At 65.0% G+C, this 109,026-nt stretch carries 132 protein-coding genes, 1 tRNA gene and 1 pseudogene (2 of these 134 only partly in view); 64 read left to right on the top strand and 70 right to left on the bottom strand.

The features are described 5' to 3' along the window. The 4 genes from NO878_RS05645 to NO878_RS05630 form a co-directional block, all read right to left on the bottom strand. Positions 1–1,073, bottom strand: partial view of a cbb3-type cytochrome c oxidase subunit I gene (locus tag NO878_RS05645; protein ID WP_256405465.1) — the 5' portion only. 643 nt of this gene lie to the left of the window's left edge; the window shows 1,073 of its 1,716 coding nt (coding positions 1–1,073); the start codon lies at positions 1,071–1,073; its stop codon lies off the left edge, out of view. Positions 1,074–1,209: 136 nt separating this feature from the next. Further along, positions 1,210–1,506, bottom strand: a complete 297-nt coding sequence (locus NO878_RS05640) for a DUF6684 family protein (protein WP_256404987.1) — start codon at positions 1,504–1,506, stop codon at positions 1,210–1,212. A gap of 77 nt (positions 1,507–1,583) precedes the next feature. Further along, entirely contained in the window at positions 1,584–1,946 is a 363-nt protein-coding gene (locus NO878_RS05635; protein WP_256404986.1) for a DUF7541 family protein, read from the bottom strand. A 71-nt stretch (positions 1,947–2,017) separates the two neighbouring features. Continuing rightward, on the bottom strand, positions 2,018–2,221 hold the full coding sequence (locus tag NO878_RS05630) for a VNG_1110C family protein (RefSeq protein ID WP_256404984.1): 204 nt from the start codon (positions 2,219–2,221) through the stop codon (positions 2,018–2,020). 115 nt (positions 2,222–2,336) lie between these two features. Between NO878_RS05630 and NO878_RS05625 the strand changes: the two genes are divergently transcribed. From NO878_RS05625 to pdhA, 11 genes are all read left to right on the top strand, one after another. Further along, positions 2,337–3,449 (top strand): OBG GTPase family GTP-binding protein, encoded by a 1,113-nt coding sequence (locus tag NO878_RS05625; protein WP_256404983.1) that lies wholly within the window; start codon positions 2,337–2,339, stop codon positions 3,447–3,449. Next, positions 3,449–3,898 (top strand): TIGR04206 family protein, encoded by a 450-nt coding sequence (locus NO878_RS05620; protein ID WP_256404982.1) that lies wholly within the window; start codon positions 3,449–3,451, stop codon positions 3,896–3,898. Before NO878_RS05625 ends, NO878_RS05620 begins: the two co-directional genes overlap by 1 nt. 66 nt (positions 3,899–3,964) lie before the next feature. After that, positions 3,965–4,750: a VOC family protein gene (locus NO878_RS05615; protein WP_256404981.1), complete on the top strand. Its 786-nt coding sequence runs from the start codon at positions 3,965–3,967 to the stop codon at positions 4,748–4,750. A gap of 74 nt (positions 4,751–4,824) precedes the next feature. Beyond that, positions 4,825–5,106 (top strand): 50S ribosomal protein L44e, encoded by a 282-nt coding sequence (locus NO878_RS05610; protein WP_092631957.1) that lies wholly within the window; start codon positions 4,825–4,827, stop codon positions 5,104–5,106. Then, positions 5,103–5,276, top strand: a complete 174-nt coding sequence (locus NO878_RS05605) for a 30S ribosomal protein S27e (protein WP_157688946.1) — start codon at positions 5,103–5,105, stop codon at positions 5,274–5,276. The genes NO878_RS05610 and NO878_RS05605 overlap by 4 nt, the downstream gene beginning before the upstream one ends. Before the next feature lie 4 nt (positions 5,277–5,280). Next, the gene (locus NO878_RS05600; RefSeq protein WP_256404979.1) at positions 5,281–6,081 is read left to right on the top strand and encodes a translation initiation factor IF-2 subunit alpha; all 801 of its coding nucleotides are present in this window, start codon (positions 5,281–5,283) and stop codon (positions 6,079–6,081) included. Between the two features lie 70 nt (positions 6,082–6,151). Continuing rightward, positions 6,152–6,334: an RNA-protein complex protein Nop10 gene (locus tag NO878_RS05595; protein ID WP_256404978.1), complete on the top strand. Its 183-nt coding sequence runs from the start codon at positions 6,152–6,154 to the stop codon at positions 6,332–6,334. 5 nt (positions 6,335–6,339) lie between these two features. Then, the gene (locus NO878_RS05590) at positions 6,340–7,098 is read left to right on the top strand and encodes a proteasome assembly chaperone family protein (RefSeq protein WP_256404977.1); all 759 of its coding nucleotides are present in this window, start codon (positions 6,340–6,342) and stop codon (positions 7,096–7,098) included. Between the two features lie 105 nt (positions 7,099–7,203). After that, positions 7,204–7,749, top strand: a complete 546-nt coding sequence (locus NO878_RS05585; RefSeq protein WP_305882637.1) for a J domain-containing protein — start codon at positions 7,204–7,206, stop codon at positions 7,747–7,749. Between the two features lie 43 nt (positions 7,750–7,792). After that, positions 7,793–8,479 carry a metallophosphoesterase gene (locus NO878_RS05580; RefSeq protein ID WP_256404975.1) on the top strand — a complete coding sequence of 229 codons (687 nt, stop codon included), beginning with the start codon at positions 7,793–7,795 and terminating at the stop codon, positions 8,477–8,479. Positions 8,480–8,602: 123 nt separating this feature from the next. Next, positions 8,603–9,703: a pyruvate dehydrogenase (acetyl-transferring) E1 component subunit alpha gene (gene pdhA / locus NO878_RS05575; RefSeq protein WP_379824196.1), complete on the top strand. Its 1,101-nt coding sequence runs from the start codon at positions 8,603–8,605 to the stop codon at positions 9,701–9,703. On the opposite strand, the gene NO878_RS05570 is transcribed toward pdhA, so the two are convergent. Further along, positions 9,673–10,317, bottom strand: coding sequence for a PH domain-containing protein (locus tag NO878_RS05570; RefSeq protein ID WP_256404973.1), 645 nt, complete (start codon positions 10,315–10,317; stop codon positions 9,673–9,675). The two genes, pdhA and NO878_RS05570, sit on opposite strands and share 31 nt — an antisense overlap. Continuing rightward, positions 10,314–10,946, bottom strand: a complete 633-nt coding sequence (locus NO878_RS05565; RefSeq protein WP_256404972.1) for a PH domain-containing protein — start codon at positions 10,944–10,946, stop codon at positions 10,314–10,316. The genes NO878_RS05570 and NO878_RS05565 overlap by 4 nt, the downstream gene beginning before the upstream one ends. 199 nt (positions 10,947–11,145) lie before the next feature. Here NO878_RS05565 and thsB point away from each other — a divergent pair, with 199 nt between their 5' ends. The 3 genes from thsB to fmdA all read left to right on the top strand — a co-directional run bounded on the left by thsB (position 11,146) and on the right by fmdA (position 14,929). After that, complete coding sequence (thsB, locus tag NO878_RS05560) at positions 11,146–12,810, top strand: thermosome subunit beta (RefSeq protein WP_256404971.1); 1,665 nt, start codon at positions 11,146–11,148, stop codon at positions 12,808–12,810. A 218-nt stretch (positions 12,811–13,028) separates the two neighbouring features. Next, entirely contained in the window at positions 13,029–13,553 is a 525-nt protein-coding gene (locus NO878_RS05555) for an AmiS/UreI family transporter (protein WP_256404969.1), read from the top strand. Positions 13,554–13,657: 104 nt separating this feature from the next. After that, positions 13,658–14,929, top strand: coding sequence for a formamidase (gene fmdA / locus NO878_RS05550; protein WP_256404968.1), 1,272 nt, complete (start codon positions 13,658–13,660; stop codon positions 14,927–14,929). Between the two features lie 30 nt (positions 14,930–14,959). On the opposite strand, the gene NO878_RS05545 is transcribed toward fmdA, so the two are convergent. Next, on the bottom strand, positions 14,960–16,240 hold the full coding sequence (locus tag NO878_RS05545) for an NAD(P)/FAD-dependent oxidoreductase (RefSeq protein ID WP_256404967.1): 1,281 nt from the start codon (positions 16,238–16,240) through the stop codon (positions 14,960–14,962). A 77-nt stretch (positions 16,241–16,317) separates the two neighbouring features. Here NO878_RS05545 and NO878_RS05540 point away from each other — a divergent pair, with 77 nt between their 5' ends. The 4 genes from NO878_RS05540 to NO878_RS05525 all read left to right on the top strand — a co-directional run bounded on the left by NO878_RS05540 (position 16,318) and on the right by NO878_RS05525 (position 19,712). After that, positions 16,318–17,487 (top strand): pyridoxal-phosphate dependent enzyme, encoded by a 1,170-nt coding sequence (locus NO878_RS05540; protein WP_256404966.1) that lies wholly within the window; start codon positions 16,318–16,320, stop codon positions 17,485–17,487. Between the two features lie 75 nt (positions 17,488–17,562). Continuing rightward, positions 17,563–18,270 (top strand): metal-dependent transcriptional regulator, encoded by a 708-nt coding sequence (locus NO878_RS05535; RefSeq protein ID WP_256404965.1) that lies wholly within the window; start codon positions 17,563–17,565, stop codon positions 18,268–18,270. Next, on the top strand, positions 18,267–18,977 hold the full coding sequence (locus tag NO878_RS05530) for a TMEM165/GDT1 family protein (protein ID WP_256404964.1): 711 nt from the start codon (positions 18,267–18,269) through the stop codon (positions 18,975–18,977). The genes NO878_RS05535 and NO878_RS05530 overlap by 4 nt, the downstream gene beginning before the upstream one ends. 111 nt (positions 18,978–19,088) lie before the next feature. Then, on the top strand, positions 19,089–19,712 hold the full coding sequence (locus tag NO878_RS05525) for a LysE family translocator (protein WP_379824194.1): 624 nt from the start codon (positions 19,089–19,091) through the stop codon (positions 19,710–19,712). 2 nt (positions 19,713–19,714) lie between these two features. Here NO878_RS05525 and NO878_RS05520 read toward each other — a convergent pair whose 3' ends face one another. Further along, a complete protein-coding gene (locus tag NO878_RS05520) occupies positions 19,715–20,140 on the bottom strand; it encodes a VOC family protein (protein WP_256404961.1) in 426 nt (141 codons plus the stop codon). A gap of 86 nt (positions 20,141–20,226) precedes the next feature. On the opposite strand from NO878_RS05520, the gene NO878_RS05515 reads away from it, so the two are divergent. From NO878_RS05515 to NO878_RS05490, 6 genes are all read left to right on the top strand, one after another. After that, entirely contained in the window at positions 20,227–21,393 is a 1,167-nt protein-coding gene (locus tag NO878_RS05515) for a M24 family metallopeptidase (RefSeq protein WP_256404960.1), read from the top strand. Between the two features lie 37 nt (positions 21,394–21,430). After that, the gene (locus NO878_RS05510) at positions 21,431–22,600 is read left to right on the top strand and encodes an MFS transporter (protein ID WP_256404959.1); all 1,170 of its coding nucleotides are present in this window, start codon (positions 21,431–21,433) and stop codon (positions 22,598–22,600) included. A gap of 59 nt (positions 22,601–22,659) precedes the next feature. Continuing rightward, positions 22,660–23,391, top strand: coding sequence for a prephenate dehydrogenase/arogenate dehydrogenase family protein (locus NO878_RS05505; RefSeq protein WP_256404958.1), 732 nt, complete (start codon positions 22,660–22,662; stop codon positions 23,389–23,391). Continuing rightward, positions 23,388–24,782, top strand: a complete 1,395-nt coding sequence (locus tag NO878_RS05500) for a small ribosomal subunit Rsm22 family protein (protein ID WP_256404957.1) — start codon at positions 23,388–23,390, stop codon at positions 24,780–24,782. The genes NO878_RS05505 and NO878_RS05500 overlap by 4 nt, the downstream gene beginning before the upstream one ends. A gap of 80 nt (positions 24,783–24,862) precedes the next feature. Next, positions 24,863–25,648 (top strand): 5'/3'-nucleotidase SurE, encoded by a 786-nt coding sequence (gene surE, locus NO878_RS05495; protein ID WP_256404956.1) that lies wholly within the window; start codon positions 24,863–24,865, stop codon positions 25,646–25,648. 43 nt (positions 25,649–25,691) lie between these two features. Further along, a complete protein-coding gene (locus NO878_RS05490; RefSeq protein WP_256404955.1) occupies positions 25,692–26,372 on the top strand; it encodes a carbonic anhydrase in 681 nt (226 codons plus the stop codon). 286 nt (positions 26,373–26,658) lie between these two features. On the opposite strand, the gene NO878_RS05485 is transcribed toward NO878_RS05490, so the two are convergent. Genes NO878_RS05485 through NO878_RS05470 form a run of 4 tightly spaced genes read right to left on the bottom strand, consistent with a single transcriptional unit; the run spans position 26,659 to position 29,593 of the window. Further along, entirely contained in the window at positions 26,659–26,946 is a 288-nt protein-coding gene (locus tag NO878_RS05485) for a chorismate mutase (RefSeq protein WP_256404954.1), read from the bottom strand. Then, positions 26,943–27,833: a shikimate kinase gene (locus NO878_RS05480; protein WP_256404953.1), complete on the bottom strand. Its 891-nt coding sequence runs from the start codon at positions 27,831–27,833 to the stop codon at positions 26,943–26,945. The genes NO878_RS05485 and NO878_RS05480 overlap by 4 nt, the downstream gene beginning before the upstream one ends. 40 nt (positions 27,834–27,873) lie before the next feature. Next, complete coding sequence (locus NO878_RS05475; RefSeq protein ID WP_256404951.1) at positions 27,874–28,365, bottom strand: hypothetical protein; 492 nt, start codon at positions 28,363–28,365, stop codon at positions 27,874–27,876. Between the two features lies 1 nt (position 28,366). Further along, positions 28,367–29,593, bottom strand: coding sequence for a hypothetical protein (locus NO878_RS05470; protein ID WP_256404950.1), 1,227 nt, complete (start codon positions 29,591–29,593; stop codon positions 28,367–28,369). A 109-nt stretch (positions 29,594–29,702) separates the two neighbouring features. Here NO878_RS05470 and nth point away from each other — a divergent pair, with 109 nt between their 5' ends. Continuing rightward, the gene (gene nth, locus NO878_RS05465; protein ID WP_256404949.1) at positions 29,703–30,389 is read left to right on the top strand and encodes an endonuclease III; all 687 of its coding nucleotides are present in this window, start codon (positions 29,703–29,705) and stop codon (positions 30,387–30,389) included. On the opposite strand, the gene NO878_RS05460 is transcribed toward nth, so the two are convergent. Next, positions 30,386–30,862, bottom strand: coding sequence for a DUF7321 family protein (locus tag NO878_RS05460; protein WP_256404948.1), 477 nt, complete (start codon positions 30,860–30,862; stop codon positions 30,386–30,388). The two genes, nth and NO878_RS05460, sit on opposite strands and share 4 nt — an antisense overlap. A 154-nt stretch (positions 30,863–31,016) precedes the next feature. Here NO878_RS05460 and NO878_RS05455 point away from each other — a divergent pair, with 154 nt between their 5' ends. From NO878_RS05455 to NO878_RS05425, 7 genes are read left to right on the top strand one after another with little or no spacing between them, the layout of a single operon-like run. Continuing rightward, a complete protein-coding gene (locus tag NO878_RS05455) occupies positions 31,017–31,841 on the top strand; it encodes a DUF7319 domain-containing protein (RefSeq protein ID WP_256404947.1) in 825 nt (274 codons plus the stop codon). Between the two features lie 54 nt (positions 31,842–31,895). Beyond that, positions 31,896–32,531, top strand: coding sequence for a halocyanin domain-containing protein (locus NO878_RS05450; protein WP_256404946.1), 636 nt, complete (start codon positions 31,896–31,898; stop codon positions 32,529–32,531). After that, complete coding sequence (locus NO878_RS05445; RefSeq protein ID WP_256404945.1) at positions 32,532–32,918, top strand: DUF7318 family protein; 387 nt, start codon at positions 32,532–32,534, stop codon at positions 32,916–32,918. A gap of 3 nt (positions 32,919–32,921) precedes the next feature. Continuing rightward, a complete protein-coding gene (locus NO878_RS05440; RefSeq protein ID WP_256404944.1) occupies positions 32,922–33,716 on the top strand; it encodes a cytochrome b in 795 nt (264 codons plus the stop codon). Between the two features lie 3 nt (positions 33,717–33,719). Further along, the gene (locus tag NO878_RS05435; protein ID WP_256404943.1) at positions 33,720–34,499 is read left to right on the top strand and encodes a cytochrome b family protein; all 780 of its coding nucleotides are present in this window, start codon (positions 33,720–33,722) and stop codon (positions 34,497–34,499) included. 10 nt (positions 34,500–34,509) lie between these two features. Further along, the gene (locus NO878_RS05430) at positions 34,510–34,899 is read left to right on the top strand and encodes a DUF7315 family membrane protein (RefSeq protein WP_424020083.1); all 390 of its coding nucleotides are present in this window, start codon (positions 34,510–34,512) and stop codon (positions 34,897–34,899) included. Beyond that, entirely contained in the window at positions 34,892–35,173 is a 282-nt protein-coding gene (locus NO878_RS05425) for a DUF7314 family protein (RefSeq protein ID WP_256404942.1), read from the top strand. The genes NO878_RS05430 and NO878_RS05425 overlap by 8 nt, the downstream gene beginning before the upstream one ends. A gap of 122 nt (positions 35,174–35,295) precedes the next feature. Here the strand turns inward: NO878_RS05425 and NO878_RS05420 are convergent, their stop codons facing one another. From NO878_RS05420 to NO878_RS05410, 3 genes are all read right to left on the bottom strand, one after another. Then, the gene (locus tag NO878_RS05420) at positions 35,296–35,736 is read right to left on the bottom strand and encodes a DUF7313 family protein (protein WP_256404941.1); all 441 of its coding nucleotides are present in this window, start codon (positions 35,734–35,736) and stop codon (positions 35,296–35,298) included. Positions 35,737–35,777: 41 nt separating this feature from the next. Further along, on the bottom strand, positions 35,778–36,506 hold the full coding sequence (locus NO878_RS05415) for an NAD(+)/NADH kinase (protein WP_256404940.1): 729 nt from the start codon (positions 36,504–36,506) through the stop codon (positions 35,778–35,780). A 109-nt stretch (positions 36,507–36,615) separates the two neighbouring features. Next, positions 36,616–37,914, bottom strand: a complete 1,299-nt coding sequence (locus tag NO878_RS05410) for a M20/M25/M40 family metallo-hydrolase (RefSeq protein WP_256404939.1) — start codon at positions 37,912–37,914, stop codon at positions 36,616–36,618. A gap of 156 nt (positions 37,915–38,070) precedes the next feature. On the opposite strand from NO878_RS05410, the gene NO878_RS05405 reads away from it, so the two are divergent. Together NO878_RS05405 and NO878_RS05400 are read left to right on the top strand one after the other, a co-directional pair. After that, positions 38,071–39,237 carry a thiolase domain-containing protein gene (locus tag NO878_RS05405; RefSeq protein ID WP_256404938.1) on the top strand — a complete coding sequence of 389 codons (1,167 nt, stop codon included), beginning with the start codon at positions 38,071–38,073 and terminating at the stop codon, positions 39,235–39,237. Further along, on the top strand, positions 39,234–39,614 hold the full coding sequence (locus tag NO878_RS05400) for a Zn-ribbon domain-containing OB-fold protein (protein WP_256404937.1): 381 nt from the start codon (positions 39,234–39,236) through the stop codon (positions 39,612–39,614). The genes NO878_RS05405 and NO878_RS05400 overlap by 4 nt, the downstream gene beginning before the upstream one ends. On the opposite strand, the gene NO878_RS05395 is transcribed toward NO878_RS05400, so the two are convergent. The 4 genes from NO878_RS05395 to NO878_RS05380 are packed head-to-tail and all read right to left on the bottom strand — an operon-like array spanning position 39,615 to position 43,052. Beyond that, the gene (locus NO878_RS05395; protein ID WP_256404936.1) at positions 39,615–40,538 is read right to left on the bottom strand and encodes an alpha/beta fold hydrolase; all 924 of its coding nucleotides are present in this window, start codon (positions 40,536–40,538) and stop codon (positions 39,615–39,617) included. 49 nt (positions 40,539–40,587) lie between these two features. After that, positions 40,588–41,508: a hypothetical protein gene (locus NO878_RS05390; protein WP_256404935.1), complete on the bottom strand. Its 921-nt coding sequence runs from the start codon at positions 41,506–41,508 to the stop codon at positions 40,588–40,590. Between the two features lie 54 nt (positions 41,509–41,562). Beyond that, positions 41,563–42,639: a methylmalonyl Co-A mutase-associated GTPase MeaB gene (gene meaB / locus NO878_RS05385; protein WP_256404934.1), complete on the bottom strand. Its 1,077-nt coding sequence runs from the start codon at positions 42,637–42,639 to the stop codon at positions 41,563–41,565. After that, entirely contained in the window at positions 42,636–43,052 is a 417-nt protein-coding gene (locus tag NO878_RS05380; protein WP_256404933.1) for a cobalamin B12-binding domain-containing protein, read from the bottom strand. The genes meaB and NO878_RS05380 overlap by 4 nt, the downstream gene beginning before the upstream one ends. A gap of 90 nt (positions 43,053–43,142) precedes the next feature. Between NO878_RS05380 and NO878_RS05375 the strand changes: the two genes are divergently transcribed. Both NO878_RS05375 and NO878_RS05370 read left to right on the top strand, forming a co-directional pair. Then, positions 43,143–43,388, top strand: coding sequence for a hypothetical protein (locus NO878_RS05375; RefSeq protein WP_256404932.1), 246 nt, complete (start codon positions 43,143–43,145; stop codon positions 43,386–43,388). Positions 43,389–43,497: 109 nt separating this feature from the next. Beyond that, on the top strand, positions 43,498–44,661 hold the full coding sequence (locus tag NO878_RS05370; RefSeq protein WP_256404931.1) for a pyridoxal-phosphate-dependent aminotransferase family protein: 1,164 nt from the start codon (positions 43,498–43,500) through the stop codon (positions 44,659–44,661). Position 44,662: 1 nt separating this feature from the next. Here the strand turns inward: NO878_RS05370 and NO878_RS05365 are convergent, their stop codons facing one another. After that, positions 44,663–45,433, bottom strand: a complete 771-nt coding sequence (locus NO878_RS05365) for a GTP cyclohydrolase IIa (RefSeq protein ID WP_256404929.1) — start codon at positions 45,431–45,433, stop codon at positions 44,663–44,665. Positions 45,434–45,562: 129 nt separating this feature from the next. Between NO878_RS05365 and NO878_RS05360 the strand changes: the two genes are divergently transcribed. Then, positions 45,563–46,345: an HAD-IIA family hydrolase gene (locus NO878_RS05360; protein WP_256404928.1), complete on the top strand. Its 783-nt coding sequence runs from the start codon at positions 45,563–45,565 to the stop codon at positions 46,343–46,345. On the opposite strand, the gene NO878_RS05355 is transcribed toward NO878_RS05360, so the two are convergent. Together NO878_RS05355 and NO878_RS05350 are read right to left on the bottom strand one after the other, a co-directional pair. After that, entirely contained in the window at positions 46,342–46,995 is a 654-nt protein-coding gene (locus NO878_RS05355) for a potassium channel family protein (protein ID WP_256404927.1), read from the bottom strand. The genes NO878_RS05360 and NO878_RS05355 overlap by 4 nt on opposite strands. A 1-nt stretch (position 46,996) precedes the next feature. Then, positions 46,997–48,439 (bottom strand): APC family permease, encoded by a 1,443-nt coding sequence (locus NO878_RS05350; protein WP_256404926.1) that lies wholly within the window; start codon positions 48,437–48,439, stop codon positions 46,997–46,999. Positions 48,440–48,736: 297 nt separating this feature from the next. Between NO878_RS05350 and NO878_RS05345 the strand changes: the two genes are divergently transcribed. Next, a complete protein-coding gene (locus NO878_RS05345) occupies positions 48,737–48,871 on the top strand; it encodes a hypothetical protein (RefSeq protein WP_256404925.1) in 135 nt (44 codons plus the stop codon). Between the two features lie 45 nt (positions 48,872–48,916). Here the strand turns inward: NO878_RS05345 and NO878_RS05340 are convergent, their stop codons facing one another. Both NO878_RS05340 and NO878_RS05335 read right to left on the bottom strand, forming a co-directional pair. Beyond that, complete coding sequence (locus NO878_RS05340) at positions 48,917–49,315, bottom strand: OsmC family protein (RefSeq protein ID WP_256404924.1); 399 nt, start codon at positions 49,313–49,315, stop codon at positions 48,917–48,919. 59 nt (positions 49,316–49,374) lie between these two features. After that, on the bottom strand, positions 49,375–50,109 hold the full coding sequence (locus tag NO878_RS05335; RefSeq protein WP_256404923.1) for a metal-dependent hydrolase: 735 nt from the start codon (positions 50,107–50,109) through the stop codon (positions 49,375–49,377). An 84-nt stretch (positions 50,110–50,193) separates the two neighbouring features. Between NO878_RS05335 and NO878_RS05330 the strand changes: the two genes are divergently transcribed. From NO878_RS05330 to tpiA, 9 genes are all read left to right on the top strand, one after another. Further along, complete coding sequence (locus tag NO878_RS05330) at positions 50,194–50,925, top strand: fumarylacetoacetate hydrolase family protein (protein ID WP_256404922.1); 732 nt, start codon at positions 50,194–50,196, stop codon at positions 50,923–50,925. 56 nt (positions 50,926–50,981) lie between these two features. Next, entirely contained in the window at positions 50,982–51,542 is a 561-nt protein-coding gene (locus NO878_RS05325) for a gluconate 2-dehydrogenase subunit 3 family protein (RefSeq protein ID WP_256404921.1), read from the top strand. Next, complete coding sequence (locus NO878_RS05320) at positions 51,535–53,130, top strand: GMC family oxidoreductase (protein ID WP_256404920.1); 1,596 nt, start codon at positions 51,535–51,537, stop codon at positions 53,128–53,130. The genes NO878_RS05325 and NO878_RS05320 overlap by 8 nt, the downstream gene beginning before the upstream one ends. Positions 53,131–53,203: 73 nt before the next feature. After that, on the top strand, positions 53,204–54,286 hold the full coding sequence (gene hisC, locus NO878_RS05315) for a histidinol-phosphate transaminase (RefSeq protein ID WP_256404919.1): 1,083 nt from the start codon (positions 53,204–53,206) through the stop codon (positions 54,284–54,286). Continuing rightward, positions 54,283–54,804 carry an adenylate kinase family protein gene (locus tag NO878_RS05310; RefSeq protein ID WP_256404918.1) on the top strand — a complete coding sequence of 174 codons (522 nt, stop codon included), beginning with the start codon at positions 54,283–54,285 and terminating at the stop codon, positions 54,802–54,804. The genes hisC and NO878_RS05310 overlap by 4 nt, the downstream gene beginning before the upstream one ends. Continuing rightward, positions 54,801–55,406, top strand: coding sequence for a CDP-alcohol phosphatidyltransferase family protein (locus NO878_RS05305; protein WP_256404917.1), 606 nt, complete (start codon positions 54,801–54,803; stop codon positions 55,404–55,406). The genes NO878_RS05310 and NO878_RS05305 overlap by 4 nt, the downstream gene beginning before the upstream one ends. Before the next feature lie 56 nt (positions 55,407–55,462). Beyond that, complete coding sequence (locus NO878_RS05300; protein ID WP_256404916.1) at positions 55,463–55,999, top strand: multiprotein bridging factor aMBF1; 537 nt, start codon at positions 55,463–55,465, stop codon at positions 55,997–55,999. 33 nt (positions 56,000–56,032) lie between these two features. Then, positions 56,033–57,133, top strand: coding sequence for a carbon-nitrogen hydrolase family protein (locus tag NO878_RS05295; protein WP_256404915.1), 1,101 nt, complete (start codon positions 56,033–56,035; stop codon positions 57,131–57,133). Positions 57,134–57,169: 36 nt separating this feature from the next. Further along, the gene (gene tpiA / locus NO878_RS05290) at positions 57,170–57,814 is read left to right on the top strand and encodes a triose-phosphate isomerase (RefSeq protein WP_256404914.1); all 645 of its coding nucleotides are present in this window, start codon (positions 57,170–57,172) and stop codon (positions 57,812–57,814) included. Here the strand turns inward: tpiA and NO878_RS05285 are convergent. From NO878_RS05285 to aroA, 10 genes are all read right to left on the bottom strand, one after another. Beyond that, the gene (locus NO878_RS05285) at positions 57,811–59,916 is read right to left on the bottom strand and encodes an ATP-binding protein (protein ID WP_256404913.1); all 2,106 of its coding nucleotides are present in this window, start codon (positions 59,914–59,916) and stop codon (positions 57,811–57,813) included. The two genes, tpiA and NO878_RS05285, sit on opposite strands and share 4 nt — an antisense overlap. A 62-nt stretch (positions 59,917–59,978) precedes the next feature. Beyond that, a complete protein-coding gene (gene dinB, locus NO878_RS05280; protein WP_256404912.1) occupies positions 59,979–61,262 on the bottom strand; it encodes a DNA polymerase IV in 1,284 nt (427 codons plus the stop codon). A 26-nt stretch (positions 61,263–61,288) separates the two neighbouring features. Further along, positions 61,289–61,822, bottom strand: coding sequence for a DUF7332 family protein (locus NO878_RS05275; RefSeq protein WP_256404911.1), 534 nt, complete (start codon positions 61,820–61,822; stop codon positions 61,289–61,291). Positions 61,823–61,898: 76 nt separating this feature from the next. Further along, a complete protein-coding gene (gene lrpA1, locus NO878_RS05270) occupies positions 61,899–62,327 on the bottom strand; it encodes an HTH-type transcriptional regulator LrpA1 (protein ID WP_256404910.1) in 429 nt (142 codons plus the stop codon). Positions 62,328–62,408: 81 nt separating this feature from the next. Beyond that, positions 62,409–63,347, bottom strand: a complete 939-nt coding sequence (locus NO878_RS05265; RefSeq protein ID WP_256404909.1) for a thiamine pyrophosphate-dependent enzyme — start codon at positions 63,345–63,347, stop codon at positions 62,409–62,411. Positions 63,348–63,350: 3 nt separating this feature from the next. Next, positions 63,351–65,237 (bottom strand): 2-oxoacid:acceptor oxidoreductase subunit alpha, encoded by a 1,887-nt coding sequence (locus NO878_RS05260; RefSeq protein WP_256404908.1) that lies wholly within the window; start codon positions 65,235–65,237, stop codon positions 63,351–63,353. Between the two features lie 200 nt (positions 65,238–65,437). Further along, complete coding sequence (locus NO878_RS05255; RefSeq protein ID WP_256404907.1) at positions 65,438–65,632, bottom strand: hypothetical protein; 195 nt, start codon at positions 65,630–65,632, stop codon at positions 65,438–65,440. A gap of 50 nt (positions 65,633–65,682) precedes the next feature. After that, positions 65,683–66,462, bottom strand: coding sequence for a DICT sensory domain-containing protein (locus NO878_RS05250; RefSeq protein ID WP_256404906.1), 780 nt, complete (start codon positions 66,460–66,462; stop codon positions 65,683–65,685). A gap of 136 nt (positions 66,463–66,598) precedes the next feature. Continuing rightward, positions 66,599–67,762, bottom strand: a complete 1,164-nt coding sequence (gene aroC, locus NO878_RS05245) for a chorismate synthase (RefSeq protein ID WP_256404904.1) — start codon at positions 67,760–67,762, stop codon at positions 66,599–66,601. Continuing rightward, positions 67,752–69,050 (bottom strand): 3-phosphoshikimate 1-carboxyvinyltransferase, encoded by a 1,299-nt coding sequence (aroA, locus tag NO878_RS05240; RefSeq protein ID WP_256404903.1) that lies wholly within the window; start codon positions 69,048–69,050, stop codon positions 67,752–67,754. Before aroA ends, aroC begins: the two co-directional genes overlap by 11 nt. 108 nt (positions 69,051–69,158) lie before the next feature. Between aroA and NO878_RS05235 the strand changes: the two genes are divergently transcribed. Continuing rightward, complete coding sequence (locus NO878_RS05235; protein WP_256404902.1) at positions 69,159–70,211, top strand: NAD(P)-dependent glycerol-1-phosphate dehydrogenase; 1,053 nt, start codon at positions 69,159–69,161, stop codon at positions 70,209–70,211. 62 nt (positions 70,212–70,273) lie between these two features. Then, positions 70,274–70,882, top strand: coding sequence for a DUF420 domain-containing protein (locus NO878_RS05230; protein ID WP_256404901.1), 609 nt, complete (start codon positions 70,274–70,276; stop codon positions 70,880–70,882). A 40-nt stretch (positions 70,883–70,922) separates the two neighbouring features. On the opposite strand, the gene NO878_RS05225 is transcribed toward NO878_RS05230, so the two are convergent. Further along, the gene (locus tag NO878_RS05225) at positions 70,923–71,351 is read right to left on the bottom strand and encodes a universal stress protein (protein WP_256404900.1); all 429 of its coding nucleotides are present in this window, start codon (positions 71,349–71,351) and stop codon (positions 70,923–70,925) included. A 127-nt stretch (positions 71,352–71,478) separates the two neighbouring features. Here NO878_RS05225 and NO878_RS05220 point away from each other — a divergent pair, with 127 nt between their 5' ends. From NO878_RS05220 to NO878_RS05210, 3 genes are all read left to right on the top strand, one after another. Next, entirely contained in the window at positions 71,479–72,543 is a 1,065-nt protein-coding gene (locus tag NO878_RS05220; RefSeq protein ID WP_256405463.1) for a glycosyltransferase, read from the top strand. A gap of 53 nt (positions 72,544–72,596) precedes the next feature. Next, positions 72,597–72,860 (top strand): MTH865 family protein, encoded by a 264-nt coding sequence (locus NO878_RS05215; RefSeq protein WP_256404899.1) that lies wholly within the window; start codon positions 72,597–72,599, stop codon positions 72,858–72,860. A gap of 96 nt (positions 72,861–72,956) precedes the next feature. Then, complete coding sequence (locus tag NO878_RS05210) at positions 72,957–74,258, top strand: HEAT repeat domain-containing protein (protein WP_256404898.1); 1,302 nt, start codon at positions 72,957–72,959, stop codon at positions 74,256–74,258. 43 nt (positions 74,259–74,301) lie between these two features. Here NO878_RS05210 and NO878_RS05205 read toward each other — a convergent pair whose 3' ends face one another. Continuing rightward, a complete protein-coding gene (locus NO878_RS05205) occupies positions 74,302–75,126 on the bottom strand; it encodes a DUF7504 family protein (RefSeq protein WP_256404897.1) in 825 nt (274 codons plus the stop codon). A gap of 648 nt (positions 75,127–75,774) precedes the next feature. On the opposite strand from NO878_RS05205, the gene NO878_RS05200 reads away from it, so the two are divergent. Continuing rightward, positions 75,775–76,188 (top strand): universal stress protein, encoded by a 414-nt coding sequence (locus NO878_RS05200; protein ID WP_256404896.1) that lies wholly within the window; start codon positions 75,775–75,777, stop codon positions 76,186–76,188. Between the two features lie 451 nt (positions 76,189–76,639). Here the strand turns inward: NO878_RS05200 and NO878_RS05195 are convergent, their stop codons facing one another. Continuing rightward, on the bottom strand, positions 76,640–76,924 hold the full coding sequence (locus NO878_RS05195) for a hypothetical protein (protein WP_256404895.1): 285 nt from the start codon (positions 76,922–76,924) through the stop codon (positions 76,640–76,642). A gap of 446 nt (positions 76,925–77,370) precedes the next feature. Between NO878_RS05195 and NO878_RS05190 the strand changes: the two genes are divergently transcribed. After that, on the top strand, positions 77,371–78,063 hold the full coding sequence (locus NO878_RS05190; protein ID WP_256404894.1) for a DUF4013 domain-containing protein: 693 nt from the start codon (positions 77,371–77,373) through the stop codon (positions 78,061–78,063). Positions 78,064–78,166: 103 nt separating this feature from the next. Here the strand turns inward: NO878_RS05190 and NO878_RS05185 are convergent, their stop codons facing one another. Further along, positions 78,167–78,352, bottom strand: coding sequence for a hypothetical protein (locus tag NO878_RS05185; RefSeq protein ID WP_256404893.1), 186 nt, complete (start codon positions 78,350–78,352; stop codon positions 78,167–78,169). A 618-nt stretch (positions 78,353–78,970) separates the two neighbouring features. On the opposite strand from NO878_RS05185, the gene NO878_RS05180 reads away from it, so the two are divergent. Then, a complete protein-coding gene (locus NO878_RS05180) occupies positions 78,971–79,237 on the top strand; it encodes a hypothetical protein (RefSeq protein ID WP_256404892.1) in 267 nt (88 codons plus the stop codon). A gap of 179 nt (positions 79,238–79,416) precedes the next feature. On the opposite strand, the gene NO878_RS05175 is transcribed toward NO878_RS05180, so the two are convergent. Genes NO878_RS05175 through NO878_RS05165 form a run of 3 tightly spaced genes read right to left on the bottom strand, consistent with a single transcriptional unit; the run spans position 79,417 to position 81,094 of the window. Next, positions 79,417–80,466 (bottom strand): tyrosine-type recombinase/integrase, encoded by a 1,050-nt coding sequence (locus NO878_RS05175; protein ID WP_256404891.1) that lies wholly within the window; start codon positions 80,464–80,466, stop codon positions 79,417–79,419. Then, on the bottom strand, positions 80,463–80,786 hold the full coding sequence (locus NO878_RS05170) for a hypothetical protein (protein ID WP_256404890.1): 324 nt from the start codon (positions 80,784–80,786) through the stop codon (positions 80,463–80,465). The genes NO878_RS05175 and NO878_RS05170 overlap by 4 nt, the downstream gene beginning before the upstream one ends. Then, entirely contained in the window at positions 80,783–81,094 is a 312-nt protein-coding gene (locus NO878_RS05165) for a helix-turn-helix domain-containing protein (protein WP_256404889.1), read from the bottom strand. The genes NO878_RS05170 and NO878_RS05165 overlap by 4 nt, the downstream gene beginning before the upstream one ends. 352 nt (positions 81,095–81,446) lie before the next feature. Here NO878_RS05165 and NO878_RS05160 point away from each other — a divergent pair, with 352 nt between their 5' ends. Beyond that, positions 81,447–81,689: a helix-turn-helix domain-containing protein gene (locus NO878_RS05160; protein WP_256404888.1), complete on the top strand. Its 243-nt coding sequence runs from the start codon at positions 81,447–81,449 to the stop codon at positions 81,687–81,689. Between the two features lie 609 nt (positions 81,690–82,298). Then, positions 82,299–83,486 (top strand): hypothetical protein, encoded by a 1,188-nt coding sequence (locus tag NO878_RS05155; RefSeq protein WP_256404887.1) that lies wholly within the window; start codon positions 82,299–82,301, stop codon positions 83,484–83,486. On the opposite strand, the gene NO878_RS05150 is transcribed toward NO878_RS05155, so the two are convergent. The 3 genes from NO878_RS05150 to NO878_RS05140 form a co-directional block, all read right to left on the bottom strand. Beyond that, positions 83,483–83,953, bottom strand: coding sequence for a hypothetical protein (locus tag NO878_RS05150; protein ID WP_256404886.1), 471 nt, complete (start codon positions 83,951–83,953; stop codon positions 83,483–83,485). The genes NO878_RS05155 and NO878_RS05150 overlap by 4 nt on opposite strands. 106 nt (positions 83,954–84,059) lie before the next feature. Further along, complete coding sequence (locus tag NO878_RS05145; protein ID WP_256404885.1) at positions 84,060–85,061, bottom strand: Cdc6/Cdc18 family protein; 1,002 nt, start codon at positions 85,059–85,061, stop codon at positions 84,060–84,062. 84 nt (positions 85,062–85,145) lie between these two features. Beyond that, positions 85,146–85,382 (bottom strand): hypothetical protein, encoded by a 237-nt coding sequence (locus NO878_RS05140; protein WP_256404884.1) that lies wholly within the window; start codon positions 85,380–85,382, stop codon positions 85,146–85,148. Positions 85,383–85,467: 85 nt separating this feature from the next. Here NO878_RS05140 and NO878_RS05135 point away from each other — a divergent pair, with 85 nt between their 5' ends. Beyond that, complete coding sequence (locus tag NO878_RS05135) at positions 85,468–86,274, top strand: hypothetical protein (protein WP_256404883.1); 807 nt, start codon at positions 85,468–85,470, stop codon at positions 86,272–86,274. A gap of 121 nt (positions 86,275–86,395) precedes the next feature. On the opposite strand, the gene NO878_RS05130 is transcribed toward NO878_RS05135, so the two are convergent. After that, positions 86,396–86,725, bottom strand: coding sequence for a hypothetical protein (locus NO878_RS05130; RefSeq protein ID WP_256404882.1), 330 nt, complete (start codon positions 86,723–86,725; stop codon positions 86,396–86,398). Positions 86,726–86,731: 6 nt separating this feature from the next. On the opposite strand from NO878_RS05130, the gene NO878_RS05125 reads away from it, so the two are divergent. Next, entirely contained in the window at positions 86,732–87,346 is a 615-nt protein-coding gene (locus NO878_RS05125; protein ID WP_256404881.1) for a hypothetical protein, read from the top strand. 68 nt (positions 87,347–87,414) lie between these two features. Here the strand turns inward: NO878_RS05125 and NO878_RS05120 are convergent, their stop codons facing one another. From NO878_RS05120 to NO878_RS05110, 3 genes are all read right to left on the bottom strand, one after another. Then, positions 87,415–88,407 (bottom strand): DNA-methyltransferase, encoded by a 993-nt coding sequence (locus NO878_RS05120; RefSeq protein WP_256404880.1) that lies wholly within the window; start codon positions 88,405–88,407, stop codon positions 87,415–87,417. A gap of 78 nt (positions 88,408–88,485) precedes the next feature. Further along, a complete protein-coding gene (locus tag NO878_RS05115) occupies positions 88,486–89,436 on the bottom strand; it encodes a hypothetical protein (protein WP_256404879.1) in 951 nt (316 codons plus the stop codon). Between the two features lie 117 nt (positions 89,437–89,553). Further along, positions 89,554–89,754, bottom strand: coding sequence for a ribbon-helix-helix domain-containing protein (locus NO878_RS05110; RefSeq protein WP_256404083.1), 201 nt, complete (start codon positions 89,752–89,754; stop codon positions 89,554–89,556). A gap of 424 nt (positions 89,755–90,178) precedes the next feature. On the opposite strand from NO878_RS05110, the gene NO878_RS05105 reads away from it, so the two are divergent. Next, positions 90,179–90,394 (top strand): hypothetical protein, encoded by a 216-nt coding sequence (locus NO878_RS05105; protein WP_256404878.1) that lies wholly within the window; start codon positions 90,179–90,181, stop codon positions 90,392–90,394. On the opposite strand, the gene NO878_RS05100 is transcribed toward NO878_RS05105, so the two are convergent. From NO878_RS05100 to NO878_RS05090, 3 genes are all read right to left on the bottom strand, one after another. Further along, a complete protein-coding gene (locus NO878_RS05100; protein WP_256404877.1) occupies positions 90,391–90,666 on the bottom strand; it encodes a hypothetical protein in 276 nt (91 codons plus the stop codon). The genes NO878_RS05105 and NO878_RS05100 overlap by 4 nt on opposite strands. A 188-nt stretch (positions 90,667–90,854) precedes the next feature. After that, positions 90,855–91,265 carry a hypothetical protein gene (locus tag NO878_RS05095; protein ID WP_256404876.1) on the bottom strand — a complete coding sequence of 137 codons (411 nt, stop codon included), beginning with the start codon at positions 91,263–91,265 and terminating at the stop codon, positions 90,855–90,857. Continuing rightward, entirely contained in the window at positions 91,196–93,667 is a 2,472-nt protein-coding gene (locus tag NO878_RS05090; RefSeq protein WP_256404875.1) for a hypothetical protein, read from the bottom strand. The genes NO878_RS05095 and NO878_RS05090 overlap by 70 nt, the downstream gene beginning before the upstream one ends. Positions 93,668–93,751: 84 nt before the next feature. Here NO878_RS05090 and NO878_RS05085 point away from each other — a divergent pair, with 84 nt between their 5' ends. Next, positions 93,752–93,961 (top strand): hypothetical protein, encoded by a 210-nt coding sequence (locus NO878_RS05085; protein WP_256404874.1) that lies wholly within the window; start codon positions 93,752–93,754, stop codon positions 93,959–93,961. A gap of 214 nt (positions 93,962–94,175) precedes the next feature. Here the strand turns inward: NO878_RS05085 and NO878_RS05080 are convergent, their stop codons facing one another. The 11 genes from NO878_RS05080 to NO878_RS05030 all read right to left on the bottom strand — a co-directional run bounded on the left by NO878_RS05080 (position 94,176) and on the right by NO878_RS05030 (position 101,985). Further along, positions 94,176–95,414 carry a hypothetical protein gene (locus NO878_RS05080; RefSeq protein ID WP_256404873.1) on the bottom strand — a complete coding sequence of 413 codons (1,239 nt, stop codon included), beginning with the start codon at positions 95,412–95,414 and terminating at the stop codon, positions 94,176–94,178. 3 nt (positions 95,415–95,417) lie between these two features. Then, positions 95,418–96,194 carry a hypothetical protein gene (locus tag NO878_RS05075; RefSeq protein ID WP_256404872.1) on the bottom strand — a complete coding sequence of 259 codons (777 nt, stop codon included), beginning with the start codon at positions 96,192–96,194 and terminating at the stop codon, positions 95,418–95,420. Further along, complete coding sequence (locus tag NO878_RS05070) at positions 96,181–97,872, bottom strand: hypothetical protein (protein ID WP_256404871.1); 1,692 nt, start codon at positions 97,870–97,872, stop codon at positions 96,181–96,183. The genes NO878_RS05075 and NO878_RS05070 overlap by 14 nt, the downstream gene beginning before the upstream one ends. Before the next feature lie 2 nt (positions 97,873–97,874). Next, positions 97,875–98,021, bottom strand: a complete 147-nt coding sequence (locus NO878_RS05065) for a hypothetical protein (RefSeq protein ID WP_256404870.1) — start codon at positions 98,019–98,021, stop codon at positions 97,875–97,877. A gap of 32 nt (positions 98,022–98,053) precedes the next feature. Next, positions 98,054–98,380, bottom strand: coding sequence for a hypothetical protein (locus NO878_RS05060; RefSeq protein ID WP_256404869.1), 327 nt, complete (start codon positions 98,378–98,380; stop codon positions 98,054–98,056). 1 nt (position 98,381) lies between these two features. Then, a complete protein-coding gene (locus NO878_RS05055; protein ID WP_256404868.1) occupies positions 98,382–98,777 on the bottom strand; it encodes a hypothetical protein in 396 nt (131 codons plus the stop codon). A 64-nt stretch (positions 98,778–98,841) separates the two neighbouring features. Further along, the gene (locus NO878_RS05050) at positions 98,842–99,132 is read right to left on the bottom strand and encodes a hypothetical protein (RefSeq protein ID WP_256404867.1); all 291 of its coding nucleotides are present in this window, start codon (positions 99,130–99,132) and stop codon (positions 98,842–98,844) included. A gap of 7 nt (positions 99,133–99,139) precedes the next feature. Then, a complete protein-coding gene (locus tag NO878_RS05045) occupies positions 99,140–99,616 on the bottom strand; it encodes a hypothetical protein (protein ID WP_256404866.1) in 477 nt (158 codons plus the stop codon). Continuing rightward, a complete protein-coding gene (locus NO878_RS05040) occupies positions 99,616–100,023 on the bottom strand; it encodes a hypothetical protein (protein WP_256404865.1) in 408 nt (135 codons plus the stop codon). The genes NO878_RS05045 and NO878_RS05040 overlap by 1 nt, the downstream gene beginning before the upstream one ends. 41 nt (positions 100,024–100,064) lie before the next feature. After that, the gene (locus tag NO878_RS05035; RefSeq protein ID WP_256404864.1) at positions 100,065–100,478 is read right to left on the bottom strand and encodes a hypothetical protein; all 414 of its coding nucleotides are present in this window, start codon (positions 100,476–100,478) and stop codon (positions 100,065–100,067) included. Between the two features lies 1 nt (position 100,479). Continuing rightward, positions 100,480–101,985 carry a hypothetical protein gene (locus NO878_RS05030; RefSeq protein WP_256404863.1) on the bottom strand — a complete coding sequence of 502 codons (1,506 nt, stop codon included), beginning with the start codon at positions 101,983–101,985 and terminating at the stop codon, positions 100,480–100,482. A 542-nt stretch (positions 101,986–102,527) separates the two neighbouring features. On the opposite strand from NO878_RS05030, the gene NO878_RS05025 reads away from it, so the two are divergent. From NO878_RS05025 to NO878_RS05015, 3 genes and pseudogenes are all read left to right on the top strand, one after another. Beyond that, on the top strand, positions 102,528–102,725 hold the full coding sequence (locus tag NO878_RS05025) for an AbrB/MazE/SpoVT family DNA-binding domain-containing protein (protein ID WP_256404862.1): 198 nt from the start codon (positions 102,528–102,530) through the stop codon (positions 102,723–102,725). 390 nt (positions 102,726–103,115) lie between these two features. Next, positions 103,116–103,327 (top strand): annotated as a pseudogene (locus NO878_RS05020) (IS6 family transposase); the annotation flags it as partial. 74 nt (positions 103,328–103,401) lie between these two features. After that, positions 103,402–105,468 carry a S8 family serine peptidase gene (locus NO878_RS05015; RefSeq protein ID WP_256404861.1) on the top strand — a complete coding sequence of 689 codons (2,067 nt, stop codon included), beginning with the start codon at positions 103,402–103,404 and terminating at the stop codon, positions 105,466–105,468. Between the two features lie 276 nt (positions 105,469–105,744). On the opposite strand, the gene NO878_RS05010 is transcribed toward NO878_RS05015, so the two are convergent. The 7 genes from NO878_RS05010 to NO878_RS04980 form a co-directional block, all read right to left on the bottom strand. Beyond that, positions 105,745–107,355, bottom strand: coding sequence for a DUF7845 domain-containing protein (locus NO878_RS05010; protein WP_256404860.1), 1,611 nt, complete (start codon positions 107,353–107,355; stop codon positions 105,745–105,747). Continuing rightward, positions 107,352–107,549 carry a hypothetical protein gene (locus NO878_RS05005; protein ID WP_256404859.1) on the bottom strand — a complete coding sequence of 66 codons (198 nt, stop codon included), beginning with the start codon at positions 107,547–107,549 and terminating at the stop codon, positions 107,352–107,354. Before NO878_RS05005 ends, NO878_RS05010 begins: the two co-directional genes overlap by 4 nt. Then, positions 107,546–107,737 (bottom strand): hypothetical protein, encoded by a 192-nt coding sequence (locus NO878_RS05000; protein ID WP_256404858.1) that lies wholly within the window; start codon positions 107,735–107,737, stop codon positions 107,546–107,548. The genes NO878_RS05005 and NO878_RS05000 overlap by 4 nt, the downstream gene beginning before the upstream one ends. Next, entirely contained in the window at positions 107,734–108,420 is a 687-nt protein-coding gene (locus NO878_RS04995) for a hypothetical protein (RefSeq protein WP_256404857.1), read from the bottom strand. The genes NO878_RS05000 and NO878_RS04995 overlap by 4 nt, the downstream gene beginning before the upstream one ends. Then, entirely contained in the window at positions 108,417–108,695 is a 279-nt protein-coding gene (locus tag NO878_RS04990; protein ID WP_256404856.1) for a DUF7123 family protein, read from the bottom strand. Before NO878_RS04990 ends, NO878_RS04995 begins: the two co-directional genes overlap by 4 nt. A gap of 101 nt (positions 108,696–108,796) precedes the next feature. After that, positions 108,797–108,973: transfer RNA gene (locus NO878_RS04985), tRNA-Trp, on the bottom strand. Between the two features lie 40 nt (positions 108,974–109,013). Continuing rightward, positions 109,014–109,026 carry the 3' portion of a DUF5795 family protein gene (locus tag NO878_RS04980; protein WP_256404855.1) on the bottom strand. The gene runs 209 nt beyond the window's last position, so 13 of the gene's 222 nt are visible here — the last part of the coding sequence; its start codon lies off the right edge, out of view; it ends in the stop codon at positions 109,014–109,016.

Raw genomic sequence — 109,026 nt, 5'->3', positions numbered from 1 at the left:
ATGGCAATCGCCATCGACACCGCCATGAACGACGCGCGCAGGCGCGGGTCCATGCCCGTAGCGAACATGTGGTGGGCCCAGACGCCGAACGAGAGCACCCCGATGGCGAGGGTGGAGTAGACGACGAACTTGAATCCAAACAGCCGACGCCCGGCGAACCGCGGGAGGACGTAGCTGACGATACCCATCGGCGGCAACACGAGAATGTACACTTCGGGGTGGCCGAAGAACCAGAACAGGTGTTGCCAGAGCATCGTCCCGCCGGCTTCGATAGCGAAGAAGCTCGTTCCGAGGTTCCGATCCAGCAGGAGCATCAACAGCGCACTGCCCAGCAGCGGGAAGGCAAAGAGGATCAGCCCCGACTGGGTGAGGATGGTCCACGAGAAGATATCGAGGTTGGCCCACGTCACTTCCTCGGCGCGCTCGGTGATGATGGTCGCGATGAAGTTGATCGACCCCATCGTCGCCGAGACACCGGTGAGGTGGAGGCCGAGGATCATCAGGTCGACCCCGGCGTTGGCCTGGTTTCCGCCGCCGGCACCCGTCGAGAGCGGCGTGTAGAGCGTCCAGGCGGTTTGTGCGGGAATGATGTCACCGAGCGGGAAAAAGCCCGCCCAGATGAGCAGGGCCCCCGGCGGGAGCAACCAGAACGCGATGGCGTTGATTCGGGGGAACGCCATGTCGTCTGCGCCGATCAGGAGCGGGACGAGGTAGTTCGCGAACGCCGCGATGATCGGCGTCCCGAACAGGAACAGCATGGTGATCCCGTGACTCGTCAGGAGGGAGTTGTAAAACGAGTTCGAGATGAGTGTCATCCCGGGGTCGAGCAACTCCACTCGCATGACCATGATCATCAGGCCGCCGACGACGAAGGCGAGGACGCCGTAGGCGCCGTAGAGCATGCCGATATCCTTGTGATCGACGGTCGTCAGCCAGCGACTGATTCCCGTCGGCTTCTCCTGTGAGACGTATCCCGACTCGCCGGCCGCCCCGCCGCTCCCAAGCGGCGTGTACGACCGCCAGTCTTCGATCCGCGCGAGCCACGCGGCGATGATCACGAGGAAGAGCCCCATGAGCACCGTCAACGTTAACTGTCCGGTGATCTGCATAGACGTTGCTCAGGAACGCAGGGTTAAGAAATATTCGGGTGCGGTCCCCGAAGCTCCGCCGGTACGTGTGGTTCTCACAGGGGTCGCGGACCCCCGTCACTCACTCCTCGTGTTCGTCCTCGATTGGCTCCGCGCCGTCGACCGTCGCCGCACCGGGCATGTACACCGGACTGGACTTCTCGGTCGACGCGATGGCCTTCCCGGAGAGATACGTCAGAATCGCGAGCAGGACGAAGGGCGTGGCCAGTAGCATATACTGGAGGATACGTTCGGTCGATCCGAGCTTGAAGGGGTTGTACACGAAGTAGCCGACGAGAAAGAACAGGAGGATGAACAGTGGGATGAAATTCACCGTCAGATCGAGGAGCGTGTCCCGATCAAACACTTTCGTCGCCATGATTCACCCAAAACACAGGTCGAACAAATAGGTTTCCATCCTCGAGAGATAGCGCCCGCCTGGCGGCCGGCAGTTGCTCAGACCGGGTCTCGCTTCGGGACGAACAGTTCCCCGCCGATGCCCGCGGCGGCGAGGATTCCACCCGCAGTGAGGATGGCGTAGCCGCGGGTCACCAGCGACACGTCGGTGAAGGCGAGGACTCCGCCCACCGCGAATAGGAGGACGGCGAAGACCGCAAGCGGCCGCCACGCCGTCTCGGCGTAGCCCGCTTCACGGATCATTCCGGTGAGACTCCCGCAGAACAGCAGTAGCCCCGCCACCGCGACGACGAATACGTCGAACAGGATGCCGAGTTCCGCGATGGGGATGCCGAGGGCAACGAAAAGCGGCCACGGGCTCGCCATCCGATACTGGTCGCTCAGCCCCGGTTGCTCGTCCATGTGCGCCCGTTAGCGGTCGAGCGTAGAAAACGCTTCGACCCACCGCCGTCTCCGGACGCCAGCGGCCCCGGTCAGGCGAGGTTGATCCCGTGTCGAGCGAGGAATCGTCCGACCTCCTTGATCTCGACCGGACTGCCGACGATCCGGCAGACCGCGTCGTCCGTCACGAAGACGGTAACCGCAAACTCGGCCTCTAGCGTCTCCCTGAGGCCAGTGAGATCCTCGCAGGGGAGGACGATCTGTGTGCTGTCTCGCAACCGCTCCGGATCCGGCATCGGTGACTACCTGACACGTCTCCGTACCCCAGTATAACCGTGTCGAAGTTCTATCACTTGGCGCGGGAACGCCGAAGGAACAGGTTTTTCGACGCCGCCGGCGGAGTGGCGGGTAATGGGCCTGGAGGAAGAGATCGATGACCTCCGCGAGGAGATCTCCGAGACGCCGTACAACAAGTCCACCGAACAGCACATCGGTCGGCTGAAGGCGAAACTAGCGGAGAAAAAGGAGAAACTCGAACGGCAGGCCTCCTCGGGTGGCGGTGGCGGTTACGCGGTCGAGAAGACCGGTGACGCCACCGTCGGTCTCGTCGGCTTTCCCAGCGTCGGCAAGTCGACGCTGCTCAACGCCCTCACCAACGCCGAAAGCGAGGTCGGCGAGTACGAGTTCACCACACTCGACGTGAACCCGGGAATGCTCAAACACAACGGCGCCAACATCCAGATCCTCGACGTGCCAGGGCTGATCGAGGGCGCCGCCGGCGGCCGTGGCGGCGGACAGGAGGTGCTGTCGGTCGTCCGCACGACCGACCTCGTGGTGTTTGTTCTCTCGGTGTTCGAGATCCAGCAGTACGACCGTCTCGCCGAGGAACTCTACGCCAACAAGGTCCGTCTGGACACCTCGCCGCCGAACCTCTCGATCAACAAGACCGGCAAGGGTGGTCTCCGGGTCACCACGACCGATGACGTCGCACTCGACGAGGGGACGATCAAGAGCGTGTTGCGGGAACACGGCTACGTCAACGCCGACGTGACGATTCGCGGGGACTGCACCATCGACGAACTCATCGACGGCATTCAGGACAACCGCGTCTACCTTCCCTCCATCGTCGCCGTCAACAAGGCCGACCTGATCGACACGGACTACCTCCCGACGGTCGAGGACGAACTCCGCGACCACGGCCTCGACCCCGACGATGTCGTGTTCATCAGCGCCGCGGACGAACGCGGCCTCGACGCGCTCAAGGAGGAGGTCTGGGACGCCCTCGGCCTGATTCGTGTCTACATGGACAAACCGGGTCGCGGCGTCGACTACGAGGAACCACTCGTCTTGCGCCGAGGGGAACACGCCGTCGACGATGCGCTCTCGAAACTCGGCGGCACCCTCGACGAACGCTTCCGCTTCGCTCGGGTCACCGGTCCCAGCGCGAAACACGACGAACAACAGGTCGGCCGTGACCACGAACTTCAGGACGAAGACGTGATGCGCGTCGTGGCCCGCCGATAGTGACTCTCGCGTCCCCCCGCCGTCGGTTCGGCGCGGTGCTCGCGCTCCTTGCGGTGCCGTGGTCGGTCCAGACCTTCGCGGGCGGGCGCCCACCCTCGTTTGTCTTTGCGTGGGGGCTGGCGAACGTCGATCCGGTCGGGATCACCTTCCTCTGGGACTTTCTCTTTCGCTACACCCGTGGGCTTCCGGCGTACATCACCGCCTGGCCGCTCTCGGTCGCGTGTTATCTTCTCGCGCTCGCGAGCGCGGCGGCCGGGACAGTCGGCCGCGAGGACCGGCGAGTGACCGCCGGTCTCCTCGCTGCCGCCGGGGTGGCGGCGTTGACCCTCTCCCGTGGCTTTTCATTCCAGCCCGGGCGGGTCGGCTGGCCGCTCGGCACCGTCGCCTGCTGGGCGGTCGCTTGGTGGTACTACGCGCGGCCGTTTCTCGCCGATTCCGGGGCGGACTGAGCGCTCTTCCCACCACCGACCGCCGGTTGCGGTACGCTTTTCGGCCCGCCGCTCCACCCGTCGGATATGGACGGAACGCTCGACCACGTCATGATGCGGGTCGCGGATCTGGAGGACTCGCTCGACTGGTACCAGTCCCACCTCGACTACGAAGAGAAAGACCGCTGGGAGGCGGACACGTTCACCATCGTCTACCTTGGTCCCGAGGAGATGCACGAGGAGGGGGCGATGCTGGAGCTCACGCACAACCACGACGGCGGCCCGACCGAGATGGGCGACGCCTGGGGGCACATCGCAGTCCGCGTCGAGGACGTCTACGACGCCTACGCGGAACTCACCGACGCCGGCGTCGAAGACTACCGCGACCCCGACTCCTGTGGCGGTCAGTACGCGTTCGTGAAAGACCCCGACGGCCACGAGGTGGAACTGGTCGAGCGCGAACAGGGCGCCCGCTGGAGTCTGGACCACACTATGATCCGCGTCGAGGACGCCGACGCGGCGCTTGGCTTCTGGACTCGGAAGTTCGAACACGTCCCCACGGGGCGGTGGGAGGCCGGCAGCTTCGCCAACTACTTCACCAAGCCCGCGGGCGCGGCCCCGGAGGCGATGGCGGTCGAACTCACCTACAACTACGACGGCCGGAGCTACGACATGGGCGACGCGTGGGGGCACTTCTGTGTCCGCGTCGATGACCTGCACGAGGACTGGGAGCAGTTAATGGAACGCGAGGCGGCGGACTACCGCGATCCGTCGTCCTGTGACGACATGTACGCGTTCACGACGGATCAAGACGGCCACGAGATCGAACTCATCGAGCGCGAAAGCCTGTCGCCGCCGCTGTTCCCCGAGTGAGCGGGCCACGCATCGACCGGACACCGAACGGGTTTTAACGCCCGACGTGAAATCCCCGGTAAGGTAGATTATCTATGCAGATGCCACGCCGATTCAACACGTACTGCCCGCACTGCAACGGGCACTTCGAGCACGAGGTCGAGAAAGTGCGTCGCGGTCGCGAGACGGGGATGAAGTGGATCGACCGCCAGCGCGAGCGGAACACGTCCACCATCGGCAACGCCGGGAAGTTCTCGAAGGTGCCCGGTGGCGACAAACCCACGAAAAAGACCAACCTGAAGTACCGCTGCTCGGAGTGCGGCAAGGCCCACATGCGCGAGGGATGGCGCGCGGGACGACTGGAGTTCCAGGAATGACGGGGAACTTCGTCACCGTCGAGTGTGCCGACTGTGGCAACGAACAGACCGTCTTCGACAAGGTGTCGACGACGGTGAACTGCGCGGTCTGCGGGAGCACGCTCGCCCGCCCGACGGGCGGTCACGCCGCCTTCGAAGGCGAGGTCACCGGCACCGTCGAGGCACGCTGACACCATGAAATACAGTGGCTGGCCCGAACCGGGTGAACTCGTCGTCGGCAAGGTCGACGAGATAACCGACTTTGGCGTGTTCGTCGACCTCGAGGAGTACGAGGACAAACGCGGCCTCGCCCACATCAGCGAAGTCGCCAGCGGCTGGATCAAGAACGTCCGCGACCACGTCCGCGAGGGACAGACGGTCGTCGCGAAGGTGCTCGACGTCGACGAGGGGTCCCAGCAGATCGATCTCTCGATCAAGGACGTCAACGAGCACCAACATAAAGAGAAGATTCAGGAGTGGAAAAACGAGCAGAAAGCCGACAAGTGGATGGGTCTCGCGTTCGGCGAGGACGTCGCCGACGAGGAGTACCGTCGGATCGCCGACGCCCTCCTCGCGGAGTTCGAGAGCCTCTACGACGCCTTCGAGTCGGCGGCGATCCACGGTATCGAGGCCCTCGACGACGTGGACCTCGACGACGGCGACATTGAGACAATCGTCTCGACCGCCCGCGAGAACGTCTCGGTCCCGTACGTCAACGTCACCGGCTACGTCGACCTCGAGTGTCCGAACGGCGACGGCGTCGACCACATCAAGGAGGCGCTCCAAGCCGCCGAGGGCAACGGCGACGTGGGCGACGAGGTGCAGCTGTCGGTCTCTTACGTCGGGTCGCCGGAGTACCGCATCCAGGTGCAGGCCCCTGACTACAAGCGCGCGGAGTCGGAACTCGAAGCCAGCGCCGAGCGCGCCAGTGAGGCTATCGCGACGGCCGGCGGCACGGCGCGGTACCACCGCGAGCGCGAGACCGACGACGAATGACTCTCTTCGGGTCCCCCGGACGGCTGACGCCCCCGGTTCGGCGTGTCAGCCTTCGGACGCGACCGGGGCGATGAAAGCGGACATCCGCGTGTGTGGTGCGTGGCGGGACAGCCACGACCGCCCGGTGTACACGCTCGACGACACCTGCCCGGAGTGTGGCGCCGCGGCGGTCAACAGCGCACCCGCGCCCTTCGATCCTGCGGACCCGTACGGGGAGTACCGACGCGCTCTTAAGCGCCGCGAACGCGAATAGGCGGTATGGACGCCATCGAGATCGAGACGGTCGCGGAGTCGACGGTGTCGGAGCCGGTGTTGATCGAGGGGCTTCCCGGCGTCGGTCACGTGGGGAAACTCGCCGCGGAGTACCTGCTCGAAGAGTACGAGAGCGAACTCGTCCGCCGCGTGTACGCCGACGAGTTCCCCCCGCAGGTGAGCATCGACGACGAGGGTGTTGCGGAACTGGTCTGTGCCGAGTTCCACGCCGTCAAGACCGACGGCCGCGACCTGCTCGTCCTCAGCGGCGACCACCAGGCGGGGAGCAACGCCGGGCACTACCACCTCACCGAGGCGTTCCTCGACGTTGCCACCGGGCTGGGCGCCGAGCGCCTGTTCGCCCTCGGTGGCGTCCCCACGGGCGAACTCATCGAGGAGTACCACGTCCTCGGTGCGGTGACCGACGCCGACCTGAAGACGGACTTATTGGACGCGGGCGTCGAGTTCCGTGAGGACGAACCCGCCGGCGGCATCGTCGGTGTCAGCGGCCTGTTGCTGGGGATGGGCCGCCGTCGCGGCCTCGACGCCGCCTGTCTGATGGGCGAAACCAGCGGCTATCTGGTCGACCCCAAGAGCGCCCGTGCCGTCCTCGAAGTGCTTGAGGCGGTCCTCGGGTTCGACCTCGACTACGACTCCTTGGAGGACCGCGCCGAGGAGATGGAGGAAGTCGTCGGCAAGATCCAGGAGATGCAAAACCAGAGCGCGCAGGTCCCGACGGACGACGACCTCCGGTATATCGGCTGAGCGACTCGCCGCCGTCGAGAAATTCTTTACTGCGCACTCCAAACGAGGGGCGTGTTCGTGGAGTGGTTGTCCCTGTTGCCGGCGTGGTTGCTCGTCGGGGTCGCCATGGGTCTCGCCGTCGTCCTCCTAGTCGCGGGAATCTTCGTCGCGGGAGACCGGCTCTTTCCTACCCCACCGACGGACCGGCGACAGCGGATCGACGGCACCGACCGCCGTCGGGCAGAGATTCGGACCTACCTCGGTACCATCGGCGAGCGGTACGCCGAGGACGCGTCGGTCCACGGGGAGACGGTCGCGTTTTACCTGCCCGAGCGAGCGGTCGCCATCACCTTCGACCCACAGGCGTACTTCACCATCGAGGGGACGGACACACACGCCGTCCTCTGTGAACACGAGATGCCCGGATCGGCGCTCGGCCGGCGACTCCCCTTCGACGTCCCGGAGACCGGACGCCAACGGTCGACGACAGAGGGTGAGTCGGTCGGCGCGGCGTTTTCGCAACTCGGCCTCCAGCCGACGGCCGACGCCGAGGAGGTACGAGCGGCGTACCGCCGGCGCGTGAAGGACGTCCACCCCGACCAGGGCGGGGACAGCGAATCCTTCCGCCGGCTCCGCGAGGCCTACGCGACGGCGAAAGAGCACGCCGACTAGCCCTGGCGTCACCGCTTTGCCCGTCCGGGCCAACCGGACGACTGTGCCCCCGCAAACGCACGGCCGAACGGCCTACCTCCCCGCGGCCGCGACGCTCGTCGTTGCCGACCTCCACGTCGGGTGGGCCGCGGCGTCGAACGCCGGCCCCCTACTTGACGAGCGTGCGGACCTCCGAGAGCGCCTCGCAGCGGCCGTTGCGGCGACCGCGCCGGAGACCGTCGTCCTCGCGGGTGACCTGCTCCACCGGTTCGGGACGCCACGGCCGCGGGCGGGCGGGACGCTTCGGACGCTCGCGGGGCTGATCCGCGCGGCCGGTGCGCGCCCGGTGGCCGTCGCCGGCAACCACGACGGTGGCCTCACAGACGCGTGGCCGGGACCGGTCCACGACGCCTACCGACTCTCCGACGGGACCGTCGTCTGTCACGGCCACGAGGCACCCGCAACGGACGCCGAACGGTACGTCTGCGGACACGTCCACCCGGCACTGACCGTGGAGGGAGACAAACGCGACTGCTTCCTGTGGGTGGAATCGGGCTACGCCGACCGGCCGACGCTCGTGCTTCCGGCGTTCTCGACGGGTGCTGCGGGCGTCCGGGTCGAACAACGCGACGGCGTCGACTCGCCGCTGGTGCCGTCTCTCGATACGGTCCGGCCTGGCGTGGTCGTCGAAGGTGAGACGCTGTGGTTTCCGCGCCTCGCCGACCTGCGACCCCACCTCCGTCGGCGATAGCATTTACTCGGCGGAGGTTCTCGGGCGAGGTATGCAGGGACGGCCACGGCCACGGCGGGAGTCCGACACGCGGGTCGCCCGACGGCGGCCAGGAAACCGGCAGCACGAACGGAACCGGGGTGACTGACCGTGGACTACGAGGACGGCGAGTTCGTCCGGGTGCTCGACGAAGACGGCGTCCCCGTCGACGAGGATGCGGTCCCGGACCTCTCCGACGAGACGCTTCTGGATATGTACCGCGATATGCGCCTCACCCGGCATTTCGACGAGCGGGCGATCAACATCCAGCGGCAGGGGCGACTGGGCACCTTCGCCTCCTGTGCGGGGCAGGAGGGCGCACAGGTAGGGTCGACCTACGCACTCGCCGACGACGACTGGATCCTCTATCAGTATCGCGAACACGGCGCAGTCGTCGTCCGCGACTTGGACGCCGGCTACCTCTCGTACTGGATGGGCCACGAGTCGGGCAACGCGACGCTTGCGGACAAACACGTCTTCCCGCTGAACATCACCATCGCGGACCACCTACCCCACGCGGTCGGGCTGTCGTGGGCGTCGAAACTGAAGGGTGACGACCGCGCCGCAGTCGTCCACTTTGGCGACGGCGCCACGAGCGAGGGGGACTTCCACGAGGCGATGAACTTCGCCGGCGTGTTCGACACCCCGACGGTCTTTTTCTGTAACAACAACGGCTGGGCCATCTCGGTGCCCGTGGAGCGACAGACCGCGAGCGACACCATCGCACAGAAAGCCGCGGCGTACGGCATGGAGGGTGTCCGCGTCGACGGCATGGACCCACTCGCGTGCTACAAGGTGACGAAAGAGGCCGTCGACCGGGCCCACGACCCCGCCGCGGGCGAGACACGGCCGACGCTGATCGAGGCCATCACCTACCGCTACGGCGCCCACACGACCGCCGACGATCCGACCGTCTACCGCGACGAGGAGGAGGTCGAACGCTGGAAGGACCGCGACCCGCTAGACCGATTCGAGGCCTTCCTCCGGCGGACCGACCGCCTCGACGACGAACGCGACGCCGAGATCCGGGACGGTATCGCGGACCACGTCGCCGCGGTCATCGAGGCGGCCGCCGAGGTAGAGGCCGATCCGGCGTCCATGTTCGAGCACGCCTACGACGACCTGCCGCCGGAACTCCGACAGCAACGCGCCGGCTTCCTCGACATTCTCGACCGCTACGGCGACGAGGCGTTCGTCCGGGACTGATCGTCCGGGTCGTCGTCCGTGCCGTCCGCGAGTCGACGCTCGATCCGCTCGAACGCCTCTCGGGTGGCCCGGACTTCCTCGATCAACTCGGTCAACTGGGCTGCGCTGGCGGGCGCGTCGCCGCCTTCGCCCTCCGTTCCCTCTCGCTCCGTCCGCTGGCGTTTCAACTCGGTGATCCGGTCGCGGACGGCGGGGGCGTCCGGAATGCCGTCGAAGGAGATTTCGGCGCCGCTACTTCCGGCCGTGCTGATCGAGATGGAGCCGTAATCGAACTGTTTGCCCCAGAAGCTCCGGTTGAACTCCGTGTTCTGGATGCGGTCGAGGTCGACCGTCTCGATGTTGGTCGAGAAGATGCCCGTCTTGACGTACAGCGACTGGGTGGTGACGACGTACTCGGTGTTCTGGATTCGGACGTAGGCAAAGGGCACTCCGAGGAGGATCAGCACGCCGATCACCACGACGGTCAGCACGAGACCGGTCGCGATGGTGCCATAGAGCGTCTCGAAGGCCGGCCGTCCGGTCCAGACGACCTCCTCACCGGGGTCGAGCGAGACCCACTCCGGTTGGGTCGTGGTCTCGGTTCCGATATCGGCGTCGGGCGTGGCCTCGCTCATCCGTCGCTCACCTCCCGGTCGAGGCGGTCGGCCGCCGCGTGCAACGCGGTGAACTCGGTCAGGAGCGTCTCGGCCGTCGCGGCGTCCAGTCCGGCGGAATCGGGGATCGACCCTCCGGTCGACCCGTCCCCGGTCTCGTGACCTGCCCGCTGTTGGAGTTCGTCGCGGAAGGCCTCGGGACCGTCGAGGTCGGTAAGCCGGAGGTCGACGCCGTCGGTGCCCGCGGTGCTGATCGAGACAGTGCCGTAGTCGAAGATCGACCCCCAGACGTTCTTATGGAGGGCGGTACGCTCGACGTCCCCGAGACCGACGCGGGTGACGCTGGTCGAGAGGACTCCTCGTTTTCGGTAGCAGTTTCGGTCGGTGAGGACGTACTCGACGTTGACCGTCCGCAGGTAGCGCCACGCGGTCCCGGCGACCGCCGGAAGCGCGAGGAGGACGGCAGCGCCGACGGCAACCGGGGTCGATACCACGAGCGTCCGGACAGCAACGACTGCGCCGACCGCGAGGAGGCCGAGCCAGAGCGTCGCCGCGACGACCGCCGGCAGGACCCGACGCACCCGCGGCGCGCCCTGCCGAACCATCGTCTCGCCAGTGTCGAGCGAGAACCAGTCGGGATGAGAGACCATACGCGGCCTTCTCTGGCGGGGATTGTAAACGTTGGTCGCGGGTGTCTGGCCGAGATACACCCGCCGGCGACGGTGAAGGGGCCGACCGATGGCGGGACTCTGGAATATCCTTCGAATAGGTTCGCGTATGCCCCACAATATCGCATATATCCGTGCGTTTATGGTTCGATAGGTTGTCCGGACGTACGATCAGCATACCATGGCCGGACTAGAGACGATAGCGAACGTCGTAGATCGGGTCGACGGCGAGGATGCCGTCGACCGAAATCTTTCCGCCGGCGTCGCCCTCGGCGAGATGTTGCGGACGACGCTCGGCCCCATGGGGTCGGACAAGATGTTGGTCGGCGGTGGAGAGGTCCTCCTGACCAACAAAGGGAGCAGCATCGTCGAGCGGATGGAGATCGAATCGCCGGCGGCGACGCTGGTCGCCGATATCGCCCGCGCACAGAGCGGCGAACTGGGCGATGGATCGACCGCGGCCGTCATCCTCGCGGGGGCGCTGCTCGACGAGGCCACCTCGCTTCTCGACGACGGCTTCCATCCGAGGACGGTGATCGAGGGCTACACGCGAGCGGCCGCCCGTGCGCGCTCACAACTCGACGCACACACCGCCGCCGTGTCGATGGACACAGCGACGCGGCGGGCGGTGGTCGAGACGACCGTCACCGGCCGCTGGGACGACGAGCGAACGGCGTTTCTCGCGGACCTCGTGGTCCAGAGTCACGAGGCGATCCGGGACGGCGACCGGCCACGCGAGGACCGCCTGACGCTGCACGCTGTCCCCGGTGCCGACACGGAGGCCTCCGAACTCCTCGATGGCCTCGTCATCGACACGGATCGGTCCTCGACAGCGCTCTCGGACGTTCCGAGCCCAGTCCCGTCCCGTGTCGACGGCGCCGTCGTCGCGGTAGTCGACGACGAACTCACCATCCCGACCCCCGAGTCGGCGCCGCGGTACGCCGTCGACGACGTCGATGACCTCGAACGTGCCCAGGCGTTCGAGTCCGAGACCTACGAGCGATACGTCGACACCCTCGATGCCCACGGCGTCGACGTGCTCTTCTGCCAGAAGGCTGTCGACGACCGGCTACGGACGCTTCTCGCCCGTCAGGGCGTCCTCGTCTTCGAGCGGACCCGCCAGGACGAAGTCCACAAACTCGAACGCACGACCGGCGCACGACCGGTACTAGATCTGGACGACCTCGACCGGACTGCGGTCGGGCGTGCGGACGCCGTCGAACGCCGACAGGTCGGGGACACGCCCTTCGTCCTCGTGTGTGACGCGTCGGCGACCCACCGGTCGTTGCTCCTCCGAGGGGGAACCGCCCACGTCGCCACGGAGACCGAACGCATCGTCGCCGACGGCCTCACGGTCCTCGAAACGGCGGCGGAACACCCCGGCTTGGTTCCCGGCGGCGGCGCGGTCGAGGTCGGTCTCGCACGCGACCTTCGCTCTCACGCGCGTACCGTCCCCGACCGCGAGGCCTTCGCCGTGAGCGCCTTCGCGGACGCCATCGAGACGATTCCGGCTGCGCTCGCCCGCAACGCCGGTATGCGCCCGGTCGACGCACTGCTCGAACTCCGCCGCCGGCACGACGCCGGCGAGACGACCGCGGGCGTCGACGCCACGGCCGGCGACGTTTGTGACGCCGTCGCGGTCGGACTCCTCGAACCCGCACGGGTGAAAGAGCGGATGATCGCCAACGCGGCGCAGGCCGCCACCTTCCTCCTGCGGGTCGACGACGTGATCGAGACGGACGAACCTCTCCACGACGAGGGAGAGGGACACGACCACGACCACGGGACCGGCGGTGGCGGCGTCCAGCGCTCGACCGGCGGCTATCCGTGGGCTATCGGTCACTGACGGGGGGACGACGATGCCGACGGATCCTCTCGGTCTGTGACCCGGAGGGGGAGGCAATCGCACGCGCCCCGCGACTGTTCGGTTTGGAGATAAATTTTAAATAATACCTGTTGTATGTAGGCATGTAATGCACAAACTGGGTGTCATTATACACGATTGTTTAGATAGCAGGGTCATACTGACCACGGAAGAACAGTTCTCGGTGTCGGAGGGTGTCGATGCCGCTGTATGAGATTCTGGGGATGGGACTCCTGTTCGTTGGGGGGGTCCTCTTCGTCAACGGGATGTGGCTCCTCGGCTACGGCGACGACAGCGACGTCGCGATATTCAACTTCCTGACGGGGGCGATCACGTTTTTGATCGTTCTCTGGTGGGCGTTCGGGGGTGACGCCTCGGACGGAACGCCGTTCAACGCTGCGGGGACACTCCTGTTTTCGATGACGTACCTCTGGATCGGATCGAACGCGATCCGAGGGGTCGAGGATCAACGCTCGTTCGGATGGTACTGCTTTTTCGTCGCACTCACCGCCGCACCCACAGGCTATCTCGTCTTGCTTGGCGGCGACGTCGGACTGACTGCGCTCTGGTGGATTTGGGCGGTACTCTGGGCCGCCTTCTTCGTGTTGCTCGGCCTCCAGCGTGACGAACTGACTGTTCCGGTCGGTTGGTTCACCGCCGCGACGGGCGTCGCCACCGCCGTCGGCGGGTATCTGATGGCCGCCGGCTTCTGGCCGTGGGCATAATTCGAACACTCGTTCACATATGAACTAATATACCAAATATAACCAAATAACTAAGTGAAGATGGTTGAAATTACTTCTTGGGTACCACACGACCCACGATACCAATGCCCGAAGTGAAATTCGAAGTCGACGTTGACAGTCCCCCCGACGAACAGCCCGGTGCGAACCCGTTCAACCGCTGGCATCCGGACATCCCTGCGGTCGTCGAGGTCGACGACGGCGACACCGCTCGCCTCGAAGCCCTCGACTGGACCGGCGGTCAGATCACCGATAACGACGACCCCGACGAGGTACGCGACGTCGACCTCACACAGGTCCACTATCTCGCCGGCCCCGTCCACGTCAACGGTGCCGAACCCGGTGACCTCCTGAAAGTCGAGTTCCTCGATATGGGGCCGCTCAACGGCCGCTCGGAGTTCGGGTTCACCGGCACCTTCTCACAGCAAAACGGCGGGGGATTCCTCACCGATCACTTCTCGGATGCCGCCAAGTCGGTCTGGGATCTGGACGGCTACACCGTCTCCTCTCGGCACGTGCCCGACGTCCGCTACGAGGGGAAGATCCACCCCGGCCTCGCCGGGTGTGCCCCCAGCCAGGAACTCCTCGACGAGTGGAACGAGCGCGAGCAGGCACTCATCGACAAGTTCGAGGAGGACCCCGACTCGATTCCGAACCACCCGACAAACGAGGCCGAACCCGGTGTGGCCAATCCGCCGACCCCCGAGGGCGCGCTGATGGGCGAGATGGATCCCGAGGAGGCCGAGGAGGCAGCCAAGGAGGGTGCCCGGACGGTTCCGCCACGCGAACACGGCGGCAACCACGACATCAAGGACCTCTCGATTGGATCGACCGTCTACTTCCCCGTCTACGTCGACGGAGCCAAGTTCGGCGTCGGCGACTTCCACGCCTCGCAGGGTGACGGTGAGATCACCTTCTGTGGCGCAATCGAGATGGCCGCGTACATCGACTGCAAGTTCGAGGTGGTGAAAAACGGGATGGAGGACCACGGCGTCACCCACCCCATCTTCGAACCGGGACATCGCGGCCCCAACTTCGAGGATTACGTCACCTTCTGTGGCTACTCCGTCACCGAGGACGGCGAACAGAAGTACATCGACTCGCATACGGCCTACCGCCGGGCGTGTCTGCAGGCCATCGACTACCTGAAGCAGTTCGGGTACACGGGCCAGCAGGCCCTGCACATCCTCGGCACGGTGCCCGTCGAGGGCCGACAGAGCGGCGTCGTCGACGTGCCCAACGCGTGTTCGACGCTCGCGCTGCCGACCGGCGCCTTCGACTTCGACCTCTCGCCGGGGAGCCTCGGCAACGCCGAGGACCGCGGCGACCTCGTCGTCACCGACGAACCGCTCGGCTGACGCCGCCGGGTTCGATCTTTTATTTCGCGCTTACAGCTCCGACAGCGCCGCTGCCGCGGCCTCTCGCCCACTCCGCATCGCCCCCTGGATCGACGACCACGCCGTGTGGTCACCAGCGAGGTAGACGGGACCGTCGGGGTCGTCGACGCCCGGCAGGTCGTCGTGGACGCCCGGCGGCTGGGCGAACTGGGCGAACTCGATCCGGTCGGTGTGGACGCCCGACAGTCCGCCGAATCGGCGTTCGGGATACCACGCCGCGAGCGCCTCGCGGGTCGCCTCGACGAGTACGTCGTCGGGCGTATCGAGGACGTCGTCGCCGAGGAAGGTCGCACAGAGCAGTCGGCGGTCGTCGGGGGCGTAGCTCGGTGCCACCGCCGAGAGCGGGACGACGGCGTTCGGCTTGTCGTCGGCCGCGTTCAGGTGGATCTTCCGAGCGTCGTTGAGGGAAGGGCCGTCGGGCAGGGCGCAGTACAGGGTGACAGAGGAGCGGGCGGCGGTGGGAACCGACGCCACGCCGGTCAGGCGTTTCGCCGTTCGCGGGTCGGTGGCGACGACGGCGGCGTCGGCGTCGACGGTGCGACGCTCGGCCTCGACGGTCACCCTCCCGTTTCGGTCGTTCGTGACCGCGGCGACGGGGTCGTCGAGACGGATCGTCGCCCCGGCCTCACGGGCCCGGGCCGCCAACTGCTTGGGGACGGCAGCCATCCCCTCCGCGGGGAGGGCGATCAGTCCCTCGCTCATCGCCTTGAACGTGTACTCGAAGACGCGCTTGGACGTCGACAGCGAGCGGTCGAGCGTGATGCCGCCGTAGAAGGGCGCAACGAAGTTGTCGAGATACTTCTCGGAGAAGCCCCAATCGCGGAGATAGTCGTCGATCCGGTCGTCGGGGCTCTCGAAGATGGCCGTCTCGTCGCGTTCGCCCACGTGCTGTCGGAGGGCGAGCGTCCGGAGTTTGTCGGTCGTCGTCACCTCGCGGTTGAACAGGCTATCGGTGAGCGAGAGCGGGTCGCGTAGCGGGTCCGAGAGGACCGACCGCTCGCCGGGGCGAGCGATGACGGCGCCCGGCGAGAACGACTGCAGGTCGAGCGCGCTGAGATCGAGTTCCCGGCGCACGGCCGGATAGGCGGTAAAGAGGACCTGAAAGCCTCGGTCGAGGGTGAATCCGTCTCGGCGGCGGGTCCGGACCCGGCCGCCCACCTCCTCGCGGCGTTCGAACACGGTGACGTCGGCGCCGGCGTCGGCGAGGTGTCGCGCGGCGACGAGCCCCGCCAGTCCGGCGCCGGCGACGGCGACCGACGGTGTGTCGTCCATATCGGACGGTCGGCCGGCGATGGTAAAGAAGCCATGCTCATGGACAGGGATTTGCCCCTCCGGTCGCAACCGCCGGCATGGACACCGCCGAACGGCTCCTCGGTCTCGACTGTACGGCAACCGGCGAGCGGTACGACCTCGATCACGTCGGCCGGAGCGACGCGGGCGCACCGCTCGACCCGGTCTACGACCTCGACGCCGTCGACCCCGCGGCCCTGCCGGCCGCGCCGCGGTCGATGTGGGACTACGACGCGCTCTTGCCGGTCGACGCCGCGGACGCCGTCTCGGCTGCCGAGGGGGCAACGCCGCTGCTCGACGCCACCGACCTCGCCGCCGACCTCGGCGTCGGCGCGGTCCTCCTCAAAGACGAGGGGCGAAACCCTACAGGAACGATCCTCGACCGCGGACTCTCGGTTGCGGTGACGATGGCCGACCGGCAGGGTGCCGACCTGTTGGGACTCGCGGCCGCCGGCAACGCCGGCCAGTCCGCTGCGGCCTACGCCGGCCGGGCCGACATCGACTGCTATGCCTTCCTCCCCTCCCGGGCACCCTTCCCCAACAAGGCGATGGTGAACGTCCACGGCACGGACATGCGCGTGAGCGGCGGACGGTATCCCGACGCGCTCGCCGCGCTCCACGACGACCTGGCCCGCGAGTGGTACTCGCTGCAGGAGTTCACGACGCCGTACCGCCACGACGGCTACCGGACGCTGGCCTACGAGGTGGCCGGCGCACGCGACTGGACGGCGCCGGACGCCGTCGTCGTCGCCGTCGGCACCGGCGAGACGCTGGTGGGGATCGAACGCGGATTCCGTGACCTCGTCACTCTGGGCCTGACCGACCGAATGCCTCGGGTCCACGCCGTCCAGGCCGAGGGCTGTGCGCCCATCGTCGACGCCCACGACGGCGACGGCGAGGTCCACCCGGTCGAGTATCCCGACACCATCTGTGGTGAACTCGAGATTCCCGACCCCGCGGGTGGTGCGCTCGCGCTTGACGCCATCGCGGCAAGCGAGGGCGAGGCCGTCGCCGTCGACGACGACGATATGCTGGAGAGCGCGGTGGCGCTGACACAGCGACTGGGTACCGAGGTGGGCGCGACGGGCGGTGCCGCCGCCGCCGGCGCGTGGGCGCTCGCGGAGCGGGGCGCCCTCGGCGACGACGAGACGGTCGTACTGATCAACGCCGATGCCGGCGTGAAGACGGCGGACCTGCTCCGGAGCCACCTGATGAGCCAGGGCGTCTGAGGGTTTACCCCGGACCACTCTAGTATTTGGCGCGACAGGTTTATAGATTAGACGTGTCTAAAACCGGGCACGCAGATGTTGAGTGACGCGATGGAAGATTATCTCAAGGCGATCTATCGGCTCCAATCGGAGGAGGGTGCGCCGGTCGCGACCTCCGCCATTGCCGACGAGGTCGGCAAGACGGCGCCGACGGTGACCAGCATGGTCGAGAAGCTCACGGAGCGAAACCTGCTGGAACGCGAGAAGTACAAGGGCGTCGAACTGACGACCGAGGGCGAGACGGTCGCCTTGGAGGTGATCCGGCACCACCGGCTGCTCGAAGCGTACCTCGCCGAGCATCTCGACTACTCGTGGACGGACGTCCACGCCGAGGCGGACGCGCTCGAACACCACATCTCCGAGGAGTTCGAGCGCCGGGTCGCCGAGGCGCTCGGCGACCCCGAGGTCGATCCGCACGGCGATCCCATCCCCTGCGCGGAACTCCGCCCGCTCGACGGCGACGAGACCACGCCCCTGACGGACCACGAACCGGGCGCGTGCGTAGTCGTCGAACGAGTTCGTGACCGCGACGAGGCGGAACTCGCGTACCTCGACGACGTGGGCGTCCGCCCGGGGTCGGAACTCGACGTCGTCGACGTCGCCCCCTTCGGGATGGTTACGGTCCGGATCGGCGACGACGAGCAGAGCCTCCCTGAAGGCGTCGCGCGGACGATTCGGGTCCGTCCGGTCGACACGGACCGGGTGAACGACCGGGACGAACTCGAAGGGGTGAGCGGCGCGTGACGGGCTGGCTGGAGATTCTCACCGTCGCCTTCGTCGCCCAGCTCGTGGTCCTGCCCGGCGAGAAGGTGCAGTTCATCATCGCGGGACTCTCGACCCGGTACAACCCGATGGTGGTCGTGAGCGCGGCGGGGGCGGCCTTCGCCGGCTGGACCACCCTCGAAATCCTCTTTGGCGAGGCACTCCAGCGCGCCCTGCCGCCGGTCGTCCTCGACGCCTTCACCGCTGGTCTGTTTCTCGTCTTTGCGATCCTGCTCTATCGGTCTGCGCCGTCCAACGGCGATCCCGAGGCGGTCGACGCCGCGACCACCGACGGCGGGATGACGTCGCTGTCGACGGACTTCGAGCCGCGAGTGTTCGGCCGGGAACTGCCGGACGCACTCGGTGGCTTCGTGCCCATCTTCGCGATGATGGCGGTCGGCGAATTCGGCGACAAGACCCAACTCGTCACCATCGGCCTCGCCGCTCAGTACGGTGCCAGCCCGGCCATCTGGGCCGGCGAGATGCTCGCCATCATCCCCGTGAGCCTGGCCAACGCCTTCTTTTTCCACAGATTCTCCCACCGGCTGGATCTCCGGAAGGCGCACCTCTTCTCGGCCGGCCTCTTTGCCTTCTTCGCGGCCGACACCGTCCTGAGCATCGCCACCGGCTTCTCCGTCTGGGAGACGGCCGTCGACGCCGCCTCGACGGCCGTCCTGGCGCTGGTGTAAAGCGCCAGCGTTTTTCTCGATGCCGGCCAGAGTCGACCCGTGCCGAATCCCCTCCCGTCGCTCTTGGCCGGTGTCGTCTTCGGCCTCGCGCTCGCGGCCCCACCAGGACCGATGAACGCCGTCATCGCCGAGGAGTCGGTCAACAACGGCTGGTTCGCGGGCGCCCGGACCGGCTTGGGCGCGATGACCGCCGACGCCGTTTTCCTCGTCTGTTCGCTGCTCGGCGTCGTCACCTTCGTTGAGCGGTTCCCCACCGTCCGCGCCGTCATGGTCGGTGTCGGGGGCGTCCTCATGCTTTATTTCGCCTACGGGGCCGCCCTGGACGCCGCCGGCGACACGGAGACGGTGCCGACCGGCGGGTCGACCCTGCCAACCCGAGCGACCACCGGCTTCCGGAAGGCGTTCATCCTCGCGCTCACCAACCCCTACCAGATCCTCTTCTGGCTGACTATCGGCGTCGGCCTACTGGAACCCGGTCGGCTGGACGTTCTCGCGTACACGCCCTACGTCGGCGCCGACCTGGCCGGACTGCTGGTGGTGCAAACCGGCAGCCCGGCGCTCATCGTCGGGTTCTTCCTCGGAATCGTCGTCTGGATCACCGGCTTTCCCGCCGCGCTCCGGGCGGCCCAGCGCCGTGTCGCCAAGTTCGCCCCGCTCGTCGCCGGCGCGAGCGCCCTCGTGCTCGCCGGGTTCGGCGTGGTCTTTCTCGTCGACGCCGTCCGGACGCTCGTGTAATCTCACCCCTCGGCGGGCGCGTCGTCGTCGCCGTACCTGGCGAACTCCACTAGGTTGTCGTCCGGGTCCCGTACGTACACCGACGTGAGCGTCCCGACCGCACCGGTCCGCTCGACCGGCCCGGCAACGATGTCGATTCCCCGGTCGCGCAGGCGCTCGATCACCGTCGGCACCGGCGTCTCCGTCAGAAGACAGAAGTCGCCGGCGCCGGGCGTCGGTGACGCGGCGACGTGGTCGACGTCGTTGTCGACGGGGTGGAGGTTGATTTTCTGTGCGCCGAAGTGCACCGCCTTCCGGCCGTCGCCAAAGGTTTTGACCTCGGCGCCGAGGGCGGCGTAGAACTCGCAGGTCGCCTCGACGTCCTCGACGGTGAGGACGAAGTGGTCGATGCCGGTCAGCGTCGGCTGGTCGTCGGACTGTGGTGCCATGCCATCTGTCCCGACGCCAGGGGCATAACTGTCGGCCGTGGTGCCCACACCAAGCGTATTTGTCGCCTGCTCCCCGACTGGAGGGCATGGATCCGGACCTCTCTGCGCTCGACGCCACCCTCGGCGACTGTGACGGCTACCTCGTCGACGCCGACGGCGCCGACTCGACCCAGCGGTATCTCTCCGGCTTCGACGCGCCCGACCCCTTCCTCACCTGCTACACCCCCGCGGGCGTCCACCTCCTCGTCTCGGGGCTGGAGTACGGCCGCGCGCGAACCGACGCTCGGGCCGACACCGTCTCGCGGCTCTCCACGTACGACTACCGCGAGCGGGTGAGCGAGGCCGGTCCCGTCGCCGGGCGGGCCGCCGTCGTCGCCGACTTTCTCGCCGACCGTGGGGTCGACTCGGTGCTCGTCCCCGCGCGCTTCCCGCTCGGCACCGCCGACGGCCTGCGCGAGGCCGGCGTGACCGTCCGCGTCGACGGCGACGACGCGGTGACGCGCATCCGCGCGGTCAAGACGGACGCCGAAATCGAGCACGTTCGCCGGGCCCAACGGGCGAACGAGCGGGCGATGGCGACCGCCGAGTCGCTGATCGAGTCGACGACAGTCGTTTCGGGCGTCCTCCACCACGACGGCGAGCCGTTGACGAGCGAGGCCGTCCGGCGGGCCATCGAACGGACGCTCCTCGACGAGGGGTGTGCGCTCGACGAGACCATCGTCGCCTGCGGGGCCGACGCGGCCGACCCTCACGACCGGGGGTCCGGCCCGCTCCGTGCCGACGAGCCAATCGTCGTCGACATCTTTCCCCGAGACAAGGAGACGCGCTACCACGCGGACATGACACGGACGTTCCTGCGCGGGGAGCCCGATCCCACCCTTCGAGAGTGGTTCGAGGTGACCGACGAGGCTCGGCGGGCGGCGCTTGACGCCGTCGAACCCGGAGTCACGGGCGAGGCGGTCCACGCGGCCGCCTGCGACGTCTACGAGGCCGCCGGCCTCCCGACGCTCCGGACCGACCCCACGACCGAGACGGGCTTCATCCACAGCACTGGCCACGGCGTCGGCCTCGACGTCCACGAACTGCCACGGGTCGCCCCCGACGGCGACGCACTCGAACCCGGGAACGTGATCACCATCGAGCCGGGGCTGTACGACCCCGAGGTTGGCGGCGTCCGCATCGAGGACCTCGTCGTCGTCACCGCAGAGGGCGCGGAGAACCTGACGGAGTACCCGGTCGAACTGGTCGTCTGATCGCAAAGCACTTGCTTGCGGTGAGTCCAACCCCGGTGTGCACTGGCGGTATCGCCACACTGTCCTCGCGCTCTGTACGCTCGCCTTCGCGTCGACGATGCTGGCGCGACTGGTCATCAGTCCGGTCGTCCCGGACGTAACCGGGCACTTCGACGTCTCGACCGGTGCGGTCGGTCTCGCGCTCTCGGGCATGTGGGCCGCCTACGCCCTCACACAGTTCCCGTCGGGGATCCTCGGCGACCGCTTTGGCGAGCGCCGGGTCATCCTCGCGGCGGTCGGGATCACCGCCGCCGCTAGCCTCTCGCTTTCGCTCGCCCCGACCTTCGCCGTCTTCGCCGTCCTGACCGTTGCGCTCGGTGCCGGCGCCGGCCTCCACTACAGCGTCGCCACCTCGCTTCTCACAAAGGAGTTCGACGACATCGGCCGGGCCATCGGCGTCCACGTCGCCGGCGGGCCACTGGCGGGGCTCGTTGCACCCGTCGTCGCTACCGCCGTCGCCGTCCGCTTCGGCTGGCGGGCCGCCATCGCCGTCGGCGCCGCCGTTGCGCTCCCGGCGTTCGTCGCCTTCGCCTGGCGGGTCAAGCGGACGCCTCCCGAGCGTCCCGACGAGGCGATGCGCGACCGGATGGCGATCCGACCGCTGATCGCCGTCCTCTCTCGCCCACCCATCGCGTTCACGACGCTCGTGGCTTGTCTCGGTGCCTTCTCCTGGCAGGCGACCGCCTCCTTTCTTCCGACCTTCCTCGTTACCTTTCGTGACCTGCCCGAGACGACCGCGGGCCTCCTCTTTTCGGCTTACTTCGTCGTCAACGGCCTCGTCCAGCCGGCGACCGGGTGGGTCTCCGACCGGATCGGCCGCGACAGCGCCGCTACCGGTACGATGGCGCTCGGCGTCGTCGGCTACGGCCTGCTGGTCGCCGGGCCGCGGATCGCGCTCTTCCCCGCCGTCGTCTGTGTCGGCGTCGCGATGACGTGGGGGGCGCCCCTTCAGTCGCGGTTCTTCGATACGTTCGAGGCCGACGAGCGTGGGGCCGCCTTCGGCCTCGTTCGCACCGCGTACATGGTGCTCGGGTCGACGGGGAGTGTCGCCGTCGGCGTCCTCTCGGACGCGAGCGGGTGGGCGGCCGCCTACGGCTTGCTCGTGGGCGTAACGGGCGTGGCGCTCGTCGCCCTACTGGCCAATCGGGTGTTTCGACTCGGTCTCTAAACGCCCCGCCGACCGCCCGCACCGAACCCCTTTTGATCGGTGAGGGGAAATCACGGCGCATGGAGCTGCTGGTGGTCGGCGCGGGCGAGATGGGCCGCTGGATCGCCCAGACCGTCGACCGACCCGTCGCCCTCGCCGACGTCGACGCCGCCGCCGCCGAACGGGCCGCCGCCGACCTCGGCGCGGGGGTCCGGGCGGTGCCGACCGACACGAGCGAGACGTTCGCGGCCGTCTGTCTGGCGGTCCCCGTCTCCGCCGTCGACGCGGCCGTCGAACGGTACGCCCCCCGTGCCGAGCGTGCGATGTGTGACGTGACCGGCGTGATGGCCGCCCCCGTGACGGCGATGCGTGCGGCCCTCCCCGACCGCGAGCGGGTGTCGATGCACCCCCTCTTTGCCGCGTCGAACGCCCCCGGAAACGTGGCCGTCGTCGCTGACTCCCCCGGTCCCGTGACTGACGCCATCCGGGCGACGGTGGCCGCCGCCGGCAACCACACCTTCGAGACGACCGTCGAGGAACACGACGCCGCGATGGAGACGGTCCAGGCTGGCGCCCACACCGCCGTCCTCGCTTACGCCCTCGCCGCCGCCGACGTGCGCGAGGAGTTCGCCACCCCCGTCTCCGCCGCGATGGACGACCTCGTGACGGCGGTCACCGGCGGCACCCCGCGCGTGTACCGTGAGATTCAGGAGACGTTCGACGGCGCCGACGCCGTCGCGAGGGCCGCCCGACGGGTCGCCGACGCCGAGGGCGAGACCTTCGAGGACCTCTACCGTGAGGCCGGCGAATGATCGACCGCGAGTCCGTCCGCTCGAACGCGAAGTACCTCCGGCAGGTGCGACCGGTCGACCCCGACGAAATCGCCGACTACATCGACGGCCGGCCGCATCCGGCGGCTGTTCGCCGCGTGCTCCGCGAGGAGGCATACGACCTCGGACTCTTCGAGCGTGCGGACGGCACCTTCGTTCCCGCCGCCGCGGAACCCGTCCCGGCGACCGACTGGGCGCCGACCCGTCTCCCCGACCGGCACGTCGAGACCGTCGAGGAGTTGCTGGTCGCCCGCTACGGCGCGAACTGGCACCGCGGCGAGACCGGTGACCGCCTGCGCGAGGTGATCCGGCGGCTGAAAGACGACTACTACCGTGGCAACCCCGTCGAGTACGACGACGAGGTGGCGCTCGGCTACGCCCTCTATCATCTCCCCGACTACTACGCCGCCGTCGGCTACCCGCTCGACGACCTGGTCGAGCGCTCCTTGCTCCCGCGTCGCCTCCGCGTCCTCGACGTCGGCGCCGGCGTCGGCGGCCCGGCGCTTGGCCTCTTCGAGTATCTCCCCGACGACGCCGTCGTCGACTACCACGCCGTCGAGCCGAGCGCGGCCGCCGACGTCCTCGACAGCCTGCTCGACGGGACACGGCGCAACGTCCGGCCGACGATCCACCGCGACCGGGTCGAGGACTTCGGGTTCGGAGACGCCCCCTACGACCTGATCCTCGCGGCGAACGTTCTGAGCGAACTCGACGACCCTGTCGCCGCCGTCGACCGCTGTCTGGACGCCCTCGCCGACGACGGCACCCTCGTCGCGCTCTCGCCGGCCGACCTCGAAACCAGTACCGGCCTTCGACAGGTTGAGCGCACCGTCGCGGCCGACCGGGACGTGAGCGTCTACGCTCCCACGCTTCGGCTGTGGCCCGGCGCGACGCCGTCGGATCGTGGCTGGTCGTTCGACGAACGCCCGCCGGTCGAGGCGCCTCACCCGCAGCGACGCCTCGACGACGCCGGCACCGATCCCGGCACGTTCACCAACGAGACGGTGAAGTTCTCCTATACGCTCTTCCGGCCGGACGGACAGCGCCGGGTGGGTGTCCGTGCTGACGCCGCCCGCCACGCCCGGATGGCTGACATGGAGCGACACGTCACCGAACGGATCGACCTGCTGGCGGTGAAACTCAGCCGGAACCTCGCCGACGAGGGCAACCCCCTGTTCAAGATTGGCGACGGGAGCGAACGCCTCGAACACTACGCGGTGTTGACGCGGGAGTCGGGGCTGAACCGCACGCTCCGAGAGGCCGATTACGGGGCCGTCATCCGGTTCGAGAACGCCCTCGCGCTCTGGAACGACGACGAGGGGGCGTACAATCTCGTCGTCGACGGCGAGGCCGTCGTCGACCTGGTGGCGTGACGTAGACGCTCGCACCCCGTGCCGCCGTCGGCCGCCGATCAGCCGGAGCGCCTAACTCGTCGGCCTCCCGAAGTGTGGGCATGGACGAGCCACACGTACTCTTGACGAACGACGACGGTATCGACTCCGTCGGGTTCCGTGCCCTCTACGACGCGCTCTCGGCGTTCACCGAGGTGACGGCTGTCGCCCCGAAAGGCGACCAGAGCGCTGTCGGGCGGGCCATGTCCCGCGAGGTGGACGTCGAGGAACACGACCTCGGATACGCCATCCATGGGACGCCCGCCGACTGCACCGTCGTCGGACTCGAGGCGCTCTGTCCCGACGTCGACATGGTGATTGCGGGCTGTAACCGCGGCGCCAACCTCGGGGCGTACGTCCTCGGGCGCTCGGGCACCGTCAGCGCCGCCGTCGAGGCCGCCTTCTTCGACGTGCCGGCCATCGCCGTCTCGCTGTACGTCCCTGGGGCGGACGGCGAGTGGCAACACGCCGCCGACGAGACACACCACTACCGCAACGCCGCCGAGGCGACGCGGTATCTCGTCGATCACGCCGTCGGCGCCGGCGTCTTCGAGCAGGCCGATTACCTGAACGTCAACGTCCCGATCCACGAACCCGGCGACGACCTCGCACCCATCGAGATCACCGAGCCGTCGACGCTCTACGATATGCGCGCCGAACGCGACGGCGACCGGATCGGCCTCACCGATAACGTCTGGGCGCGGATGCGCGAGGGAACCCTCCCCGACCCGCAAGGGACCGACCGGCGGGCCATCGTCGAAGGGCGCGTCAGCGTCTCGCCGCTCACCGCGCCACACACCTCCGAGCACCACGAGGCGCTCGATGCCCTCGCGGAAACCTATCACTGACCGACGCCAACACCTTTGATCGCCCGCTCGCAACCGACGGCCGATGGACGACGCCTTCGTCGACCTCTTACACCGAAACCTGGAACACGCCACCGCGTTCGACGGTCGGTTCGACGACGTCCAGGACGCCCAGCGCCCCCCGGTCGTCACCGTCTGCTGTTCCGACTCCCGGGTCCTCCAAGACCACATCTGGGGCAACGACCGCCCGGGGCAGCTCTTTACCTGCGGTAACATCGGCAACCGCGTCGTCGAGCACACCCACGCGGGCGAGGTGGTCTCTGGGGACGTCCTCTATCCCATCGCCCACACGGGGACCGAAACCGTCGTCGTCGTGGGACACACGGGCTGTGGGGCCGTGACAGCGGCCCACGCCGACCTGACCGACGGCGTCGACGAACCGCCGGGAATCGAGCGCTGTCTCGACCTCCTGACTCCGCATCTGTCGCCGGGCATCGACGCGCTTCCCGACGATCTGACGCGGGCGGCGGCAATCGACCGCCTCGTCGAGTACAACGTCGACCGGCAGGTCGACGCCCTCGTCGGGAGCGACGACGTTCCGTCCGCCGTCGACGTGATCGGCGTCGTCTACGACTTTCAGGACGTCTACTCGGGCCGGCGGGGCGAGGTTCACGTCATCAACGTCGACGGCGAGCACGACCCCGCGACGCTGCGAGCGAGTCACCCCGCTATCGAGGACCGGATCGAACGGCTGTGGACGTACTGAGGCGGGTGGCTGTGACTCGACAGCGGTGAAACGATGCCTCTCGTGCGATTCGACTGCCGGGCATGGTGGCGGAGGTCGACGGACAGAGCCGGCGGCACGTTCCTGCGTACGGACGGGGTGCGGAACGACAGCGTTCTGCGGATCGAACTCTCTCGGCACGTGTCGACTACGAGGGCGTGCGGCGTGGCCACGCCTCAGCGACGACGAGGACATCGACGCTTCGGGAGATTAGCTCGACCCGAGCAACGACTGACGACCGCCCGCAATGCGGCCCGAACCGCAACCCTCAGCGACTCTCCCGCTGCTCCACCTTGTTCAACTCGATGAGCAGGCGGAAGATGGCCTTCACGAGGTTCGCGTCGACGTCGAAGTGTTCGGCGTTCTCGCCCGCCCGATCCATCACGCGGGCCTCCTGTGACTCGTCGGTCGTCGGGAGGTCCCGCTCCGCTTTCACGTCGGCGACTGTGCCCGCGACGTAGGTCCGGCGAGCGATGAGTTCGACGAGTTCGCGGTCGATCTCCTCGATCTCCTCGCGGAGTTCCGAGAGCGACATGTCCTCGGTCACGTCGTTCATTCGATCACCCGTGCGCCATCCGTTCGTGTCGTGGTCATCCATGTGTCTCCCGTCCGTTGATCCCAGTGTTCGCGCACCGCTGCCAGTGTCTCGCGCTCGCCCACGGCGACGACGCTCGGTCCCGTCCCCGAGAGCGAGACGCCCGCGGCGTGGGGCATCGCCTCGACCGCCGGTTCCGTCGGGAACTCTAGGGCGGCCGAGAACGCCAGCCCGTTGACCGTCATCGCCGCGCCGTAGTTCCCATCGAGGGCCAGATCGGCGACGAGGCGGGCCATCGGCGCCACCCGCGCGCATCGTTCCGCGTCGGCGTCGGCACTGAAGGCTCGCTCCGCCGGCGTCCACACGAGGGCGTCCCACTCGATGGCCTCGTGGGCGAGCAAATCGTCCGCGTCGTTGTCGGTGACGGTGACGCCGCCGAGCATACTCGCGCTCGCGTCGTCGAACGCGCCGGTGACGGTGACGCCGGCGTCGCGGGCGGCCCGGACGCCGATACGGCAGGCCTCCTCACGGTCGAGCGTGGCGGCCGCCGTATCCTCGCCGGCCACCGCGCCCGCGACGGGCACCTCCAGCGCCGACAGCGTCGCCAGCACCGTCGCGTTCGCGGCGGCGCTCGAACTCTTCAGCCCCGCGGCCATCGGCACCTCGCTCTCGGTGCGGACGTGTCCGCCCTCCCCGTCGCCGAATCGCTCGACGACGCGTTCGACCGCACGACGAATCAGGCGGGTGTCGGCGTCCGGCGCCCCCGCAATCTCGCCGCTGACGCTCCCGGAGCCGTCGAGTTCGACCCGGGCGGTCGTCTCCGCGTCGATGGCGAAGGCCGACCCCATGCCCGTCGAGAGGGCGTTCAGGATCGTCCCCGCCCCGAGTGCGGCGGCCTCACCGTACATACCGAAGCCCCCGCGAACCGGACAGTTATGTCTGCCGGTCTCACCGAACGATCCGAGAGCCCAGCAGTCCCGCCACGCCGCCCGTGGCCGCCGTGGTGGCCCCGGAAAGCAAGAGCGGACCGACGGCGCCAACGAGCGAGTACGTCTGGTCGGTTCCCGGCCCCGAGACGAGGGCAAGCCCCGCGAGGCCCGCTCCGGCCAACACGAAGAAGCCGACGAGCGACCCGGCGGCGGCGACGGCGCCGGCCGTGCCGTGATTGACGAATCGCGACCCGACGAGCAGCCCGAGCGTCGCGGCGAGGATAGGACCGGCGAAAAACAGCGTCATCGTGGTCTGCAACACCGAGAGCGCGACGAACACGGGGCCAAACGTCGCGGGATCGGACCCGGTTGCCGCCGTGACGAACTGCGTCCGCACCCAGTCGGTGCCGACGAAGCCGACGATACCGAGGGCGACGCCGACGGCGGTGAACGCGCCGACGATCAGGGCCACCTGCCGGCGTGCGGAGGGCCGCGTCGACTGCCGGGACACGTTAGGGTCTCCACAGCCACAGTCGGTCCAGCGCCTCGGTCCAGTCGATGCGCTCTTCCCACGCCACCTCGGCGGGCGCGGCGACAAGGATGAACTGCCCCGCCTGGATCAGGAAGGCGTAGGTCACGTCGCCGTCGGCCTCGTAGTACACTCGGTCCCATCGGTCGCGGCCGAACGAGTAGTGCCCCTCGCGGCTGACAGCGGTGTCGTAGAGACGCTCGACGGCCGCCCCTGCCGTCGCCACGTCGTCGTACCGCTGTACGAACAGTGACGTGTGCTCGTAGTCGAGCGGTTCGAGATCCGTCGGCTGGTCCGCCTCGTCCGGGACGCCGTGGCTCACCACGTACGCGAATCCGGTTCGGCCGGTCGGCTCGCCGACGGACTCGAACTGCGTCCGCTGGCGGGCCAGCAACTCCGCGCCTTCGTTCGTATCGTCCGCGTCGTCGTCGCCGAACGGGTCGCGCTCGACGTACTGCGGGCCGGCGTAGGCGTAGCCCGCGTATCCAGAGGAGTGATAGATCTCGAACAGCCCCGGGTCCGCCTCGTCGTCGTCGTCTTCGTTCTCGTCGTCCTCGTTCTCGTCGTCGTCCGGCGTCTCGTCGTGGAGGTATCGGTAGAGACGTGCGTCGATCTGTCGGTCCGAGAGGACGCGGCGGACGAACAGGTCGCTACGAATCCCTCGGAGGTAGTCATAGAGCCGTTCGAGCTCTACGTCGACCCGGTCGAGGTCGCCCCGGGAGCCAAACCGGCGGATCGTCTCGATGTGGGCGTCGATTTCGTCGCGCATCTGTCCGGGGAGGCCGAAATGTCCGCCGAGCTCTGTCTCTGTGGTCGCGACGGCTCGGTCGGTCGCCCGCCGAACCAGTTCGAGGTTCTCGGCGTCGAACTCCGCGGAGTCCTGCACCCGTCGGACGGTCGCCATCGCGTTGCCGAGGACGCGCTGATACGTCTCGATTGCAGTGTCGTACTCGGTCGCGAACCACTCGATTTCGCCGTACGCCCGCTCCACCTCGCCCGCCAGTTGTCGGTTCGGCACGGGCGCCTCGGTCTGTGGTGTCGCCTCGTCCTCGTCGGTCGCCGGGGCGGCCGTCTCTGCCTCGACCAGTGCCTTGTCGGCCGCGGTTTCGGTCGCCGTCTCGGGGTAGTCGACGTTCGAGCCCCCGGCGGACAGACAGCCGCTGAGCCCGACCGCCGTCCCCACCAACAACCCCCGGCGCGTCCACTCCATGAGCGCGACAAGGGAACCGCCCGGTAAATAATGTACGGCCCCGGTATCGGACGTGAGAGTGCGGGACCCAGCCGACAAACTCAACGGGGATCGGTGCCGACCGCGAGCCATGGGCACGCCACTGGCGTCTCGCGAGGCACAGGCCGCCGAGGTGGTCGACCGACTCTCCGAGGAGTACCCCGACGCCACCATCTCGCTGAACTACGCGAACCGGCTGGAACTGCTCGTCGCCGTCGTCCTGTCGGCGCAGTGTACCGACGAACGGGTCAACGAGGTGACGGCCGATCTCTTCGAGAAGTACACCTCCGCGGCGGACTACGCCGCGGCCGACGAGGACGAACTCGCTGACGATATCTACGGTATCACCTTCCACAACAACAAGGCGGGGTATCTGACCTCGATGGGCGAGACTCTCGTCGCGGACCACGACGGCGACGTCCCAGACACGATGGCCGAACTCACCGACCTCTCGGGGGTCGGCCGCAAGACGGCGAACGTCGTCCTCCAGCACGGCCACGACGTCGTCGAGGGCATCGTCGTCGATACCCACGTCCAGCGGCTCTCGCGTCGACTCGGCCTCACGACCGAGGAGCGGCCAGAGCGGATCGAGACGGACCTGATGGACGTGATCCCCGAAGGCGACTGGCAACAACTGACACACCTACTCATCAGCCACGGGCGGGCGACCTGTGACGCACGCAACCCAGACTGTGACGACTGCGTCCTTGAGGACATCTGCCCGTCCTCGAAACTGGATTCGGATGTCGACCGCGCGAGCGGCGAGGCGTGGAGCTAGAGGTGTAACTGGACGTATCGGACGATTCCGACGAGGTAGGCCCCGAGCCAGAAGAGGACGTATCCGAAGACGCCGACCCGGAGGCGCCCGCGCCACGCACCCATGTTCTCGTGGAGGTCGTTCAGGTCTGTATCGGGGTCGGGGTCACGATAGAGATCGGCCTCGCGTTTCGCCTGGAAGATCCGAACGATGCCCGTCAGCGCGAACGCGAGCATCGCGTAGGCTTGGAGGCCGAGAACGGCGTGCAGGACCGCCAACCCGCCGAACTGGTCCATCAGACGCGGCGCCATCCAGCCGACCACGGGCACCGTCGTCAACACCAGCCCCACTGTGATATACTTCAAGTGCCTCGTCAACACGTCCCACGTCACCGTGTCGTTGTCCAGCACGATCCACGCACCGTAGAGATAGAAGGGGAGGCTCGCGGTCACCGCGAGGCCGGCGAGGGTCGCCACCGTCGCGTCGCGTACCATCGTCGACCGTTAGGCTGGGGTCGTTAAAACGGACGCGGCTCGTGGACCGTCTTCCCCACCACGGTGATGGGGGTGGTCCTCGAACCAGCCCGGACGCCGCCGCGGAGTGGTCAACCGTCACGCTAACAGGGACTCCGGCCCAACACCCAAAGTAATGAGCGACTCGCCCGCACGCGAAGAGGACACCCCTCCCGATGCTGCCGACGAGGCCGACGACGTCCAGGCATTACGTCGACAGGTCGAAGAGAAGTACGACTTCGAGGACTTCGGCCCCAGCGACATGGCGCAGATGAGCGCCGAGGAGTGGGAGGCGGCGTTCGACCCCGAGACGTGGGTCGTCGGCGAAGACTTGCTCGACCGCGTGGAGAACGACCTCAAGAACCGGATCGACACCCGCGAGGTGTTCGCCGTCCTCGAACGCTACGAGGAGGGCGGCGAGGAGCGATTGGTCGCCTACTCCGACGAGGGGTACGCCATCGTCGGCCCCGACGGGAGCGTCGAAGGGCAGGGGACGGTCCTCCGAGACGTAAAACCCACCGTGGCGCTGTGTTCGATGGACTCCTACGCGGTGCCCGACGCGCCCGACGACGTCTCTCTGCCGACCCCCGACGACGTCCCGGAGGGGACGGGACAACTGGGGAACAATCTGCTTCAAGTGGTTGCCGTCGCGCAACTGCTGGCGGGGCTTGGGCTGATCGGCGTCTGGCTGTTCACCGACGCCGTCCCCACGCCGGGGGGGTACGTCAACCTCGTCCCGCCGGTGGTGGGGCTGGTTTTCGCTGGCATCGGCCTGTTCCTCTTTGCGGTCGTCGCCAACGCCCGACTCTCGGATCGCTTCCGGGCCGAGGAGTTCCGTGATCGCTTGCGTGCGACCGGCGTCGACGACGGCGACCGCCCCGACTTCCTCCCGCCGCTGGAGGGGTCGGAGACGGCCTCGACGGGGTCGACCGCCGCCGACGAGACCGGTGACCCGGACTAACGACCACTGGGGAGTCGGTGGGTTTAAGCGCATTCCATCCTCAGTTTTGACCGTATGAAGAGGCGGGATCTCCTGAGAGTGGCCGGTGGGTCCGCCGCCGTTGGAACGGCCGCCGCGACGGCGACGCCAGCCGCCGCACAGGCGTCGTTCGACGGGTGGATGAGCGACGTTGGTAACTACAGCGAGGTGGCCGACGCAACCGGCCAAGACGAGGTAACGATCACGGTCGGTGCCCAGGGTAACGGCGGGAACTTCGGGTTCGACCCCGCGGCCGTTCAGGTCGACCCCGGAACGACCGTCGTCTGGGAGTGGAACGGCGAGGGTGGGCAACACAACGTCGTCGCCGAGGAAGGCGGCGACTTCGAGAGTGAACTCTCCGCCGAAGCCGGCTTTACCTACGAACAGACCTTCGAGGAGGCGACCGTCGCCAAGTACTTCTGCCAGCCCCATCGGGGCCTCGGCATGAAGGGCGTCGTCGTCGCCGGCGAGATTCCCGGCGGCGGTGGCGGCGAGGGCGGCGGTGGTGGTGAGGGCAGCGGTGAGGTCGACCTTCACACCCTCGGCGTCCCGATTCAGGCCCACTGGGTGGGCGGCGCGACGATGCTCGGTATCATCGTCTCGCTCGTGTTCACCTTCTACGTCCTGAAGTACGGCGAGTCGCCGAACACTGGCACCGGGAGGGGAGAGTAGATGTCGTCTAGCGGCAGTACCTACGGCGACATCCACCGGTACGAACCGGCTCGCGAGAGCACAGCCGCGGCCATCGCCATCGTCCTCCTGACGGTCATCGAGGTGGTGTTCGTGTTCATGTTCGCCTACGGCCTCGTGAGCGGATGGGGCCTTACTGAGACGGGCAACATGTTCCTCGGCGCCATCCTGGCTGTCATCTTCGTCGACCTCGCGTTCATCCTCGCGCTGTATCGCAAGGAGTTCCTCCCCGACGTCGTCATCGTCAAGAAGCGACGCCGGAAGTGGGAGGACCTCTACATCAGCGAGGACGACGTCGACGGCACGAGCATCGGCGACGGGGCGTGGGACACCGTCAAACGCGCAGTGTACCCGTACTACAAGCGATAACACATGAGCCTAGAAAAGAAAGACGAGATGGACCACAAGGGGTGGATGAAACGGAAGGATCTGACCCCCGTCGAAGCCACCTTCCTGACGGCACTGGTCTGGATGGACAAGCGGCTCCGCATCGTTGACTACCTTGAGCTGATGGAGAACCTGTACTACAAGGTCAACATGCAGATGCCGAAGAGCCACACGGAACAGTACGATCTAGACAACAAGTTCTGGTACTGGTACCCACTGTACGCGCTGGGGTCGTTCTCGACGCTCGCGTACGTCGTCGCCGCCGTCAGCGGCGCCTTACTCGGGTTCTACTACGCCCCGGCACAGGCGGGTGACCCCAGTACGGCGTACAACTCGATCACGTTCATCATGACCGACCTCCAGTTCGGGTTCATGCTGCGGTCCATCCACCGGTGGTCGGCACAGGTGATGGTCGCGGCCGTGTTCCTCCACATGCTCCGTGTGTACTTCACGGGTGCGTACAAGGAGCCGCGCGAACTCAACTGGCTGCTGGGCATCGTCCTGATCAGCCTGACGATGGTGTTCGGATACACGGGCTACCTGCTCCCGTGGGACCAACTCGCCTTCTGGGCCGGACAGATCGGCGTCGAGATGTCGCTCTCGATTCCGCTGGCCGGTGAGTGGATCGCCCAACTCCTGTTCGGCGGGTTCACCCTCAGTCAGGCGACGCTCCAGCGGATGTACATCCTCCACGTGTTCCTGCTACCCTTCGTCGTGACGACGCTGATCGCTATCCACATCGGCATCGTCTGGGTGCAGGGCATCGCGGAACCCCACTAAACCATGAGCGAAACCGACACCAACACCGACGGCAGCGAGGAGGCTCGCACCGACGGCGGCGGTCCGGGCATCGTTGCCCCGGACGACGAGACGCCGACGTGGCGCGAGCGTAAGGAACGGACGACGGGCCTCTCACGGCTCACCTACGAGTACTTCGAGCGAGCCCGGCGCGAGGACCAAGACCTACGCACCGAGTCCGACTACGTCGAGCGCGACGTACTCGCGTTCCCGACGTGGCCCCACGAGACGGTTCGCAACCTCTCTATCGTGGCGTTCTTCACCGGGATGATCTTCTTCCTCGCGGCGACGATGCCGCCACACATCGGGGCGCCGGCGAATCCGAGTTCGACGCCGGCGATCATCCTGCCGGACTGGTATCTCTACTGGTCGTTCGGCCTGCTGAAGCTCGGCCCACTGAACCCCGACCTCGCCATTCTGGGCGGGCAGAAGCTCACGGCCGACCGCACCTACGGCGTGCTGGCAAACGTCGTCGTCGTCGGCGTCATCGCCATCGTGCCCTTCCTGAACAAGGGGTCGGCGCGACGCCCCGTCGAACAGCCGTTCTGGTCGGCTGTCGGCGTCGGCGGCGTCGTCTTCGCGCTGACGATCAGCCTGCTCGCGGTCAAGAACCTGATGCCGATGAACGTCCACCTCCTGTTCGATCTGACGTTCCTCCTGCCCATCGTGGCGACGACGATCACCTACGCCATCCTGAAGACGATGCGCGAAGGGTATATGTACGACCTCAACCGTCGGTACTACCGGCTCCGGCCGCCGAAGTGACCGACGGTCGATGACTGCTTCTTCGGACGACGTGAGCGACGATCCTGCCGACGACACGCCGACCACCGACAGCGGCCGCCGCGACGTGGTCGTTCCGATGCGCCTCTATAAGACGATCACCGTTTTCTCGACGCTCATCGCCGTCGGCAGCGTCGTTCTCGGCTTCGTCCTGCTCGACGCTGCGACGATACGACTCAGCCTCCTGCGGCGCCTCGTGATCGGTCTGCTCGGCGTTGTCGGCGTCACCCCGCCGTCGACGGTGTTGAGTGCGGTCCTCGCCGTCGCTGGACTCGCGTCGATTACCCTCGGCGCCGGCGTATACGTCCTCGGCACGCGGTTTCGCGCCCGCGGAATGGGAAACTCTCAAGAGGACGCCGCCGAATCTTCAGATAATGGCTGACGAATTCATCAAGGGGGTCGGTATTTTCACTGGCGCCGGCCTCGGCTGGATTGTGCTCGCCGGCTGGTATCGCACGCCGAGTTTCGAGAGCACCCGACAGCTCGTGAGTCCGGTGTCGCCCAACCCCGCGAACGCGGATCTGTTCAACCTGCTTGCCATCGGGCTGATGGACGTGCTCCTCTGGTTCGCAATCCTGGGCCCGCTGGCGTTCTGGGTCCTGCTCCCGGCCGCCAGACAGGCACGCAAGGCGGTCGAGGGTCGACGAAACGCCTGATCGCCCGCGGACGATAGTCCTTTTTTCAAACATGCCGACGAGCTGTGCCTCCCGTGTGCGAGCGTCCGACACGCGTCGCTGGGGGACGGCGTGACGCCGGTGAAGAAAAACGGTCGATTGATTCAGACGATGGCGTTCCAGACCGGTTCGATGAAGATGAACAGGCTCTGGTAGCCGGCGTACAGCAGGGCGAGCAGCGACGCCGCGACGGCGCCCTTTGGACGTTCGAAGGTCATGTCGTTTCGAGCCTCGACCTGCCGGGACTCGAACTCAAAGAAGTCGGTCAACAGCAGGCCGACGGCAATGACCGACATGACCATCCCGCCGTGCGGTTCGACGATCAGGAACACGAACGAGACGACGACGAGCGCCACCATCGACAGCGAGTGGGGCAGGTACCGGCTCAGTTCATCGGCGCCGTCCTCGACTTGCGTCGCGTGGACGGAGTGGGCCCGAATCCGCGTGAGCATGTTCACCAACACCAGCGCCAGCACCACGTGCGCGATGTACGGTTCGAGCGCTTCGAGGGCGCCGACCGGGACGACGAACTGTAGCGGTTGCATGGTTCAACCTGGGCCGGTGACTCATTAGAAGTTTTCCGTTCCTATCCGGTGTTCGTGCCGGTCCCCGCCCCGACACCGTCGACGGGCGCCGTCGCCACCTCGACCGAGCCGGCGCGTTCGACCCGGAGGGCGGCGCCGGCATCGACGGTATCGCGGCGGACGCCGTCGACGAAGAGGCCGACCGCACCCTCCCGTTCCACCGAGAGGTCGAGACCTGCGTCCGGGTCGACGACGCGACGGCTGGGTGCCGTCGAGAACGGTGCAATGGGCACGACTGCGGCGCCGCTGCCGGCTTCGAGTACCGCCCCTCCTGCCGCGGCAGCGTAACCGTCGCTCCCTAGGGGGGTGGCGACGACGATGCCGTCGGCCCGGACGGAATCGAGGTGCGTTCCGCCCGCCGTGACGGCGTACTCCGAGATGCTCGCGGGCGCGTCGGTGACGAGGGCGACGTCTCGGAGTGCGCGCGCGATGATGTCCCCGTCACGACGGACGCCGAGGACGGGGTGTGACTCGTAACCACCGTCGCCCGCAACCAGCGCCGCGAGGGCACTCGCCAGGTCCGGCCGCGCGACGCAGTGTCGGCCACCCGCGTGAGTCACGGGGAGCACGGGCGCGTCGGGTGGATCGGTGACGACCGAACGGACGGCAGCGTCACTGACGGCGACGAGGGCGTCGACGGGGTGGTTCCCGTCCTCGGCGACGAGTGACGCCCCCGCGACGCCTGCTGCCGTCGCGACGGTCCCGTCGTCGCCTCTGACGGCGACGTTCACCGCCGTCCTCCGCTCTCCGCTCCCGACACTCCCCGGCCGGGTTGCTCCGCGTACGGCATCCGCTCCATGCGAGGCACGTCGATCCACGACGGTAAAAAGCCCGTGCGATTCAGAACGGCCAGTCGCCGGTCGCCCGCATGCCGGCCGCGAGGTCCTCGCGCTCCAGGTCGGCGGCGATGGCCTCCGTCGACCGGCGGTCGATCCGGTCGGCATCGGCGAGGGCGGCGACAACGCCCGTGACGAGGATAGCCCCCTCGCGGAGCGTCCGCCGTTCGAGTTTGTCGAGCGTGTCTGCGCGGGTGTGCCCCCAGCCGCGTCCCCGGTCGTCACCCTCGCTCGATACGAGCAGTGCGGGGACACCGCGCGCGACGAACGGCCAGTGGTCGCTGTGTGGGTGCTGGCTCGGGCGGACGGAAACGGGGTGGCCAACGCGGTTGGCGACGTCGGTGACCGCGTCGCCTAGGGCCTCGAAGCCGTGGGTGTACCACTGGAGTGTCCGGCCGCGACAGACGCCGTCACAGTTGACGAGCGCCTGGACGGCGTCGGGGTCGATCCGCTCGGCCTCGCGTTTCGACCCCCGGAGGCCGACCTCTTCGGCGCCGAAACAGACGATTCGGACCCGGCGGGAGAGGTCGGCGTCGCGCGCGAGCAACGCCCGCGTCACTTCGAGGACGGTCGCCGTCCCCGCGGCGTTGTCGACGGCGCCCTCGGCGATGTCGTGGGCGTCGACGTGGCTGGTCAGGTACACCGCGCGGTCGGTATCGGGGCCAATATCGGCCCGGACGACCCCACTCGTCGCCGCGGGCGTCTCGCAGTCGACGCGGACGGTCACCTGCTTGCCCTCGTGTCGGCGGACGAGTCGCGTCCCGACCTCCTTACTCACCCCGACGGCCGGAATGGGACCGAGCGGCGAATCGTCGGTGCCGACACTACCCGTCGGCGCGAGACAGCCAGGGGTGTGGTTGCGGAAGACGAAGGCGGCAGCGCCGGCCTCGACGGCGCGGTAATACTTCTCGCGGCGGTGGATGAACCGGTCGTAGTGGTCGGGCACCGTCGAGGAAACGACGACTACCGCCCCGTCGAGGTCGGCCTCGAAGTCCGCGGGCAGGCCATCGCCACAGTCGACGAGGCGGCCGGTCGCGGACCCAGACGGACTCCGCGGGAGGGCAATCGACTCGGTGTCGCCGTCCGGCGTCTCGACGCCACTCGATCCTCGAACCCACCCCTGGACGTCGAACGTCTCGACGTGTGCGTCCCGGGCGCCGAGGTCCGCGAGCGCGTCGCGGGTCGCGGTCAGCGCCTCGCGTTCGCCGGGGCTGCCGGCCATCCGGTCACCGATGTCGACCAGTCGCTCCAGATGCGACCACCCGGTGTCGCTCGTGAACGTCTCGCCGATCCAGCCGTGCATGGCCACATCTGTCCTCCCGGGCGACTAACCGTTTCGGTCTCCGAACGTCGAACGTCGATACGCTGCATGACAGTCGTCGAAGCAACACCGCCGATACCGAGCGGAGCGGCGCCGAATTCGGCAGGTCTTTATTTATTCGTCTGCGTATGTGATGGCATGACAGGCGTTCGAGTCGCCGGCGTCGGATTGACGCAGTTCGGGCGACAGCCGGAGCGTACCGGTCGCGATCTGTTCGCGGAGGCCGCCCTCGCGGCGCGCGAGGACGCCGGTATCTCCGGCGACGACATCGAGGAGATCAACTACGGCAACTTCATGGGGGCGCTCGCGGAGCGCCAGGGCCACCAGGCACCGCTGATGGCGAAGATGGTCGGGGTGAACTGCCCGGCGACCCGATACGAGGAGGCGTGTGCGTCCGCGGGCGTGGCGGTCCGGGAAGCCGTCCGCACCGTCCGCTCCGGCGAGGCGGACGTGGTCCTCGCCGGCGGCTGTGAACGGATGACCAACCTCTCGACGGCCGACGTCACCGAGGGGTTGGCGACCGCCGCCGACGACCTCTTCGAGATCAGGGCAGGGATCACCTTCCCCAGTGCGTACGCCCTGATGGCGCGGGCCTACTTCGAGCGCTTCGGCGGGTCGCGAGAGGACCTCGCACACGTCGCGATGAAAAACCACGACAACGCCCTCCCCAACGAGTACGCCCAGTTTCACCGCGAGATCACGGTCGAGGAGGCTCTCGACGCGCCGATGGTCGCCGATCCGCTCGGCCTCCTCGACGCCTGTCCCGTCACCGACGGCGCGAGCGCCGTCGTGTTCGTGAGCGACGAGTACGCCGCGGCAAACGATCTGGAGGCGCCGGTGTCGGTAACCGGGTCGGGACAGGGCGGCGACAACCTCGCCTTGCAGGCCCGCGAGCAACTCGCCGTCACGCCGGCGACCGAGCGCGCGGCGAGCGAGGCGTACGCCGACGCGGGTCGCGACCCTGCCGACGTCGACCTCGTCGAGGTCCACGACTGTTTCACCATCGCCGAGGTGCTGGCCATCGAGGGGTTGGGCTTCTACGAGCCAGGTGAGGGGGTCGGCGCCGCCCGCCGCGGCGAGACGACGGCGAGCGGCGACCGGCCCGTAAACCTCTCCGGGGGGCTGAAGGCCAAGGGCCATCCCGTCGGCGCCACCGGCGGCAGTCAGATCGCCGAGATGACGCGACTGCTCCGGGGCGATCACCCCAACAGCGAGCACGTCCCCGACGCGACGGTCGGCGTCACTCACAACGCGGGCGGGACGGTGGCCTCCGCTGTCGTCCACGTTTTGGAGGTGGACCGATGACCGACGAAAACGCGGGCTACGACGAGTGGCTGGACGCTATCGACGACGGCGAGGGGTACTTCTACGTCTGTCCCGAGGGCCACGGCTCGCTTCCCCCGCGTCGGGTGTGTCCCGACTGTGGGTCGCCGGAACTGGAGCGGACGCCGCTGTCCGAGACAGGGACCGTCGAGACGTTCACCGTGTGTTACGTCGCCGCCCCCGACTTCGCCGACGAGGAGCCGTACGCTACCGCAATCGCCGACTTCGGCGACGTGCGTCTCACGGGTGTCGTCCGCGGGATCGACCCCGAGGATGTGTCGGTCGGGATGACCGTCGAGCCGGCGGTCGGCACCAACGAGACGACGGGCGACGACCTGCTGGCGTTGCGGACGCGGTGATCAGACGGCGGCGACGACCGTCTCGACGAACTCTTCGGGGTGTTCGACGTGCGGGAGAAGCTTCGCGTGATCGAACACGACCAGCCGCGCGTCGGCCGCCTCGGCCAACGTCCGCCCCCGCGACAGCGGTGGGAGCGTCGCGCCGCGGCCCCAGACGAGGGTTACGGGCACGTCGGTCTCTTCGAGGGCCGCATCGAGGTCGAGCGACGAATTGCAGTGGCCGGCGATAAAGGAGGCGACGGCAAAGCGGGCGTTCGGCTGGTGGGTTGTCCGCCACTGGTAGTCGGTCCACGCGGCGGATACCACGGACGGGTCGGCGTAGGCGTGGTCGGCGTTGAAATACCGGATCGACGGTTTCGACACCAGTGCGTCGAATAGCGCCGCCCCGACGACCGGCGCGCGCAGGAGTTCGCGGAGCCACGGCTTCGGCGGATCGGGGCCGCCGACGGTCGTCGGACAAATGCAGACGAGCGACTCCACGTCGACGCCGAGACGCAGCGCGCGGGCGACGTAGGCACCGGAGAGCGACGACGCGACGACCGCGGGCGTCTCGAACTCGGCGAGGAAGTCGGCGACGAAGTCCTCGTAGAGCGACGCGGAGTAACGAAGTGGGGGTCGAGCCGAGCGGCCGAACCCCGGTAGGTCGGGGACGACGACGTGGTACTGCTCCGCGAGCGCGTCGAAAATCGCGCGGAACTCGCCGCTCGATCCGGCGGCGTTGATGCCGTGCAGACAGACGAGGTCCGGATCGTCGGGGTCGCCAGCCTCCGCGTAGGCGACGTCCATCCCGCGCCAGCGATACGTCCGCTCGGTCGCGTCGAGGGCGGGTTCGAGTTCGCCCGCCGCGTCCTGGAGGACGCGGTCGGCAACGGCGGCCGCCGTCCCGAGTCCGAGGAGGGCGCCCCCGAGGCGTCTGAGCTTCATACTCGCCTTTCGGACGCGGTGCCCTTATACCGGCTGGTCGGGCCGTCGCTCACCAGCTTTGCAGTCCGGCTTCGAAGAGGTAGACCACCGCCTCCTGTGAGAGAAGCAGCGACCCGTAGGCCGCCGCGGGAAGCAGAAGCGAGTCAGTCCGGTCGTATCCCGTCGCCGCCACCCAGAGGACGGCGACCTGTGTGGCGCCGTACAACAGTTCGGCGACCGAGCCGGTGTCGGCCGCCCAAGCGATGATAACGAGGCCGAGAACCGCGGTGACGGGGAGGTAGGCGAGATACGCCAGCGCGTCGCGGTCGACGTGTTCGACGGCATACAAAGCGATCCCGAGTGCGACGACGAACGCCCCCGCGAGCGCGAGCTTCCCCGGCTGGGGGAACGCCGTTAGCCCGCCGGGAGCGCCCGTGAGCACGACCGCCGCGACGACAGTCGTCAGAGCGGCCGCCCGGCGGCCATCGACCACGCGCTCGAACGTCCCCTGGACGAGCAGGTGACAGACGACGGTCAGCGAGCAGGCACCGACGAGGACGCCGGGGCCGAGTAGCGCCAGGAACGTCGTCGCGGGGGTGCCGGCACCCCACGCCGACATCGTGAGCGCGTTGTACGGGACGCCGGTAGCGTCGCCGACGGCCTTCGTGCAGGCAACGAGTCCCGGCGGAAGCAGGAGGGCCAGACCGAGGCGGTGGCGGTCGCCCGCCGACGGCGGCGCCAACCGCACGTCGACACCGCGGAGGGCCGCGTACGCGCCGACGTACGCCACGAGGCCGCCGACGAGCACTGCGCCCGCGAGCAGGCTGTCGGCGACGGGGCCGCCGACGGGCACTACGTTCGACACCGCGGGCTGGAGCATCGTCGCGATTCGTCGCCAGAGGTGGACGCCCAGAAGCGCGAGAACGACCGCCGCGAGTTCCGCCGCGAGCGGGTGGTCGCCGAGGCCGGGGGCCGCCGAACGGAGGGACATATCCGCGTCTCGTTTTGCGGTGGTTTCACCCTGTCGGCTGTCCCCGGAGCGGGGTCACTCGACGGGGTCGTCGCGCTCCCGACGCTCGCGGACACAGTCGGCAAGCGGCGTGAGGATGCGGTCGGCGACGGTGTAGGGGTCCGTCTCGCGGGCCCGCACCTCGTCGACGAGCGTCGCCATCCCGCCGCGGCGGTCGATCTCTCCTTCGAGCAGGTCGGCCGCGTCGGCACGCAGTAGCTGTCGGATCTCCTCGGCGGTACGAGTCCGTGCCCGCCGGTCGAGTTCGCCGGTCGACCGGAGGTGGTCGTAGTGGGCGTCGAGGGCGCCGATCAAGTCCCTGACGCCCTCGCCCTCGGTCGCGACGGTCTCGACGATTTGTGGGTCCCACTCGTCAGTCGACTTGTCGTCGGCGTTCGCGTCACTCTCGACGGCCGCGCCCGCACCGTGGTGGCCGGCGCCGGCCGCCGTCGCCCCCTCGCGCATGTGGAGCATCTCTTGGAGGTCCGAGACGGTGGTCGAGGCGCCGTCCATGTCGGCCTTGTTGACGACGAACACGTCCCCGATTTCGAGGATGCCGGCCTTGAGCATCTGGACGTCGTCGCCGCTGCCGGGCTGGACGAGGACGACCACGGTGTCGGCAGTCCGAACCACGTCCACCTCGTTCTGGCCGGCGCCGACCGTCTCGACGACGATTCGGTCCTTGCCGAAGGCGTCGAGGGCCTTGATCGCGTCGGCGGTGGCCGTCGAGAGTCCGCCGAGTTGGCCGCGGGCGCTCATCGATCTGAAAAAGACGTCCATGTCACCGACGTTCGAGGCCATCCGGATGCGGTCACCGAGCACCGCGCCCCCGGTGTACGGCGAGGAGGGATCGACCGCGATGACGCCGACGGTGAGTCCACGGTCCCGGTAGGTCTTGGCGAGTTTGTCGACCAGCGTCGACTTGCCGGCGCCCGGACTCCCCGTGACACCGATCACCTCCGCGTCGCCCGTGTGGGCGTGCAGCGCCGAAACGATGTCGCGGTAGCCGGGGGCGCGGTCCTCGATCTTCGAGATGGTGCGGGCGAGTGCCCGATGATCGCCGTCGAGGACGTCGGCGACCAAGTCCGGTGCCTCCGTCTCGGCCTCGCTCATCGTTGCGGAACGTTGTCCCGGACGAAGTCGATGGTCTCCTGCATCGGCGTCCCGGGACCGAACACCTCGGCGACGCCAGCCGCCATCAGGTCCGCCCGGTCCTCGTCGGGGATGATCCCGCCGATGATGACGAGGGTGTCCTCGAAGGCACCGTACTCTTTCAGCCCCTCGATCACCTTCGGCACCAGCGTGTTGTGCGCCCCCGAGAGGATGGAGATGCCGAGGACGTCCACGTCCTCCTGGACCGCCGCCTGAACGATTTCCTCCGGCGCGCGGTGGAGTCCGGAGTAGATGACCTCGAATCCCGCGTCCCGGAACGCCCGGGCGATGACGTGGGCGCCCCGGTCGTGGCCGTCGAGGCCGACCTTGGCGACGAGACACCGGATGGTCCGCTGTTCCTGGCCTGCGCTCATGTGCTACCTTTCAGCACACGGGCGTTTGACTCTAACGGAGCCTCTGTGGCCGCCCCCGTCGCTTTTCATCCGGGACACCGACGCGAACGTATGTCCGCACCACCCGAGGAGCCGTTCCCGGACCCGCCCGACGACGATGGGTCGGCCTCGCTACTCGGCTTCAACTGGTACCATCACGCGCTCGCAGCCGCGTACAGCGTCAGCGCCGCAATTTCGGCGGCGTCTATGTCTCCCGCGCGGCTAGCGGGGTACTTCGTCGCCTCGCTGGTCGGCGCGTACGTCGTCGTCGCGGTGCTGACGCTCTGCTGGCGGTTCGCGTGGGCACAGTTAGGGTGACACTCGCCACCGCGTGAAACGCTTTCATGTAGCAATCGTCGAATCGAACTTCGACGATGTATTGCCACGAACACCCAGGTTTTTATTCCGCTCGCCCTTCGATTCGGATATGAGAAGCCCACCTGATACGAGCGAGTTCGATACGCCGTCGCGGATTCTGATGGGTCCTGGCCCGAGCATGATCGCCCCGCGCGTCCTCCGTGCGATGTCGACGCAGGCGCTCGGATACATGGATCCCGCCTTCCTGGAGATTATGGACGACATCCAAGAGCTGTTGCGATATACGTTCCAGACGGACAACGAGTGGACGCTGGCCACGAGTGGGACGGGGACGGCGGCGATGGAGACGGCCATCGGCAACCTGATCGAGCCGGGCGATACGATGTTGGTCCCCACGAACGGCTACTTCGGTGACCGTATGGGCAAGATTGCCCGCCGCGCGGGTGGCGACGTGGTGACCGTCGACGCCCCGTGGGGCGAACCCCTCCAGCCCGCGGACGTCGCAGCCGCCTTCGACGAACACCAGCCCGACGTCTTCGGGTTCATCCACGCCGAAACCAGTACCGGCGTCCGCCAGCCGAACGTGTCTGAGATGACCGACATCGCCCACGACCACGACGCGCTCGTGCTTGCGGACTGTGTCACGTCGCTATCGGGCGTCGAACTCCGTCTCGACGAGTGGGGTATCGACGCCGCCTACGGCAGTCCCCAGAAGTGTCTCTCCTGTACCCCCGGGGCGACGCCGCTGACGATGAACGACCGCGCCCGGGAGAAGGTGCTGAACCGGGAGACCGACACCGGTTCCTGGTATCTCGACCTCGACCTCGTCATGGAGTACTGGGGCGACGAGCGCAACTACCACCACACCGCCCCGACCACGAACTTCTACGGGCTTCGCGAGGCGCTCCGCCTCGTCGCCGAGGAAGGACTCGAGAATCGGTGGGAGCGCCACCGCGAGGTCGCGGGCGAACTCCGGGAGGGCCTCCAGCGTCTCGGTCTCGATCCCGCCGCCGAGAAGGAGTACTGGCTCCCGAGCCTGAACACCATCGAGGTGCCGGACGGCGTCGACGACACCGCCGTCATCGAGTTCCTGATGCAGGAGTACGACATCGAAATCGCGAGCGGTCTCGGTGACCTCGAGGGCGACGTCTGGCGGATCGGCTGTATGGGGTACTCCGCGCGTCGACAGAACGTCGCCTGCCTGCTGACGGCGATGGAAGACGCACTCGAAGCCCAGAACTTCGACGTGGGCGAGACCCCCATCGAGGCGTAAGCTACGCGCCGTCCGCCGTCACGTCGCCCCACTCGACGGCGGTCCCACGGTGCCGACACTCCTCTAGGGCGTGTTTTGCCGCCATCCCCGCCTCGTGCGCGGAGGCGCCGCGACCAACGCCCACCTTGAGGTCGACGCCGACGGCCTCCTCGACGTGGTCGATGGCGTCCTGATAGGCGTCGGTCGACATCTCGGGTGCGACCGCGATGATGTTGTCGCCCCCGACGAAAAAGGAGAGCCCACCCTGCTCCTCCCGGAGATGCCGCATCAGCGCCGCGTACCCCTGCTCGATCTGGATGAACGAATCGAACTCGTTGAGCTGATCGGTGTACTTTCCGGTCGCGTCGTTCACGTCGAAGTGGGCGATGGACACGTCGTCGCTGTCGTCGGTGATGGGGTCGCCGGCGAGCACCTCGCGCCGGTCGCCGTCCTGTGCGCTCCCGGCGCGCTGGAGGCCCTCGGTCGCCTGCTCCAGCGCGACTGCCGGGTTCGGGTCGGCACCGATCCCGAGGCTGACGGTGACCGGATAGCGGTTCCCCATCGACTCCTGAAGGAGCTCGTGATCGTCGATATCCAAGCCGTTCGTCACCGCGACCATGTTGTCGAAGCGGGTGAAGAAGGCGTAGCCGCCCCGGTAGCCGACGAACTGCGCGATGTCGGCGAAGAGTCGCGACTGGAGCGTCTGGAGGTCCATCTCGCGGCGCGGTTCCGGCGTCACCGTCCACGGTCCGTAGTTGTCGATCTGAACGAGCGTCAACTGCGTGTTCGTCACGGTACCGAACAGTAGGGCGGCGTCCAAATGGCTCTTTGGTTCGAGTGGGGGGTCGACCGGACCGCGCGGCCGCACAGACGCCCGCCGGCGAGCGCGGCGTTCAACTACACGGCGGCCCTAGGCGGATCGATGACCTATCGTGGTGTCGTCCTCGACGTTGACGGGACGGTGGTCCGTGGCGACGAACCGATCCCGGGTGCGGCCGAGGGACTCGACCACCTGGCTGCCGCGGGGTGTCGACGGCTGTTCGTCTCGAACAATCCGACCAAGCGGCCGCCGGCGTACGCCGAGCGCTTGGGCCGTGCCGGCTTCGACGTCGATCCCGCGGAAATAATCACCGCCGGAACGGTCACGACCACCTACCTCGGCGAGCGTCACGACGACGACGCGCTGTTCGTCGTCGGCGAACCGGCACTTGTCGAGCAGTTGACCGACGCTGGTCTCACGGTCGTCGACGAGGCCGCCCGAGCCGAGGCGGTCGTCCTCTCCATCGACCGGTCGTTCGACTACGACCGCCTCTGTGCCGCGCTCCGGGCCTGTGAGGGCGACGACGTGACACTCGTCGGCACCGATCCGGACATGCTGATCCCCGCGGCCGGCGGCGACCTCCCCGGATCGGGCGCCATCATCAACGCCGTCGCCGGCGTCGTCGGCCGCGACCCGGACGTGGTCCTCGGCAAGCCCTCCGAGCCGGCACTTCGCATCGTCCGCGACCGCCTCGGGGTGTCGCCGTCGGCGTGTCTGGTCGTCGGCGACCGCCTCGACACCGACGTGGCGCTCGGTGACCGTGCGGGGATGACGACGGCGCTCGTCCGCACCGGCGTCACCGACGACGCCGACCTCGCCGAGAGTGACATCTCGCCCGACTACGTCCTCGACTCGCTGGCCGACGTAGAGCGCATCCTCGATTAACCGCGAAGCAGGTTCAGCACCTCGTCGGCCACGTCGGGGTCGACCGCGATGACGTAGTGCCGACCGGGGGTGAGCGTCGTGTCCGGTCTGGCGACCCGGTTGCCGTCGTCGTCGGAGATGACGAGCGTGCCCGCGGGGAAGCGAACCGCTCGAAGTTCCTTGTTCGCGGCTGGCGCCCCCTCATCGACCCGAATCTCTAGGATGTCGAGGTCGCCGGTCACGTCGGAGATCGACCGCACATCGCTCCCCTCGATTTCGTTGACTGCGACGCGTGCCCCCGCATCCTCGGGGAACACCGTCTCGTCGACGAACCGACCGTACGCCTCTCGCCGTCGAGAGTCGATGCGTGCAACAGTCCGGATGCCCGGCGCCATCGCCGCGGCCTCCATACACACCGCCAGGTTCAACCCCGGTTCCCCGGTTAGCCCGGCGATCACGTCCGCCGACTCGACGTCTGCCTGTTCGAGGATGTCGGGGTTCGAGGCGTCACCCTGGATGACCGTCGCCACGTACTCGTCGGCGATGCTGTCACACCGGTCCGGGTCACGCTCGATGATGGTGAGGTCGTGGCCCCGGTCGTCGAGGGTGATCGCTGTCTGGAAGCCGACGCGCCCGCCGCCTGCGATGATCACATTACGGTGGCTTGCCATGTTAATCGTCTCCTGATGTCGTCGACGCGGTGTCGGGGTCGTCGTCGTCCGTCCGTAGCAACAGGTGGACGCCGTACGCGACGCCACCCAGCACGATCCAGCCGATACTGAGGAGGAGCGCGAGCGTGTCCGTCCGGAGGAGATACCGGATCAGCACGCCCGTCAACAGCAGGTTGAGCAGGATGCCGAGAATCGGCGGGACGGGGTAGTACGGCATTTCGTACGGCCGGTTCATGTCCGGTCGCTCCCGCCGAAGCTTGATGACCGAAGCGTTGACCACAATAAAGGAGAGCAAAAAGAAGAGACTCGACATGTTTCCGGCGCTCTGGGTCGGCAACACGACCGATGCGAGCATCACCACCCCGCTGGCGAGGATGGCGACGAAAGGCGTCCCGTACCGGTGGTGAAGCCGGCCGAACGAGGGGAGGAGTTGTTCCTCCCGACCCATGGAGAACGCCACGCGCGAGGAGGCGATGACCACCGCGTTCAGCGCCGTCAGCGTGGAGAAGACGGCGCCGAAGACGATAATCGCGCCCCCATTCTGGATCACCGGGAGTCCCGTCGGCATGAACTCCGTCGCCGCCTGGGCGATGCCGGCCTCGCCCGCCGCGGCCAGTCCGCTCGCGCCCAACGTCCCGATGGCCACGCCCACCACCGCGAGGTAGACGACCACCGTCACCGCCAGACTCACGAAGATGGCCTTGGGGATGTTCTCGCGGGGATTTTTGACCTCCTCGGTGACCGTCGTGATGAGGTCGTACCCCTCGAAGGCGATGAAGGTGAGACCCATCGCGGGGAGGAGAGAGAAGGGGCCGTTCCCGTCGGCGAACAGCGGCTGAAACTCCGCGGACGAAAACATCGGCGACGCGATTCCGAAGCCGACGAAGACGACGAGGATGCTCACCTTGATCAGGGTGAAAATCGTCTCGACGCTCCCGCTCGCGGCCGTCGAGAGCGCGTTTAGCCCGACGAGAAAAAGCACCGCAACCGACGCCAACACCACTCCCACCGGAATGGCGGCGTCGACGGCTGGCAGCGCGATGGCACCCACGGCGCCCGGGGCCGGCGTCACGTCGTAGACGTGGAGTAGTTCGAGGAAGTTCGGTGCGAATCCCAGGGCGTACAGTCCCCCGGCGATCATGTAGGCAAACCAGAGCATCCACCCCATCAGGAACGAGGACAGGTCGTCGAACACCTCCCTGACGAAGGCGTATCCGCCGCCGCTTTTCGGAATCGAGGACGCGAGTTCCGCGTACGAGAGTCCGGTAAACGCCGTCACGACGCCGTTGAGGACGAACACCAGAATGGCCGCCGGCCCGGCGATTTCGGCGGCCAGCCCCGTCAGGACGAAGATGCCCGCCCCGATCATCGCACCCATCCCAATCATCGTCGCGTCGAGAAGGCTCAGATTCGCCTCCGGGGAGCGCTCGCCGTGACTGCTCATGGTTCTCGTCTCCCGTCGGTTCGTCTCCGTCCGGGGCGAGGCCGGAACGGACACACGGTCGTCTCGCTCACGCGGCCCACGCCCCCGGATCGGTCGTCGTGACTCGTCGGCTGTCGCCGGAGTGGCTATCGTCGGTCACCGAACTACTCCGTTCAACGCGTGCAACTCACAAAAATGGGGGACATCACTCCCGATGTGGGGAAACTGGCTGACGCGTATTTGCCCGCACTCAGGCCGCTCTGACTCGACACGGTGTCTGACGTGGATTTATGTAGTTGGTGCGTGATATCACGTAACATGGCATCAAACGACAGTCCGTACGTCTTCCGGGGAAGCCCGGAGGACGGAGCCGAACGCCCGCCGACGACGAACGGACAGGAGGTGGTCATCGTCGACGGTCGGGCGATGAGTTACCGCTGGTACCGCCGCTGACGGCCTTTTTGGCACCGAGACGCCGGCGCTGAGCGGTAGCGCCGGTCAGAAGGCGTCGCCGTACACCGTAACGTCGGCTTCGAGTCCATCGCGGAGCGCCGCGTGGACGTGACAGATGTCCTCGGCGCGGGCGACGATTTCGTCGAACTCCTCGTCGGCGAGGTCGGCGGCGACGTGGACGGCGAACTCGATGGACGCGAGGTCATCGTCGTCGTCCAGTGTGGCGTCCGCGTCGATCTGGATCTTGCCCAAGTCGTCGTGGTCCCGCTGTTGGCCGCCGACGCGGAACGCAGGCAGGAAACAGGAGGCGTACGTCGCCACGAGCGCCGCGTTCGGGTTCGGTCCGTCCTCGTCGGTCGCGTCGACGGTGAACTCGAAGTCGCCGACTTGGTTGACGCAGGCGAAGCCTTCCTCGCTGACGGTGATGGTTTCGATGTCGCTCATACCACCGTCCGAAAGGACCCGCCGCGTCTAAATACTGTCCATCGCGGCTCCGACGACGCTCACCCGTCGCCGTACGGCCGTTCGAAGGTGTGACTCTCGTCGCCGTCGAGGACGTGGACGTCGGCGTCGGCGCCGGCCGCCGTGACTTCGTGTTCGAACTGGCTCACGTCGATTTCGATGGGCGGGAAGGTGTCGTAATGCATCGGGAAGACGTGATCGACGTCGAGCCAGTCGGCGGCGAGGGCGGCCTGTGCCGGGCCCATGGTGAAGTGATCGCCGACCGGCAGGGCGGCGACGTCGGGGTCGAGGAACGGCCCGATCACGTCGCGCATCTCGCTCATCAGGCCGGTGTCACCCGCGTGGTAGAACGCGAAGGCGTCCTCGTCGGTCTCTTGGGTCGGCTTCGTGTCGCCGATAACGTAGCCGGCGGGCATCCCGGCGCTGTACTCGTAGTCGGTGCCGATCCCGTTGGTGTGGTCCGCGCGGTGCATCGTCACGTAGGCGTCGCCACACTCGACGGTACCCCCGAGGTTCATCCCGACGGTGTCCTCGATGCCGTGTTCGTCGACGACCCAGCCGGTCACCTCCGGCGTGCCCACGACCGTCGCGTCCGCGAACGCACCCACGTCGGCGATGTGGTCGGCGTGTCCGTGGGTCAACAGGACGTAGTCGGGTGCCGGCACGTCGGACGGGTCGAGCGACGTGTGCGGGTTGTCGAAGAAGGGGTCGATCAACAGCGACGTGTCATCGACCGTAACGTGCCACGTGGAGTGGCCGTGCCAGGTAAGTTCCATTGCATCGGAGCGTTGTCGGGACGCGACCGTCAATCTTACTCACCGACGGGGAAGGCTTATTTTGCCGGCCGATGACCCGCCTCCATGCGACAGGTCAGATTCCGCGACCCCGCAGGGATGGTGCGTACCGGCGAGTGGCACGGCGACGCCGTCAGCTTCGCCGACGAGACCTACGGCCTCGACGAGGTCGACGTGCTCCCACCCTGTGAGCCGTCGAAAATCGTCTGTATCGGCCTCAACTACGCCGATCACGCCGAGGAGACGGGCATGGATATTCCGGAGCGGCCGATGCTGTTCTTGAAGCCCCCGAACACCGTGGCCGCCCACGGCGACACCGTCACCCTGCCTGCGGGCAAAGAGCAGGTGGACTGGGAGGCGGAACTCGGCGTCGTCGTCGGCGAACAGTGCCGGAACGTCGACGCCGCCGACGCCGAGTCGGTGATCGCCGGCTACACCGTCCTCTGTGACATCTCCAACCGCGACGACCAGCGTCAGGAACAGAACTGGGTCCGTGGCAAAGCCTTCGACGGCGGTGCACCCCTCGGCCCGGTCGTCGCTGACCCCGAACACCTGCCCGACGAGGCCAGCGTCAGCCTCCGGGTCAACGGTGAGACCAAGCAGGACTCCGATATCTCACAGCTCATCTTCACCGTGCCGGAACTGATCGAGGAGATATCGACGTACATGACCCTCGAACCCGGCGACGTCATCTCGACGGGCACCCCCTCGGGCGTCGGCGGCCTCGAAGACGGCGACGAGGTCGAGGTCGAGGTCGAGGGCGTCGAGACCCTCTCCTTTACCGTCCGACAGGACTGACCTCGCAGCGAGCGGAAGGCAAGTCATAAATTTAGGCCGGCCTAATCACCGCCGCGATGGACCTGACCAGACGGGACGCGGTGGCGGCGTTGGCAGCGACCGGTGGCGCCGTCGCCGTCGGGCGCGCGTTCCTCGATTCCCCGTCCACGGAGTCCGCGGCCGCCGACGCGGCCGTCCCCGAGAACGCCCTCGCGTCGCTCGTCGCCGTCGCGGAGGTGGTCTATCCCGACGCCGCGACGGGTGTCGGCGACTTCGTCGAGACGTACGTGGCGGGTCGGGTTGCCGACGACGACGCCCGTCGGGCCGGGGTGGTGGAGACGGCGGCGGCCCTCGACGCGACGGCCCGTGACTGGTTCGAGACACCCCTGACGGATCTCGATCCCGAGACCCTCGACGGGATGCTCCGTGACCTCCGGGTCGACGTGAGCGATCCGGACCCGGACGGGGGGTTACCCGGCCGGGTTCGCTTCTACGTCGTCAACGAACTGCTCTATGCCTTCTATGCCTCGCCGACCGGCGGTCGACTGGTCGGCATCGAGAACCCGGCCGGTCACCCCGGCGGGGTCGAGAGCTACCGCCAAGCCGAGATGTCGTCGGAGACGGAGGACGATGGCTGAGGAGTCGTCCGACCGCACGCCGGCGCCACGGGCGGACGTCTGTGTCGTCGGTGCCGGTCCCGCGGGCGCTATCGTCGCCGCCCGCCTCGCCGAAGCGGGACACGACGTCGTCGTCCTCGACGCCGGGCCACGGTTCGACCTCGCGGACCGCGAGGCACAACTCGACGCCCACCTCCGGCCCGGCGTGAACGGACTCTGGGACATGGGCGGGGAGCGCGACGCCTACGCCACCGATGGGCCGCGAGACTACCCGCTGAACGCCGCCCGGGTGAAGGGTGTCGGGGGGTCGACGCTCCACTGGCAGGGGATGGTGATGCGCCTGCACGAACGCGACTTCGAGCTCCGATCCCGTCACAGTGTCGGGACCGACTGGCCCATCGACTACGCGGACCTTCGACCGTACTACGCGGCGGCCGAACGCGAACTCGGCGTGGCAGGCGCCGACGACAACCCCTTCGCCCCGCCACGCGAGGAGCCGTTTCCTCTGCCCGCGTTCCCCCCGTCTCACAGCGACGCCATCTTCGCCGAGGCCTGCGAGTCACTCGGCCTGCCCACCCACTCGGTGCCGAACGCACGCAACTCCGAACCCTACGACGGCGCCGCCGGGTGTGCCGGCTACGGCACCTGCAAGCCGGTCTGTCCTTCGGGGGCGAAATACACCGCCGAGCGGCATATCGCCCGCGCCGAGGCGGCCGGCGCCCGGGTGATCGACCGCGCGCCCGTCCAGCGACTCGTCCACGACGACGCTGGACGACGGGTCGAGGCCGCCGTCTACGCGACGCCCGACGGGACCGAACACCGACAGGCTGCCCGGTCGGTCGTCCTCGCCTGCGGCGGCGTCGAGAACGTCCGTCTCCTCTTGCTCTCGGACTCCGAGGCCTACCCCGACGGCCTCGCCAACTCCTCGGGCCTCGTGGGACGGCACTTCATGGACCACTGCTTTGCCGGCGCCGGCGGCCGGATCGACCGCCCCACCCGACAGAACCACGTCGGGTTCAACACCACCGAGTGTCACGCCCTCTACGACGGCACCGATCCTCTCCCGGGCGTCAAACTCGAATTTCTCAACTACGCCGGGCCGTCGCCGGTGACACAGGCGCTCGGCGCCGACGACTGGGGCGATGCCCTCCTCGATGACCTTCGGGACGCGTACGGCACCCACCTCGCGGTCGGCGGCCTCGTCGAGCAGTTCCCGAACGCCGAGAACCGGATCACGCTCGACCGCTCGACGACCGACGATCACGGCAACCCGGTTCCGAAGGTCCGGTGGTCGGTCGGCCCGCGGACCCGCGCGGCAATCGAACGGGCGAACGAGGTGCAGGTGGCGGTCCTCGAGGAACTCGGCGCCGAAGTCGACTGGGTGGTCGGCCCCGACGCGACCGGTCCCGCCTTTCACCACATGGGGACGACGCGGATGGGGACCGACCCCGCCGAGAGCGTCGTCGCCCCCGACTGCCGGACCCACGACCTCGACAACCTCTGGATCGCCGGCAGCAGCGTCTTCCCCACCGGCGGCGCGATGAATCCGACGCTCACCATCGCGGCGCTCTCCTGTCGCCTCGCCGACCGCCTCGACGGCTGGCTCTGACCCTCGCCGTCGGCCGAGCAAACACACGCTGATATTGACCACGCTTAAGCGTCGGCGTCCGTATCCTCCGAACATGGAGCCACGGGACCTCTCGGAACTCTCGCCGTACGTACCCGGCCGCGGGGCAGAAGAGGTCGCCCGCGAGTTGGGGATGGACCCCGACGACCTCACGAAACTCTCGTCGAACGAGAACCCACACGGCCCGAGTCCGGCCGCCGTCGAGGCGATTCACGAGACGGCGCCGAACGTCGGGGTCTACCCCAAGGCCTCGCATACGGACCTCGCCGCAAAACTGGCCGATCACTGGGACGTTACACCCCAGCAGATCTGGGTGACGCCGGGTGCCGACGGCGCCCTCGACTACCTCGCCCGAGCCCTCCTCGACCCCGGCGACCGGGTGCTCGCGCCCGACCCCGGCTTCTCGTACTACCGGATGAGCGCCCGCTATCACCACGGCGAGGTGTCGACCTACGACCTGTCGAAGGCCGACGACTTCGCCCAGACGCCCGACACCGTCCTCGACGCCTACGACGGCGAGCGGATCGTCTACCTCACCACACCCCACAACCCGACGGGTGCGGAGTTCTCACAGGCGGCCATCGTCGACCTCGCGGAGGCGGTGGCCGACCACACGCTCTTGATCGTCGACGAGGCTTACGCCGAGTACACGGACGCCCCCTCGGCGGTTGACCTCCTCGACGCCTACGACAACGTCGCCGTTACGCGGACGTTCTCGAAGGCCTACGGCCTCGCGGGTCTCCGTGTGGGCTACGGCGTCGTCCCCGAGGCGTGGGCCGAGGCCTACGCCCGGGTCAACACACCCTTTGCCGCCAGCGAGGTCGGGTGTCGCGCCGCGCTGGCCGCTCTCGACGACGACGACCACCTCGAACAGACCGTCGAGACGGCCCGCTGGGCGCGGGAGTACCTCCGCGAGACCCTCGACGCGCCAACGTGGGAGAGCGGTGGCAACTTCGTTCTCGCGGAGGTGGGCGAGGCAGGCGCCGTCGCCGAGGCCACACAGCGACAGGGCGTCATCATCCGTGACTGTTCGAGTTTCGGCCTGCCGGCGTGTGTGCGCGTTTCGTGTGGCACCCGCGAGGGGACACGCCGCGCCGTCGAAACGATCAACGACGTGTTGGCGGAGGTGCGGGCGTGAGCGCGGACGCGAACGACGACCCCCGAGTCGCCGTCACCGGGACGCCCGGCACCGGGAAGACGACGGCGACGACGCTGCTCGACGACCCGGTGATCCACCTCAACGAGCTAATCCGCGAGGCGGGGCTCTGGACGGAGCGCGACACGGATCGCGACTCGCTGGTGGCCGATCTGGACGCAGTCCGCGAGGCGGTCGGCGAGTGGACCGGTGTCGCCGAGTCTCACCTCGCTCACCACCTGGACGCCGACCGGGTGGTCGTCCTCCGGTGTCACCCCGACGTGCTCGAAGACCGCCTGCGCGAACGCGGTGCGAGCGAGGCGAAAGCCGTCGAGAACGCGGAGAGTGAGGCGCTCGATGTGATCCTCTCTGAGGCAGTCGAGCGCCACGGTCCCGACGCCGTCTACGAGGTCGACACGAGCGACCGAACACCCGACGAGGTGGCCGCCGAAATCGAGGCGGTCATCGCGGGCGACCGGGACCCCAGCGCCGGCGACGTGGACTTCCTCGAGTACCTATGACACTCGACCGCCTGCGCCCGGTGGCCGAACTCCTCCTCGATCCGATGGTGACCGCCGCCGACCGGATCGGCTTCACGCCCGACGGCGTCAGCGTCGTCGCGTTCGGCTTCGCTCTCGCGGCCGCCGGCGGGTTCTATCTCGCCACGCCGCTTGGCTACCTCCTCGGCGCGCTCTGCGTGTTGGCGAACGGCTGGCTCGACTTGCTCGACGGCGCACTCGCTCGCACACAGAACGTTGACTCCCGGGCGGGCGACCTGCTGGATCACGTACTGGATCGCTACGCCGACATCGTCCTCGTGGTGGGCCTGGCCGCAGGCGTCGGCCGGTACGACCTGGGACTGCTCGCCGTCACCGGCGTCCTGATGACGTCGTATCTCGGGACGCAGATCCAAGCGGTCGGGCTGGGGCGAGAGTACGGTGGTCTCGTCGGCCGGGCCGACCGCCTCGCGCTCGTCGGAATCACCGGTGTCGTCGCCGCCGTCGTGACCGTTCCGTTCGGCCCGCTTTCGGTCGTCGGCTGGCTCCTCGTCCTCTTTGCCGTCGTGGGACATCTGACCGCGCTCCAGCGGTTCTGGGGCGCGTGGCGCGACCTCGCCGCCTGATCGCGCGGGCGGGACCGGGCGCACCTTTTATCCCGAGGCACCCGCTACCTGTGGGTATGCCCCAGTGTGAAATGTGCGGTGCCGAGAGCTCATCCCTCACGACGACGAAAGTCGAAGGGGCGGAACTGGAACTCTGTGACGAGTGTACCGACTTCGGGACCGAAGTTCGGACCGATTCGGGGAGTTCCGCCTCGACGAAGTACTCCACCTCCTCGTCGTCGTCCTCGTCTTCCTCCTCCGCGTCCGGTGGGTCGGGGTCGACCGGTGGCGGTGGCGGCGGTGGCTCCTCCCGACGGCGCGATATGTTCGACGACATGGACCAGGTCGTCACCGACTACGACGAGCGCATCCGCTCGGCCCGCGAAGACCGCGGCCTGAGCCAAGAGGAGTTGGCAAATCAACTCAACGAGAAGGCGAGTCTCATCCGCAAACTCGAACGGGGTGACGTGCTCCCGAGCGACGAAGTGCAGCGCAAACTCGAAGGCGAACTCGACATCTCGCTGTCCGAGGGGGGTGGCGACGAGGACGCCGAGTGGTCCGGTGGCTCCTCGACGACGACCACCCTCGGCGACGTCGTCAAGCGAAAAGACTAGACGACTATAGTGGTCGGGGGCGATACCCCCGGCATGTCCCGTGACGTGGCCGAGACGTTCACGCTCGGTGCCGCACAGATCGAACCCGCGTACCACGACGCCGAAGGGACCCTCGATAAGACCTGCCGGTGGATCGAACGCGCCGGTGACCGTGGGGTCGACGTCCTCGTCTTCCCGGAGACGTACTTCCCGGGCTACCCCTACTGGCGGCGGAGTACCTCCATCGCCCGGTGGACCGACCTGATGGTCGAACTGGGCGCCAACAGCCTCCACGTCGACGACGACGCCGTCGAAACCATCGGTGACGCCGTCGCCGACGCGAACCTTCACCTCGTTCTCGGCACCAACGAGGTGGACGACCGCCGAGGGAGCGAGACGCTCTACAACTCGCTGTTTTTTTTCGACCGGTCGGGCGAACTCGTTCGCCGCCACCGCAAACTCATGCCCACCCACGACGAGCGGACCATCTGGGGCCGGGGCGACCCCGAACACCTCACCACCCACGACACCGACGTGGGCCGTCTCGGCGGCCTCGTCTGCTACGAGAACCACATGACGCTGTCGAAGGCGGCGCTGTGTGCCGACGGCGAGGAGATTCACGCGGCCGTCTGGCCCGGGTTCTGGGAACAGCAGGGCCACCCCGGCGACAAGACGCGGGCCGAGTCCGCCGCCGCACGGGACACCTGCGACATCTACCCCGCCGTCCGAGAGTACGCCTTCGAGACACAGTCGTTCGTCGCCTCCTGTTCGGCCTACATGAGCGACGACGTGCCCGAGGGCTTCGAGGAGGATGAGATCGGATTCGGCGTCGGCAACGGCGGGAGTATGCTCGTCAACCCCGCTGGAATCGTCAAGGCCGGCCCGGCGGTGGGCGAGGAAACGCTCCTGACCGCGACGTTCGACCGCGACGAGCGCCGCGCGACAAAGGCCTACTTCGACGCCATGGGCCACTACACCCGCTGGGACGCCGTGAACCTAGAGGTGCGCGACGGTCGCCCCGACCCCGTCCACGATCACCACCCGGACGACCGGCCGGCGCTCTCGGCCGCCCGCGCACAGTCGCTCGCCGAGGAGTACGACGTGCCGGTCGAAGCGGTCGAGGCGGTCGCCGAGGCGGTCAGCGATGACGGATAGCCACGTTTTTTCCCCACCCGCCCACCCATCCCGGATATGTTCATCCTCGTCAATCTGAAAGCCTACCCCTGTGATCCGGTTGCCGTCGCCGAGGCGGCCCGGACGGTCGCCGACGCGCACGGCGTCCGCATCGCCGTCGCCCCGCAGGCCGCCCACCTCGACCGCGTCGCGGCGACGGGCGTCGAAACGTGGGCCCAACACGTCGCGCCAGTCGACCACGGGAGTCACACCGGTCACACACTCGCCGAGGCGGCCGCCGACGCCGGTGCGACGGGAACCCTGCTCAATCACTCGGAGCGCCGACTCACCCTAGCCGACGTCGACGGCGCTCTCGACGCCGCCGCGCGCGCCGACCTCGCGACCGTGGTGTGTGCCAACAATCCCGAACAGGTGGCCGCGGCGACGGCGCTCGGCCCCGACGCCGTCGCGGTCGAACCCCCGGCCCTCATCGGCGGCGACGTGTCCGTCGCTACCGCCGATCCCGACATCGTCGAAGGGGCTGTCGCCGCCGCCGACGCTATCGACCCCGATGTGGCGGTGTACTGTGGCGCCGGCGTCTCGACCGGCGACGACCTGGCCGCGGCCGCCGACCTCGGCGCGGAGGGGGTCCTCCTCGCCAGCGGCGTCGCCAAGGCCGACGATCCGAAGGCCGCACTCGAACAGCTGGTCGCGGGCGTCTAGAGAATCTCCACGCCGCCCGCGTCCTCTTCCGCGGGGGTTTCGGTCCCCGTGTCGCCGTCGTCGCTATCCTCGCTCGCCACGCGCCCACCGTCGTCCCCGTCGTCGTCCGCCGTTCCCTCGTCGTCGATGATCGCCACGTCCTCGGTGACGAACCCGTCGTCCGGTTCGACCGTCTCGTCGTCCGGAAGCATCTCCACGTCCGTCCGCTCCTCGTCCGGCACGTCGTGATCACGAGGCCCGCCGCCGATTTCGCTCGCCTCCGCCGGGCCGACCGTCTTCCCGCCGAGCGTCGACTCGTCGACGAACGACTTCTCGACCGCTCGCTGGACGGACGCCAGCGCCGTCCCGTCGAGGTGGCCGTCGAACCGCTCGGCCACCCGGTCCGGGAGGGCATAGCGGTACGTGTCCTGTTCGACGTGTTCGATCAGCCCCTCTCGCCGGAGCGGCCGGTTCCGACCGTACGCGAGGGTCTGTTTCGGCGTCCCGCCCGCGGCGACGTGGGCGTCGACGGGGTCGGCCCGCCCCACCTCGCGGTAGTGCGCCAACATCTCACGGGAGAGCGCCGGCAGGTCCCCGATCCGCCGGCGGAGCGCCGCGACGACCGCCTCGCGGGTGCCAGGTTCCGGATCGCTCGCCCCCGCCTTCGCCGGTCCCTCGTCCGCGCTGCCGTCGGCCGCCGTCGACGCCTCCGCGTCCGTCGTGTCGGCCGTCTCGTCGTTCGCGTCCCCGAAGGTCACGTCCGCCTGCTCTGCCGCCGAGGCGCCGGGACCCTCAGCGGTATCGCTTCCACCCTCGGCCGCCTCCCCGTCGTCCGCGCGTTCGACGTCCGGAACCAGACCGGGCGCTGGCCAGTCGGTCGGTTCGATGGTCGGGTACGACTTCCCCTCGGCGTCGTGGCCCGTTTCGTCGGGACCGTCGGTCACCGAGTCGTCGGTGGTGTCGGTCCGATTGTCTGCCTCGTCCGGTTCGTCCGTCGGGAGTGTGGCCTGATCCGACGGGAGGTCACGCGGGCGGGCGGGGGATGCCCCGTCGCCGCCGCGGTACGGCGCCGCTGCCTTCTGGAGCATCGCCTGCGCGAACTGGTCGGCCATCCGGGAGAGGTCACGGGCTTCCGCTAACTCCGCTTCGAGTTCTTCGATGCGCCGCTCCTTTTTCTCCACCTCCTGGCGTAAGTCCGCGAGTTCGCTCTCCCGCCGCTCCTGTTCGTCGCTGATCTCACGGAGGTCGGCGACCAGGTCGTCGCTGATCGACTTGAGTTCCGGGCGCTCGAAGTCGTCGAGACCGGGCGTCGCCCCTGCGTCGAAGGTGCGCTTGCGGTGGAACTGCACCCGTCGCACCGACTCGCTCCAGTCGGTCATCAGGAAGGCCTCACCGTCACCCAAATCTTCGACGGCGTTCGCGTGTTCGGCGTCGATGATCCGACTCACGACGTTCGTGTCGTTGTTCCACGTGAGTCGGTGCCACACCAGCCAGTCACACTGCGTGATGAAGTCCTTCTTTACGTCTGCCGGGCGCTGGCTGATGCCGACGATCCCCAGGCCGTGTTTCCGGCCGCGTTTGCCGATCTTGATGAGCATCTTCCCCGTCTCGTCGAGGCCGCCGCCCTCGGGGATATACTCGTGGACCTCCTCGATCAGCATCAGGAACGGCTTTTTCAGTTTCTTCTCTTTGGCAAAGAGGTGGCGGGCGACCGCGAGAAGGAGTTCCTTGGCCTCGCTCTCGTCGAGGTACCCCGAGACGTCGAGGATGATGGGGACGTTCCCCTCCAGTGCCAGCGACGCGATCTTTTCGGCGTGTTCCGGGCTGACTTGGATGTCACACTCGTCGTCGGCGCCGGCGTGTAGAAGTTCGAACTCCTCTTTCAGGCCGTAATACTCGCCGTCCGTGTCGACCACGAGGACCGGAAAGTTGTTCGCGAGTAAGTTCTCGACCAGCACCGACGCGGTGTTGGACTTCCCCGACCCAGACTTCCCGGTGACGAACCCACGACCGGTGAGCAGTTCCACCGCCGGGAGCGAGACCGGCGTCCCGGGGTCGGCGTCGGCGTCGCCTCCGGGCCCCTCGCTCACGTCCGCGACCGTGATGGTTTCCGTCTCCGTCATCGACGTGTGAGAGGGTCCCGCCCCCCATAGTTCCGCGTCAGACGGGCGTCCGATGCCGGCGGCTACGCGTCGAAGTCGGCGAGCGACGACTGGCCGCGGGCGCCCGCGTCGGCACGGGCGTCGCCGTCGGTGCCACCGTCTCCGTCCCCGTTCTCGTCGTCCCTCTCGCCCGGCCCCTCCCACCCGTCGAGACGCGCCTGCTCCGCGGCCGCGAACTGGAGGTTCGACACCCGGACCCCGAGTTTCCGAATCGACGCGCCCGCGAACTCCGTCAGGAGGTCGAGCGCCACCTCCCGGACCAAGTCGGCGTCGGCGACCGGTCCCGGGAGCGACCGCTCGCGCGTGTTCACGTCGTACGGCGGTGTCACAACCTTGATTCCGATGGTGCGATAGAGAGCGTCCTTTCCCGCGGCCCGGTCGGCCACGTCGGCCGCCAACCCCGTCACTGTCTCCCGCTGTCGCTCGGGGTCGTCGGTGGCCTCGGTAAACGCCGACTCCCGCGAGAGACTCTTGGGGCGGCCCTTCGGCGTCACGTCCCGGTCGTCGTGCCCGCGTGCCCGATTGTGGAGTGTCTGCCCTCGCTCGCCGAACCGCTCCCGGAGCGTTCCGGGGTCGGCCGCCGCGAGGTCGCCGGCCGTCTCGATGCCGCGCGCTTGCAACTCTCTGGCCGTCACCGGGCCGACGCCGTGGACTGCCGAGACGGGCAGCGGGGCGAAGAACTCGCGCACCTCGCCGGGTTCGACCACGACGAGTCCGTCGGGCTTGTCGTGGTCGCTCGCCACCTTCGCGGCGCTCATGTTGGGGGCGACGCCGACGCTCGCAGGCACGCCGACCTCTCGGGCGATCCGCTCTTTGACGTGTCGGGCGTAACCCTCCGCCAGCGGTCGCCCGTCGACGACGGTCCAGGCCGTCCGCTCGGTCACGTCGATGTACGCCTCGTCGACGCTCACCTCACGGATGCGATCCGCACACTCCCGGAGGATCGCCTTGATCCGGCCGGCGACCTCGCGGTAATACTCTAGGTCGACCGTGCGGTAGTGGCCGGCGTCGGCCGGGTCGAGGCTCGGGTCCTCGCGGGCGCGCTCCTTGCGGGGCAACCGTTCGAGCGCCTGTGAGATGGGCTGGGCGCTCTCGACGCCGTACTCGCGGGCCTCGTAACTCGCCGTCGCGACGGCGCCGTGGGATTCGCCAGCCTCGTATCCCATCCCCACGACGACGGGGTCGCCCCGCAGGTCGGGGTCGCGCAACCGCTCACAGGAGGCATAAAAACAGTCCACGTCGACGTGACAGACGATCCGCTCGTCGGTGTCTGCCGTCGCCCCCGGGAGCGTCTCGCCGCCGGACATGCCTTGATGTCGGTGGCCGACGCCCCTCAAGATTCCGCTGGCCGACTCTCGCCGGCATCGCAGTCGGCGGTCCGCGTCGGCCCACGGACGAAGGGATCGTCCTGTTCGTACGTTTCGGGGCCGGGAGCGGCCGACAGCATCGGTAACGAGAGGGTGTAATCGAACACCGTCCGGAACCGACTGAACGGATCGGCGAGAAAGCCCACGGGGTCACCGACACCGTCGAAGACGACGCCGGCGCGGAGGGTTACGATCTGGTATCGCTCGGTCGCTCCCGTCGCGCTGATACCGACGCCGCCCGGCCCCGGGAGTCCACGGAACAGCGACGTATGCACCGAGAGGTTCATCCGCGGCCCTTCTTGGCCGACGACTATCGGTGCGCCCGAGTCCGGGAAACACCGCTGGGGCCGAGTCGTCTCGTCCGGGGTGTGCGGGGTGGCGACCGACGCCGCGGCGCTCGCCGGCGCGGCCGGCCGGCCGGTCGCGCCGCCAGGGGCGACGGCGATGACGAGGACCACGACCGCGAGACCGACGGTGAGCGAGTGACTGGGACCCGACACGGTTCGACGAAAGCGGAAATCGTACTTGACTCCACGGGTTGGTTTTCGACCGCCGGACGCCGACGAGAGCCGGCAGTTACTTGAGTCGTTCCTGCAGGAAGGAGGGGTGTGTCGCCGTGATGCCGTCCAGATCGAGGACGTCGTCGTTGATGACTTCGCCGAGGGCGTCGCCGTCGGGTGCCCGTATCTCCGCCATCAGCATGTGGTCCCCGGAGGAGGTGTAGAGGGCTTCGACGGCGTCCATCCCCTTCAGCGCCCGCGTCACCTCGACGTACCGCTCGCTCTCGACTTCGATGCCGACGATAGCGATGGACTGCCCAGAGAGTTTCTTGGGATCGACCTCGGCGGAGTAGCCGATGATGACCCCTTCGTCTTCCATCTGTTGGATGTACTTTCGGACCGTCGGCTTCGAGACACCGGCGCGGTCCGCAATCTCCCCGTAGGAGGCCTGCGCGTCCTCCTCGAGTACGGAGAGGATACGACGTTCCGTAGCGGTCGTTCCCATAGTCGTGTCTTTCGGTCCACGGAAAAAATATGTTGCGAAGGCGAAAACGGGTTTGTCGCCCCGAAGCAGAGGGTGGGAACCCTACTTGTGCCGGTCGAGCAGCAGGTCGTGGGTCCGCTCCCACTCGTAGTCGTCGTCGAAGTACCGCTCGGCGAGCGGTTCCTCGGGCATCTCGCCGATGGCCTGCTTCTCCTCGGAGTACGAGGGTCGATCCGAGTCGACGTAGAACCGACCGGTGAGCACCTCGCCCTCGTAGAGTGCCTGCTCGGCCTCGCTGGCCATCGCCGCGGCGGCGTCCCGATCCGTCGGGTCGTGCTCGTACTCGTCGGCCTCGTTGATGTCCGTGTAGGGGACGTATTGCCGGGCGTCCTTGTTCCAGGTCGGACACTGGGTGAGGAAGTCGACGTGGGCGAAGCCGTCGTGTTGCATCGCCTCGACGAGAATCTCCTTTGCCTGATTGGGGTTGACCGCCGCCGTCCGCGCGATGTAGGAGGCTCCGGAGGTCAGCGCCAGCGACAGCGGCCGGACGGGGTCCTTGGCGCTGCCGTGGGGCTGGGTCTTCGACTTGTGACCCTTCGGCGACGTGGGCGAGGTCTGCCCTTTGGTGAGGCCGAAGATCTCGTTGTTGAAGACGATGTAGGTCATGTCGTGGTTCTCACGGGCGGTGTGCATGAAGTGGTTCCCGCCGATCCCGTACCCGTCGCCGTCGCCGCCGGCGGCGATCACTTCGAGTTCGGGGTTGGCGAGTTTCGCCGCCCGCGAGATGGGGAGCGAACGCCCGTGGATCGAGTGGTAGCCGTAGCTCTCGAAGTAGCTGTTGAGCTTGCCCGAACAGCCGATCCCGGTGACGAGCAACACCTCGTCGGGGTTGCGGCCGATCTCCGGCATGGCCTGTTTCAGCGCCTTCAGGACGCCGAAGTCACCACAGCCCGGACACCACGTCGCCTGTGGCTCTAGGGTGGGCGTGAACTCTTCGCGGTCGATCTCGCGTTCCTCACCGATGGCTGAAAATGCACTCATTGGTTAGTCACCTGCCGCCGGGACGTAGGTCGTCTGCTGGTCGGGGACGTCTTGCCCCTCGATGCTCGCCTCGAAGCCCGCGACGATTTCGGCGGGTTCGAACGGTTCGCCGTTGTACTTCAGGAGGCTGGAGAGCTTATCGCCGAACCGACCGAGTTCCTTCTGGGTCAGCCCGCGGAACTGGCCGGAGGCGTTCATCTCGACGACGAGCGCCTCGTCGACGCTCTCGAGGAACGCCGTCATCTCCTCGACGGGGTAGGGCATCATGTCGCTGACGCCGATTCCCTTCACCGAGTGGCCGGCCTCGTTGAGTCGGTCGACCGCCTCGCGGACGGTCCCCTGCTGGCTCCCGAAGGTGATGAGGCCGTAGTCGGCCTCCTCGGGCCCCATGTGGGTCTGGGTGTTCTTGTCGTCGAGGAACTCCCGCACGCCGTCGAGTTTCGACATCCGGCGCTCCATCTGTGTGACCCGGTTGGTGGGGTCTTCGTCGATGTGGCCGGCCGGGTTGTGTTCGTTGCCGGTCACGAGGAAGTGCCCACCCTTCTGGCCGGGGATCGACCGCGGACTGACGCCGTCCTCGGCGTCGTAGCGGTAGCGGTGGAACTTCCCGCCGGGACCGTGGGGGGCGTCCTCGAGCTCTTCTTCCGTCGTCACCGCGCCCAGGTCGGGGTTGGGTTCGCGGTCGAAGTGACTCGCGGGCACGTTCATCAGTTCGCCCCCAAGCTTCTGGTCGTACAACAGGATCACCGGGATGTTGTAGCCGTAGGCAAGCTGGAAGGCGAGCCGCGACTGCTCGTAGGCCTCGGCGACCGTCCCCGGCGCCAGCACGACGCGGTTCGAGTCGCCCTGGCTGGTGTAGAGCACGTGTTCGAGGTCGGCCTGCTCGGGCTTGGTCGGCAGCCCCGTCGAGGGGCCGGCGCGCATCGCCTCGACCAAGACCACCGGCGTCTCGGACATCTCCGCCAGTCCGAGCGGTTCGGACATCAGCGCGAAGCCACCACCGGAGGACCCGGACATCGATTTGACGCCGGCGTGGGAGGCTCCCATCGCCAGCGCGGCGGCCGCAATCTCGTCTTCGACCTGTTCGGAGATGCCGCCCACCTCCGGGAGGGCCTGGGACATGATGGTGAACACCTCGGTCCACGGGGTCATCGGATAGCCCGCGATGAACCGACAGCCCTCGTCGAGGGCGCCGTAGGCGATGGTGTCGCTCCCGGAGAGCAACACCTGCTCTTCGTCGTGGCTCCCCTCGGGAACCTGGAGGTCGTGGGTGAACTCGAACTCCTCTTCGACTAGGTCGTGCGTGTAGTGGAGGATCTCGATGTTGGGTTCGAGAATCTTCTCGGGCATCGACTCGGCCATCAACTCCTCGAAGTACTGGAGGTCGATGCCGAGGAGGGCGGCCGTCGCCCCGACGCCCGCGGTGTTTCGCATGACCTCTCGGCCGTGGTCACGTGCAATCTCGCGGAGGTTGAGCGGGTAGACGTGCCAGTTGTTCTCCTCGACCCGCTGTTCGAAGTTCGGGATGTCGTCGCTGTCCAGCAGGCCGGTGTCGTAGACGATGACGCCGCCCTCGTTGAGTTCGTCCAGATTCTCCGCGAGCGGTTTCACCTCCTCGTCACCGTAGTAGGCGTCCTCCTGTGGGTTGCGCGCGAACGAGTCACCCAGCGCAAGGAGGCAGTTGAATCCGTCGCCGCGGGACCGTACCGGTTCGGGCTTGGCCCGTACCTCGGTGTACGTGTGGCCGCCGCGAATCCGCGACGGATAATGTCGATGCGTAAAGACGTGGAGCCCCGCTCGCATCAGGGCCTTGGCGAAGTTCTGGCTGGTCGATGCGATACCGTCGCCCGACCCACCAGCGATCCGCCACATGAGTTCGTGGTCAGTCATATTCACATCACGGCCCACGGAGGGGCCACTAGCGGAGGAATTGACCACGGTTCGACTAAAGCCTTTGCTATGCGTTACCAAGCAAAAATGATGTAAGACCCGTGGATTCGGTCGGTTGTCGTGGCGTCCGTTGGCGGCTCGTCACCGTCACCATCCGACCCGCCGGGCGTGGCTGGGAGCGCGCCAACTCGGGAAACATATCAGATATATAGACTAGTCTGACACCACGTCAGATTGGCGGGATTCGACCGCATCGAGCAGTTCCGGCCGGTCACTCGCCGGACCGTCGCACCGCCGGCGGCTCGCGCCCCGTCGGCCAGCATCCGGTCGTCGCACTCCTCGACGACGGCGTCGGTGCCACCCAGTCGTTCGCCGCGCGTCATCGTGTCGTTCACGTGCGCGTCCGGTCGGTTGCGAGCGCCGGGGTGGTCCGGTCTCGCGCCGATCAGAAGGCGCGTTCGAGGTACGTGTCGATCCGCGCGACCCGCTCTGGATCGTACGTCCAGAAGCCCTGCCAGCGGTTCGCTTCCTGCTGGTGAGCGACCAGCGCCGCCGGTTTCGGGCCATCGGCGGCCGCGTTCGCCGGCCGGTACACCACACACCAGGTGTTGCGATACTCGTCGCTGGTCCCGCGGTGGATCGTCGCGTCGAGCCACGTCGGCGTCTTATCGGGCACGCCGTAGACGTGGACATCGAGCGTCCGTCCAGCGAGTCGCTCGTACACCTGCCGGGTCCCGAACTCGTCTTCGAGACGGGAGAGTCGCTGGAACGTCGACCGGATGCTCCCTTCCCCGGCCTCGTAGGCCAACCGTTCGATGTGGCGTGAGATCAACACCAAGAGGAGTTTCTCCTTGTTCGAGGCAGGATACCCCCGAAGGTCGAACAGCGTCTCGTCCATGTTCGTCAACACCGCGGGCACGTCGTCGTCGAACCCCCGGGTACTCGTCTTGAACTGGTCGGCGTTCACGAGCAGGTACGACCGCATCACCCGGTCGAGCGACGAGACAGCGGTAATCTCGCCGTCCTCGCGGAGCGCCAGCAAGTCGTCGCTGTCGGCTGGGAGTGCCCGTTCAGACAGTTCCACTGTCTGCATGGCGAACGCGTCCGCGAGGAGGTCCTGTACCGGGTCGGGGTGGGTTCGGTTGACGGTGACAAGCGTCGCCGACGCCTCCGTCAGACCGGTGAAAAATTCACGGATACTTGACGGTGGGGCGTCGACGGCCATCTCTACAAGTGGGTCGAACAGGCGGGTAATATAAACTGTGACTCGTTATCAACCGTGAGAGCGAGCCGGCTTCGAACGTAACGCGCGTGAGATAATCGCCGGTAGCGGGACGCGCTTCGAACGCCCAACCGTGGGCTTAGTCGTCGACGTTTTCGGGACTGCGCGGGTGGTAGTCGGTGTCGTACTCGCCCGGCCGGTCGTCGATCCGGTCGGGGTTGATCCGCCCGCCGAGGAGCATGAAATCGAGCACCGTACAGTAGAGCATCGCCTCGACGACGGGGACGGCTCGCGGCGGGAGGACCGGATCGTGCCGGCCCACGACCTGAATGTCCTTTTCCTCTCCCGTCTCCCAGTCGACGGTCCGCTGGGACTTCGGGATGGACACCGGCGGATGCCAGGTCACCTCGCCGTAGATGGGCTGTCCGGTGGTGATGCCGCCCTGGATGCCCCCGTGGTCGTTGCCGACGGGCGTCGGGTCGCCGTCATCGTCGAACTCCCAGTCCTCAGTGTACTCGCTGCCCGCCGTTGTCCGTGCCTCGCGGCCGATGCCGTACTCGAAGTCGTTGACCGCCGGGATGGCGTACATCGCCGTCGCCAGACGAGACGGCATGCCGTCGAACCGCGGCGCGCCGAGTCCTCGGGGAACACCTCGACACTCGAAGTAGATGGCGCCGCCGATGGAGTCGCCGGCCGACTGGTACTCATCGGCCAGATCACGCATCGCTTCGGCCGTCTCGGGGTGTGCACACCGCACCTCGTTTTCCTCGCTGTGTTCCAGCATCTCCTCGAAGCTCACCTCGGGCGCCTCGATGTCGCCCATCTGGCTGACGTGGGCCTTGATCTGCACGTCGTGGTCCGAGGCCGCCAGCACCCGTTTGGCGACGGCGCCGGCCGCGACCCAGTTCACCGTCTCCCGGGCCGAGGACCGCCCGCCACCGCCCCAGTTGCGCGTGCCGAACTTTGCCGAGTAGGTGAAATCCCCGTGGCTCGGCCGCGGTGCGGTGACGAACGGCTCGTATTTCCCCGAGCGGGCGTCCTTGTTCTCGATGACCATCCCCAGTGGCGTGCCGGTCGTGTAGCCGTCCTGCAGACCGCTCTGGATGCGCACCTCGTCCGGTTCGCCGCGGCTGGTCGTGATCATCGACTGCCCGGGCTTGCGGCGGTCCAGGTCGCGCTGGATGTCCTCTGCCGAAAGCTCGACCCCGGCGGGACAGCCGGAGACGACGACCCCCATCGCGTCCCCGTGGCTCTCGCCGTAGGTCGTCAACTGGAACAGACGACCGAATCGGTTACCGTTCATGCTTCTCCAGTTCGGCCCCGAGGTCATAAAGCGCGTCGAAGAACCCCGGAAACGAGACGTCGACGTGGTCGGCGCCCTCGACGGTCGTCGTCCCCTCCGCGACCAAGCCTGCCACCGACAGCGCCATGACGATCCGGTGGTCGTCGTGGCCCGCGACGGTCGCTCCCCGGAGTCGCGAGTCGTTGCCGTGGACCGTCAGCGTGTCCCGCTCTTCGGACACCTCGGCCCCCAGTTTCTCTAGCTCCGTCGCCATCGCGCGTACGCGGTCGGTTTCCTTGTATCGGACGTGCTCACAGTCGACGATTCGGGTATCGCCGTCCGCGACGGCGCCGAGGACCGCGATGGTCGGGAGCAGGTCCGGCGTATCGTCCACCGCCACCTCGATTCCCGAGAGGGCGCTCTCCCGGACCGTAATCTCGCCGGCCGCGCGGTCCCAGGCCACGTCGGCACCCATCCGCTCTAACACGTCGACGATGGCGCTGTCGCCTTGGGCACTCGGTCGGGCGCCCTCGACGACGACCCCGTCGTCGCCGCCGGCGACCGCCCCCGCGGCCAGCAGGTAGGACATCGACGAGAAGTCGCCGGGGACCGCATATGCCTCCGTCCGGTCGTAGGTCTGCCCACCGGGCACCCGGTAGCCGTCGGCCGTCTCGGTTGCCTCGATTCCGAACTCCGTCAGGACTTCGAGCGTGATGTCGACGTACGGCGCCGACTTCAACTCCGTCTCCAAGTCGACCGTGACCCCTGTGTCGGTCACGGCGCCCGCCATCAGCAGGGCGGTGATATACTGTGAGGAGACGTCGCCCGGAATCGACACCGTCCCGCCGTCGACGCCGCCGCCGACGACCAGTGGCGCCTGTCCGTTGTCGCGGGTGCTCTCGCCCCGCCCACCGAGTTGCTCGACGGCGTCGAGCAACGGCCCCTGTGGCCGCGAGCGGAGCGAGTCGTCGCCGGTCAACACCGTCAGCCCGTCGGCGAGGGCCGCACACGCCGTCACGAGTCGCATCGTCGTCCCGCTGTTGGCACAGTCGATCACGTCCGCGGGAACGCCGGGGCGCCCGTCGAACCCCTCGACATCGAGGCGGCGGTCGCCGGTTTCGCGGTCGACGTGGCCGCCGAACGCCTCGACGGCACGCATCGTCGCCCGTGTGTCCGCGCTCACCAGCGGGTCGGCGACGGTGGCGCCGTCGCTGTACCCCGCCGCGAGGACCGCCCGGTGTGTGTAGCTTTTCGACGGCGGGGCACGCGAGTGGCCGCCGACCTGCGACCGCGTGACTTCCACGTCCATACGCCACGGTCGGACGGCCGCCGTATCAGCGTACCGACCGACGACAGCGTCACAGATCGACGGCGCGTGGACCTCATCTTCTAAATGGTTCCACGAAGTAGGACGCCCATGTTCGAGAAGTCGACGTGGATCAAACTGCCCCGGAACGTCGTCGTGGGCCACGGCGTTCTCGACGACCTCGGGGCCGTGATCGACGACCTAGCGGTCGCCGGTCGGCCGCTGGTCGTCACGAGTCCGACGCCGAACCGCCTCGTCGGCGACCGTGTTCGCACCCAACTCGGCGCAGACCCCGCGACGGTCACCGTCGCGTCGGCCGGCTTCGACGCCGTCGAACGCGTCGTCGAGACGGCGCGGGCCGAGGAGGTCACGTACCTCGTGGGGCTTGGCGGCGGCAAGCCTATCGACACCGCGAAGATGGCCGCCGACCGCCTCGGCCTGGGACTCGTGTCGGTCCCCACCGCGGCCAGCCACGACGGTATCGTCAGCGGCCGCTCTTCGATCCCCGAGGGCGACACCCGCCACAGTGTCGCGGCGGACCCGCCGCTGGCCGTCGTCGCCGACACGGAAGTGATCGCCGCCGGCCCGTGGGAACTGACCACCGCAGGCTGTGCCGACATCGTCTCCAACTACACCGCCGTCGAGGATTGGCAACTCGCTTATCGACTCCAGGACGTGCCCTACTCCGAGTACGCGGGCGCGCTGTCGCGGATGACCGCCGAGTTGCTCGTCGAGAACGCGGGGTCGATCAAGGAGGGCCTCGAGGAGTCCGCGTGGGTGGTGATGAAGGCGCTGGTCTCCTCGGGGGTCGCCATGTCCATCGCCGGATCGTCGCGGCCGGCAAGCGGCGCCGAACACCTCTTCTCGCACCGCCTGGATCGCATCGCCCCCGACCGCGCGCTCCACGGCCACCAAGTCGGCGTCGGCGCGATCATCGTCGCCTACCTCCACGAGGGCGAGCGGGGGATGTGGCGCGACATTCGCGATGCCCTCTCGGTCATCGGCGCGCCGACCACCGGGGCTGAACTCGGCTTCGACGACGAGACGGTGATCGAGGCGCTGACGACCGCCCACCGCATTCGTGACCGGTACACCATCCTCGGTGACGGTATCAGCGAGGCCGCCGCTCGCGAGGCCGTCACCGTCACCGGCGTGATCGGATAGCGGGCGGGCGCCGTCGACACCGAGAACGGAAGAGGCAAGCCGGTCCGGACTAAGGGTCGACCATGGCAACGGCCAGCGCAAGCGGTCCGGTGAAGGAACATCCCGTCGCCGCCACCGCGGTCCTCTCGGTCGTGGGGTACACCCTCGTCGTGGGGACGTTCGCGGGCGTCGTCCCCGAATCGGTCTTTCCCAACCTCTCGCTCGGACAGGTGAACGCCCTCTCCGACGCCATCGCCGTCGTCAACACCGCGGCGACGCTCTGTCTGCTCGCCGGCTGGCGGTGGATCCGTCGCGACGAGGTGAAAAAACACGCCGCCGCGATGTCGACGGCGTTCGGCCTCATCCTCCTCTTTCTCGTCCTCTATCTGACGAAGATCGGCGGCGGCGGCACCAAGGAGTTCGTCGGCCCACAGCTCCCGTACTTCGCCTATCTCGCGATGCTCGCCGTTCACATCCTCCTCTCTATCGTCTCCGTGCCCGTCGTCCTCTATGCTATCGTCCTCGGCCTGACCCACACGCCGACCGAACTCCGCGAGACGGCCCACGCCCGCGTCGGCCGGATCGCCGCGGGATCGTGGATCGTCTCGCTCACGCTCGGCGTCGTCGCGTACGTGCTACTCAATCACGTCTATAGCTGGGAGTTCATCGCGGCCGGGTTCGTCTTCGTGTAGCCGACGTACGCCGCGGTCGTCTGCGTGTCCCCACCACCGGCTATCCACCGACGACGAGCACCGGCACGTCGACCTGGCGGACGACCCGCCCGGTGACGCTGCCGACCGGATACGGCTCCGCACCGTGACGGCCGTGAGTCCCCATGACAACGAGATCGATCCCGTTCGCGGCCGCGTACGTGACGATGGCGTCCTCGGGGACGTCCTCGACCGTCGACGTCGTGACCGTGAGACTCCGGTCGGATGCCCGCGCTCGTAGGTCATCGAGGACCGACTCGCCCTCCTCGCGGAGCGTCTCGCGCAGGTCGTCGAGTGACAGCGTCGGTGCCTCGTGGGCGAGCGCGTCCGTCTCGACGACGTAAAGCCCGTGAACGGTCGCGTCGAAGCGCTCAGCGACGCCGAGTGCGTGTTCTAGAGCCGTCGCGGCCGCCGTGCTCCCGTCTGTCGGGACCAGGACGTCGTCGTACATGCCCGGACGTCCGACTGCCCGACCCCTCAACCCACTGGTCGGTTCCCGAGCGGCGGGAACGGGGGCGCGGCTACACGACCGCCCGGCGACGGAGGGATTTTTGGTCACCGGTTTCGTGGGTTGGGACGTGCGCATCGCGTTCGTGACGATGACGACGGCCCACCACGTGGACCACTGGTACGCCCGTCGAGCGCGAGCGGTGGCCGAACGCCTCGCGGCTCGCGGTCACAAGGTGACCGTCGTCTGTACGCAGTGGTGGGGTGGGGACCACGCCGCCTTCGACTTCGAGGGCGTCTCCTATCGCCGTGTGACGGCCGACCACTCCCCGTCGGTGTTCGTCGCGAAGCTCCCGTTCGTCCTCAACAGCGTCCGTCCCGAGGTGGTTCACGTCGCCACGGACCCTGACCTCGCGGTCCCGGCCGCGAAGGCCGCCGGCCGCCTCCGACGGGTTCCGGTCGTCGCGGAGTGGTGGGACCCCCCGGATCGTGAGACTGGACGTTCCTGGCGTCGCCACTGGGCTGCCCGGTCCCCGAACACCCTCCTCGTTCCCTCCGAGACAGTCGCGACGACGGCCCGTGAGTGCGGTGCCGACACCGGCGCCGTCGAAGTTGTCCCCGACAGCGTCGACATGGCGAGCATCCGCGACGCGCCGGTCGACGAACGGGCCGACTTGGTCTACGCCCGCCGCCTCGACGAACACGCGAACGTCGAGGAGTTCCTGCTCGCGCTGGCGGAGCTTCGGCGGCGGGAGTGGCGGGCGGCGATCATCGGCGACGGGCCAGCGCGCGCGGACGCCGAGCGGATGGCCCGCGACCTCCGGATCGACGACCGGGTCGAGTTCCTCGATGATCTCGCCCCGGCCGAACAGGTACCGATCCTCAAGGGGGCACACGTCTTCGCCCAGACGGCTACCCGGGCGCCGTTCGCGACCAACCTCCTGCGGGCGCTCGCCTGTGGCTGTGTGGGTGTCGTCGAGTACCAGGCCGACTCCGCCGCCCACGAACTCGTCGAGACCGACCCCCGTGGCTCGCTCGTGACCAGTCCGCAGGAACTCGCGGAGGAAATCGTCGCCGCGACCGAGACCGAGCGCTGGACGGTCAACGAGGATTACGCCCCCTACGACCACGACGCCGTCCTCGACCGATATGTCGACCGCTATCGGAAGCTTGTGACCGACTACGGGCTGTTCTGACGCCTCTCGTCCGTTTCGGAACGCTTATGCGCCCGATACGTCCACGAATTCGTATGAGCGATGACTCCGAGTCCGAACTCCGCGAGCAGTTTCACTCGGCGTTCGAGGGCGCCGACTTCCCCGTGACCGACCAGATGGACCTCGTCCCCGCACTCCCCGACGGCCCGGGGACTCGCTTCGAGGCCGGCGACGTGTCCTTCTCCGCGATGGAGCTTGCCGCCAACCTCGACGGCCACCAAGAGTTCCCGTACGAAAGTGTCGATGAACTTGTCGACGATGTGATGGCAGCGCTGAAGGCCGAAGGGCTACTAGAGTAGCGTCACGTCGGACTGGGTCCCGAACACGGCACAGCCGTCTCGACAACCATCCCCGCCGTTCGCGGCTCCCGGACGACGACTCAGGAGGATTCACAGATGGCCGACGACCGTTCCGAGGCGGATACGGCGTTTCTCTACGAACTCGCACGCGAATCGAACACGACGGAGCTCGTCGCGTACCTCCGGCGCGGATCGAGTCCGGTCGTCAGGCGTCGCGCCGCGGAGATGCTGGGCGATTTCGCCGCGGCTACCGAGCGAACCGACGGCGACACCCAAGAGGTCATCCGCGCTCTCATTCAGGCGGTACAGGACGACGACGACCGAAGCGTGCGCGCGCGGGCAATCGACGCGCTGTATCGGCACGGCCCGGACACGCTCGAACGACTCGTCCGCGAGCTGGGCGAGTTCGACATCGAAGACGATTCCGGGGTGACGGCGGAACAGGCGACGACGCGACTCCTCGAGGAGTGGCTCGACGCCGACTATCCGGAGTTCCGGATGGTCGCAGCGACCGCGCTCGGACGACTGGGGGGAAAGCGGTCGCTGTCCGCGCTCGTGTCGGCGACCACCGATTCCTCTCCGCGGGTGCGTGCTCGTGCCGTGCAGTCCTGTGGCCAGATCGGCGACAAACGGTGTATCGGGCCACTCCGCCGCCGTCTCGACGACGATAGACCTCGCGTTCGCAAGGAGGCGGTGCGGGCCTTGGGGTCCATCGGCGGCGAGGCAGCGCTTCGATCGATCGCCCCCGTCGTCCAGGCCGACGAGGAATCGCTCCGACGGATCGCCATCGAGGAACTCGGCCAGTTCGGGACGCTCGAACCCGTCGACGTGCTGGTTCGGGCACTCGTCGACGACACTGCGCCGGTACAGCGGGCGGCGATTCTATCGCTCGTCCAGTTGTTTATCGACGCTCCGGCGGACCGGCGACAGGAGGTCCGCGCGGCCGTCGCCGACCGACTCTCGGACGCCGACACGCTGACCGTCGTCTCTCACGTGATCGATATGCTCGACGAGAGCCGGCGGACGGAGGTGCGACACAACGCCGCGTGGCTCTTGGGTCGGGTGGCCGATGTCGACGATCCGGACGAGGATCGACGCGAGACAGTGTACGACTGCCTGATCGACGCGCTCGGCGACCCGGACGACCGGACGGCCCAACTCGCGGCGGATAGTCTGGTCGAACTCGAAAGCGAGAAGCTCGAACGACGGCTTCAGATCCTCGTCCACGACGAGGGCGTTCCGTCGGACGTCGCCGAGCGTGCGGCGGCAGTGCTCGACGCCGTCGGCGGCAGCCTCTCGGGAGAGGTCGTCACCAACGCCGTCGATTACACGTACGTCCGCGACCCGTCGGACTATACGGCTAGCCACGACCGAGACGACGCTGACCCGGAGTCGTGAGTCCTCGGACGCGTCGCGCCTCGGCAACGCAGTCGCGCTCGGATCACTCTCCGGCGACGAACCGCCGGTCGTCGGCCACAATCGAGAGATCGAACGCCTGCCCGAGGACGTTGATCGTCGACTGTGACTGCGTTCGCGGATCGACGTGATAGTGTGAGAGAGCGTCGGCCCGGGTCAATCGCGTATCGAGCACGTGGAGGAACTTGAAGACCGTTTGCAGGTCGAACTTCTCGACGAGTTCGGGAAGGATATCGAATGCCGCGACGATCTTTCCACCGACGTCTTCGTACTCGCCGACAACCCGTGATATCGTCTCGCCGACCTCGGAGAGGCCGAGCCGACTGTCGAGGCGGACGACCTCCAACGACGCCGCCGAGAGGTCCAGCTCCGAGATGTCGCCGAGCGGATCGGGCTTCGTCGTGAGGATAATCGTCCGCGCCGGCCACTCGTTGAGCGCATCGTCGAGCAACCGGATCCGCTCGGCGGGAGCCGTCGTCACGAACAACACGACCCCTCCGGGAGAGAGAAAGTGGACCCGGGCGTTGTCGAGGCCGGTGCTCCCGCGCGGGGCCCGGACGAGGACGCCACCGGTTCGGTCGATGTCGTCCGCGACGTGGACTCCCGACTCGACGGACGATTCGACGTGTTCGAACAGATGTTGCTCGAAGCGCTCGACCCCGGCGTCGCCGTCGTGGTGTTGACCGCTCCGTTCACAGTGCGGGCAACTCCAGCGGATCCGGAAATCCTGTTTGGTCACTCGCTCGCGGTAGTGGCTGAGGATGTGGCTGCCGGCGGCATCGGCGATGGCATCTCGCCTCGTCGACCAGACGGTGAATGGGCACCGCCGGCATTGGAACCGGTAGACCATCTGCGTTCGTGTCGATTCATGCTAGTCGCATATCAGTGTTCGTTCGCTCGCCACCGCTGAACCGAGGGCACCCACGGAACCGGGAAGCCGGCCATCGGGGGGAAGGCGACCGATTACACCCGACGGACAGTGTGTTCTGTTCTGTCGAGCAGGGATACGACATCGGGCCCGTAGTGTTGGGGTGGCGCGTTCGATGTTGTCGATAGCGATGTAGAGACGTGTGTCGGACAGGCACAAGCATTTCACTCATCCCGATGCTGGAATGTGTGAGATATTCGAGATAGCTGACGACCCCGAGAGTTCGCCGCTTGCCTCCGAGACTGACCACATTCGAGAGAGACTGCTCGACTACGGAACAAAGAACTGAAGCAGTTCAACACAGGCCAGAGGTCTGATATCGACGATAGACCAAATATCGACAATCAGACCCGTGATATGCTCTCGGAACTGGGTTACGTTGACTAATCGTTCACTGAGCAGACTGTACGCAGACGCGTGTTCGCTTACAGAGCCTCAATCCGTTCTGCCGAGCAAAATCGAACCCTCAGTTTTGTGCGTCTCCTTTCACCGCCGGTCGGATGAGCGACCACTCGATTAGGGGGTCTTGCAGGGCGTCAGGTACTACTATAGTTGACGCGTAATAGTGGTATGAGTATTCTTGTCGCGGTCAGCGACGACGACGATTTCAAAACCGTTCTCACTGTCGCACTGCGGTTGGCTGCCGGGTTAGATCAAGACCTACAAGTCACCCATGTCACAGGGGAGAAAAGCGCATCCCAGCGCGAGCGAGCGTTCCGTGACGACGTCCGAGCGTTTCTCTCGGAGGCGGACATGTCCGTCGAGATCAATCTCGAACACCTGGATCGGGGCGGACTCCGCTCGGGGACGGCAATCGGCAAGCAACTCCTCGAACTCGCAGAGGACGTCGATATCGATCATATCGTCATCGGCCACCACTCGAAGAATCGGTTGCGAACGGCTAGTCAGGGCCATACCGATTTCATCGTCGCCGAGGCGGCAGCCGTTCCGGTGACGATCGTCCCCGAATCCGTCGAGTTATGACTTGCCCGTCGGATCTGACTCCAGTACGCCGGTCACATCTGTAGCGGGAGAGTATGGTTGACCGCGGTAACTCGACGCTACTGAGGCTGCTGTGCTGAACTCATCTTCTGTGTTCAGCACGACTGCTGAACGCTATCACACATCGCGGACTGCAACAGGACCACAGAGCAAACATCTATGTGGTCCCAGAAGACGCCGGGTATGACAGCTCCAAGCCGTGTCCGGACTGTTCTCCTGAACGGGCGTACAAAGAGAAAACGTCTCGGGATACCTGTCGAGAAGGGGTGGTTCCGGTCAATTCGCTTCCGACTCGGACGAGAAGTCGGCACTCGCTATCGGTTGGCTCTGTTGGAATCACCGGTAGCGGACAATACAGGCGTGCTGACTGCCGGATGCAAGCCAGCCACGGGATGAACGCCGACGCTACGAGGTGCTGAGACACCTACCTTAGTCACAGTTCGTATCCGAGTGAGACGCGAACTACCGTTTCGTTCTTCGAGACGAGGAATCCTCCAGTCGACGCATTATATGCCTCTGCCACCGACTCGATCCGTTGAACGTCCTGTCCTGCGAGGTCCCGTTGCTGCGTCGTTTTCGTCGAAGCCGCTTCCGTGATTGCATCATTCAGCGTTGGCGATTGGGAGAATTTCGTCTGGTTGTACTGAACGATCTCACTCCCGTTCGATACGGTCGTGTTCTCGACGGGATCGACGATCAACAGCCCACCACGTGACACTGTCGCCGTCGTCGGCGATTCCGTAGGACTCGGTGGTACGTCTGTCGCCGTCGGTGATTTGTCCGTCGCCGTCGATGGTTCGTCCGCGGTGGCAGTCGACTGGCTTGCCGGTGGGAAGCCGCCACAACCCGATAACGCGACCATCAGACAAAGGACACCAACCAGTAACAGCGTCCTAACATTGGACGGCATCGACAACGGAAATTCATCACGCGGCAAACGAAAATTTTTGTGGTGAGAGGGATATCCCGCTGTCTCTCGCAAGGCACCTCTGACAGCACCTATGGAGAGCGAGAGTTGTCGTACAAGAGACACAGGACAGATGCAGTACGCTGATTCTCCATGCAGAGAGTCACCCGTACGAGGACCGTATTTAGAGAATTTTAGAGACAGAATCTGAACGTGGTGGACAAACTTTTGTGACGCGGATCTGATTTTGTCTCGAAATGCTCGAAGAAGGCTTGTCGTATCCCCTTCGCGGGGATAGCGCGTTGGGTCGGTTCGTAATCGGCGGCGTACTGGGATTCCTTTCGTTCCTCATCATCCCGGCCATTCCGCTACTCGGTTATCTCACGGAGGTACTCGGCTCCGCGGCGCGGAATGAAGAGGAGCCGCCAGCCTTCGAGAACTGGAGTAATCTCTTCGCGATCGGTGTCAAGGCCTTCGTTGTCAGCATCGTCGTTGGCATCATTCCGCTCATCGTCCTCGGTGTGAGTCTCAGCTCGACGATGGCCGGCCTCGCAAATCCGGATTCTGCTGGGTTCCTTGCTGGTGTCGGACTCGTCGGCCTCTTCGCGAGCTTTCTCGCATTCCTGATCTTGTACTATCTCCTGCCTGCTACGCTAACGAATCTGGCTTTAGGGCGGACGGTCGGTTCAGCGTTCGATGTCGACAATCTGAGTCGGACACTCCTTAGCCTAGATTACTTCGTCGCGTGGCTCATTCCGTTCGTTATCGCTATCGCGGTGAATCTTCTGACGGTCGCGGTCGTCGCCGTGACGTTAGGTCTGGGTGGTCTCCTCGTGCCCTTCATCCAGTTCTACACCAACGTGGCCATCTTCTACATGTTCGGGCGAGCAGTCGGTGCGAACGTCAATGTGAGCGAGTTCTCTGGCAGTTCAGCATCGGTCCCGACATGAGGAGAGGAGCACAGTCGGTCTCTTAGCTGCTCGCTACCGAATTTACGAATCGCGTCATTGCGTATGTGCCATCAGGGTCCCGAATGGGCATTTCGAACGGTATCTATCGGGCGTCGCTCAGACGAGCAGCCACGTACCCGATGAGGACTCCCACCGAGATGACAATCAAATCAGAATCCACGGTCACCACGCCAAACAGGCTCAGATAGTTGATGAGGAGGAAGAATACGAATCCGAGAATAAGTGCCCCAAAGAGAGGGACAACGTCCTTTCTCTGAACCACAGACATTACACTGCGGTAGACCGGTCTTTGGTAAATGCTTTCCCTGAATCTACAGATGTGATTCGTCGTTAGTCGCCGGATCAACTCCGACTCACTTGCGCCGTGTATTCAGCATTACCCTCGACACCTATCGACTATTCGTCAACGTATCCATGACCGATACAGGGGGTGTAGCCACCACGTTGTAGTGCCCTTCTGCCAGTCCGTCGATAGACCACTGGTCAGTGATTTGTGGCGCGCAGCTGATTCAGATAGTTATCCCACCGAACAGCACCGCTACGCCAACAAAAAGGAGACCGATCCCGAGAACGAGTGTTCGACGCTGCGATCGGGTCCGATTGCCGGTGGCGTTTCGGGCTAGGAGGCTGTATCTCGCAAAACGCTTCGCGTGATATGCAGGCCTTCTGGTAATATCGAGTCCAATGAGGATGAATATAATCCCAGTGAGAATAAATCCGGAATTCACACTCTGAGTTGGATGAACAACGCCGCGTAATAAAATTCTGTGTGTAACCAATACGCGCTCTGTACTCAGCACGCCAGTATCACGAACTGGACGTCTCGCGCGACACAGCCGTGTCTGAATCAAGAGTGTCCGCACAGTAAGCCCCGCCGCAACTGCGAGTGGACCACCCTGACGAAGGCGAGCAAGTGCTCGTCCTCGGAGTCTCCGCACCCGGTGCGGCGGAGATCGATCACGTGGCAGCTGAACATCGGCCGCGATCCGGCGGACGTCGACGCGCGCGCTGCGACGACACCGGGCGTGATCCGACGCTACGACGATCAGCTGGTCTCGACGCCGAGCTTCGACGGCGGATCACGGCGTTCGACGAGATCGACATCTGCGAGCATAGCGACCCGACCGACATCGACGAGGAACTCTCAGAATGAGCCAACGCACGCTCTACCGAACCGACGAACAGCGCCATGACCACGGCCGTAGCTCTCGCTCACTTTTCGTTAGTAACGCGGAATTGAGAGGTGGTAAAACCCCCCGAAACACTTTATTTCAGAGTGGGGTTGGAGGGCGCGGAACCGATTGTCGGTCCATGCAGCGGTCGTGGATCGTGTTACGCTGAATCATCATCTTCCTCGTCGCTATCGGTCAGAATGTCGAGATTCTCCGTGTCGGGGCGCCGCCGGTCGAGCGCGTCGTCGAGGTCGGCCTTATCGTAGTACCGACGGATCGTCTCCGGCTTCGAGGCGACCCGCTGGGCGACCTTCACGTAGCTCAGGCCCCGGTTCAACTGCCACGTGATCGACCCGGTTCGGATCGCGTGAGGTGACCGACCCGACGGGCACTTGGAGGCGTGACTCTTCGTCGTGAATTCGCACTTGTCCCGCTGCCGGTTGTGTGGGCACGCAATCGCGACGCACGGCTGCGTCGCCTGGTACGCCCACGTCTGAATCGTCGATCCCGCAGGGCGGCCGAAGCGGGTCGTGAACAACGGCGTGCGGCCGTTGTCGTCCTTCTTTTCCGCCCGTTCGCGTTCGATGTAGAAATTCAGCGCGTCCGCGATCGGTTCGGGGAGTACGACGTTTCGCTCGTGTTCACTCCCGTCCTTCAGCCGCGTCGGCGGCCGGTGTCTGAACTTCAGTTTCCGCTCCTCAGGATACCAGTCTCCCAAGTCCAAGGCGCGCACACAGCCGGTGCGCGCGCCGATGTGCCAGAGGACTTCGAGCAAGACGTGATGAACCGTTCCGTACTCGCTCGTACTCTGCCGGTAGAACTCGATGACCCGCGTGGCATCGTCGGCTTCGAGTTTGTCGTCCTTCGTCTGTTCGTCCTTCGAGAGCTTCGGAATCTCGACGGAGTTCGGAAGGCCCTCTTCGGCGACGCCGATCCGAACGCAGTACTTCGCGAGTTCGTTCAGCGACACCATCTTCCCCTGAACCGTGGCCGGCGCGTCGCCGCGCTCGTCGAGGAACCGCTCGTACTCGTCGACGAGCCACCCATCGAGGTCGCTCATCGTCTCGATCTCGTCGTGTTCGTGCGCCCACCGAACGAACTGCCGAAGGCGGTTCTTGTAGCTCCGCACCGTCTTGTCGGTGTTCTTGTTCTGCCGCTTCGCGATGAAGCGTTTGAGCGCGTCGGCAGGGGTTAGCTCTCGGTCGCTCACCGCGACGCACCTCCCTCGTCGGTGACCAGATCGCGGAGGTCGCTCGTATCGCCGCCGTCGTCCTCCTCGTCGGCTAGCTCTTCGGTGAACGTCTCGACCTCCTCACGGAACAGTCGAAAGAACTCCCGCGTCGACGCTTCGGTCGTTACCGACGAGTGTTGCTTGGTGATCGAGTTGACGAGCGACTCGAACACTTGGTCTTCGTCCTCGAGGACTTCGATGCCGTCGGCGAGGCGCCGATACGCGAGCGCCTTCTGGAACATCCGCGTGTTGACGACGGCGTGAATCTCCTCGTCGGAGAGTTCGTTCGTGTCGATCACGCCGATTCACCCCCTGCCGGCACGAGACGGAACCCACACGCCTCGGCGACGGCGGCGGCGTGATCACGAAGCACCTGCCGGCCGTACTCGGTGAGTCGGTATTCGTTCGTCCGTCCGTCGACGCCCTCGCTCGCCACCAGGTCCCGGCCCGTGAGTGCCGGGAGGTTCTGGTAGACGACGTTGTCGCTTCGCTCGAAGGCGTCCCGGAGCGCAGGGCCGGTGATCGGCCCGGCGTCGGCGACGATCCGCAGCAGTTCCTGCTGGACGGTCGTCAGCGACTCGTACCCGTTGGTGGTGGATCGGCTCATGCGACCACCTGCGCGGTAGAAGTTCGTTCCTCGTGCTGTGCGTCCGCTCGTGCGGGGGATTCAAGCCCCGTGTCGTCGATATTCGACATGGCTTCCGTAGCCGGAGTACGGGAGCCCGCGCGGACCTGACGCCCCAAACGTCGAGGTCCGCACCTTCTCTCGATGCGTCTACCATCGAGATAGCTCCCGTTACAAACAGTCCTGTAGTCAAACCACTTAGTCTTTACCAACAGGGTTGTTTGTCTTACCACCAACTTCGTCTTAGACGGATTCAGCATGAAAATTATAAAGCAGTGCGCTACGCGTTGATTTTCACATGCCGCGCCCGGCGTTAGCATCGTGGATGACCCCGATGGACCGGGATATCCTCGGGCTTCTCGAAAACCGTGGTCAGGAGCTAGTACTGACGCCGGGATTAGTCGCAGCGAACACTGATTGGAGCCGACAAGCTGTCCGCGAACACATGCTCCGTCTCCAAGATCACGGCCTCGTCGAATACTACGACGAAGCCCGCTCGATCTACCAACTCTCCAATCGCGGTCGAGCGTGGCTTGCCGGCGATCTCTCAACCGATGACCTCGAAGACGATTCGTAGGGGTAGCTTCGGGGTTGTCGTGATTTCGCTTCAGATGAGTGGTTCGTCGCGTGCCAACGCCGGATGACTCCGGTGGCCGAAGTCGCTGCATGGACGGGTGAAGGTACTAAAGGAATAAACGGCGAATGCGCCGGTGGGCAAAAGCCGGCCTGAAACATCTGAATATGGCACAGTCGATAGCGTGCGCGGCTTTACTGTCGGCGGAAGAAGATGGGAAAATATGAAAAAAGAGCGAGTCTCTGCCGGATGAGACCCCCTTCGTTTCGTGACTGCATCCCTACTTCGTCTGTCGATTACGAAGTTCTATTTTCACTTTCACCTTGGTCACATTACGCTTTTATTGGCAGGCAGTCTAACCAGTAGCTAACAAGAATATAGGTGCCTACAAAGATTCTGCTGGATGTACGGCCGTGCCAGCGGCCGTCCAACCAACTGGTCTCTCCCGTCGATCTTCGACCACCCGCACCTGGGAACGGGTGGAACTTGGGATTACCGGTTGGGGTATTATCAACAGTTCCAGAGAACACAACCACCGAGGAGTCGGGGCGGTTCCCGGGTGACGTTCTGGACCGTCACCCGTTCCCGACGACCGGTACCAACTCATAGGACATGGCTAAATTCCAAGTCGAAACGGACTATATCAGCGATCAGGGACTCACCGCTCGTCGACGGATTCTCCTCAACGAGAAGGTCATCGAGACACCGACAGCGGCAACTCCTATCGGACGTGCAGCTCACCAAGACACACCTGCCGAAGAGAGTAGAGGGGTGAACGAACTCCACCGAACAGTATCGACCAAGAGTCTCAAAAAATCGATGCGAGATGAGTCGTCAACAATCGCTGACAAACTTCGACGGAACTACCGGAAGACCAACGACGACGAGGTAACCATCGCATTCGCGTCCTACCAAGACGCTCACCAGATCGGTCGGCAAGAGATGGAACACCTAGCCGACCTGTATGAGAGGTGGACTGATATCATGTCTGTGCCTCTCATGCCGGAGTTAGTGGGTTCCATCGATACAGACGAAGGTGTGAGTGACTCTGCGTTCCAATCATACCGTGCTACTCTGGAACGCGCCATTGAAATCTACCGTGAGCGGGTTCCTGAGATGCCCGTCATGGGGGTTATCCCACCGCTCGGTTGGGAATATGTTCGGAGCATCCTCGACCTGTACGGTAAGCATAACATCCGGGCATTCTGTCTCAACCTCAACCGACGCCGGATCACCGCGGGGCGTCAAGTTGGGATGGTGACTCCCCTCATGCGACATCTCGCGCGACGAGACATCGCAGACGGGGTTCTCACCTACCTCATTAACCCAAATCCCTACGGGCCCGCTCTCTCCGAGGAGATTCGCTCCGCCGCGGACGTGGCAAGCTACGGCATGGGAATCGACATTATCGGTGATTGCCACGTTTCTCCGGGCGGTTTCGACTCCGACGATGAAGCTCCGACGACATTCCGCCTCTTCAACAAGGATACCTACGCCTACGAGGACGTGCTTCTCACCAACCTCAAGGACCGTCTCCCCTCGGATACGGGATTAGATCCTGACCGTGTTTTTCAGCGGTGTAAGGACTCACCCGAGAATGGGCTCTATCAGATGCAGAAGCTGGTGAATATGGAGCAGATCGCCTTGGCCGGACGAGAGGTTCAACAAAAATCTCGCTCAGATGTCTTTGACCATCTGACCGGGAAAGCAGGCGTGACAGCAGACACGCAGGAAGCGTACGAGACGGTTCGAAGTGGATTCGATACAGGGTCCTCTCAAACTGGGCTCTCCGATTTCTAATCGGAAGGCTCAGCAGCGGGGCATTCTCCGAATCCCGCCATACGCTCGTGTTCCAGCGTTTTGAGCGGTTCTCCACAGTAGGGGCAGAGATCGTATTGCGGCAGCTCCTCGCCAAATTTGACACTTACTTCAGCCAGTTTCGACCACCCTTTTTTAAACCCGTTCGTGCTCGGCTTCCCTTCCCACAGTAGTAGCTGGCAATCCGGCCCGGGGACGGTCAATAAGTAGTTCTTCGTCCCAGAATCTAGCACCAATTTCGGCCCATAATACGTTTCTGTACGTTGAGCAACAGTGAACGAATCGGGGACATCCGGGCCCGGACGGTGTTCCGACTCTATGTTGACCACCCTGACTTCATCATGTCTCTCAGCCCGAAGTGCTACCATCTTTGAGTCGTAATCCGTCACAGGATCGCCAATCGGGATTTTCCCCTCCTGTGCCGGGATGCCATTTTCCACTTGCTCCATTTTTGCCCACGGGAGAACTCTAAGCCTAGTAGGTGTTAAATGTGCACTAGAGGTAGTTTCTTACCTCATTTTTAGAGGCTCCCGGTCACGAGTGACTTAATTCTGATTACGGTTCAAAAACTCGGTATTCACTCCCTCGCGTCGCCCCTATCTTCTCAATTAGTTCGTAGTACTCCAACGACCGCAAATACCGATACCGCGTCGAACTCGATTTCGGATTCTGCGCTCGCTCCTCGTACTCGGCGTGCAACTTGCTCGCCCCGATCTCTCCGTACTCCCGAATGATCTGGTAGAGCAACCGCTGGTGCGTCGAGAGCAACTCGACCTTCCGCTGGTGAACCTCCGCCTCGGCATCGTTCACCGCATCCTCGACGAGTTCCGGACTCAACGAGACGCCCTCGTACTCCGCTCGCTGTGCCGCCCGTCGGAGCAACGTGATCGCGAATCGAGCGTCTCCCGCCGCGAGGTCCGCGATCCGATCAATCGTCGCCCCGTCGGTCGCCCCGGCCACAAGACCGGCGTCGATCCGACCCTTGAGGATATCCACGAGTTCGTGGTGCCGATACTTTTCCAGGTGGAGCGACGCGGCCGAGCGCACGCGCTTTGCCACCCGCAGATCGAGGTCGGTCAGGAGCGAGTCCTCGTCGACGCAGATCATGACCGTCGTGACATTCGGAATCTCGAAAAAAGAGACGAGGAGCGAGTGATCCGCGAGTACGTCGACCTCGTCGAGGATGATCACCACCTGGTCGTCGAGCTGGCGCACCCTGTCGAGATACTGGTCGGTGGAGGTCGCGTCGATCTGGAGATCGAGGCCGAGACCGGCGTCGCGGAGGAGGGCGTGGAGGACGCCCGTAACCGTCGTGTTGGCGAGGCAGTTCGCGTAGCCGGTACGGACGCCGAGTGTTTCGCGTTCGAGTTCGTCGACGACGTACTTCGCGGTGGTCGTCTTGCCGGCGCCGGAGGGGCCGGTGATGAGTACGTCCTCGCCAGGGCGGTCGTCTTGAATCGAACTGAGGCAGAATGAGAGGTGCTGAATCGCACCTTCGCGGTGGTGGAGTTCCGAGGGAACGAACTCGTCGCGGAGTGCGCGGGCATCACGTATCATCTCGACAGAGGTTTCGGAGGATGGTGCTTTGAAAGTCAGCCGAGCGGAGTGAAAGTAATAATATCGACAATCGGTTTGGAGTGGCTATTCGTCTGCCCACATTCTATTATGCCCGATGACGTTGAATCTCAAAAATCGCCAGATAGAGTTTGGTTGGAGAACATCTTCCCCTTGGATTTGTGCATCTAAAATATCTCCCGGGCTTAAGTCGGTGATCTGATCGGCCATATCTTCATCATAGTATTCGTGCTCAGTCTCAACTGAGACGATAGTCATATTGTCCAAGTCGCGTAGGTCAATATCATTCTCATTGAGTCTCATAACAGCAAATCGAGTTTCACGAATTTGAGCCATAGGACATTAATTTCGCTTCCAGTTTTAAGTAAACCGGCACATAAATACAACTATGGCTACTCGACCCAGGGAACTCCCGGGAAGAGATGTCTTCGAATCTCTACAGAAATTTGAGTGGAGGTATCAAACTCTCCAATCGGACTTTGAAGCGCTACTGGATGTCAACTCTCCGGAGCCCAGTCAGACTGTTTCTCAGCATCGCTTTACTGTCCGTTCAAATCTACACGAGGCTGAACGACAACTTCATCATTACTTGTCTGGATATTATACATTTAAGAGCCTGACTACCACCTTAGCTGAAACTTCTCCTGACCCAGAATTTTGTGGCCGGGTGAAACACCGGCGTGATCAATTTGCAACAGTAGAATCTACTCGAATCATCCTTGGATTACGGCACTATGTTCAACACCACAATATTTTGCCACTATTAGTAGGGATATCCTCATTGACTGAGGATGGTCCTTGGTATGTAATAAATAAAAGAGAATTGAGGTTAGATGACTTCGAATACAGAGAGCCCCAGTTAGTAATGGATATCGGGAATTACGATCCCTGGTTTGACTACTATTACGAGGGTGTTGAGGAGATCTGTATCTATCCGTTTCACACAATTCACAGGAACTGGAGAGAAGTCGAATCACTACGCGAAGACATCTATGAGCTGGCAAGAACTCACCTTGCCGAGGAAATTGAAGAATACGTAGAGCGATTAGAGGAACTCACCGAAGTAAGGGATGAACTCCGTGGCCAGATCGATGCCTTTGACGAGTTGATCGAGGAGGTTGGGGAGACAATTATCCCGGAACTACGAGAGCTTCTGCAACCGGACATATACGACAGATTGGTTGATGATGAGTGATATTGCTTGGAGTACTTTCCCGAATTGAGGCTATCACGGATTTTGTCTGAGGCGAGGAACTACGGGATAAATAGAGGGAATCTGAAAGGGAGGAAAACAAAGTAACCCGTCGGTGAGCCGGTCAGGAAAGGTCGTCTATGTCGTCGAGAATATCCGCTAACGCGTCCAATTCATCCCGCACCTCTTCAGTGTGATTCGGTTCCTTCTCGTTCGACTCTAACTCCTCCCCGAGGAGATAAGAGAGGTGACTGAGTTTGATTGTTTCCCGACGAAGCCGCTCGCTAAGACGTTCGTCGTCAAGCGCGTGCCCAATATCGACTCCGTCTCCATGTAGAAACCGTGCCTCAACGGTATCAACCAGTATCTGAACGAAATCTTGGTAGTGAACGATCTCACCGGGTTGCGGGGCTGGCGGATCGGTCACCAGCCTCGTCTCGTCGCCGTCGTCCATGTTAGTGTGATCGACGACGACGCATCCAACGCCGTCGACGTTCGGAGAGATCTCCCCGTCGGCCCGGTCGATATCCCTGAAGATCTCGACTGTCTCCTCTACCAGCTGGTCGATGCGGTCGTGCTCGGTGATATCGTCCTCGTCTCGCAGCGGCGAGTGGAATCGATCCGCCATGTTGATGAGGAGAACGCCGCCCGTCACGGCTCCGGGGTGGTGCCGGTGCATGATATCCGCGAAGGAGTTGATATCGCGCTGGCGGTTGCGACGAGCCTTCCCGTGCTCAGTCATGACGCTTTTCGCGTCGATTGCGAGCCAAACGGAGGCGAGTTCTTCCTCAGCGATTGGTCGATTCTCCTCGCCGAATTCCATTTGTACGTCGACGTCCTCGGCAGGAGGGCCGACTACGAGATCGGTATTCCACCGGGACTGTCCTTCACCAACCGTGTAATCCTCTTGGTAGACGAGTTCGCCGTTCCGGGCCGCCTCAGCGAACGCTTCGCTCTCGTGGAGGAGGTCGTCGAGCAGGAACAGACAGGAGGCGGAACCGTGGGCGGGCGAGCGAGGATGGTAGCCGTTCTCGCGAAGCCATTCGACGATTCGCTCGTCGCCGTAGGTATGTGACACGTCGCTAACCGTCCGACGGATGTCAAATAAACCTCTAGGTCTCTGCTAAGTGGTTTGCCGGGAGATCAGCGAACGACTTCGACGGAGAGATTCTCGTAGTTCGTGAGAGTGCCGCGCTCCTCTTTGATCCGCTTCTCTGCGATATCGACGTACGTCTCCTCGAGCTCGACACTGACGGAGTTTCGGCCGCACCGAGATGCGGCGACCGCAGTGGATCCCGTTCCGGCGAACGGATCGACGACGGTGTCGCCGACGAAGGAGAACATCCGAACCAGCCGTTCGGCAAGTTCTGTGGGGAAAGGTGCGGGGTGATCACGCTGTTTCTCTCCTTTGATGTCATCCCACAGTTGGCGGAACATCTTCTGGTGCCGGTCGGCCTCGATTGTGCTCAGAATCTTCTCCTCGACCGACGGGGAACGGTAGCCTCCCGGCTTCCGGAAGAGGAGGATATACTCAATGTCGTTCTTGATTACCGCGCCGGGCTCGTAGGGCTTGCCGAGGAAGCGGGCGTTCCCACCGGCTTCGAGCGAAGCGTTTCCGATCTTGTACCAGATCACCGGAGCGAGGTTGTCGAATCCGATATCGATGCAGTGCTCTTGGATCGTGGCGTGAAGTGGGAGCACTCGGTGCCGTCCGTGTTCGCTTCTAGAGCGAAGTACGTCGCCGACGACGACACACATTCGGCCACCAGGGACGAGCTTCTCGTAGCACTGTTTCCAGACTTGGTCGATCTGTTCGTTGAATTGCTCGTAGTCGCTGAGATCTCCGAGCTGATCCTCGCCACCAGTACCGTTCTCGTAGTCCTTGATATTGAAGTACGGCGGAGAGGTGACGACGAGTTCCACACTCTCCTCGTCCAGCATGGAAAGATCTCGGGCATCGCCTTGGTAAAGCTCGTGCTCAGATGGGAGACCCTTGACCGCTTGCTCGACTTCGTTCATTCGGCCCTTGTCCCGGGCCAACGCAGGAATTTCCGAGCGCAGCTCGGTACCTGACATAGAGAGAAGGGACCGACAGCTCTCAGGGATATGATCACGCAGCTCGTCCGGAGAGGTCATTATAGTTTGGTGGATCGGATTGGGCTAAAAGGTCTTGGAACCTCTAGCGATGAATTCGAGCGAAGGCAGAGTAGGTGACTACTGCACCTTCTGTTGAGTTATCGGCTTTATTTTATCATCTGAGAGATCACATAGCGCATCTCGAATTTCCTCGATTTCTCTTAGGAGATCGAACGCATTTTGACACTGACGGAGAGCCTTGTCACGACTGATATCGGAATATTCGGCGTGAGCAACGTTATTCCGATAATCAACTAAAATAGAAATTTCATGGAATTGGCGCTTCGAGAGGACTTTACCGCTCTCATTCGGCATGTCAACTCTCTTCAGAGCCACATTCTTGTGATAAAACTTGGTTTCGCTCCAAGGGCGCTCCTCACCGTATACATGTACAGATCTGATCTGACGGGTCTCACCCAGATCGAGTAGAGCTTTCTCGATAGCTCTGCCTAAAACAATGAGCGCCGTTGAGTAGTACCCCAAGCAGAACAGATCGGCCGCCTCTCGGGCTTCGTCTTCGAATCTATCGGGCGTTGGTGAGTTCAGATCCCAGTCTAGTCGTTCGATGTAGTCTTGAAGATGTGTATAGAATCCTGTTTGGCGAGAGTCGGACAAATTCCTACAGATTCTCTGAACCTCCCCGGCCAACGAGTACAATTGTTGCTCGTTCTCCAACGGGTTTCGGAACCGTCCTTCCTCGACTCTCCAGTACGCATGTGCCAAATCACTAGTGAAACTACTGAACCAAGATTCGTGGACAATCTCTGGAAAATTCCATTTGACAGCATCTGTGTGCTCCATCAACTGCCTGACTGCGAGTTTCGCTTCTCTTGTCTGCTCCCGAGTTACTGACTCATCAGCGTCGGTGTACGCTTCATCGAATTCTTTTAATTCGTCGATATAATTAGCAATCTCATTTATGATGGTATGAAGCCGAAATATTCTCTCATAGATGTTGCTTCGAGCATAAAACCAAGGCGCATCAAGTGCTCGATAATCTAGATCCTCACTGTCCAGGTCTCTTGTCATAACTTACTGTTCGAGCGTGTCATAGAACTCTTCACATACTATAGTCAGTTTGAGTACTATTATAGCAGGTTATTTGCTTAGATATGCGTGCACCAGGTGCACAGCGTTTAAAACTAGTTATAGAGTGCCCTTTCGTTTCCGAATAATGATTTCTCGAACCCGTTCAATGTGGTTCGTCTCAGATTGAACGAATGCTGTGAGGATGGCTTCGACGATCTCGGAGCGGCTGACTCCGAGATCGTCACACTCAGCGACCAGTTCATCCACTTCTCGCACAATTTCCTCGTCAACAGCGACGCCGAACTTCTCTTTCGCCATAGCTAACACAAGCTGAAAACAGCGTGCACCAAGTGTACGACGATTTGAACTTGTCTAAGCTGATTCAGCGATCCATGTGAACTCTTCTATGACAGGCTCTACTGTTCAGCAATGATCATAAAAAGACGGTGCTGCGGCGTGAGGAGGTATAGGCAGGTATCCATCGCAGATATCTCGGTGCGACCGCACGGGGTCGCACGTCGACAAATCCGGCACCTCCGGTTTTGCACACAACTCCCCTGATCTGTCGACCGAGACATATCAGAAATCAGTAAAAGAGTGTGCAAATCGACGGGGTCACCGCGCCGATCACGCCGGAGGCCCGACCCTCGTCTCGAAGGGGTATATAAACAGCCACCCGTTCAGCAACCTTAGCGAAACGACTAGGAGACCGTGTGTGCAAAATTAGACCATGCGTATAAGAATGACCGACCAGCGGGAGGATAGACTCCGGCGGCTCATGGAGGCGACCGGCGAGTCGACGAAGGCCGGAGCGATCGACGCCGCGATCAAACACTACCTGAACGACCTCGAAAACAAGCGGCGAGTCGCCGAGGAACTCCCGACCGACGCGCTCGAGGAACTCCATACACCGTGGCTCCCTCTCGAACGCGAGACGAGCGTCGGGCGAGATAACTAAACGGAGAGGAAGGGGATCGATCCGAGCGACGGAAGGCTCGCCACGTCCATCCAGCCCATCGCGATCGAGACGACGAGCAGGAGCCCCACCAGCGCCGCGCCGACGAAGCCTATTCGCGCGGTTCGCAACACTCGGGAGATCAGTGCCAGCGCCGAGTGACCGTGCCACACAACGATCACCGCCGTCGCGATCAGCCCCGCCTCGACGCCGTGGGCGCCGAGGAGCCCGGCGCCCGACTCAATCGCGCGCGCCAGCAACTCCTCGATGACCATCTACTCATCACCCCCGCCGTCTTGACCGAGGAACGGCACGGGTACGCTCAGGGGCCCCGACGTGGGTGGTTCGTGGGCGAGGCTCTTCATATGCCACACCGACAGCACAACGACGAGACCCGCCACTCGGAGGTTCACCCAAGACGATATTCCCAACAGACCGGCGGTGACTGATTCGCAGACCATACTCAGTCACCTCCGCGGAAGATCAGGCGATTCACGGTCTCAGGCGTCGAGCGCTCGCTTCGCCGCGCTCGCCACCACAGATAGAACACGCCACCGATCACGAGGATCAGCAGCGGCGCGACGTTCTCTGAGGTGAGCTGCTCGATCGCCGTCTGAACCGTCCCCGGAGCGACGAACTCCAACCCGAGGACGACCGACGCGATCGTCGAGGCGAGCCACACCTGTTGTGAGACTCTCCCCGTCCGGCGGAGGATCAGGTACGTCGCCAGCGGCACACCCGAGACGACGATCAGGATCGCCGTCCCGGACGGCAGTTGGAAGAGATCGAAGCGAGCCGCCACGATCAGGCTGACGACGCCGGTCGCGACCGCGGCGCGTCGATTCCCGAGCACCACACCCACGACTTGACCCATGTAGTCGAACAGCGACCGGAGCGCGCCGAGGAGGCCACGCCCGACCGTCGTGCCGAGCGAGCCAACGACCGGCCTGCGTCGTTAGCTGTCTCCTTGGCCGCGGCGGCCTCGTCGTCAGCGCTGCCACCGAAGATATCGAGCCGGCGCACGAGCACGATACCGCCGACGAGTACGCCGCCGATCAGCGCCACACCGCCGAGACCTTGGAACGATGGGATCGGAAGCGAGATACTCCCGAGGAATCCGCCCGCGTCGTCGGCGAACTGTCCAACCGCCGCGCCAGCGCCGCCTCCACCGCTGCTGGAGGATGACGACCCGCCGGAGTCCTCGAGGATCGCCCACGTCTCTTTAGAGTCGTCATCCTCGAAGACGGCCGGCGACTGGGCCGTGTCCGAATCAAGCACGATCGAGCGGGTCAGCGAGTTTAGCAGGTACTCGACACCCGTACGAGTGTTGTAGTACTCGACCGTCACGGGATCGCCACTTCCACCGGGACCGGGTCTCACCTTCAATTCGGGATTTTCTCCGGGCGAGACCACGTCGATCCGCACGTCGCCCTGCTCGGCCGAGACCTTCGTCTCTAAGTGCCGGACCCGCAACGTGTCACCGGTCTTCGCTTCCGGTAAGTGGAGTTGCTGATCGCCGTCGGCCTCGATCACGGCGTAGTCGGCCGTGGGATAGACCGAACTGTACGCATAGTGAACGCGACGGCCGCTCTCAGTCGGCCCCACATTCACGTAGAAGCCTTTACTCCGGGAATTGACCTTGAGTTGCGTGTCGAGTTCGCCGCCCGGTTTGGTGACATCGACGACCGAGACATTTCCATTCGCCACTTCGATCTTTCTGGCCGTGGCTCGCACCTCGATCGTATCGCCTGCCGAGAGGCTTCCGCCGCTCGCGTCGGACAGATACGCCACGAGTGTCGTGTTATCTCTGACGCGGTAGTTCTCCGCGCTGACAGCCGTCCACGACCCACTATTGAGTCGATACTCGACAGACTCCATACCGACGACAGATCCCGTGAACGGGAACGTGACCTTTGCGTCGGTCGTGTCGTCGGCATACGTCGTCGAGGCGTTGAAGTTCGACTCGAACGTCCCGCCCGAGTAGTCGATCTCTTGGCGCTTCGTCGCGGAGTGAGCATAGTCCAACTCATAGACGAGATCGGGCGCGTCAGCACTAACGGAGCCGTCCATCGAGACGTTGATTTGATTCGTGCCGGTCGTGATCCACTCATTCTGGATCGTGTACGTTCGCGTCTCTCCGTCGGCGAGCGTGAGATCCGTCCCGACGGTGTTGCCGTTCACCTCCAGTTTTGGCGAGTCCGTGCGCGTCCGCTCTTGGACCGCGACTTTCACATCAACGGACGAGTTCCCAGCCGTCGAGACAGTGAGCGTGTCGTCGGACGTGCTCAGACTTGAGACGGATTTTGTCACCGTCTCACCATCGGAGAGGAATCCGCTGACTCCGGCCGTCGAGCCGAAAGAAACCGACGGATCCTCGGTCTGAGTCACGTCATCATATTCGATCGAATATGACGCCACTCCCGAGTCCGTCGTGATGGTCATGTCCCCGGTGGTGATGTTGGGAGAGAGTGTCATCGAGGAGCCTTCAGAGACGGATTTGTCAATCGTCTCGGTATCTGTGGTAACGCTAACCGTCGATGGGGGAGAGGCAGCGTCTTCAGTACGGTAGACTTTGAAGTTATCACCCACATCGCCGTAGTTGTCCCCCTGTATTCCCGTATTCAGGCTCGACGAGTAGCTTCTCGCTTTGAAATATAGTTTCATATCACCCGAGACTGGAATCGGGTCCGATGTGGTCATCGTTGTCCAACCTGACGACGAAATTTCTCCGATCTTTGTTCCCTCAACAGACACGTCGATATACGCACCACTCTCAATACTCTCAGTCCAGTAAACTTCTAATCGAGAGACTTTCCGCGGCGCATTTGAGTAATATAGCGTCTCATGGTCGTCGCCTGCGTAGTCTGAGCCGTAAACGGCAATTGGGTTTGGATTGTAGTTCTGCTGATGCTTAGGCACGGAGAGTGAAACCGATTCGTTGATCGGCTCTCTGTTCCCGGTCACGGGGAGATCGATGGTTCCGGCGGTTGTGTTGGCGACACCCGTCACGGAGTCGTTTTCGATGGTCTTCCGTCCCGTGAACGTCACCGCGGGCTCTCCCTCTGGACCACTCGGACTGATCGTTCCCGCGACATCGGTCGAGAGCGTGTCCCTGTCCGAGAGGCCCGTCGCCGAGACGTTGTCCCATTCGGTATTCGTGACGCCCGTGATGTTGACCGAGAAGTCCTCGACGGCGGCGCCGTCTTGGATGCTGTACTGGTACTGTGTGCCGTCGCTCGGCGTTCCGGTGAGCGAGACACGTCCGGTGAACGTCACCGTGTTTGTCGAGAAGTGTGGCACGTCAAAGACGAGGTATCCGTCGACGTACTCGGCGCTCGCCGTCCACGTCGACCCATCGTCGTGCGTGCCGTAGATCGCCTCGGGCGTGTACCCGAGTGCGTCTCGAAGCTTACCAGCGTCGAGCGCGACCCGACGACCACCAGAGTGCTCGTCGTCCCGCAGCACGACCGCCATGCCGTCACCGGAGACGGCCGCCGCGTCCGGGCCCATGATCTCCTCGGCGCGGTCAGCGGTCGTCAGCACGACCTCGAGCGAGTCGGCGTGCTTTGAGGACATCACACCGCCGCCGCGGAGTTCCGACGCCGAGAGCGCGATCGACTCGCCGCTCGGGACATCTTCGGAGATAGAGGCATCCGTGATCGTGGCCATGCCCGCGGGCGCGGCTGTGGCCGAGCCTGCGAACGCGACCGGAGCCACGCCCGACACCACGAGCGCGAGTACACACAGAACTGCGAGCACGCGCGCCGGGAGTGTTGCGCGGGGCTCAGTCATCGGACACCCCCCGCCCCGCCTTAGCAGTCTCTGTAACGCGCGCGCCCGTAGAGTGGGGAGCCAGCGAGATTTTCAGCCAGCGGTTCTCGTCGACGCTGTCGACCGGGATATCATCCCACATGAACCGAGAGAAGCTCGTTTCGGTCCACATTAGCCCGTGACCGACGTTTTTGTCCGACTGCATATCGTACTTCATCGGGATCTGTCGGAAGCCGACAGGAGCGTTGTCTCCGTTGCTCTGACAGGGATTTGCCGTTCCATCGGGCATCGAGAGCCGCCACTGAATCGTCCGGCGGATCTTCGCATGGACGTTCTGCTCGTGATGTGCGAAAAAGAACAGCGAGAAGTAGAACTTCCGGCTGTCGGCCATCACTCGACGGAGTGCTTGGACCTTCTCGTAGGTCTGAGCCTGATCAGCACGGGCGTCGTCAGGCGCGAGGTCGGCGGCCTCGTCGAAGATCAGCGAGGTCCAGTCGTAGGGGCCGTATTCGAGTTTCGCCACCATCCACGCGAACCACCAGTGAACGACCGGCGTCGCCTCCTCGTCGGCCTCAACGTCCGCCTGGGGAGTGAACTCGACAGGCTGGGGCGAAAAGTCGCTTTCGCGCATGATCCGCTCACAGCCCGTGAACGAGGGGTCCGGGTAGACGACATGGAACTTGCCGGGCTCGAGTCGGTCGTTAAGATCGACCGGGTCGTCGTAGTACTCGACCTCGCGGACGATCTCTGTGAGATCAGCCGCTTCCCCTGCGTTCTGCTCGCGAATGTCGCGAGGTTTCCATGCCGAATCTGCCTTTGCGTTCGCCGGGAGAAGCAACTTCGTCCAGTGTTTGAACGGGAGCCACTCCGAGCGGGAGCTGGAGCCGCGCCAGACGACCGCCTCGTTGTTCACCTCCATGAGACGGGCGGCCCAGTAAAGCCCGAGCGTAGACTTTCCTGATCCCTTCTCGCCGACGGCCAAGAAGTTCGTCCCGCCGACGTGGCCCCACTCCGCTTCGCCAGGCGGCGAATGGGTGAGGCAGTTAGGATACGGCTTTTCGTAGTCTTCCCAAGTGCTCGAGTCCCACGAGGCGATGCTGAACTTCATCCGTATCTCGCCTGCATCGGTACGGAGGTTGTTCCATCCAGGTGGCGGCGATTCAGGATCGGGATACTGTTCGTGAGCCTGTCGGCTCCCCGCACCCCACTCGTTTCCGGTTCGACTGCACGTATCGGTGTTTTCAGTACTCATGAGTTAGCCCTGTTTCCAGTGGGACTGCGTCTCTGTCTGCGTCGCTGCACCGCCCTGGAGGCTCTTCGCAGCCTCCGCAAAGGCAGGGAGTAACACGCCGATCGCCAGGCGTTCTCGATACTGTGCGGCTTCGCGGCTGTCTCCGTCGATAAGGTGAGTCCGGGCGGTTCGGTCGGCCATCAAGTTCCGGCCGATCTCTCGGTCGAGGGCGCCGTGAGTTGCCGGTACGAGGTCGTGGAGCCATGCCTCGGCGGCCATCCGGTCCTCAAAGCCGCCCCACAGCCGAGCGAGCGCCTCGTGTTGTCGGCGGTCCAGCACCGCGTGCGCCGGGCGCATGGCCGGATGCTCTTCCTTCTGCGGGTCGACATCACGATAGTCGAACCCGTCTGTCTCGTTCTCTCCAGGGAGGCGCTCGACAGCGGCCGCCTTCAGATGATTGAAGGCATCTTGGCACGCCGGGAGCACGATCGCGTCGAGGATCCGCTGGCGCTGCGTAGCCGCCGACTCAGAGTCTCCCGTCAGATGGTCTAAGAGCGCGCGGTCGCGGGAGAGGTCAGCGGCCTCCCACTGCTCGGCGATATGGCCGAACGTCCGCACAGCGGCGGCCTGCCACCATGTGACGACCTCGCGGCGCGTCTCGAAGCCGTCGACGAACGGTTCGATCGGCGGCGTGCGTCGGTGGTCTCCCTCGAAGAGTAGACGTTGCTGGTCAGCGTGGAGCACGTCCAGCGCCGGGCGCGGGGAGACCTCCCGCGTCTCGGACTCGTCAGTCGTCGCCACTGGCGACACCTCCGTTCACCGAGTCCGTCCGGTCTCGCTCACCGTCGTCAAATACATCGTCGAGGCCGAGGTCTCCGAGTTCTGTCGCGTTCAACTGACTCGTGACTGTTTGGTCGAACTGTTCCACGAGTTCCCGAGCCTCCAGCGGCGTTTTCATCCGCTCCTGCCAGGCGATATCTCGGAACTCCTCGAGGAGCTTCGCGTCGGCGTACTCGGCCGTCTCGTGGGCGAGCGACGCCTCGGCTTGTGTGAAGTGATACGGCGCGGGTTCGGCGTCTGCGCCGCCCTCTTCGACGTAGTGGATGAACGGGAGCGCGACGACGAAGCCCGTCGCCGCCCCGACGCCGGGGATCCCGAGGGTCGCGTCGGCCACGTAGTAGCCTGCGCCGACGCACAGCGCGATCGGGAGCACGACCGCCGGGTTCGGGATCTCGGTCGCACCCAGCAGCGGAACGTCCGCGCGCTTCATGAGCGACCGCCGAGCCACGCGCGGCGGATCGTGAACGAGCGCGTCATCCGGCTTCCAGTCCGGGTCGAGTTCGATCTCGAGCGCGTACGGCCCACGCCCTTCCTTGTGGGTCTCGACATCGGTGATATCGAGCACCGCGAGATTCCCGCGTAGACGGGCGATGTACGGCATGAGGCCCTTCTCGATCAACACGAGTTCACCCGCCGATTCCCGGCGAACGCCGTGTTTCACCGTGTGGGTCACGTAGCGCGAGTCGAACGCTTCGTCTCCCCGCGGGCTCTTCGCGTGTTCGAGGTCTTGGTGGCGGAAAAGGAACTGTTCGAGCTTGTCGTTCCCCGCCTCGAGAGTCAGCGCGTAGGTCAGCGGGCCGAACAGCAACCCAATCGCCGCCGGGGCGCGAACGGCGAGCACCGCGCCTTGGAACGCCCACACGCTCGCCAGCAGCGTGATCGGGACGGCGAAGGCGCCGATCCACTTCACCGCGCCCCACTGCGGGCCGACGATAGCCGTCTCGCGGTGCCGCTTGGCGAGTCCCCAGCCGACGACCATCGCCGGGAGAGCGAAGACACCGATACGCCAGAACAGCGCGTTCAGGAAGTCGCCCCAAGAGTTGATCGAGATCGGGCGCGTCGTCGCGACCGACCGATGCTCGAAGTGCCAGCGTGCGTCGGGGTACTCCTCGATCCACATCGTGATCTGCTGGCGCCCGCCGAAGTTTGCCGGCAGCGGGACGCTCGCGTTATCGTAGCCGCGTCCGAGCGAGACTTGGACCTCTCGCTCGGTCACGTTCGCCGCGACCGGCTCGGTGGTCGTCCCGTTCTCGGTCTGAACCGTCTTCGTCTCCCGATTCCACGCGACAACGTGGACAGTCAGATCCTCGGCAGGATCGCCTAACCGGATCGTTTTGAGCGTTACCTCGTTGCGTTTGACCAACGAGGCGCCGGAATCGACGTACTCCCAGTCTTCGGATCCGAGACCGACGGGTTCGTGCCGGAGTGTCGCACTTCCGTACGAACCCATGAAGCGCATGGACGGCGGCGCTCCCGCGTGTGTCGTCCCACCCTGCTGGAGATCCGACAGTGCATACTCACTCGACGTGGCGGTTGTGTTCGATGTGGCGTCCTGCGCCATCGCCGGCACCGCGCCGAGCGAGAGGATCGGCGCAACGACGAGCGAGAGCGCGATGACAGCGAGCAGTACCCGACGCATCACTACGGAAGCACCCCCTTGATGGCGTCCGAGACGTTCTCGACGACCTCTATCGACTGATCAGGAGCCACCAGGAAGGCGACGCCGATCAGGACGGCCGCGGCGATCACCGCCGCGGCACGGTCGTCGATCTGGATAAAGGTCGGCATCTACTCGCTCACCTCCGGGTTCACAGCGACCGTCATGTCTCGCGTTCCTCCTTTTCGACAAACCAGTGAACGAGCAGGAGCGCCCCCAGCGTCGCCAGGAGCAGCGTCGGGTCGGAAACGACCGGGCCACCCGCGACCGGGGCGAGCAACAGCGCCGCTGCCAGCCCCGAGACGAGCATCACCGCCTTCGCACCCGAGACGAGCATCGACGCGCTCCCCGTCGAGGACGACATCGACGACCGGATCACCGGGTCCCGGCCCTCGCCGGCCAGGCGCTCGTACGTCCAGTACAGGACGACGAGCAGCAGCAGCGTCGCGCCAATCGCGCGTAGATCCGCGACCGGGAGTTGATCGATCACGTTAGATCCCCCTCCCGCGGGTCAGCGAGGCCCGCCAGATCAGCGCGACCACCGTCACCACAACGAAGCCGATCACGAACTGCCGGGTCGTGATCGTCCCTTGGAGACCGAGCCAACCGAGGACGCCGCCGACGACGTGGCCGACCACGACCGGCGCGTCGATCATTCCAACGAGATCCGCGACCAACTGGATCAGCTGATCACCGATCGTCAGCAGGACCCCCGACCCGACGACGACCGCCGAGCCGGAGCGCTCGCCGACGCGCTCGACGACCTCCGTCGCGTTGTTCGCCTCGCGCCACTCGTCGAGGATCCAGTACAGGAGCGTCGCGACGCCGATCACTCCGACGACGACGCCGAGCCCCCACAGCGAGACCGCGCCGAGGACGTTTACCATCCCAGCACCTCCAGCAGTTGCCGCACGGTTCTACTCTCAGTCTCGATTCGCCAGGTCGTGTGTGTCATAGTCGATTTTCCATCTGGTCGTACACTCGATCAATCAGTTTCAGGACGTACGCGCCGCCAGCGACGAGTGCCGCGGCGGTGAGCGGTCCCTCCGGGAGCCACGCGACTCGCGGGGCCAGACTCCAGCCCGTGATCGACAGCGCCGTGAACAGCGTCGAGACGTTCGCCCACAGCACGGCCACGAACGCTTGGATCCAGGTTACCCCCAGCGCGTGACCGAGTGCCGCAGCGAGACTCACGGCGACTGTCAGCGGGTCCGTGAGAAACGATGAAATTGGTTCATCCATGCCTGTATCACCCGAATAGGAACGTTTCGACCCCGGAGAGAATCGGGATCGCGTCCATCACTCCACGACTGAGTCTGATGATGACGATAAACAGGACGTAGCTGATCACGATGCCAACCGAGACGAGGATAAACGGCTGGAATGGGCCGAGTCCCGATGTCCCCAGTCGGAGCGCCGAGATCACCTGCGTGATGACGCTGTCCACCGGGTCAGTCACCGAGACGATCACCCCCGCCAGTTGAAGCTCTAACAACTCCAGAACGCCCACGATAGACGCGAACGGTCTCGCAATCGCATCGGCGACGCTGAACATCACCGAGAACAGCCCGCCGAGAATCACCGGCAGGAGCCGCTTCCGCAGGAACAGATAGGGGTTCTCCGCAAAGTCTGCCAGAGTGTCGATATATGGCAGGATCGGCGCCAGCGTGCGCCGCAGGGCGAAGAGATTATTTTGGACTCTCAGGATTAAGTCGATCACTCCCATCAGAGAGTCCCCTCCACAGTCTTCACGATCAGATACGCGCCGATCGCGGTGATCGCCACCGAGCCGAGTAGCCCGAAGTTTTGAGCGAACTGCTGCGCGCCCTCGAAATTCAGGACTAACGCCCACGCGCCGGTGAACGACTCGACTAAGCGCGTGACTTGCTGTGCATACGTCCCGACCGGCGTGATGACGAACGTCTCGAAGACACCGCCGACGGTCTTTGCGATGCCGTCAAAGAACGCGGTGAAGACAGCGCCCAGACCGGCGAGAGCCGCTTGATCCCAGTCGACACTCCACGAGCCCGTATTCAGGAACGGAATCCGCTCCCAGGCGTATCTCCAGTAACTCTCTGCTGTCGCTCCTTCCGGGAGCCGATCACTGACTGGATCACCGCCAGGGAGTGCCATCTGTCACCTCCGTTCCGCGCGAGCAGTTACTCATGGATCACTCACTCATCGTTTGACTCCTCGACGCCGAGGAACGGGATGTCGGTGAACGTCAGCGGGATCAGGTCGCTCGTGTCCGGCTGACCGAGATACTGCGCGATCAGGAAGCCGCCGACGAACACGATCCCCAACCCGACCGGAAAGCCGAGGATCCCGAAGATGTTGAGATCGGCCGCCGTGGCGTCGGCGCCGATGTCGATGATCTGTGACGAGCCACCGAACAGCGACGTGACGATATCTCCCGCCCCCGATGCGAAGGCGGTCACGGGATCGATGATCACCCGCGAGATCGCCTCGACGGCGTTCGCCGCTTGGAGGAAAAACGCCGCAATCGGGGCGAACATCAACTTCGTCAGCGCTGAATCCAGATTCCCCACATCCGACAGGTCGTTCAGCCGCGCGATCCAGTCCGCCATCTTAGTTCGACCCCCGAGCGCGGGCGAGTAGCCCACCGAGTGCGGCCGCTATGGCCCCGAACGGCGAGAGGATCATGTCCCACAGACCGCCGTCGCCACCCGAGGCGAACTGTCCGGCGCCGCCGACGTTCTGGAGGGCGCTCTTCTCGTCAGCCGTCACCAAGACGACCTCGTGGATCGCGATCGACTGACCGGGTTGGATCGTGTCGTCGAGCGTCACGGTGTCGCCCTCGGCGTCGAACGAGCCAGCCGCGCCCGTCCACGAGTCGATATCATCGAAGTCGGTGTCCGAGACGCCTTCGCTGTACTCGACGGTCTCGTACCGGCTGCCCGGCACGCTCACGTCCTGTTTTAGCTCCGCGTTCGCGTAACTCAGATCGTACGCCGACGGGAGTTCGAGTCGGTAATTCGCGTCGAGCATCCACTCGAAGGACGGGTAACTCGACGCCTCGCCGAACGTGACGTTCACCATCGAGTCATCCTGCTCGAGGTCACTCGCGCGGAACTCCGCCGGGAAAGTCAAGCCGTGGATGACCGCCGAGTCGAAGGTCGTGCCCATCGTGCCGAGATCGTAGATCATCACGTCCCCCGGCGTCGAGACCTCGTGGATCGTCTCCGTCTCGAAGTCGTCTTCGTCGTCCGTGTCGACACGCTCATCGCCGAGCGAGTACATTCCCGTCTTCTCGGCGTTCAGACCGCTGAACCGAACGGTCGCGTCGCCGTCGACGACATGAACCTCGATGCTCTGGATCTCGCTGATCCTGCCATCGCCCGAGCCCATGACCGACATCGAGCCGATCTGGCGCTGGTAGACGTAGCCCTCGCCGGTGCCGCTGCCGATCACGTCCTCGTTCGACGGCGTCGCCGAGGAGTTGATCCGCGCCTCGACGTAGTCGCCATCGGAGTCGACCGCGCGTAGTTGCACCTCGGCGCCCGAGTCGAGCGTCGGCACGTCCGCGAACGCTTGGAGGTATCGCTTTTCAGCGTCGCTCGTTACCGAGAAGTTGTCGAACGTAGCAACTGCCGTGTCGCCGCTCGTTTGCGCGCTCGTCGACACTTCGACCGCCTCGACGTTGGGCGCGGTCTCGGCGTCCGAGACCGTCATCGAGCCCGCCGAGTCCGACACGTCCGTCGCCCACTCAGTTTCGTTGTCCACGGCCGACACGCCCTCCGTGTCGTGTGGGAACGCACCCGCGTCGGAGAACTCGATGTCCGTCGCTTTGAATTTGTAGATGTTGACGTGGCCCGTGCCGAGGTCGTCCACATCTTCCGATTGATTCATCGTCGCCGGGAGCGTCGAGATCCCTCCTGAATCGTTCTCGTACTGCCCCGGCTGCATTTCAGCCCGGTCGTAGCCTGAAACCGTTACGTCCGTCGCGATGTACGGGTTCTGGGCTGACGAGGCATTTTCGTTAAAATCGCTGGCGGCCAGCGCTGGCGCGACTGCCGACATGAGCACCAGCGACGCGACGAGCGCCGCCAGCACACCGCGAGAGAGCCGGCTCATTCGCCGTCTTCCTCCCGCAACTCCTGTTCAGTTCGCCATTCAACACTCGGTTCGACTTGTTCTGTGGACTCGGTCGACTCCTCTGCGGAGGGTCGAGCGAGCATCGGATGCTTCTCTTCGGAAGTACGCGAGTTCATACGTTCGTGGATCGGACACCCGGATGCGGGTCGGGTCGTCCCTGGTTGCGTCGCGATGCGACTTTGGGGAAGTGAGCGGTCTCTCGAAGTTGATCGAGATAGGCTACGAACGCCTCGGAGACGGCGATGCCTCGAGGTTCGTGCGTCATGATCGCGGGTCAATCACCTCCTCAGCTGTGGTGACTTTATCGAGTTTGGCGGTGCTTCGATCGACACCCCGAAGGTGGGGGTAGGTTTGTCCGATCATACGACCACGCCGAGGCCGAAGGCCTCGGATAGTCGCGGCGAGGGTCCGCCGGTTAATATCGAAAGCGCGGGTAACGACTTTTGTAATCGAACCTGTAGTTACTCGCGCCAATATTTATCTAATAACATGAGCGATAACAGGATGCAGTCCCACCTCCCATGCGTCGACGAATCCCAGACAGCCGGAAGTTGAATGGTTCGGGGAACAGCGTGACAGTCTCTCTGCCGAAGGAAACGCTCGAGACTTTCGGGATTATTGACGAGGAGGGCCTCGTGATCGACGAGGCGTCTCCCTACCTCGATACCGAGCGCGGAGTGGTCGGCGTCGAGGTGTCAATTCCCGACACCACCGAGTAGCACTCTCATCTTTTAGAATCGAGCCGTCTCGCTTATGATCTTCGAGGAGCAGTGACGAGTGCAGTTATCAAAACGGCCCCCGGAAAGTCCCACCTCCCTGGGGGCCGGCCCGGAGCCGTTCTCCGAGCGAGTCGATATCTCTGTCTCATGAGTTAACGGCTTTGGGTAAGTGGCCGGCTAAGAGAATGTAGCAAACTGGTTTACCGTGTAGTGGGTGTGTGCCGGCACCCTTCCTACGAGTGTATCACCGGCCTCACGTCCCGAGTCGGCCGGAGCGGAGCGGTCGGCGGTAGCGGCGCGCGTTCTGCGCGCCGCGTAATTGTTCTGCCTCCTTAGAGGCACTCTGTCTGTGAGTGGTGGCGAGTGACCCGGACGGACACAGCGGCGACCGACGCCGTGTTTCTCGTCGCTGGTGCGAAACCTTTGACCAACGCCTGCCGTCGCTACGGCCTTAATCTTAGATACGAACGCCACAGAAGTCGAAACAGCATCAAACGTGTCTTTCGTGGCGTAAAACGACGAACTGCCAGTTTCTCGAATTGTTTGGTAACGCCGAAACAGAAACTACAAACGGGTTGCTCAGACCGCTCGCCTCCGCATAGAATCAGCTAATCTGAACAGTACCACTAGGACATGCCCAAGATATTTGTGATAATGAATACGTGACTGAAAGGACATGAATAAGTTCATCACGGGGTTTGTGGTAGTGCTGATCGCTACCAGCGGCTTTCTGTACGCTGTCCCAAATGCGGGACAGTCACAAACTGTTGAAGACCCGGACACAGCGCAGGCTCCAGACCCAGCAAATAATTCGTCCTCTAATCCTGCCCCGAACAGTATCTCCCGAGACGTATACCGAGTTGCCGCAACCAACGAATCAGCTATCAATCGTTCGGCACTGCAAGAACACGGCGATGTTGGAACACAGGCAGGTTCCGCCATTGAATTGACAACGACTCGAACAGGTGCAGCTGCTGTCTCGGACTTCCCTTGGGTTGAAGATGTAAGACCGACTGCCGAGGCGGTTCCAGGGAACGGTGCGGGAGGAGGAACAGTCTCATCGCTTGGTGTGGAGTCGTTACACAAGAGGGGAATCACTGGAGAAGACGTTTCCGTCGGTGTGCTAGCGCTTGGTATCGACACCTCTGCCCCGAGTATCAGCGACAATGTGGTTTCGGTACGAAGATTCGATTCTGGATCTCACCGTTCACACGGCACCAGAGTTGCGAAAACGGTCCTCAAAACCGCTCCGGATGCACAATTACATATCGCGGTAGCCGGGACTGGTGTGGATGACGAAGCAGCCATCAGTCACTTTCAAGAAAAAGATGTGGACATTATTGTTCACTCAGCTGGAAACTTATACATAGATGATGATGGGGAGCACTATCTGACTGATGACATCCGGGCAGCGACTAATGATGGGATTCTGTTCGTAAACTCAGCAGGTAATTCTGCGCTATCACATTGGGAAGGTGACTTCACCGACGCCGATACCGACGGTTTCCACGAATTCGCCCCCCAAGATGAGCGAAATTGTATCACAAGCTGCTACAGCACGTATCAAGGACAGCTTTCTATCAGTTTACACTGGCCACAGGAAGGAGATGGCAGTGAGTATCGAGTACGCCTTTATAATTCGGAACGTGATGAATATGTAGCTTCATCACGGGACCGGTATCGTGGCGGAGAGAGGCTGTCGCGTAGTGGTGATACCCAACCGCTTGAGATCGTCATTGAGCACACGGCTGGTCCGGCCAATGATGAACTTGAGTTAACGATCAGTACATCCGGTTCACATGAACTTGAACGGTATGTTTCACGGTCTAGTATTAGTGCACCGGCTGATGTTCCCAGTGCTGTAGCCGTCGGTGCCTATCGCCGGTATAATGAACAGATTACGGATTACAGTAGCCGGGGACCAACCGATGATGGTCGACGAGGACTCACTGTGGCCGGATATACCCATATTGGGCTGAGCGGACCTCGGTATGGCGGATCATTCAGTGGAACGTCAGCAGCTGCACCGCATGTCGCGGGCGTTGGGGCGTTAGTTGAAGACGCGACGAGTGAGGACCTTACAGCCGAAGAATTACGTACTCGACTCACACGTCACGCTGATGATGTTGGGAGGCCCGGCCCCGATCTAGCAAGTGGTGCTGGTGTAGTCAACGCAACGGCAGCGGTCCCTGATCGCAGTCGATCTGGAGGGCAAGAGACGCAGGTAGACATTGTAGCTGATACATCAGATGTAGATGTAGCGCCTGGGGAAACAGTAACACTCTCGTACTCTCTTAGGAATTCAGCGGGTGGTTCGACCAGTATCCTCGTCGAATACCCCGGATTACCGGACAACATCTCGTTACGAGAGGTTGACGGTGATGTTGCACAGAATCTCTCAGGATCCACGCCGCCGGGCCTCATCACCACGGCTATTCCAGCTGAGAGCAACACAACTGTGACAGCACGGTTCGGGGTGAGTGAGGATGCAGCGACCGGGAGCTACCCGATTAATGCGAAGGCCACGATTGATACTCAGGACCGAACAACAAATGTGACGACGACAACAAATGTCAGTGTGACTGAACAGGACTCACTCGTGGCTCGATTCGGCGGTAGTGACGGTGAATTGGGGAATCTCGATGTGCTACGCGCGGTCAACGCAGCGAATAACGATCAGGAAATCGGAGGGCAACCAGTTACGAATCTGGATGTACTCCAGCTCGTGAATCGCGTGACTTGAACAGGCCAGCGACTATGACGGGATCACCGTCCTTTCTTGTGGATCAACTGGAGTCTGCGGTGCTGTAGGTAGTTTCGGAGTATTCTGTCCCTCTTAGGGACACTCCCTAAGGGGATATTCCCGTCCACCGGGAATACCCCGCACGGCTCAGCGGTGATTAACACTGAAAACGGGGTGAAGCGATGATCGGAGGACTCCACCTGAAATCGAGGTATTCGGAGCCGGTTTATAAAAGAAGGGAGCGTATGATGGTGATGCCTCTCACCAGTCGCCGCGCTACCAGGTGATCGTACGTCCCACGAAGCCGTCGTCGCGCTGTTGGCCGAGGATTTCCTCGGCTTCAAAGCGTAACTGGGCAAACGCTGCTGGATCACGCCCGGCGTCCATCCACGCAGAGAGTCCCTCCTCGAGGACCTCCTGATAGTCGGGAGCACCGAGCGAGGAGACGGTCGCGAGCACCGTATCGAACCGGAGCGTGCCGCAATCTCCCTCGCGATCCGCCTCCTTGAAGTCGGCGCCGTACTTACTCATCCAGCGCTGGATCGCCGAATCGGCCGACGACCGGGTCTCAACGCTCGCGAGTCGCGCCACGGCGTCAACACCGTCGGCGACAAAGTTCTCGATCCGCTCGACAATGCCGGTAATCTCCTGCTTGATCTTCTCAGAGTAGAGCCGAACAAGGCCGTTGTCGTTGACGACGAGGTCGCCGATCTCCTCAAGGGCGCGGTATACCTGACTCACCGAGTAACCGGCCTCGTCGGCAACTTCCTCGTAGTGCACCTCGCCGCCGTCGGTTGCGACCGTTTTCATGACGCTCCGCGCGCTCGGTGAGAGATCCTGCAGCACAGTCGTGATGAGATTCTCTTGCTCGGCCTTGAGCTGTGGCGTGGGGTCGTCGAAGATGCCAACCGACCGCTTAGTCTCACGAATCTCGAAGTGGTCGTCCTCAACGAAGACGGTTTGATCGGGAGCGGTTGGAACCCCAGCCCACCGAAGGGTGTTCAGCACCGTCTCGTCGAGTTCGCGCAAGAGTTTGTCGCGGTCACTCCACGAGACGGATTCGCCGTGGATCGAGGAGTGGAACGCGACACCGAACTTCGGCGAGGAGAGTGGGTCGTCGTCAGACTCCGACCTCCGGACGTGCTTCGGGTGGTAGCACTTCGCGCGCTTCCCGTAGCGGTGGTCGTCGATCAACTCTCTCGCCGAGACTGACGGGAGGTCGAAGGCGTGCCGTTTCCCGACGATCTCGGAGTTATCGCCCTTGTAGACCCATTCGGTTCCCTCCTCGCCGGCGAGGAGGTGCATGATCTTGTAGAAGACGCCGGTCGATTGAACGAGCTTCTTCGCGTACTCCCGGTTCAGTCGAACGTACAACTCGACAGTCGCGACGTTCGAGTCGGGACGAATCCGGTTGAAGTACTGCCGCGAAATATCGACACCGGCCTGGTCGGCGAGCTTCTGAATCGACTTCTGTAGGAGGTAGTGGTACTCCTCGAACGTAAGGTTCGACCCTTGAACGTGGACGTCGAGGCCCTCACCGCCACACCACGGGCGCTGCATGAGGTCACCGTCGGGTTTCCGCTGGTCGTCCCACCGGGGCGAGACAACGTAGTCAGCTTTCTTCTCGCCCGGCCCCTCGGCGTGGATCTGGTACTCGTAGGCTCGATCACCGCCGATCGAGTCGGACTTGCGAGGGGCGATCCCCGTCTCAGCGTTGTAGTTGAACCGGAGCGACCAGACGCCGTCAGAGAGTTCGACCGTCGTTTCGTCCCACCCGTTCTCGAACTCGTGCATAAGCTCTCCGAGCGCCCAATAGGGTGAGAGGCCGTCGTCGGTGAACCACCAGAACAGGTCGACCTCGTGGAATGCGGTTGCGATGAGGCTCACAATGATCGACCCCGATTCGACAGGTCGGTCCTCGTCCGCTCGGGAACGCCGTGGGGCGTGTAGACGCGCTCGCTGGGGCGGCGTGTTGAACACCGCCGACAGAGGAGGATCGCTACGTCACCCGACTCGGAGACGTACACGCGCGCCTCGGCGGCGGTGACGCGCTGCCCGCAGTCGTCGCACGGGCGGCTCACTCCGACTCACCTCCGTCGGTCGCGACGGATTGGTTCGAGGAAGTGGCGATCGCATCGACCTCGCCGTTGCCGGCGCCGAGCGGGACGCACTCGAGGCACGCCCACCCGACGCCATCGACGGGTCGGCACCGTCGAATCCGATCACAGTCGTCGCACGGGCCGAGGGTAGCGTGTTCGCGGAGGTTCATCGACGGCCCTCCCGTTCGAGCCGGTCGGTGTGTTGAAGCGCCTCGCGAGCATGGCGGCGGGCCTCCCGGTCGTCAGCGTTCTCGAGCACGGCCTGCAGGTGGCGCTCGATATCGTCGCCGGCGTCGAGGCCGCGAATCGAACCGCCGTCGGGGCGGAGCGCGTCGCCGTCGTCGGCCTCGTCGGGATCGGCGCCACAGTAGGGACATGGCGCCTCGGTGTTCTCAAGGAGGTATCCGCATCGGGGGCACTCCTCGCGACCGCCGTCGGTGGCGAGTTCGTCGGGACGAGCCGAGGCGGCCTCCTCTCCGTTTTCGTCGACGAGAAACTCACGGTCGCCACCCGTCCCGTGTTGGTACTCGCTCCGACAGCCGTCACACTCGAGTGCTCCGATATCCGGGACGACGTACCGGAGCGATCCGCCACAGTTGGGACACGTTTCGGCGCGAAGGCCACCGTCGTCGGCTTTGATGAACACCTCTCGGCCGCCGTCGGTCTCGGCTCGCTCGGAGTCGCGGCACCGGTAGCACTCGACTCCCTCGCCGCTCGTCACACGGCCGCAGGAGGGGCACTCGGGCTGTTCGTCGCGTCGATACTCCGCGCGCTCTGCGGCGCGCTCATCCGCCTTACAGTCGCGGCACAGTCGACCGATGCATCGGCGGCCGCACCGACGACACTCGCTCATCGGTCGGCCTCCTGGTCGTCGCGATCTTCGACGAGCCACGTCGTCGACCGACCGTTGTGCGACCACTTCTCGGCGTGGAGGTCGGCACGGTCGGCCGCGTCGACGAGGTTCCGGCCGATACGCCTCGCGTTCGCATCGAGATCGTCGCTCAGGTCGCGACTGTGAAGATACGCGAGGGAATCGTCATCGAGACGGTCGTCAAGCAGGTTCGCGAGGTCTTCAACGAGTTGGTCGGCCGGATATGGCGACGAGTCAGACTCGGCACGGACGGTCACGCCGAGTCACCTCCGTGACCGGAGGCTACTCGAGGTTTACCTTTAGTAAGCGTATTGACGGAATTCTGCGGCAAGAGCTTCCGAAATACTTTTTTGTAGTATGGGGTTGGAGGGATTTGAACCCCCGATCGACTGATATCTCCGGTTGCGCCTCGGTACTCCAGAGGGTCGTCGTCGCGCAGCGATGATCAGTCGCGCGCTCGGTATATCAGTCTGGAGTGTCGTCACCGGGCGTGGCCTCTGGAGTCAGTCGCCATGCCGGGCTTGGCCACAACCCCTCGATACTTCGTTACCCGAAGGACGGTAAAGGGATTTCGGTTATCGGTCGGCG

Origin of the sequence: Haloplanus ruber, from assembly GCF_024494725.1 — an archaeon.
In the GTDB taxonomy this organism is placed as follows: Archaea; Halobacteriota; Halobacteria; order Halobacteriales; family Haloferacaceae; genus Haloplanus; species Haloplanus ruber.
The sequence above is the reverse complement of the archived record's forward strand: the minus strand, read 5'-3'. Positions and strand labels throughout refer to the sequence as shown.

Bases quoted from the DNA above. Each gene is read 5' to 3' on its own strand.
- NO878_RS05545 (WP_256404967.1), bottom strand. From the start codon at position 16,240: ATGGACGACACACCGTCGGTCGCCGTCGCCGGCGCCGGACTGGCGGGG.
- NO878_RS05285 (WP_256404913.1), bottom strand. From the start codon at position 59,916: ATGACGGAGACGGAAACCATCACGGTCGCGGACGTGAGCGAGGGGCCC.
- hisC (WP_256404919.1), top strand. From the start codon at position 53,204: ATGGAGCCACGGGACCTCTCGGAACTCTCGCCGTACGTACCCGGCCGC.
- NO878_RS05045 (WP_256404866.1), bottom strand. From the start codon at position 99,616: ATGGGAGTGATCGACTTAATCCTGAGAGTCCAAAATAATCTCTTCGCC.
- NO878_RS05065 (WP_256404870.1), bottom strand. From the start codon at position 98,021: ATGCCGACCTTTATCCAGATCGACGACCGTGCCGCGGCGGTGATCGCC.
- NO878_RS05095 (WP_256404876.1), bottom strand. From the start codon at position 91,265: ATGGGTCAAGTCGTGGGTGTGGTGCTCGGGAATCGACGCGCCGCGGTC.
- NO878_RS05215 (WP_256404899.1), top strand. From the start codon at position 72,597: ATGAGCGATGACTCCGAGTCCGAACTCCGCGAGCAGTTTCACTCGGCG.
- NO878_RS05370 (WP_256404931.1), top strand. From the start codon at position 43,498: ATGAGAAGCCCACCTGATACGAGCGAGTTCGATACGCCGTCGCGGATT.
- dinB (WP_256404912.1), bottom strand. From the start codon at position 61,262: ATGTCCGGCGGCGAGACGCTCCCGGGGGCGACGGCAGACACCGACGAG.
- NO878_RS05145 (WP_256404885.1), bottom strand. From the start codon at position 85,061: ATGATACGTGATGCCCGCGCACTCCGCGACGAGTTCGTTCCCTCGGAA.
- NO878_RS05185 (WP_256404893.1), bottom strand. From the start codon at position 78,352: ATGTCTGTGGTTCAGAGAAAGGACGTTGTCCCTCTCTTTGGGGCACTT.
- NO878_RS05100 (WP_256404877.1), bottom strand. From the start codon at position 90,666: ATGGTCATCGAGGAGTTGCTGGCGCGCGCGATTGAGTCGGGCGCCGGG.
- NO878_RS05470 (WP_256404950.1), bottom strand. From the start codon at position 29,593: ATGGAGTGGACGCGCCGGGGGTTGTTGGTGGGGACGGCGGTCGGGCTC.
- NO878_RS05435 (WP_256404943.1), top strand. From the start codon at position 33,720: ATGAGCGAAACCGACACCAACACCGACGGCAGCGAGGAGGCTCGCACC.
- NO878_RS05300 (WP_256404916.1), top strand. From the start codon at position 55,463: ATGCCCCAGTGTGAAATGTGCGGTGCCGAGAGCTCATCCCTCACGACG.
- NO878_RS05405 (WP_256404938.1), top strand. From the start codon at position 38,071: ATGACAGGCGTTCGAGTCGCCGGCGTCGGATTGACGCAGTTCGGGCGA.
- thsB (WP_256404971.1), top strand. From the start codon at position 11,146: ATGGCCGGACTAGAGACGATAGCGAACGTCGTAGATCGGGTCGACGGC.
- NO878_RS05360 (WP_256404928.1), top strand. From the start codon at position 45,563: ATGACCTATCGTGGTGTCGTCCTCGACGTTGACGGGACGGTGGTCCGT.
- NO878_RS04995 (WP_256404857.1), bottom strand. From the start codon at position 108,420: ATGAGCGAGTGTCGTCGGTGCGGCCGCCGATGCATCGGTCGACTGTGC.
- NO878_RS05335 (WP_256404923.1), bottom strand. From the start codon at position 50,109: ATGGAACTTACCTGGCACGGCCACTCCACGTGGCACGTTACGGTCGAT.
- NO878_RS05540 (WP_256404966.1), top strand. From the start codon at position 16,318: ATGGACACCGCCGAACGGCTCCTCGGTCTCGACTGTACGGCAACCGGC.
- NO878_RS05155 (WP_256404887.1), top strand. From the start codon at position 82,299: ATGGCTAAATTCCAAGTCGAAACGGACTATATCAGCGATCAGGGACTC.
- NO878_RS05305 (WP_256404917.1), top strand. From the start codon at position 54,801: ATGACACTCGACCGCCTGCGCCCGGTGGCCGAACTCCTCCTCGATCCG.
- NO878_RS05420 (WP_256404941.1), bottom strand. From the start codon at position 35,736: ATGCAACCGCTACAGTTCGTCGTCCCGGTCGGCGCCCTCGAAGCGCTC.
- NO878_RS05050 (WP_256404867.1), bottom strand. From the start codon at position 99,132: ATGGATGAACCAATTTCATCGTTTCTCACGGACCCGCTGACAGTCGCC.
- NO878_RS05225 (WP_256404900.1), bottom strand. From the start codon at position 71,351: ATGTACGACGACGTCCTGGTCCCGACAGACGGGAGCACGGCGGCCGCG.
- NO878_RS05410 (WP_256404939.1), bottom strand. From the start codon at position 37,914: ATGCACGGCTGGATCGGCGAGACGTTCACGAGCGACACCGGGTGGTCG.
- aroA (WP_256404903.1), bottom strand. From the start codon at position 69,050: ATGGACGTGGAAGTCACGCGGTCGCAGGTCGGCGGCCACTCGCGTGCC.
- NO878_RS05355 (WP_256404927.1), bottom strand. From the start codon at position 46,995: ATGGCAAGCCACCGTAATGTGATCATCGCAGGCGGCGGGCGCGTCGGC.
- NO878_RS05330 (WP_256404922.1), top strand. From the start codon at position 50,194: ATGCGACAGGTCAGATTCCGCGACCCCGCAGGGATGGTGCGTACCGGC.
- NO878_RS05390 (WP_256404935.1), bottom strand. From the start codon at position 41,508: ATGTCCCTCCGTTCGGCGGCCCCCGGCCTCGGCGACCACCCGCTCGCG.
- NO878_RS05555 (WP_256404969.1), top strand. From the start codon at position 13,029: ATGCCGCTGTATGAGATTCTGGGGATGGGACTCCTGTTCGTTGGGGGG.
- NO878_RS05115 (WP_256404879.1), bottom strand. From the start codon at position 89,436: ATGACAAGAGACCTGGACAGTGAGGATCTAGATTATCGAGCACTTGAT.
- lrpA1 (WP_256404910.1), bottom strand. From the start codon at position 62,327: ATGGGAACGACCGCTACGGAACGTCGTATCCTCTCCGTACTCGAGGAG.
- NO878_RS05015 (WP_256404861.1), top strand. From the start codon at position 103,402: ATGAATAAGTTCATCACGGGGTTTGTGGTAGTGCTGATCGCTACCAGC.
- NO878_RS05635 (WP_256404986.1), bottom strand. From the start codon at position 1,946: ATGGACGAGCAACCGGGGCTGAGCGACCAGTATCGGATGGCGAGCCCG.
- NO878_RS05265 (WP_256404909.1), bottom strand. From the start codon at position 63,347: ATGAGTGCATTTTCAGCCATCGGTGAGGAACGCGAGATCGACCGCGAA.
- NO878_RS05325 (WP_256404921.1), top strand. From the start codon at position 50,982: ATGGACCTGACCAGACGGGACGCGGTGGCGGCGTTGGCAGCGACCGGT.
- NO878_RS05455 (WP_256404947.1), top strand. From the start codon at position 31,017: ATGAGCGACTCGCCCGCACGCGAAGAGGACACCCCTCCCGATGCTGCC.
- NO878_RS05120 (WP_256404880.1), bottom strand. From the start codon at position 88,407: ATGACCTCTCCGGACGAGCTGCGTGATCATATCCCTGAGAGCTGTCGG.
- NO878_RS05135 (WP_256404883.1), top strand. From the start codon at position 85,468: ATGGCTACTCGACCCAGGGAACTCCCGGGAAGAGATGTCTTCGAATCT.
- NO878_RS05080 (WP_256404873.1), bottom strand. From the start codon at position 95,414: ATGAGTACTGAAAACACCGATACGTGCAGTCGAACCGGAAACGAGTGG.
- tpiA (WP_256404914.1), top strand. From the start codon at position 57,170: ATGTTCATCCTCGTCAATCTGAAAGCCTACCCCTGTGATCCGGTTGCC.
- NO878_RS05205 (WP_256404897.1), bottom strand. From the start codon at position 75,126: ATGGTCTACCGGTTCCAATGCCGGCGGTGCCCATTCACCGTCTGGTCG.
- NO878_RS05380 (WP_256404933.1), bottom strand. From the start codon at position 43,052: ATGAGCGCAGGCCAGGAACAGCGGACCATCCGGTGTCTCGTCGCCAAG.
- NO878_RS05030 (WP_256404863.1), bottom strand. From the start codon at position 101,985: ATGAGCCGGCTCTCTCGCGGTGTGCTGGCGGCGCTCGTCGCGTCGCTG.
- NO878_RS05450 (WP_256404946.1), top strand. From the start codon at position 31,896: ATGAAGAGGCGGGATCTCCTGAGAGTGGCCGGTGGGTCCGCCGCCGTT.
- NO878_RS05605 (WP_157688946.1), top strand. From the start codon at position 5,103: ATGACGGGGAACTTCGTCACCGTCGAGTGTGCCGACTGTGGCAACGAA.
- NO878_RS05520 (WP_256404961.1), bottom strand. From the start codon at position 20,140: ATGGCACCACAGTCCGACGACCAGCCGACGCTGACCGGCATCGACCAC.
- NO878_RS05235 (WP_256404902.1), top strand. From the start codon at position 69,159: ATGTTCGAGAAGTCGACGTGGATCAAACTGCCCCGGAACGTCGTCGTG.
- NO878_RS05630 (WP_256404984.1), bottom strand. From the start codon at position 2,221: ATGCCGGATCCGGAGCGGTTGCGAGACAGCACACAGATCGTCCTCCCC.
- NO878_RS05140 (WP_256404884.1), bottom strand. From the start codon at position 85,382: ATGAGACTCAATGAGAATGATATTGACCTACGCGACTTGGACAATATG.
- NO878_RS05460 (WP_256404948.1), bottom strand. From the start codon at position 30,862: ATGGTACGCGACGCGACGGTGGCGACCCTCGCCGGCCTCGCGGTGACC.
- surE (WP_256404956.1), top strand. From the start codon at position 24,863: ATGGACGAGCCACACGTACTCTTGACGAACGACGACGGTATCGACTCC.
- NO878_RS05055 (WP_256404868.1), bottom strand. From the start codon at position 98,777: ATGGTAAACGTCCTCGGCGCGGTCTCGCTGTGGGGGCTCGGCGTCGTC.
- fmdA (WP_256404968.1), top strand. From the start codon at position 13,658: ATGCCCGAAGTGAAATTCGAAGTCGACGTTGACAGTCCCCCCGACGAA.
- NO878_RS05070 (WP_256404871.1), bottom strand. From the start codon at position 97,872: ATGCGTCGGGTACTGCTCGCTGTCATCGCGCTCTCGCTCGTCGTTGCG.
- NO878_RS05600 (WP_256404979.1), top strand. From the start codon at position 5,281: ATGAAATACAGTGGCTGGCCCGAACCGGGTGAACTCGTCGTCGGCAAG.
- NO878_RS05585 (WP_305882637.1), top strand. From the start codon at position 7,204: ATGGGTCTCGCCGTCGTCCTCCTAGTCGCGGGAATCTTCGTCGCGGGA.
- NO878_RS05640 (WP_256404987.1), bottom strand. From the start codon at position 1,506: ATGGCGACGAAAGTGTTTGATCGGGACACGCTCCTCGATCTGACGGTG.
- NO878_RS05525 (WP_379824194.1), top strand. From the start codon at position 19,089: ATGAACGCCGTCATCGCCGAGGAGTCGGTCAACAACGGCTGGTTCGCG.
- NO878_RS05110 (WP_256404083.1), bottom strand. From the start codon at position 89,754: ATGGCGAAAGAGAAGTTCGGCGTCGCTGTTGACGAGGAAATTGTGCGA.
- NO878_RS05565 (WP_256404972.1), bottom strand. From the start codon at position 10,946: ATGGTCTCTCATCCCGACTGGTTCTCGCTCGACACTGGCGAGACGATG.
- NO878_RS05515 (WP_256404960.1), top strand. From the start codon at position 20,227: ATGGATCCGGACCTCTCTGCGCTCGACGCCACCCTCGGCGACTGTGAC.
- NO878_RS05165 (WP_256404889.1), bottom strand. From the start codon at position 81,094: ATGAGCCGATCCACCACCAACGGGTACGAGTCGCTGACGACCGTCCAG.
- NO878_RS05400 (WP_256404937.1), top strand. From the start codon at position 39,234: ATGACCGACGAAAACGCGGGCTACGACGAGTGGCTGGACGCTATCGAC.
- NO878_RS05250 (WP_256404906.1), bottom strand. From the start codon at position 66,462: ATGGCCGTCGACGCCCCACCGTCAAGTATCCGTGAATTTTTCACCGGT.
- NO878_RS05625 (WP_256404983.1), top strand. From the start codon at position 2,337: ATGGGCCTGGAGGAAGAGATCGATGACCTCCGCGAGGAGATCTCCGAG.
- aroC (WP_256404904.1), bottom strand. From the start codon at position 67,762: ATGAACGGTAACCGATTCGGTCGTCTGTTCCAGTTGACGACCTACGGC.
- NO878_RS05570 (WP_256404973.1), bottom strand. From the start codon at position 10,317: ATGAGCGAGGCCACGCCCGACGCCGATATCGGAACCGAGACCACGACC.
- NO878_RS05440 (WP_256404944.1), top strand. From the start codon at position 32,922: ATGAGCCTAGAAAAGAAAGACGAGATGGACCACAAGGGGTGGATGAAA.
- NO878_RS05105 (WP_256404878.1), top strand. From the start codon at position 90,179: ATGACCGACCAGCGGGAGGATAGACTCCGGCGGCTCATGGAGGCGACC.
- NO878_RS05485 (WP_256404954.1), bottom strand. From the start codon at position 26,946: ATGAACGACGTGACCGAGGACATGTCGCTCTCGGAACTCCGCGAGGAG.
- NO878_RS05375 (WP_256404932.1), top strand. From the start codon at position 43,143: ATGTCCGCACCACCCGAGGAGCCGTTCCCGGACCCGCCCGACGACGAT.
- NO878_RS05425 (WP_256404942.1), top strand. From the start codon at position 34,892: ATGGCTGACGAATTCATCAAGGGGGTCGGTATTTTCACTGGCGCCGGC.
- NO878_RS05490 (WP_256404955.1), top strand. From the start codon at position 25,692: ATGGACGACGCCTTCGTCGACCTCTTACACCGAAACCTGGAACACGCC.
- NO878_RS05430 (WP_424020083.1), top strand. From the start codon at position 34,510: ATGACTGCTTCTTCGGACGACGTGAGCGACGATCCTGCCGACGACACG.
- NO878_RS05505 (WP_256404958.1), top strand. From the start codon at position 22,660: ATGGAGCTGCTGGTGGTCGGCGCGGGCGAGATGGGCCGCTGGATCGCC.
- NO878_RS05190 (WP_256404894.1), top strand. From the start codon at position 77,371: ATGCTCGAAGAAGGCTTGTCGTATCCCCTTCGCGGGGATAGCGCGTTG.
- NO878_RS05040 (WP_256404865.1), bottom strand. From the start codon at position 100,023: ATGGCACTCCCTGGCGGTGATCCAGTCAGTGATCGGCTCCCGGAAGGA.
- NO878_RS05480 (WP_256404953.1), bottom strand. From the start codon at position 27,833: ATGTACGGTGAGGCCGCCGCACTCGGGGCGGGGACGATCCTGAACGCC.
- NO878_RS05230 (WP_256404901.1), top strand. From the start codon at position 70,274: ATGGCAACGGCCAGCGCAAGCGGTCCGGTGAAGGAACATCCCGTCGCC.
- NO878_RS05345 (WP_256404925.1), top strand. From the start codon at position 48,737: ATGGCATCAAACGACAGTCCGTACGTCTTCCGGGGAAGCCCGGAGGAC.
- meaB (WP_256404934.1), bottom strand. From the start codon at position 42,639: ATGAGCGAGGCCGAGACGGAGGCACCGGACTTGGTCGCCGACGTCCTC.
- NO878_RS05500 (WP_256404957.1), top strand. From the start codon at position 23,388: ATGATCGACCGCGAGTCCGTCCGCTCGAACGCGAAGTACCTCCGGCAG.
- NO878_RS05210 (WP_256404898.1), top strand. From the start codon at position 72,957: ATGGCCGACGACCGTTCCGAGGCGGATACGGCGTTTCTCTACGAACTC.
- NO878_RS05150 (WP_256404886.1), bottom strand. From the start codon at position 83,953: ATGGAGCAAGTGGAAAATGGCATCCCGGCACAGGAGGGGAAAATCCCG.
- NO878_RS05350 (WP_256404926.1), bottom strand. From the start codon at position 48,439: ATGAGCAGTCACGGCGAGCGCTCCCCGGAGGCGAATCTGAGCCTTCTC.
- NO878_RS05295 (WP_256404915.1), top strand. From the start codon at position 56,033: ATGTCCCGTGACGTGGCCGAGACGTTCACGCTCGGTGCCGCACAGATC.
- NO878_RS05160 (WP_256404888.1), top strand. From the start codon at position 81,447: ATGGACCGGGATATCCTCGGGCTTCTCGAAAACCGTGGTCAGGAGCTA.
- NO878_RS05130 (WP_256404882.1), bottom strand. From the start codon at position 86,725: ATGGACGACGGCGACGAGACGAGGCTGGTGACCGATCCGCCAGCCCCG.
- NO878_RS05595 (WP_256404978.1), top strand. From the start codon at position 6,152: ATGAAAGCGGACATCCGCGTGTGTGGTGCGTGGCGGGACAGCCACGAC.
- NO878_RS05395 (WP_256404936.1), bottom strand. From the start codon at position 40,538: ATGAAGCTCAGACGCCTCGGGGGCGCCCTCCTCGGACTCGGGACGGCG.
- NO878_RS05615 (WP_256404981.1), top strand. From the start codon at position 3,965: ATGGACGGAACGCTCGACCACGTCATGATGCGGGTCGCGGATCTGGAG.
- NO878_RS05610 (WP_092631957.1), top strand. From the start codon at position 4,825: ATGCAGATGCCACGCCGATTCAACACGTACTGCCCGCACTGCAACGGG.
- NO878_RS05340 (WP_256404924.1), bottom strand. From the start codon at position 49,315: ATGAGCGACATCGAAACCATCACCGTCAGCGAGGAAGGCTTCGCCTGC.
- NO878_RS05445 (WP_256404945.1), top strand. From the start codon at position 32,532: ATGTCGTCTAGCGGCAGTACCTACGGCGACATCCACCGGTACGAACCG.
- NO878_RS05025 (WP_256404862.1), top strand. From the start codon at position 102,528: ATGCGTCGACGAATCCCAGACAGCCGGAAGTTGAATGGTTCGGGGAAC.
- nth (WP_256404949.1), top strand. From the start codon at position 29,703: ATGGGCACGCCACTGGCGTCTCGCGAGGCACAGGCCGCCGAGGTGGTC.
- NO878_RS05035 (WP_256404864.1), bottom strand. From the start codon at position 100,478: ATGGCGGACTGGATCGCGCGGCTGAACGACCTGTCGGATGTGGGGAAT.
- NO878_RS05320 (WP_256404920.1), top strand. From the start codon at position 51,535: ATGGCTGAGGAGTCGTCCGACCGCACGCCGGCGCCACGGGCGGACGTC.
- NO878_RS05260 (WP_256404908.1), bottom strand. From the start codon at position 65,237: ATGACTGACCACGAACTCATGTGGCGGATCGCTGGTGGGTCGGGCGAC.
- NO878_RS05000 (WP_256404858.1), bottom strand. From the start codon at position 107,737: ATGAACCTCCGCGAACACGCTACCCTCGGCCCGTGCGACGACTGTGAT.
- NO878_RS05535 (WP_256404965.1), top strand. From the start codon at position 17,563: ATGTTGAGTGACGCGATGGAAGATTATCTCAAGGCGATCTATCGGCTC.
- NO878_RS05200 (WP_256404896.1), top strand. From the start codon at position 75,775: ATGAGTATTCTTGTCGCGGTCAGCGACGACGACGATTTCAAAACCGTT.
- NO878_RS05590 (WP_256404977.1), top strand. From the start codon at position 6,340: ATGGACGCCATCGAGATCGAGACGGTCGCGGAGTCGACGGTGTCGGAG.